Below are 115,343 nucleotides of genomic sequence, written 5' to 3'. Positions count from 1 at the left end.
TATTCAATGGCGTATATCCCTCTAATCTAAAATCATCTATTGTGAAATCATAGAAATTAGAAATTGCAGGATTAACCCATAACTTTGGCCCCTCAATATTATCTTGATTACTGATAATTTCTTCAACAATTGGAAAATGCCTATCATAAATGTGTAAATTTTGTACAAAATGTACCATTTTGCCTGCTTTATACCCTGTAACCTGTGCTATCATCCTTAATAATACATAATATTGAAACGTATTTATTCCTCCAGGACCGGCTGCAGCGAGGAAATCTCCACTTCTTTGTACTAAAGTCATATCTAAATACTCACCTCTAACTGTCCACATTGTCATAAATGCACATGGTATTAAAGTCATATTGGATAAATCGTCTACATCATATAAAGTTATAATTAACCTTCTATTTAATGGGTTATTTTTAAGTTGATCAATTAATCTATCTATTTGATTTACTTTTATATCACCTTCTGGTGATATAAATTCCTTTGCAACTTGATATCCGTAAGCTGTACCAAGGTTACCTTCACTATTTTTCCATGAATCCCAATAATTAATATTATAATTTTCTTTCAATTTATTAACATCATTTGATTTATCTTTGTATATCCAAAAAATTTCTTTAATAGCTGTTTTCCAGGCAATTTTCCTTAAATTTATTATCGGTACTTCATCTTCTTTATATTCAAAAAATTGTTGAGTTAAATATTTTGTATATGCTGCTTCTTTATTTTCATCCTCTATCCAAACAGGTCGAACCATTGATTTTACATCCTTTTCGCTGTATCCGTAGTTTATTATCTCTTTTGCTTTTTCAATATAAATATCGTCTATTCTACTCATAATTACTCCTACTATATAAATTGTACAAATATACTAGCACCAAATATGGTTAAAATCCCACAAATAACTATTGCAAGTGAACTCATTGCTCCCTCTATATCTCCTATTTCAACAGCTTTGGCTGTTCCCATAGCGTGAGCTGAAGCTCCAATTGCAAGACCTTTAGAAATTGGGTGCTTAATATTAAATATCTTAAAAATTATTTCTGCTGTAATATATCCAATAACTCCAGTAATAATTATAAATGCTGCTGCAACTGAACCTATCCCACCTAATTCATCAGCAATATCCATTCCTATTGCTGTAGTTACAGATTTTGGTAATAATGTAACATAAATTTCTTTTTCAAGCTTAAATACTATCGCTAACAAGAGTACTGAAACTAGGGAACTAAGTACACCAACAAATAAGGCAATTGTGATAGCTTTACTATTTTCTTTAAGCAGATTTATTTTTTGATATAACGGTATAGCTAATGAAACAGTTGCTGGTGCAAGTAAGTAACTTAAATATTTTGCACTATTATTATATGTATCATAATCAATATTTGTAATTGATAAGAATAAAATAACAAGTGCAATAGATATTAGTAATGGATTAAAAATTGGACTCTTAAATTTTCTTTTCAGCATAACTCCAATTGCATATGATATTAAACTTATTATCACACCTATTGTAGTAGAATTAACAAAAAACTCATTCATTTTATTTCATCCTCACTTTTAAATATTATGTAATCTGTTATTTTTCCAGTAAATACCATAACAATTACTGTTGTAAGCGGTAAGATTATTATTAAGGGAATTATAATAACTTGAAGTTTCTCCCACATATTTATAAGATTTGCAGCGACCGGTATAAACATTAATGGCATAATTTCAATTAAAAATAATCCTGTATCTTTAACATCATCAATTTTTACTATTTTTGTCACTAAGGCAATAAGCATTAAGACAAGTCCATATATACTTCCTGGTATGGGCAAATTTATAAAATATTTTATAATATCTCCCAGTGTAGTTATTAAAAGTATTATTCCAAATTGTTTAATGTATTTCATTATTTGATCCTTTTAAAATTAAAAATGAGCATAAGCTCATGTGTAAGTATCCTTCTAAAATGTTGGTGTCGAAGAAGGGATTTGAACCCTCACACCATTCGGCACAGCCCCCTCAAGACTGCGTGTTTGCCATTCCACCACTTCGACTTATTACAAATATTATTATATAATAAAATTAGAATTTATCAAAATATTATTTTTTTTGCTATATTTACTATTGTATTAAAAACTTTTATCGTTTAATATTATAACATCTTTAATTATTTTATATCCTTGTTTATAAAAATTTAATTATGGATAAATATATTGTAGAGTAAAGTCGTGATAGGAGAAAAAATGATTGAATTTAAAAATGTAACTAAACGCTATGGAGATAATTCCGTAGTTAAAAATATAAATTTTCACATAAATAAGGGAGAGTTTTTTGTACTTGTAGGACCAAGTGGATTTGGAAAGACTTCTACATTAAAAATGATTAATAAATTAAATAACCTTGATGAGGGCAGTATTTCCTTTAATGGTAAAAATATTGATGAATATGATTTAAGGAATTTACGATTAGATATAGGATATGTTTTGCAACAGATTGCACTTTTTCCAAATCTTACTGTTTATGAAAATATAGCCTTAATACCAGAAATGAAGAAATGGAATAAAAATGAAATTTCTGATAAGACCAGAAAGTTATTAAATATGGTTGGATTAGATGATAAGGAATATTTTAATAGATATCCAAAAGATTTATCTGGTGGGGAACAACAAAGAATTGGCATTTTAAGAGCAATAATTGCTAATCCAAGAATTTTACTTATGGATGAACCATTTTCCGCATTAGACCCAATTTCCCGTACTCAACTTCAGCATATTATAAAAAAACTACACAAAGAATTAGGTATGACTATTGTTTTTGTTACACACGATATGAATGAAGCATTAAAACTGGGAGATAGAATTTGTGTTATGAATAATGGTGAAATTTTACAGATTGATACTCCAGAAAATATAAAAAATAGTCCCGCAAATGAATTTGTTGAAAAATTCTTTAAAATGGAAGAGTGTAATTAATATGAATAAATTAATAGAAACATTAATAGAAAGAAAATACGAACTTTTAGTAGCTTTAGGACAGCATCTGCAAATTTCTCTGATTGCTCTTATGATTACGATATTGATAGCTGTGCCAATTGCAATATTAGCCTCTAATAATAAAAAAATCTCAGAAATTTTACTACAAGTTACAGGAGTAATGCAGACTATTCCTTCTTTAGCATTGCTTGGCTTATTTATTCCAATATTTGGTATAGGTAAATTACCTTCGATTATAGTTTTAATAATATATGCTATGTTTCCAATTTTACAAAATACAATCACCGCTCTAAATGAACTTGATCCTTCATTAAAAGAGGTTGCAACTGCATTTGGCATGACAAGGATTGAAAGATTAAAAAAATTTGAACTTGTTCTAGCCATGCCTGTAATTATTTCAGGTATTAGAACTGCTGCTGTTATGATTATCGGTACGGCTACACTTGCAGCACTTATCGGAGCTGGTGGTTTAGGTTCATTTATTTTATTAGGTATAGATAGAAACAATACATCTCTAATTTTAATCGGTGCATTTTCATCTGCTCTACTCGCAATTATTTTTAGCAGTGCAATTAACTTTTTAGAGAAAAAATCATTAAAGACTATATTTATAAGTTTTATTGTTACTACAATATTGGTTACAACTTCATTTTTACCATTTTCTAAAATAAATAATAAAAATATTATAGTCGCAGGTAAATTAGGCACAGAACAAGAAATTATAATTAATATGTATAAAGAACTTATAGAAAGCAATTCTGATATAAAGGTCGAACTAAAGCCTGGATTTGGAAAAACTTCATTTTTATTTGAAGCCTTAAAGTCTAAAGATATAGATATATATCCTGAATATACAGGTACAATTTTAACTTCATTGTTAAATAAAAAAGTTGAATTTAAAAATGAAAAAGTTGAAGCCTATAATATGGCAAAAAAAGAGATTTATAATCAAGATAAATTACTATTATTAGAACCTATGAATTTTCAAAACACTTATGCTCTTACCTTAAAAAAAGATTTTGCAAAAAAAAATAACTTAAAAAATATATCTGATCTTTCTAATATTAAAAATAATATAAAAGCAGGTTTTACTCTTGAATTTAATGACAGAAAAGATGGAAATATAGGACTTAAAGACCTGTACAAATTGAATCTAAACGTAAGTACATTAGAGCCAGCTCTTAGGTATCAAGCTATTGAGTCTGGAAATGTGAATTTAATAGATGGCTATTCAACAGATAGTGAAATAAAGAGGTATAATTTAGTTGTTTTAAAAGATGATAAAAATTTATTTCCTCCTTATCAAGTTGCTCCTATTATTCGAGAGGATTTATTAGATAAATATCCCAATATTGAGAATATATTAAATAAATTATCAGATAAAATAAATGAAGAGGAAATGATAAACATGAATTATGATGTAGATGTAAATGGAAAGAATCCAGCTGATGTTGCTAAAGATTATTTAAGGAAAAATAATTTAATACATTAATATATTATTTTATTAAATTCTATATTTATTATGTTATTATGGTGTTTTATAACATTTTGCATATTTAAACCTCCCGATTTAAAGAAAAAACTAATCTGGAGGTTTTTTTCTATCAAAAAATACGATATCATTTACAACATGATTAAATTTTATTTTTCTTTTCCTTTTTCTTCACGCCACTTAATATATTCTTCCAAATCAGAATTTACAAGTTTCCAACAACTTGCTATAACCAATCCATCATCAATATATCCTATTCCAGGTATTATATCAGGTATTACATCAAGAGGTGTAAAAAAGTAAATTAAAGCACTCAATACAGCTATTATTACACCGATTGGGATACTTTTATATCTTCCTTTTATATAATTTCTTATTAAGGAAACCATTATAGGAATCCTTGCTAATTTATCACCTGCAAATGGTATAAATCTTAATTTTTTTTCTAATTTTTGTAAAAAATTTTCAAGTTTATCAGTATCATTTAACATTGATTTTGCTTTTGAATAGCCACTTTTTAAAGCTTTCATTGCTTGTTTTTCTGTAAATTTCTTTTCATCCATGCCTTTTCCTCCAAAATAATAAATTACCTTGTATATGTTTTATCGACAAATATATACTATATAACTATATATATTATATCCTTTTTTAATCATATTATCAAAATACGAATTATCTTATCTTTTTCCTATCTTAAAATTATGTCTAATTGTATATATTAATTGGTTTAAAGTAAAAAAGAGAATTGGAAATTTCACTTTCTAATTCTCCTTTTTATTGATTTAGTTGTCACTTAAAATATTCAAGTTTATCTAAGGTATTTCTATTATTTATGGACTATATATGATTGAGAAACTATATATTTTTATTATATTCTTTTCTTCTCTTAATCCTCATAACTATTAATAGACCACCTGAAAGTACCATAATATTTGCATATACAAATGTATTATACTAAATATCTAAAGTTCTTTGTGTCATCGATTTTAATATGTTTATGCTTCATTATATAATTAATTATTAATTCACTCATTTCAAAATTGATTTCTTTTACTACTTCTTTTCCTTCGTAACATGGATATTCATTAACATTCGAAGCTCTATAGTTATTAACAACAATAGTATATTCTTTATCTAAGTCAATTTCTTTCCCATTTTTTTTCATTGATACCACTCTCTCTAAAAATGGTCTTTTCAAATCAATTACATAATCCAACCCATAATAAAAATCATAAATATAATGTCTAATTTTTGGTTTAATATATCTTGAATTTATAGCAACATCACCGCTATCATCAATTATAAAATACGTTGCTGAAATTTCTATAGCTTTTTTTAAATCGTGTCCAGTTATTTTTAAAACTTTTAATGAATTCGGATATGGATAATTAACTAATATATCTCTAATACTTACTTTTTTATCAAATCCAATCGCTGAATCAAATAATGTTGTAGATGAGAAGTCTGCTCCACTTGCTTCTATTTGTATTTTTTGCAGTAAATTAATGTACGGACTTCCTTCAAATCTAACCTTAAAATGATCAGTTATCTTTATGGGCTCGTTTAGTTGCCCAACAACTTGAGATAAATATTTATCTAAGTTTTCATTTGTTTTATTAAAAAATATCTCATACTCACTATCGATTTTAATATTTTTTTCTGGAACATCTATCAATTCATATTCAATTTCATCTGTTTTTGTATCTATAACTATCTTAGTAAAAGTTTTTCCATTATTTATGGGTTGTGAACAAATTTTACCTTTTATTTTAGTAATAAATGACCTATGTTGATGTCCACTTAAAACTATATCGATGCTATCATATTTTTCTATCATCTCACTGGCTTGATTTTCCCCATTTAGTTTTTCAGTTGGAATAAAGTCTTCATCTAACGATTTTTCAAATCCACCATGATAAAGTACAATTATTTTGTCTGATTTTTCTTTTAGTTCACTCTCATATTTTCCATATTGATCTACTGGATATAAAAATTGTATCCCTTCAATATTTTTATCTTGTTCCCAATTTGGTATATATGCAGTTGTCAGACCAATAACTCCTATTTTATATCCATCATAATCAAATATTTTATATGGTTTATCTCCTAAATCAAGTCCTAAAATATTTGCATTTAAGATTTTATCTTCCACAATTTTATATGATGTTCTTAAATAATCTAGTCCATAGTTGAACTCATGATTACCCATTACATATCCATCATATTCCATTGCTCTGGTAAGCTTTAGTATTGGGTTTTCATTAAACTTTGCCTTTGATAAGTAATTAGTCATTGCAGACCCTTGAATTAAATCTCCCCCATCTAGTAATAAAGATTTATCATATTTTCTTTTATCCTCTTTTATAAATGATGCTATTTTCAACAGTCCTAATTCCTGATATTCTACATAGTTTGTCGGAAATATATATCCGTGAATATCAGTTGTATGATATATTGCTATTTTCATTTTAACTCCCATAATTTTAAATTATATACAATATGATATCATATATTTGTTGTAAATTTTAAATAAATAAAAAAACTGTATATCGATTTTCTCAATATACAGTTAGTTTTTATAATCTTATATCAAATTATTAATTCCAAATTCCTTCTAATGTTGATTTGAATGAATTTAAAGCAGCATCTACATTTGTTGAATCGGGTGAGGCTAAAATTGTTTCTAAAACTGTTCCAGCTTCTCTATACGCTTGATTTGCACCTGGTAAAACAGGATTTGTATATAAATTTTTAGTTACATCACTTAATATTGGTGCAATTAATGATTTTGAATTTTTATATTCGTCTGAGTTAATCGCTGAATTTCTTGCTGGAATATATCCAGTTTTTTGTGCCCATAAAATTTGATTTTCCTTTTTAGTTAAGAATTTCATATATGCGTATGCTGCTTTTTTTTGAGCATCGCTAGAACTTTCAAATACATATAAGTCTGTACCTTGTTGTATTGTTGGTGAAAATGGTGATTTAGCTGCTTTAGCTGTGAACTTACCCTTTGTTCCTTTTACCACATATGATTCACCAGCATTTGAACCAATATACATTGCTACTTGTTGATTACCAAATGGTCCTGATAAATATTTATCTGTACCTGCAATTCTAAAGTATCCTTCCTTAACTCCATCTAAATAAAATTGTACTGCTTTTTTTGATGTTTCTGATGTAGGATCAAATTTATTATCAAATTCAACACCTTGAGCTTTTAAAAATGTTGTATAATAGTTACTTAATGAATCTATACCTATTGCTGGTATACCTTTTTTCTCTTTAATTACTTTAGATACTTTTACTAATTCATCAAGATTTTTTGGTACTTCTAATCCTAATTCCTTAAATATATCTTCATTATAGAATAATACTTCTGTAGATTTATTAAATGGCATTGAATATACTTTACCATTTATTTCTGTACCTTTTCTAAATCCTTCAACTATGTCTTCATAATCTTCCACTGTTTTTGTAAAAGATGTTAATTCATTTACTAAACCATCCTTAATTGGATTTAACATCCAGTCTGGATATGCTTGTGTTATTGTTGGTAAGTCTTTAGGACTTGTAGTAGTTGCTGTTATTTTTTGTTGTAATTCTCTATATCCCGTTTGATTTTGCAATTCCACCTTAACATCTGGATTTTCTTCCATAAATTTTTTTGTCAATTCTGTCAGTGTTTCTTCGTGAGCACCATTCATTGCGTGCCAAAATACTATATTAGCCTTTTCTAATTTAGAATTTTCCGTACTCTGTTCAGTCTTTGTTTCTTTATTTGATTCAGTAGGCTTTTCTTTTTTAGAACTCTTACCGCATGCTACTAAAGAAAAAACTAAAACAAGCGCTAATAAAAGTGATGTTAACTTCTTCATATAATCCTCCAACTATATTATTTCATTTTTTTCTGGCAACAACCTGCCTCTTACATTATACAACAATTCCGGTCTAAATGAATGAATAGGCACTAGAACTTTTGCATTTATTTGGTTTATTATATATTGCAAATCTTTAGGATTCGCATGGCCACTACACTTTAAGATTTTTACAATAATGTTATATTTTAAAATTTCTTCAAAATACGGTTTAAATGTTGGATCAAATTCTCCTAACGGACTTGCATCTAAATGCATATATAATCCAATGTAATCTTTGAATTCTTCAAATATATCAAAAATGTTTTCATCAACTTGTAGGATATATTTATTAACATTCTTCTTAATCTCATCAAATCCTATTTCTAAATTATCATCTAAATTAAAATCTATATTAGATGTTTTATAATACGGTAAATCAATATTCAACATATTTTTTAATATATAGGCATAAAAATCAGAAAAAACAAATTTCCTATCGATATTCTCGATCATTTTTTCTATTCTTTCAATATTCGCATAATAGTATTTAAAAAATATCAATTTATCAGGATTTCCCTTAACAATATCAATAACCTCCTGTAATAAATTTTCTTCACTATCCAATATCTTCCCTATACTCCTCGGTCTATCATCAAAAGATACTGATACTCCTTCACAAATAAGATAATCTGAATTTTTTGATTCTTCAAGAAAATTCATAGTTTCATCTTTTAAGTATCCGTGCAATCTTATATCACCTGTATATGATATCTTAAGATCTGGTGTTTTAATAATAAAGCCGCAAGCTCCATAAGCATCATGATCTACTCTAATAAATTTCACTTCAATTTTTCCAACTTTTATAATATTATCGTAATCTACACCAATGATATCTCTAGTAATTTTATCAATATTATTATTTTTATAAATAAAGTCTCCTTTTACATTAAGACTTTCCAATAATTTTTTTGTATCCTCAGATGTATAAATTGGAATACTTGAATCAATAAAATTTATCATTTTTGTATGATCAAGATGAACATGTGACACAAATACTGCTGTACTTAAATTTGTTTTTTCAAATTTAATAATATTCTTATCATAAAAGTTATTAATTTTTGGTGCTAATTCTTTATCTAATATTTCCTTTAGAGATATATTTTCATCTTCTATAGTACCATCAAATACAGAACCACAGTCAAAAATTATTCTTTGATTTTCATACCTCACCTCTATATAAGTACCACCTATAGTTCTCATACCTGCATAGAATGTAATTTTAGTTTTTTTATCCTTTAAGACCACTTCTTGACACGCCTTCCATTATTCTATCTCTAAAGATGAAGTAGAGTATTAAAATTGGAACAATAGCAATAGTTGACGCTGCCATTTGTAAATGAACCGCTGTACCCGCTTCTGATGTGAAAGCAGAAAGACCATTGCTTATTAATCTCATATTTTTGCTATTAGTTACTAAAATTGGCCATAAAAATGAGTTCCAACCTGTTATAAAACTTAAAATCCCCATAGTAAATAGTGCTGGTTTAGACATTGGAATTAAAACTTTCCAAATATATTCTAAGTCTGAACACCCATCAACTTTTGCCGCATTATAATATGATTTTGAGAGGCTAGATAAAAATCCTCTTAAGTAGAAGATATAAAATATACTTGCTAGATGTGGTATTATAAGCGCATAGTATGTATTTAACATTCCCAATCTTGCAATTGTTTGATAATTAGTAAAAACAGTAATTTCGTACGGCACCATTAATAGTGAAGCAAGAAATAGTGATAATATATTTTTTCCTTTAAATTCTAATTGAACAAATGCAAATGCTGCAAAAATACTTGTTAATAATGTTCCAATTGTTGTTGTAATTGATGTAAATAAAGTGTTTAAAAAATATCTTACAAAGGGAGCTTTAGTTAAAGCCTCCGTGTAGTTGCTTAATAATACTTTATCTGGAAATAATGTCGGAGGTATACTTGTTGCCTCTTGATAAGACATTAAAGATCCTAGAATCATGTATATAAAAGGAAATATAGTAATTATAGCTAATATTATAATTATAATCCTTGATAATGTACCGAATATTTTATCCATAATAACCTACTTTACAATTTTTTTCATCACAATATTTTGTATATATGTGAATACTAGTATTAAAGCGAACAATATTACAGCTGCAGCCATACCTTGTCCATATCTATTTTCTGTATAAAATTTAGTAAATATATAGAATACACCCGTAGTCGCACTATTTGCAATTCCTGGAGAACCATTAAATATAGCAAATACCTGACCGTAGATTTTAAATGCACCTATAAAATTAACTAATAATAGAAATGTTGTTAATGGTAATAATTGTGGCAATGTAATTTTTCTAAATTGTTCAAACTTTGTTGCTCCAAACATATCTGCTACTTTATAGTATGATGGATTTATATTTCTAATTCCTGTTAACAAAATTAATATATTAAAGGCTAATCCCATCCAAACTCCAAATATAATAACAGTTGTCATAGCAACATTTGGATCATTTAAGAATCTTACAGGAGCTATCCCGAATAAACTTAAAACGTAATTTATTATACCAAAATCATCGTTAAACATATATCTAAATACTAATCCAACAGCTATAATACTTGTTAAATATGGAATAAAAAAGATTGATTCAAATACTTTCTTAAATTTAATTCTTTCATGAATAGTAATAGCTATAAATAGAGATATTATTAATCCCAATGGAACAACTGTAAATGCATATAGTGAAGTATTTGAAAGTGCTTTATGGAATTTTGGATCTTTTAAGACAATCTCAAAATTTTTAATTCCATTCCATTCTGAATTATTTAGCGTTCCTTTTTTGAAAGAAATAATAAAAGTATTAATCAAAGGTAACACATTAAATATTGCAATTATAAATAATGACGGTAGCAAAAAAATCCATGCATGAGGTGAATTTTCTGCTCTATACTTGAATTTTTTCATTAATACAACCTACCTCCATCCTTGTCAAATATAAAAATATTTTCAACATCAACTTTTAATCCAATTATTTGTCCAGGTTCAACCCTATCTTCAACACTTGTAATTGTCTTATAATAGTTACCATTAAGTTTAAAGTTGACAATACAATCTTTTCCTATTAACTCTATTGTTTCTACCTTAACTCTTAAATCTGAATTTTCGTCAATTTCGAAATATTCAGGTCTTATACCAATTGAGTATATTTCACCATCTTTTAACTCCCTTTTTAATTTTGATTTATCTAAATCATCAAATTCAATTTTTAATTCACTTGTATATAAATTATTTTTTTCTTTCTTCATTTCTAATATATTAATGATTGGATTTCCCATAAATTTGGCAACAAATAGATTCACTGGATCCAAATATAAATTATGTGGAATATCGTACTGCTGAACAACACCCTCATTCATTAGAACTATCTTGTCACTAATTGATAAAGCTTCTTCTTGATCATGAGTAACAAAAATTGTTGTTATACCAATTTCTTTTACCAATAATCTAATTTCCTCACGAATCTTAAGTCTAAGTCTTGCATCTAAATTACTTAAAGGCTCGTCAAGTAATAAAATCTTTGGGTTTTGAACTAAAGCTCTTGTAATAGCAACTCTTTGCTGCTGACCACCAGACATTTTTCCTGGTCTTTTATTAGCCAAATCTTCTATACTTGTAATTTTCATATATTTTTCAGCTATTTTTTTAGCTTCTTCTTTTGAAACTTTATTTTTACCTACAGTTAGTGGAAACATAATATTTTCTAAAACAGTCATATGCGGATATAGAGCATAATTTTGAAATACTAATCCAATTCCCCTATCTTTTGGATGTAAATCAACTACAGAAACTCCATCAAATAATATGTCTCCCTCAGTTGGATCTAATAACCCGGAAACTAAATTTAAAATAGTAGATTTACCACAACCACTTGGTCCAAGTAAACAAACCAAATCCCCATCTTCAACTTTTAAGTTAATGTTCTTTAAAGCTTCAAACTTATTATCAAACACTTTTTTCAAATTTTTGATTTCAATCATAAAAACCCTCTCATAAATTTTATTTACAATATGATTATACATACAATTTCCATAATTTTAAAATTTTATTATGAAATTAATTAGTATTTAATTAACAACTCGTATATAATTGTATATAGATAAGGAGGAATACATGAAAAAATTTTTACCAATAATACTAGGAGCGGATTTTAAAACCTATTCAATAGCTAAATGTTTACATGATGATTATGGTGTTAAACCTTTAATAATCAATAATTATAGCAATGAGTTATTTATTGATTCTTTTTTTGATGTAACTGTGGAAAGAGAAATATTTAATGCAAATTTATTTGTAAATAGACTTAATGAAATTTATGAAACATTTAAGAATAAGTATGAAAAATTTATATTGTTTGCTTCAAATGAAAATTATTTAAATCTAATATTCAACAATTTATCAAATTTAAAATTTTTTCCAGTTTTGCCATATAGTAAAATCCAAGAAGATTTTACCAATAAAGATAATATTTATAAAATTTTAGACGATTTAGGATTTGAATATCCTAAAACCATAAAACTTAATGAGCATCAAGAAATTGAAAGTTTACCGAATGGAGAGTTGTTTATTCGTCCAAGCAACATTAATGAATATGAAAATTGTGAATTTGAGGGTAAAGATAACTCTTACCATACAACGGATGCTGGTGAAGCTATATCCATTATAAAAAAAATATTCAACTCTGGTTACCATGATGTTTTGCTTATACAAGAATATATTGATGGTAAAGATGGAAATCAATTTTCTATAAATGGATATCAATCAAAAGATGGAAACTTTAATATATCTCAGGCAAGGAGCATATTAACAGATGATTTAGGAAATCATGTTGTATTAATTGATTCTGATATAGAAAAAATAAGTGAAGATTCTAAAAAAATTATTGAGAACTTAAATTATTACGGATTATTTAATATTGATTTTAAGTTTAATGACAATGATGGAAAAATATATATAACTGCAATAAATCTAAGACTTGGATACTCTTTTTACTATTCAGAATTAGAGGGAACAAAGTTAATTAAGACAGCTATAGAAGATTTAATTTTTGAAAATAATTTATTAAATGATGGTGGCAAAAAATTTGGATATAATATCTTTAATGATGAATTAATAAAGGATTTTATTACTTCTGGATTATTCCTTGAATATAATGCAGATAATAGACGCTCTAATAATAAAAATCCTCTTTTTGATAATATCAATAATAAACGATTAGATTTACTAAATAATATTCTAAGAAAACAATGTGAAAAAAGAATTCAAAATAGAAAGATAAATAAATCAAAATTTGAATAAAATATAGCCAATTAACGCTAGTTAATTGGCTATATTAAATTTTATACTATTAAATTTAAAGGATTTAATCAGTGATTAATTCACCCTTATAATCTGATATACCACCAATATTAATTGCAAAATATCCTTTTTCTTCTAATTTTTCCTGAGCAAAACCTGATCTTCGCCCACTTCTACAATATAGTAATATTGTACAATTTTCATATTCTTTATTATCGATTGTACTTTCAATATTGTCAAGACTTATTAATTCAGCATTTTCTAAATGTCCTAAATTAAATTCATCTTCTTCTCTAACATCAATAAGCTTTATAAAACCATTTGAAAATTCATGAATTATCATTGCTTCATTAATGTTAATCTTTAAGCTTTTAGCCTTATCATTGCTATTTTTTACATTATCTACAGTTATTTGCATAGGTAATGATGTTAATATATTACCGTCATGATCAAAAGTAAAATATCTACCAATTTCTTTAACGCTATCAGCTCCTAAAATGACTGCAGCCTTCCATTCATCTGATTTTTTTAATTTAACTAAAAATATATTACCAGATAGTCTTACTCCATAGTTTTTTTCTTTATCAAAATTATTCATATTATCCTTTTTCTTTGTGTAATATTATTTATAATAAGGACCCGACATATGCCGAGTCCTTAAAGTTTACTTCTTATTAAACTATCTTAAGTTAAAGAATGAATCTTGACCTAAAAATTCTGATGTGTCAAATAATTCATCTTCAATTCTTAATAGTTGATTGTATTTAGCAACTCTATCTGTTCTAGATGGAGCACCAGTCTTAATTTGACCTGTGTTTAATGCTACAGCTAAATCAGCGATAGTTGTATCTTCTGTTTCACCTGATCTATGTGATATAACAGCAGTATATCCAGCTCTATTAGCCATTTGAACTGCATCTAATGTTTCTGTTAATGTACCAATTTGGTTAACTTTAACTAGGATTGAGTTTGCAACACCTTGTTCGATTCCTTTTGATAGTCTTTCAGTATTTGTTACAAATAAGTCATCACCAACTAATTGAACTTTGTGTCCAAGTCTTTCAGTTAATAACTTCCAACCTTCCCAGTCATCTTCATCTAAACCATCTTCAATAGAAATAATTGGGTATTTATTAACTAATTCTTCATACCAAGCTACCATTTCTTCTCTAGTTCTTACAACACCTTCTCCTTTGAAGTTATATTTTCCATCTTCATAAGTTTCTGATGATGCAACGTCTAAAGCTATTTTTACTTCTTCTCCTGGTTTGTAACCTGCTAATTCAATAGCTTCAATAATTGTTGATAAAGCTTCTTCATTTGATGATAAATTAGGAGCAAATCCACCTTCATCACCAACGGCTGTGTTTAAGCCTTTATCATGTAAAACTTTCTTTAGGTTATGGAAAATTTCTGCACCAATTTTTAGTGCATGTGAAAATGATTCAGCACCAACTGGCATAACCATAAATTCCTGAATATCTACATTATTATCTGCGTGTTCACCACCATTTAATATGTTCATCATTGGAACAGGTAATTGTTTTGCATTAAAACCACCAATATAGTTATATAAAGGTATACCTAATTCATCAGCAGCAGCTCTTGCAACAGCCATAGATACACCTAAAATTGCATTAGCACCTAATCTACCTTTATTGTGAGTTCCGTCAATTTCAATCATTAATTTATCGATACCAACTTGATCAAATACATCTAAGCCAATAATTTCTTCTGCTAATTCTGTGTTTACATTTTCTACTGCATTTAATACACTTTTACCTAAGAAATGACTTTTGTCACCATCTCTTAATTCTACCGCTTCAAATTGACCTGTTGATGCTCCTGATGGAACTAATGCTCTACCAAAACCACCTAAATCTGTAAATACTTCTACCTCTACTGTTGGATTACCTCTTGAATCTAACACTTGTCTTGCATATACGTCTGTAATAAAACCCATAATCTTACCTCCTAATTTTACTTATTATTTTCTATTTATCAATGAGCTACCCGTCATTTCTGAAGGTTTCTCAATTCCCATTATATCTAGTAATGTTGGTGCTAAATCTGCCAATTTACCACCCTCTCTAAGTGTAACATTTTCTGCGTCTCTTGTCACATAAATTACCGGAACAAGATTTGTTGTATGAGCAGTAAATGGTTTACCTGTTTCAAAATCTATTTCTTGTTCAGCATTTCCATGATCAGCTGTAATTATAAATTCATAACCATGCTTTAAGCCAACTTCAATTAACTTTCCGACACATTTATCAACTGTTTCAACAGATTTTATAACTGCTGGTATCACACCAGTGTGTCCGACCATATCTGGATTTGCAAAGTTTAATATTACCGCTGATGGTTCTTCTGATTCTAACCTTTCAGCCACTTTTTCTGTTAATTCATATGCTGACATCTCTGGTTGTAAATCATATGTAGCAACTTTTGGCGATGCAACTAATATTCTTTCTTCACCCTCTAATGGTTCTTCAATACCACCATTAAAGAAAAATGTTACATGAGCATATTTTTCTGTTTCTGCAGCTCTTAATTGTTTTAATCCTGCATTTGATACTGCATCACCAAATGTATTTACAATATTTTTTGGTGGATACGCTATATCTACATTCTCAATTGATGAATCGTATGTAGTCATACATACAAAATTTGTATTTAAAATAACTTCTCTTGTAAATCCTTGGAAATCACTATCTACTATTGCTCTTGTTAATTGTCTAGCTCTATCTGGTCTAAAATTAAAGAATATAATACTATCTTCATTTTGTATCGTTGTGGTTGGTTCATTATTTTCATCTACAATAACTGTTGGAACCATAAATTCATCTGTTGTATTATTTTCAGCAGTAGATTTATTATACTCTTCTTTTATTGATTTAAGTGGATCACGAACTAACTTACCTTGTCCTAATGTCAAGGTATTATATGCTAACTCAGTTCTATCCCATCTTTTGTCTCTATCCATTGCATAATATCTACCTATAATAGTAGCTATTTTACCATATCCAATTTCATCAATCTTATTTTGTAAATCTTCAATATCTCCTAAACCTGATGTTGGAGAAACATCTCTTCCATCAAGAATGGCATGAATATAAACTTTTTTAAGATCATATTTTTTTGCTAATTCTAATAAAGCAAATAAATGTGATAAATGTGAATGAACACCACCATATGAAGCTAATCCAATCAAATGAAGTGATTTATCATTTTCTTTAACATTTTTTACAACTTTTACAAGTGCTTCTCTTTCAAAAAATGTTCCTTCTTTAATTTCTTTAGAAATTAAAGTTAAATCTTGATATATAATTCTTCCGGCACCTATATTTAGATGCCCAACTTCTGAATTACCCATTTGTCCTTCCGGCAATCCAACCTCAAGGCCACTTGCCTTTATTTTTGTATTTGGATATTTTTTCATATTTTCATCAAACACAGGAGTATTAGCTAAAGTAACCGCATTACCCTCATAATCTTTACCTAATCCCCATCCGTCCATGATAATTAACATTGCTTTTTTATTCATATTATCCTCTTACTTAAAGTTAACTAATTTTGAAAAGCTTTCTGATTCTAGACTTGCTCCACCGACTAATGCTCCATCGATATTTTCTTTTGACATAATTTCAACTACATTATCTGGTTTTACAAATCCACCGTACTGAATTCTAATTTTTTCTGCTGCATCTTCACCAAATTGTTCTAAAATTAAAGATTTGATATATGCACACATTTCTTCTGCATCATCTGCTGAAGCTGTTTCACCAGTACCTATAGCCCAGATTGGCTCATATGCTATTACAATACTTCCAAATTCTGATGCATTTATCCCCTTAAAATCTTCTGTTATTTGTGTTTTTACTTTTTCTTTAGCTTTTTCATTTTCTCTCTCGCCAAGTGTTTCACCAACACAAACAATTGGAGATAAACCATGTTTTAGTACAGCTTTCACTTTTGTATTTACTAAATTATCAGTTTCTTCAAAATATTCTCTTCTTTCTGAGTGTCCTAATATAACGTATTTTATATCTAAATCTTTTAAAAATAAAGGAGAGATTTCACCTGTAAATGCACCACTATCTTCAAAGTGAACATTTTGTGCTCCAACATTAATATCTGTCCCATCTAGCACTTCTTTAGCCAATGCTAATGAAGTGAATGGTGGACATACAACAGCTTCAACGTCTTTATCTAAATCAAATGATTTTATTGCCTTTAATAATTCTTTAGATTCACTATAGGAATTATTCATTTTCCAGTTACCAGCTATAATTGGCTTTCTCATCTTTCCTCCTAATTATTTATTTTCTACTGCGTCGATGCCAGGTAAAACTTTACCTTCAAGCAATTCTAAACTTGCACCACCACCAGTAGAAACATGAGTAACTTCGTCTTTATATCCAGATAATTCAATTGCTAGTGCTGAGTCACCACCACCGATAATTGTTGTTGCATTTGATTCTGCTAAAGCTTTTGCTATTGCATATGTACCTTCAGCAAATTGCTTAAATTCAAATACTCCCATTGGTCCATTCCAAACTACTGTCTTAGCACCTTCTAACGCTTCAATAAATAATTGGATTGTTTTTGGTCCTATATCCAATGATTCTAATTCAGGATCAATTTCTTCTGCTACAGTTGCTTCTGCATCTTCACCAAAGTGATCTGTAACTATGAAGTCAATTGGTAATAATAATTCTACATTATTTTCTTTAGCTTTTTTGATTAAATCTTTTGCTAAATCTAGTTTATCTTCTTCCAACAATGATTTACCAATTTCTTTGCCTTGTGTTTTTAAGAATGTATATGCCATTCCACCACCGATTAGAATTTTATCAACTTTTGTAAGTAAGTTTTCAATAACACCAATTTTATCTGATACTTTTGCACCACCTAATATAGCAACAAATGGTCTTTCAGGATCTGTAATAGCTTTGCCCATTATTTCAACTTCTTTTTCCACTAAGAAACCTAAAGCTGATGGTAATAATGCTGAAACACCAACGTTTGAAGCGTGTGCTCTATGTGATGTACCAAAAGCATCATTTACAAATAAATCCGCTAATGAAGCTAATTCTTTTGCAAACTCATCACCATTTTTTGTTTCTTCTTTTCTATATCTTGTGTTTTGTAATAATGCTACATCACCTTCTTTTAACTCTTCTACTTGAGACTTTACATTATCACATACTACTGTATCTGAGTCTAAAAATTTAACCTCTTTTCCTAATAATTCGGAAAGTCTTTTTGCAACAGGTTCTAAACTAAATTCTGGCTTTGGTTCACCCTTTGGTCTACCTAAATGACTCATTAAAATAACCTTCGCATTATTTTCAATTAAATGCTTGATTGTTGGTAATGCTGCAACAATTCTTGCATCATCTGTGATTTTCGTGTTATCTTCTTTTGAAAATGGTACATTAAAATCAACTCTAACCAATACCTTTTTACCTTTAACTTCTAAGTCTTTAACTGTCTTTTTCATCGTTCCTCCATAAAATTAATGCCCAGCTCAATGAACCGGGCAAAATAAATCAATTATTTTGTAGCTATTAATTGTGCTAAATCTACAACTCTATTTGAGTAACCCCATTCATTATCGTACCATGATACAACTTTTACTAAATCTCCAATCGCGTATGTTAAGAAAGGATTGAAAATTGATGATCTTGAGTCTCCTTGATAGTCAATTGACACTAATTCGTCTTCAGCGTATCCTAAAATTCCTTTTAAGTCGCCTTCAGCATGTTTCTTAAATGCTGCATTTACTTCTTCAACTGAAACTTCTTTACTTAATTGAACTGTTAAGTCAACTAGTGAAACTGTTGGAGTAGGAACACGAACTGCTAAACCTGTTAGTTTACCTTTAACTTCTGGAATAGCTTGAGAAACTGCTTCTGCAGCCCCTGTCGTTGTTGGTATTTGTGATAACGCTGCTGCTCTAGCTCTTCTAATGTCTGAATGTTTATTGTCGTGAATATTTTGGTCATTTGTATATGAGTGGATTGTTGTCATTAAACCTTTTTCTAACCCAAACTCTTCTAACAGAACTTTTACTAATGGAGCTAAACAGTTTGTTGTACATGACGCATTTGATACAATTATGTCATTTTCTGGATCATAATCTTTATCATTTACACCTAAAACAATAGTTTTATCAACACCTTTAGCTGGAGCTGTAATTAATACTTTTTTAGCACCTGCTGTTAAATGTCTTGATGCTGATTCTTTTGTTCTAAATGCACCTGTAGAATCAATTACTAATTCAACACCTAACTCTTCCCAAGGTAGATTTTCTGGTTCTCTTTCTGATGTAAATATAACTTCTTTATCGCCAAATTTCATGCCTTTTTCTGTAAGTTCAATTTCTTTGCTGAATTTTCCGTAAAGTGAATCGTATTTAAATAATTTTGCTGAAGTTTCTTTTTTACCTGTATCATTAATTGCTACTAAATCTAATCCTTCAGTATTATTTTCTAAAATGATTCTTGCTACGTCTCTACCAATTCTACCGAAACCATTAATTGCTATTTTCATTTTTCCTCCTACTTTTAGGGTATGCCCCTTTAATTGTTCCATTATTTAGTATAGCCTATACAAATCCATACATCAATATATATATCCTAAATTTTATTTAATAAACAATATTTAAGACAAATTTTTAACATATAGTTTGATTTTTTTATTTTGTATTAATTGTCATTATGAGCAATATATTTTTCTGCCTGAATTGCAGCTATTGCTCCATCGCTTGTAGCTGTTACTACTTGCCTTACACTTTTAACTCTAACGTCTCCTGCGGCAAAAATACCTTCGACATTAGTCTTAGTATCTTCTCCAGCTTTGATATATCCTCTTTCTAATTCAACTAAATCTTTTATTAAATTTGTATTTGGAATATATCCAATAAATATAAACAAGCCAATATCTGGATCACCTTCATTGTTTGTTACTTCATATGTTTCACCAGTTTTATTATTTTCTAAAACTAATGATTTAACAAATTGTCCACCAATTATTTTTTTAACTTCAGTATTATATCTAATTTCAATTTTTTCATTATTGAAAGCTTCTTCTTTTATACTATTTGCAGCTTTTAATTCTTCACCTCTATACAAGATGATTACTTTTTTTCCAAATTTTGTTAAAAAGATTGCTTCTTCAACGGCAGCATCTCCACCACCAACAACATAAATGTCTGAATTTTGATAAAATGCACCGTCACATGTAGCACAGTAAGCTACACCCTTACCTACATATTCATCTTCACCTTCTATACCCATTTTTCTAGGATTAGCTCCTGCAGCGTAAATTAAAGCTTTTGCTTCATAAGTATTTTTTTCAGATTTTAATATTTTTAATCCATTTTCAACTTCAATGGATATTATTTCATCAGAAATTTTTACTGCACCAAAACTTTCAGCTTGATTTAACATAGTTCTAGTCATATCCGGACCATTTGGATCATTGTCTAATCCAGGATAATTATCAACAGAAAGTGTAAGTGATATTTGCCCTCCTATTTGTCCTTTTTCAATTATTGCTGTTTTTAGCCCTGCTCTAGCTGCATATAAACCTGCTGTCAATCCTGCTGGTCCTGCACCTAAAATTATAACATCGTATCTCATCTTTCCTCCTACTTCATATTTTTAAAATCTAATTGTCTGTATCCTTCGTATAAAATTATATTTACTGAATTTCCTAAGTTTAATGATCTATCGGAGTCTGATCTCATAGGAATTTTAATTCCATTTTCAATTAACTGTTCATGAATGTAATCATATACCCCCTTTGATTCACTACCGAACATTATATAATCTCCATCCTTATAGCATACTTCTGTATGAAATTTTTTTGCATGTGTGGTTGCTAAAAATATTGTTGATTCTGCATTTTCCTTAGTTTTGTATTCTATAAAATCTTCAAAAGTATTGTGTGTTACTAAGTCAACCTTTTCCCAATAATCAAGACCTGATTTTTTCATCAATTTATTCGTCATAATAAAACCGAAAGGCCTAATTAAATGTAACCTTGTATTGGTAAGATAGCAAGTTCTTCCTATATTTCCAGTGTTTAGTGCTATTTCAGGTTCAAATAAAACTATATTTAACATATACCCTCTTTACTATTTTTTAATAATATAATCGACAGCTTTTTCGAATCCATTATTATCTACATTATCTGTAACATAATCTGCAACATTTTTTAATTCTTCACAAGCATTTCCCATTGCTATTCCAAAATCAGAGTTTTTTATCATTTCTATATCATTGTAATAATCTCCAATAGTATATAAAATTACGTCTTCATCTTCACCATAAATATTTTCAATTAAATATTTCAATGCATTGTATTTATTAACTCCTTTTGAAGATATGTCTATGTTTTTCTCTCCTGATCTTGTTATATACAATGAATTTAACTTTAATATCTCATCATAAAATTTTTCGTATAACTCTTGACTAGTGTTTAATAAAATCTTAAATATATTTATTTCATTATCTAAAATAAATTCTTGAAAATCATTTTTCACTTCAAATTTTACTGAATATTGATTGTCAGAAATTTTCAAATGATTAACCTGTTCTGGTTTCAATTCCCCCGCATAGTAAGTATCTTTACCATACATTCTTATATCTATATTATATTTGTTTGCTATCTTAAATATATTTTTTAAATTTTCTTTTGACAATGACATATTATAAATTATATTATCATCCTTGTCCGTTATTATTGCTCCATTATTTCCAATAATGTAATAATCTATTCCTAATTCTTTCATAAAATATCTAATTGAACTCTGCACACGACCAGATACTCCAATGATATTAAAGTCATTATCTTTAAGTTTTTTTATAGCATTTTTCACACTATCATCTAATTTACTACCAGGTTTTAGCAATGTACCATCTAAGTCTGTGGCAAATATTTTTTTCATATAATTTATTCCTATTCTTCTTTGTGTTAATGTGTTTTTTATCAAATAATCTTATAAAAATTTAGACGTATCTTTCTATGACATCGATACGTCTATTTTATCTATATTTACAATTTTATTATTATTTTATGCTTATCGCTTCATATCCAGCATCTGAGACAGCTTGAATTAAATCATCATCTGATATATTTTCACTTACCAAGACTATCGCTTGTCCTTTTTCTAAAGAAACTTCTACTTCCTTAGCTATTTTTGATAACTCTTTTGTTACAGACATTTTGCAATGTGAACAAGACATTCCTTCTATTTCAATTATTCTTTTTTCCATACTTATTTCTCCTTTTATTTTATCATCTTTATTAACTTCATTAATATTAATTTTATCATGATTTACGATATTTGATGATGACTTTTCATTATTAAATTTTTTATTTTCAATTTTAAATGCTCTAAGTCTTAAAGCATTACTTACTACAAATACTGATGATAAACTCATTGCTAGAGCTCCAATCATTGGGTTTAATCTAAAACCAAAAAAAGGATAAAACACTCCAAACGCAACTGGAATCGCTAAAATATTATAGAAAAATGCCCAAAATAGGTTTTGTTTAATATTTTTAATTGTCTGTTTACTTAATTTTATAGATGTTAATATATCTTGTAAATCAGATTTTATCAACACTAAATCTGCTGATCCTATAGCAATGTCTGTACCATCTGCTATTGCTATACCAACATCTGATCTCATAAGTGCCGGAGCATCATTTATACCGTCACCAACCATGGCAACTTTTTTACTATCATTCTGATATTTTTGTACTGCATCATCTTTTTCATTTGGTAACATTTCTGCTTTATATTCGTCAACTCCAACTTCTTCTGCTATTTTTTTAGCAACGATTTTATTATCACCTGTTAGCATAACTGTTTTTATACCTAATTTTTTAATTTCATTTATAGCATACTTAGATGTTTCTTTGATAGCATCAGCAATTGCAAATATAGCTAATATTTTTGTTTCACTAAATAAAAATACAACTGTCTTTCCATATTTTGATAATTTATTTCCTATTTTATAAATTTCATCTATATATCCAAATTTTTCATTTAGTAGTTTATCATTACCCAAATAATATTTTTCATCATAAATCAACCCTTCAACTCCTTTACCTGTAATAGAATTAAAATCCTTTATATTATACTCTTCTAAATTTTTTTCTTTAGCATATGTTCTTATAGCTTTCGCTAATGGATGTTGAGAATTTTTTTCCAATGAATTTGCTATCTTAACGACTTCGTTTAATTCAAAGTCATTTACGGTTACTATATCTGTTATGACTGGTTTACCTTTTGTAATCGTTCCTGTTTTATCAAATATAATTGTATTTATTTTATCTAATATTTCAAGTGATTCTGTATTTTTAACTAATATACCATTTTCTGCCAATCTCCCAGTTGCTACCATCATTGATACTGGTGTCGCTAGCCCTAATGCACAAGGACATGATATTACAAGAACACCAATTGCTGTAGATAGTGAAAATGTCAATGAATATCCTAAAATTATCCAAGTGAAAAAAGCAATTATCGATATCACAATAACTATTGGTACAAATATACCTGAAATCTTGTCTGCAAGTTTAGAAATGGGTGCTTTACTTGCTGAAGCCTCCTCCATTAAGCTTATAATCTTAAATATTGTCGTTTCATATCCAACTGTACTCGCCTTCATTATGAATGAACCTTCATTATTAATTGAACCTGATATAACTTTTTCATTTTCTTTAATTTCAACAGGCATAGACTCTCCCGTAATGGCAGATGTATCTATGCTTGATTTTCCTTCTACTACAATTCCATCGATGGCTATCCTTTCTCCAGGAATAACTTTTATTAAATCCCCTACTTTAATATTTTCAACAGGAATAGAAATCTCTTTCCCATTTTTTATAACAGTTACATTGTCAGGTTGCAACTCAATAAGTTTATTTATAGCTTCTGTAGTTTTTGCTTTTGAATTTACTTCTAAATATTTGCCAAAACTAATTAAAGCTAATATCATCGTTCCTGCTTCATAATATAGATCGTGCCTATATGTATGAACAATCTCTTTATTAATAGTTCCCAAACCATAAAAAATCATAAGAGATGCAAATATTCCATATATTACAGCAGCAGAAGCTCCTAAAGCAACCAATGTATCCATATTTGGATTTCCATTGAATAAAGATTTATATCCATTTATAAAATAATTTCTATTGACATATAGTACTGGTAGAGAAATTATTAGTTGTATAAAAGCAAATATACCTGCCCCTTCGTACCCTTTTAATATCGATGGGTATGGAAGGTTAAACATCTCTCCCATTGCTATATACATTAAAAAAATCATAAATGGAACAGATGTCCATAATACATTCTCTAATCTATTTTTTTCTTTATCGTATTGTTTTTTAGGATTGTTGACATTGGTTTTTTTATTACCATTTCTCGGTATTGCTTTATAACCAGAGTCTCTTACAGCTTTTATTATATCTTCATCTGATAAATTATCACCTTCTATTTCCATAGAGTTAGTTAACAAACTAACATTTACAGAATCAGGAGCTAATTTTTTAACAGCTTTTTCAATTGTCAGTTGACATGAAGCACATGTCATTCCTTCAATATCATATTTTCTTTTATTCATATTCTCCTCTTCCCCAGTTTTAAAGTTTTCTAAATTTATATTATATCTTATACAGATATAGATGTAAATTTGTTTAAGTTAATGAAGTTTTTCTGTATAATATTATTATAACAAAAGTAAGGAGCAATAAATGCATAAAAATTTTTTACGTGTTGCAAGTGCAAATATAAAGACAAGAGTATTAAATATCGAAGAAAATAAAAATGAATTATTAAAATATATAGAATTTATCAGAAATTCTAATATTGATATTACAATTTTCCCAGAACTAACTCTTAGCGGAATAACTGGTGGAGATTTAATTGCTCACACAGAAATTATTGATAAATGTGAGAATGCTTTATATGAGATTTTAAAAGAAACTAATTCAATTGATTCTGTACTATTTATAGGATTACCTATAAAAGTAAATTCAGGTATCATAAATACGATATTTGCTTTATATAGAGGTGAAATAAAAGCAATTATATCAAAAGAAGATTATTCCTCCGATGAATTGAGAATATTTTCAGAGATAGACTGTAATTCAACTTTTTATTGTAAATTAAGTCAAAAACATCATGACATATTTTCTACCAATAATTTAATTCAAATTAATGATACAAAAATTCAAGTATGTTTTGAAAATAACTTAAATTCCATTTCTCAAAATTCAAATATACTATTAGTTGCAGGAGGTAATATTACTAATTCATATAAGCTCACTAACAATAAATTAAAGTTACAGAATATATCTGAACAATCTAATATAGCTTTAGTATATTCTGGCGCTTCTAACTTTGAATCTTCATCTAAGGGTGTATATGCCCCACAAAAGTATATAATTGAAAATGGAATACTTTTAGATGAGAGTAAAGTTTTTTCAAACGGCTTAATATATAATGATATAAATATTGATTCTATTAAAAATAATAGAAAATCTAATTCAAAAATTATTTCTAATATATATATAGAAGAAAAAAAATACAATCTAAAGAGAGATATTGATAAATATCCTTATTATCCAAACAAAGAAAATTGGGATACTTTTATGAAAAATATTTTAGAAATACAATCAGAAGCTTTAGTTAGAAGACTACATCAGCTTCCTGACAAAAAAATCTTTTTAGGATTATCCGGTGGTTTAGATTCAACTCTAGGTTTAATTGTATCATCACTAGCATTTTATAAATTAGATATAGATAGTAAGAATATTTTTACAATAACTATGCCTGGTCTAGGTACATCTGATAGAACTAAAAATAACGCTATAAATTTAGCTAAGGTATATAATACTACTTTTAAGGAAATCTCTATAAAAGACTCTGTTTTACAACATTTCAAAGACATAGGTCATGATGAAAATGACTTTGATCTTACTTTTGAAAATGCACAAGCTCGAGAAAGAACACAAGTACTTATGGATTTGACTAATAAATTTGGAGGAATAGTCCTAGGAACTGGAAATATGTCTGAGATTGCTCTTGGATGGGCAACTTATAATGGTGATCATATGTCAATGTATGGAATAAACTCTGGATTACCAAAAACATTACTAAGAGAAGTTGTTAAATATGTTGCAAATAGTACATCCAATGAATTATTGAAAACTACTTTATTAGATATCATCGACACTCCCATCTCACCAGAACTATTACCTACAAGTAGTGATGGAAAAATTTCTCAAATAACTGAAAATAATATCGGTCCTTATGAACTACATGACTTTTTTACATATCATTTAGTTAAAAATAAGTCTAAATTAGATAATATAAAATTTATGGCAAAACTTGCATATAAAGATAAGTATACAGATAGTGATATTGAAAAATGGTTTAATAAATTTATTTATAGATTTTTTACACAAGCATTTAAGAGAAATGTATCTCCTGATGCACCACAAATCCTTGACTACTCTCTTGATCATAGAAATGGATTTGTTCTACCAAGCGATATAGATTTTAATGCACTTTTACAGGAGAAATAATGAAAATAAGATTAATAGAAGATTTAAATATAAGTGAAGATTTATTAAATGAATATAAATTAAAACTTGAAAAAAAAGGACATAATTTTAAGTATTTTTTAGTTGATAATATTGACTATAAAGAACAAGAAAAAATGATTGATAATGCTGATATAGTTATGATTGGTTCAAAAAAATTGTATACAGAAGCTATTACTAACAATCAGAATCTAAAATATATAAATGTTGCTTTTACAGGTTTTGATCATGTTGATATGAAATATTGTAATCAAAATAATATAAAGGTATCAAATGCATCCGGCTATTCAAATACTTCAGTTAAAGAGCTTGTAATAGGAATGACCTTAAATATATACAGGATGATATGTAAAGGTGACAAATATACGAGAGATTCAAAAACATTAAAAGACTATTACTCAGGTTTTGAATTAAAAGGAAAAACTGTTGGAATAATAGGAACAGGAGAAATTGGTTGTGAGGTCGCTAAACTTTTTACAGCTTTTGATTGTAAGGTAATTGCATTTTCAAATACTAAAAAAAGTGAATTAACAGAAATTGGAGTTGAATATGTAGAATTAGATAATCTCATGATAAAATCAGATATTATTTCTATTCACCTACCATTAAATGAAAAAACAAAAGGAATGATTTCTAGAGAAAAACTTAAACTTATGAAGAATACAGCAGTTTTAATAAATTGTGCTAGAGGACCAATAGTAGATAATGTAGCTCTTGCTGATGAACTCAATAACGAAAATATTGCATTTGCAGGTATCGATGTCTTTGATATGGAACCTCCAATATCTAGTGAATATCCACTATTACATTCAAAAAACACTCTTCTACAACCTCATATAGCATACCATACAAAAGAATCAATGATAAAAAGAGCTGAAATTGCGTTCAATAATTTATTTTCTTATCTAGACAAAAAACCAAAAAATATTGTCAATTAAATTAAAACCTCTAATTAAATTTATCCTAATTAGAGGTTTTAATAATTTATTTATTATCTAATAATTTTGAGATTCTATTAATCTGTTCTTCTAAAACATTTATTTTTACAGTGATATTATTTACATATTTATAATCATCAATATATCTTGCATTTATGAAAACTAGTGTTTTTGCACTTTTTACACCTGCGATTAATTGATACATTGCGACTTCAAGTTCAGTTCTTAGAATTGAATCTGTATATTTTTTTATAGTTCCTGCATACTCGAATAAATTAACTAAATTTAAAACTACTTTAAGTGGAGCTTCTAATGCCTTTTTATACGCTTTTTGTAACTCTAAATCTCTATTTTTTTTCTCCTCATCTGTTGATTTTGGAAGTTTTATAGCATCTAAAACAGATTGAAATGAATCACCATCACATAAAATCATTTCTTTAAAAAAATCTCTTTTACTCAATACATCATTATAAAAATTTTGTGGTAACTTGTGTTCAATTTCTTTATCTAATCTAATCTTAATAAGGTTATAAGCTTTTAAAATCAAACTACATGTTGTTGCACCACATAGCGCAGCAACCGAACCACCACCTGCTTTAGAACTTGGTTTTGTAACTAAATCTAAATACTCTTCTAACTCCATTATTTTAACTCCTAACACTTAATTTAAAACTTAAATATTTTATATTTTAGTATCTCTCTTTTAATGCTCTTTCAATTCGTCTTTTATCATCCTTTGCTTTCAAATCATGACGTTTATCATATAATTTTTTACCTTTTCCTATTGCAATATCAATCTTAATAAGTCCTCTCACCTCTTTTACCTCAATAGGTAAAAAAGAATATCCATCTTCATTAATTTTACTAGCTATTTTTTTTATTTCTCTCTTGTTTAATAATAATTTTCTAGTACGAGTTGGTTCTTGTTTATTGAAATTATTTGCATAATTATATTCTGTAACGTGCATACCTATTATAAAAGCCTCATTATTTCTAATATTACAAAATGCTTCTTTTATTGACACTTGACCATTTTTTATACTTTTTACTTCATTTCCTTCAAGTACAATTCCCGCTTCAAAGTATTCTTCTAAATGATAATCATGTTTTGCTTTCTTATTTTTTGCGATAGTCTTAGTTGTTTTCATTATTCTCTCTTATAATCTTAAAATCAATTTCTCTTAAATCCGTATCAATATCGTCTACTTTAATTGTTACCATCTGTCCTAGTTCGTATACTTGCCCAGTTCTTTCACCAATTATTTTATAATTTTCTTGATCAAACTGATAATAATCATCTGATAAAGATTTAAAATGAACTAATCCTTCTACTGTATTTGGTAATTCAACAAATATTCCAAAATTTGTAACCGAACTTATAATCCCCTTGTAAATTTTTCCGATTTTATTTTTCATATACTCACATTTTTTAAGTGAAGCTACATCTCTTTCAGCCTCTTCTGCTTTTCTTTCAGTTTCAGAAACATGTTCAGCAATTCTATCTAATTTTCTTAAATAGGATCTTTTTTCTTTTCTATAATTATTGTGAATACTCGCCTTTACAATTCTATGCACAACAAGATCACTATATCTTCTAATTGGAGAAGTAAAATGTGAATAATTTTCTGTAGCAAGACCAAAATGTATATCAGGTTCTCTTCTATACTCAGCTTTTTTCATTGTTCTAAGCATAATATTATTTATTAAAAAGCTTAACGGAGTTCCCTCCACCTCCTTTAATATATTTTGAAAATCTTTAGGGTATAACTTTGCACCTTTTATTTGTAAACCAAATTTAGATATTATTGATCTAAATTCTGATACTTTGTCCTCAGATGGTACATCATGAACACGATAAATAAATGGTACATCAATAGATGCAAAATGTCCACCAACTACTTCATTAGTTGTAACCATAAATGACTCAATTAATTTATTTGCAACTCTTCTTTCATTCTCTTTAATATCTAAAGGTACACCATATTTATCCAATATAATTTTTGATTCCTTAAAATCAAAATCAAGCACACCATTAAATGCTCTCTTTTCATCAAGTATATTGTGTACTTCAAGCATTAATTTTAGAGTATTCTCTAACTCTTCATTATTATATATATTTTTTTTATCTTCAAGAAAATCTGAAACCTCTTCATATATTAATCTATGATCACTATTTATTACCCCTTCAAAAAATTGATAATCAACAATATTTCCCTTATCATTTATTTCCATTTTTACTGTCACACACAATCTATTTACGTGTGGATTTAATGAGCATAAATTATTTGATAGCGCTTCTGGAAGCATTGGTATTACTCTATCTAATAAGTAAATAGAATTTCCTCTTTCAAATGCATCTTGGTTAATGGCGCTATTTTCAGAAACATAATGAGCAACATCAGCTATATGAACATAAAGAATATAATTGTCACCTTTTTTTTCTACAGAAATTGCATCATCAAAATCTTTTGCATCTGCTCCATCAATTGTCACTGTATATAAATTTCTAAAATCTTTCCTATTCTTAAAATCTGATTTTTTAGGTTCACTAGGTAGTGATTCTGCGTAATTTAATGTATCATATGAAAATTCATCAGGTAGTTCGTATTTCTTTGCTATTGCCAATATCTGTATACCAGTATCATCAACATTTCCTAAAATTTCAACAATTCTACCTGTTGGATTTTTATCTTTTTTATTAAAATAAAGCACTTCCACTATAACTTTATCTTTATCTTTTGCTCCATTAATATGTTCTTTAGGAATATAAATATCATAATTAGATTTATTTCCATCAAGTACTACAAATCCAAATTGTTTAACTCTTTGAAAGTCTCCAACAAGTACGTCTTGATTTCTTTGTAATATTTCTATCACTTCGCCCTCAGGCTTATTATTACTATCAGCTTCTTTTGTTATTTTTATTTTAACTCTATCGTTATTCAAAGCCCTATTTAATGAGGCTTTAGGAATAAATATATCCTCTATATTTTCATCATCTGAAATAAAGAATCCAAATCCCTTTTTATTAAGAGTTAATTTTCCTTCTAATACATTCATTTTATTCACCTTTTTATTTTTTATATATAATTATAACACTAAGTAGGTAAAAAAAAACAGGAATAAAAATACTCCTGATTTTAATTATGAAATTATTGTTAATATTATTGTTGAAATTGCAAAAACAATCCCAAAAATAATTGTTAAGTTATTTAATAATTTTTCTTTACCTCTAGATTGGGTATTGAACATATTAGCATGTCCACCTGTAATTGATCCCATACCTTCAGCCTTAGGCTCCATAAGTATAGTAGATAAAATTACACCAATACTAGAAATTAATAACAAAATAATAAAAATAGTATTCATATTAATTCCTTTCAATTTCTTAGTACAATATTAAGATTATACCAAAAATATACTCAAATATCAATCAACAGTAATTTTTTCTTTCAATTTCTCGAATGATTTTTGACCAATACCTGAAATGTTTTTTATATCTTCAATAGTATTAAATTTTTTTTAGTTCGATAATCAATTATCGCCTTAGCCCTTGTCTTACCTAATCCTGGTAGTGTCGTTAATTCTTCTAACGAAGCTTTGTTTATATTAAGCTTACCTCTTTGAGATGGTTCGGTTGATAAATCATCGTTTATAATATTAGATGGCTTTTCTTCATTCTTTTTAAAAATATGAATTCTCATTTCATCTTTTAATATTTTTGATAAATTTATACTTGTTAAATCTACTTCATCACAAAGTCCACCTGCGACTTTCACTAAATCAGTTACTCTGGAGTTTACTTTCATTTCATAGACGCCTTCGTTTTTTATGCACCCTGAAATATGAACAAAAATACTTCTTTCCTTTTTTTCACTTATTTTTTCATTTTTTGTATTTTCTTCACTACTCTCTTCTTTGGTTTCAACTTGCTTTATTAATTCAACACTATCATCACGTTTCATATTGAAATATCCTATAACTATAAATATTACAGCTATTCCAATTAGTAAAATTTTATCTAAGTAATTTTTGATTTTCATACTCACCTTCCTTTGGGTGAGCTGTCAAGATTAAATTAATCCCATAATTTTTCTAAATTGTAAAACTCTCTTTGTTCCTCGCTAAAGATATGCACTATTACATCTCCGATATCTAATAGTAACCACGCAGAGTCTCTAAATCCTTCATTACCAAGAATTTCAAATCCTGCTTCTACAACTTTCTTTTCTATTTCTTCATGTATAGCTTTTATTTGTAAATTTGAGCTACCTGTCGCAACTACAAAATAATCTGCAATAGTTGACTTCTCTCTAATATCAATAACATTAATATCTTTCGCCAACTTGTCTCCACAAGCTTTTACAACAATATCTAGCTTATTCATTAATTCTCCTTTGTAAATAATTTCTAGCTTTTATTGTTTCTAAATTTATTATAACATTTTTATCAATCAAATGCTTAATTGTTAAATTGAGACACAATAAGATACCTTTATCAAAATTTTCATAAATCTTTGTTTCTACAATTTTTGAGTCTTTAAAGTCTCTACCAGGTTCAATAAAATCTGATATAAATATAAGTTTTTCAAGCAAATTCATATTTACTGTCCCAGTAGTATGCCATCTAATCGCACTTAAAACTTCATCATCTTCTACACCATATAATTCTTTTGCAACAATTTCACCAAGTATAGCATGCGCTATAACAAAATCTTCAAAAATATTTTCTTTTAAATTATACTTTTCTCTATAAAAATTGAAATATTTTTCTTCATTATTTTTAGCACAATCGTGTAATAAAGCCGCTAATTTTATCTTTTTATCATCCAGACCTAGTGATAAGTCCTTATTTAGTCTAACGGCAGTATCGCAAACTCTAATTACATGTTCGTATCTTTTTACTTGTAAAACATTTTTTAACTCTTTTTTTATATTTTTAAGATTCATCACCATAATTTATATTCCTTTATAAAATTAATAGTATTATCTAATAATAGATATTTAGGATACCTATTTTCTTTAATTTCATTTCTTATAAATGTTGAAGATATCTGTATTTGTAGATTGTCAAAGTAATATATATTTGTCAAATTCTTGTATTGCTCTAATTTGTCAATATCAACTTTATATCCTGGTCTCTTAAATACAATAAGTTTTACTATACTTAATAAATTAGTATATCTATACCATGTGTCGAGCTGATTAAAACTATCCGTCCCCATTATAAAATAGTACTCAGCATTTTCATTCTCAATTAACTTTTGCATTATATCGTAACTATAAGAATTTCCCGATATATCTTTCTCAACAGACGAAACTTGAAAATACTTATTATTCTTTATAGCATTTTCTGTCATCTTATATCTTAGATCAAAATTAATTAGATCAACTTTTTTATGGTAAGGATTAAGTGTTGGTATAAATAATACTTTATCTAATCCTAATCTAACCCTAGCTTGTTCTGACATAATCAAATGACCTATGTGTATTGGATTAAATGCAGAGCCAAAAACACCTATTTTTTTCATATTATTTCCTATGGAAGCTCAATTAATTTTTCTTTAGTTTGTCTATAAATTACAAATTTTGATCCCATATGTGTAACTAATTCACAATTACACTTGCTTAAAATTTCATCAATAGTTTCTTTATCTTCAAATAAATTATTTTTTAATATTTTTAATTTAACCAATTCATTTGCATCTAAAGTATCATTTACCTGCTTAATTAAATTCTCACTAATACCATTTTTTCCAATTATTATTTTTACATCCATAGTATTTGCGAAAGATTTTAAATATTTTCTTTGTTTTGAGTTTAACATAATTCTCCTATCCAAAATATTCTATATCTACACCACCAACATTGATGGTATCTCCATCTTTTATTCCCAATTCTTCAAGTCTATACATTACACCCATTTTACCAAGTACACTTTCAAAATGGCTAAGTGACTCAAAATCACTGAAGTTTGTTTTTCTTATTAATTCATCAATCGGATTACCTTCAACAATATATATATCGTTATCCTTAAATACATTAATTGTTCTATCCACCTTGAAAAATGTAACTAAATCTAATCTTTCTAAATCATCAAGGCTATTATATTCTTTTTTGATATTTTTCAATCTATCAAATATATAATATTTTAACTCTTCTGTTCCCTTTACTGTAGCGGCGGAAGTTTCTATAATATTCAATTCTGGAAAATTTAACTTAAATAACTCTAAATTTTCTTTAGCACCATCTAGATCCATCTTATTTGCAACAACAAATAAATCTTTTTCTGCCAATTTATCACTATACGATGAAAGTTCGTTCATTATAACATTAAAGTCATGAATTGGATCTCTTCCTTCACTTCCTGACATATCAAGTACGTGAATCAACAATCTAGTTCTTTCAATATGTCTTAAAAATTGAAGTCCTAATCCAACCCCCTCACTTGCTCCTTCTATAACACCTGGAATATCAGCAATTACATATGAATTTTCAACATCAATTTTTACAACACCTAAGTTTGGAGTTAGTGTTGTAAAGTGATAATTAGCAATTTTAGGCTTTGCATCTGATAAAATTGACAATAGTGATGATTTTCCAACATTTGGCAAACCTATTAACCCAACATCAGCAATTAATTTTACTTCTAATATTACATCTATTTCTTTTGATTGTTCTCCTGGCTCAGCAAATTTTGGTGCTTGTCTTATAGAATTTACAAATTTAGAATTTCCTTTTCCACCTTTTCCACCTTGAAGAATCTTAAATTCTTCATAATCTTCTACTAAGTCACAAATAATTTTATTCGATTCTGCTTCTCTAACAATTGTTCCAACAGGCACTTTTATTATTAAATCTTCACCTTTTTTACCATATCTATTTTTATTTCTACCTGGTTCTCCATTTTCAGCAAAGAAATGTCTTTTATATTTAAAATCCATTAAAGTTTGTATATTTGGATCCGCAATAAATATTACACTTCCACCATTTCCACCGTCTCCACCAGCTGGACCTCCATCTGGTTCAAATTTTTCTCTTCTCCAAGCAATGGCACCATTTCCCCCTGCACCAGATCTTAGAGTTATTTTAGCTGTATCTAAAAACATATCTCACCTCTTTTAAAAAAAATATCCAGAAGATTCTTCTGGATATCTCATAATATTAAGCTAATTGTTCTTTTGGATAAACACTAACTTTCTTTCTCTTTTTATCTAGTCTTTCAAATTTAACAATTCCACTTTCTTTTGCAAATAAAGTATCGTCTTTACCGATACCTACATTTGTACCTGGGTGAATTTTTGTTCCTCTTTGTCTAACTAAGATATTACCTGCAAGAACGAATTGTCCATCACTTCTTTTAGCACCTAATCTTTTAAATCTTGAATCTCTACCGTTTCTTGTTGAAGAAACCCCTTTTTTACTAGCGAAAAACTGTAAATCTAATCTTAACATTTTAAACCTCCGTATAATTTAATTCTATATAATCTCCATAACTTTTAACTATAGATTGAATGCCCAATTCATATTTTCGCATTATTAATTGATATTTTTCATAAGTCTTAAACTCATTGTTTAGTAAATTTAACGATATCTCGTTATTTAATATGTTAATTTTAATTTTATCAGACATATCCAATATATCTGTAAATGTATCAATTGTATTAAATGTTAATATGGTAACTGCTGAACATACAATATCTTTTCCATACTCATTGTACTCTGCATGTCCACTCACTTCAAATCCAGTTATGAAGCCTTTTTCTTTCTTTATATTAACTCTTATCATTATCCTATTGAATTAATTCTAACTCTTGTATATGGTTGTCTATGACCTTGTTTTCTAGCATAACCTTTTTTAGGTTTATATTTAAAAACAGTAATTTTTCTGTTCTTACCGTGTTCTAAAATTTCTGCTGAAACTTTTGCACCATCAACGAAAGGTTTTCCAACTTTTACATCACCTTCATTTGAAACTAATAATACTTCTTCAAAATCAAATACTGTACCTGCTTCAACGTCTAATTTTTCTACTTTTAATATATCGCCTTCTTTTACTTGGTATTGTTTACCACCAGTTTTTATAACTGCGTACATGTATCTTCCTCCTTTATTTTTATTCTCGCTGAATAGGTGCATTGCTTTTAACCTATGTCATGCGGTTTAGATACCTAATAAGTATATCACTTGTATATATAATAGTCAAATTAAAATACAATCATTTCAAATAATCCCATTTTTGTAAAACCTAAAATTTTAAATTTTAATTTGTAATCTCTAAGTATAGAAATCATTTTTGTAATTAATATTTTTTCCTCGTTATGATTCATTCTTATAAAATCTATGATAAGCATTTTTTTTATATTTCTTAAATTTATTTGTATGGCTATTTCCTCAATTGATTCTAAATTCACCTTAAATGCTAATTTTTCTTTTTCAATATTTATAAAATTTCCACTTAAGTTTATATCAATCACAGTCAATGCTTCTAATCTATCTATAACAATATTTCCTTGACTAAAATTGACAATTCTATCTTTAGATTTTTTTAAATCTAAAGATATTTCCATTTTATATTTTGGATTAAATGTTTTATCATAAGTTGAATTATATAAATCTTTGATATTAGAAATTGTAGAATTACTATAATCTAAAATATAATTTCTTATAAATTTATCATCTACCAAAAGCTTAGGTGTAGGCAATCTGTGTTTTTCTTTCATAAGAGCATTAAATTCTTTTTTTATAGTTTGATATCTATATACTATTTCATTTTCATTTAATAATTTTCCTTTAGTTCTAAGAACATAATCTTTATCCTTAAAATACGGACTATAGACAATATATCCATCAGATAAAGTAATTTTTTCAGTAATCTCTATTAATTTTTCACCATTAGGTACTTTTATAACTTCAACGATAACATCTTCTCCAGATTTCCTTTCTGCAAAAGTATGCTTTTTTCTAAGCAGAGCATTTTTAGATAGTCCTATATTTACAATAAAAGCATCTAGTAATTTTATATACTTTTCTATTTTTCCTCTGTATATATTTCCCTCTATTTTATCTGATTTTTTACCATAATCTATGAGTCGTTTATTTTTTATTTCTCCATAAAAAATATCATTCTCTTCTTTATATACAAATCTATAATTATCCATTTTTGAATATTCCTTTTATTTTTTCAAAAAATGATTTATTACTTTTTTTAATTTTTTTATTATTTTGTATATTATCTTTTAATTCTTGTAAACGATTTGTTTGTAGATATCCAATAATATTATATTTTTCATAATTAATTTTTTCTTTTTTTAATAAAATGTATTGATTTTTTTCGGAAATATTACTAGCATCTTCTTTAACAATTATAGTCTTTGGCTTATTGATATACTCAATATTTTCATCAAATAAAATAAATGCAAAGTCGTAATCATCGATAAAATCGATTGAAAGTATATTATAATCAAATTTATCAGTCTTTTTCTTATATGAAGAAGGTATTAAATCTATATTTTCATCCACTTCTATAACTGCATCTTCCATAGATATAATTTGTGTCATAACATCAGAATTATCATAAATAATAAAATCTGACACACCTAATAATTCTTCTAATTTCCTATTATTTTGTATCAAACTTACAATAATTTTTCTTCCGTCAAATAAATCAATTAAATTTTTGATCTGTTGTAATTCTTTAACTTTTACATCTAAATATATTTTCATAGTTTCTCCAATACAAAAAATTAGTATACAATTTTGATATGTCTAGTCGTTAACATCACTTTTTTGATAGTATATCTTTCTGCTAATCCATCATAAACAACAGTATCAAAAATAAATCTTTCTGGCAAATTGGTCGCATCATCTCTATAAACTCCTAACTCCCTTGTGAAACTTAATCAAGTATATTCCATTTTAATTTTCAAGTCTCGTTTCCTTAAATTCAACATCAAGTGGCTCGTACGAATTTCTTCAATAGTTTTTATCTAACTAGTTATTAAACGCTCTAACTACTAATGATATACCAATAGGGATAAATAAACGTTCGTCTACTACACTAGTGAATTTATTTCTAATTTTTGCAATGTTCAAAAGGATGCTCTTAGTTTTTTTAGAAGTATTTGGGATATCTGCCTGAATTTCCCCTAGTAGTTTTCTTGCAAAGCTCTTTTCAGTATAGTCAATAAGGTATCTTAAGTAAAATTGTTTGTCTGAAATTCTTCTATCTTTTTTATACAACTTTCAATCACTTTTCTTTCTACTTAGTCCTTATTTTAATCATTATTATTGTATCATCTCTCTTGTTATGTTACAAAAAAAATACAAGCTTAAAATCTAAAAGGTACAATATCTAATTGGAATCTTTTATGACAATAATAGAATATGATAAATTTAAAAACAACCTTGATATCGCTTTTCTTGTAGTTTTAATTATAAAATGTGTCACCACAATTTCTTCTACCTCAATGCTATTGTCTTGAAGATTATCTTTAAAATATTCGGCATGATTTAATTTTGAAAAAGTATTAATTTATTTTTTTTATCCAATTTTCTAATATATTTTTCATTCTCAATGCTTTTACAAAAAGATTTATATACTTTTTCATTTATAAAAATTTTCTTTCTTTTGGTATATAAATGACATTCTTTTTTACTCATTGTATAATCCTTCTTTTTCATTTTCGTTTTAAAAATAAAAAAGGAGGACTCCTACACAACGTCGTAAAAGTCCTCCTAAAAGTACAATATTAAATTGTATCAATCTTGTTATTGCTAGATTAAGTTGTATTTATTTATGTCTTAAACGAATATTACTTTACCATTGTTACATTTTTCATGGTACCTCCCAAACATTCTATATATACACTCTTCATATAAACTAACTATAGTAAGCTTTGAGGGTGCAAATAACAAGACATTAGAACACATTGTTTTTCAGGTATAACAAACCTTACCTATCACTATATATTAGTGTAATTAGTAATGATTTATGATCATTAATTAATCTTATTCATTCCCCTCTTCTTTTCTTTTTTTGATACCAAGAAGTAGTAATATGCTTGCAGCTAACGATGCTAAAGCCCCATACACACCAGTTTGAGATTCAACACCAGTTTTTGGGTTCTGTGAAGATGTATAAGTTGAACCCGTATCGGAGTTATTTTTTGAAATTGAATTAGGGTCTTTTGAATCTGATCCTTTTTCAATTTCTTCTGTATCTAAAATTCCATCTCCATCATCGTCAGTATCTGTGATGTCCGGTGTTCCATCTTTATCTGTATCTCTTTGTACTGTGACAGTAAATGTTTTTCTTGTTGTTACTCCATCTTTTTTGGCCTTCACTGTTATCGTGATATCTTTTGTTTCTTCTGCTGAGTTCCAGTCTACACTCGGTGTTCCTTGAATTGTTCCATTTTCAAAGCTTATTCCATTTCCTAAGCCTTCTACTGTTACTGTTGAACCTTCTGCAACTTCTGGTGTTACTGGTGTTATTGCTTTTCCTTCTATAACTGTCTGATTTTCGATATCTCTTACAGTTGGTGGTACAACTATTTTAGCTTGAGGTCTTGAATTAGGGTCTTTTGGATCTGATCCTTTTTCAATTTCTTCTGTATCTAAAATTCCATCTCCATCATCGTCAGTATCTGTGATATCCGGTGTTCCATCTTTATCTGTATCTCTTTGTACTGTGACAGTAAATGTTTTTCTTGTTGTTACTCCATCTTTTTTGGCCTTCACTGTTATCGTGATATCTTTTGTTTCTTCTGCTGCTTTCCAGTCTACACTTGGTGTTCCTTGAATTGTTCCATTTTCAAAGCTTATTCCATTTCCTAAGCCTTCTACTGTTACTGTTGAACCTTCTGCAACTTCTGGTGTTACTGGTGTTATAGCTTTTCCTTCTATAACTGTCTGATTTTCGATATCTCTTACAGTTGGTGGTACAACTATTTTAGCTTGAGGTCTTGAATTAGGGTCTTTTGGATTAGAGCCTTTTTCAATCTCTTCTGTATCTAAAATTCCATCTCCATCATCGTCAGTATCTGTGATATCCGGTGTTCCATCTTTATCTGTATCTCTTTGTACTGTGACAGTAAATGTTTTTCTTGTTGTTACTCCATCTTTTTTGGCCTTCACTGTTATCGTGATATCTTTTGTTTCTTCTGCTGCTTTCCAGTCTACACTCGGTGTTCCTTGAATTGTTCCATTTTCAAAGCTTATTCCATTTCCTAAGCCTTCTACTGTTACTGTTGAACCTTCTGCAACTTCTGGTGTTACTGGTGTTATTGCTTTTCCTTCTATAACTGTCTGATTTTCGATATCTCTTACAGTTGGTGGTACAACTATTTTAGCTTGAGGTCTTGAATTAGGGTCTTTTGGATCTGATCCTTTTTCAATTTCTTCTGTATCTAAAATTCCATCTCCATCATCGTCAGTATCTGTGATATCCGGTGTTCCATCTTTATCTGTATCTCTTTGTACTGTGACAGTAAATGTTTTTCTTGTTGTTACTCCATCTTTTTTGGCCTTCACTGTTATCGTGATATCTTTTGTTTCTTCTGCTGCTTTCCAGTCTACACTTGGTGTTCCTTGAATTGTTCCATTTTCAAAGCTTATTCCATTTCCTAAGCCTTCTACTGTTACTGTTGAACCTTCTGCAACTTCTGGTGTTACTGGTGTTATAGCTTTTCCTTCTATAACTGTCTGATTTTCGATATCTCTTACAGTTGGTGGTACAACTATTTTAGCTTGAGGTCTTGAATTAGGGTCTTTTGGATTAGAGCCTTTTTCAATCTCTTCTGTATCTAAAATTCCATCTCCATCATCGTCAGTATCTGTGATATCCGGTGTTCCATCTTTATCTGTATCTCTTTGTACTGTGACAGTAAATGTTTTTCTTGTTGTTACTCCATCTTTTTTGCATTAACTGTTATCGTGATATCTTTTGTTTCTTCTGCTGCTTTCCAGTCTACACTTGGTGTTCCTTGAATTGTTCCATTTTCAAAGCTTATTCCATTTCCTAAGCCTTCTACTGTTACTGTTGAGCCTTCTGCAACTTCTGGTGTTACTGGTGTTATTGCTTTTCCTTCTATAACTGTCTGATTTTCGATATCTCTTACAGTTGGTGGTACAACTATTTTAGTCTGAGGTCTTGAATTAGGGTCTTTTGGATTAGAGCCTTTTTCAATCTCTTCTGTATCTAAAATTCCATCTCCATCATCGTCAGTATCTGTGATGTCCGGTGTTCCATCTTTATCTGTATCTCTTTGTACTGTGACAGTAAATGTTTTTCTTGTTGTTACTCCATCTTTTTTGGCCTTCACTGTTATCGTGATATCTTTTGTTTCTTCTGCTGCTTTCCAGTCTACACTTGGTGTTCCTTGAATTGTTCCATTTTCAAAGCTTATTCCATTTCCTAAGCCTTCTACTGTTACTGTTGAACCTTCTGCAACTTCTGGTGTTACTGGTGTTATAGCTTTTCCTTCTATAACTGTCTGATTTTCGATATCTCTTACAGTTGGTGGTACAACTATTTTAGCTTGAGGTCTTGAATTAGGGTCTTTTGGATTAGAGCCTTTTTCAATCTCTTCTGTATCTAAAATTCCATCTCCATCATCGTCAGTATCTGTGATGTCCGGTGTTCCATCTTTATCTGTATCTCTTTGTACTGTGACAGTAAATGTTTTTCTTGTTGTTACTCCATCTTTTTTGGCCTTCACTGTTATCGTGATATCTTTTGTTTCTTCTGCTGCTTTCCAGTCTACACTCGGTGTTCCTTGAATTGTTCCATTTTCAAAGCTTATTCCATTTCCTAAGCCTTCTACTGTTACTGTTGAGCCTTCTGCAACTTCTGGTGTTACTGGTGTTATAGCTTTTCCTTCTATAACTGTCTGATTTTCGATATCTCCTACAGTTGGTGGTACAACTATTTTAGCTTGAGGTCTTGAATTAGGGTCTTTTCAATCTAATCCTTTTTCAATTTCTTCTGTATCTAAAATTCCATCTCCATCATCGTCAGTATCTGTGATATCCGGTGTTCCATCTTTATCTGTATCTCTTTGTACTGTGACAGTAAATGTTTTTCTTGTTGTTACTCCATCTTTTTTGGCCTTCACTGTTATCGTGATATCTTTTGTTTCTTCTGCTCCATTCCAGTCTACACTTGGTGTTCCTTGAATTGTTCCATTTTCAAAGCTTATTCCATTTCCTAAGCCTTCTACTGTTACTGTTGAACCTTCTGCAACTTCTGGTGTTACTGGTGTTATTGCTTTTCCTTCTATAACTGTCTGATTTTCGATATCTCTTACAGTTGGTGGTACAACTATTTTAGCTTGAGGTCTTGAATTAGGGTCTTTTGGATTAGAGCCTTTTTCAATTTCTTCTGTATCTAAAATTCCATCTCCATCATCGTCAGTATCTGTGATATCCGGTGTTCCATCTTTATCTGTATCTCTTTGTACTGTGACAGTAACTTCTACATTCTTTGTGGAATTACCATCTTTTGATGTTACAATTGCATGAAGTGTGATATCCTGTTTTTCGTAAGTATTTGAATTTTTATCTCCCCATGAAAGACCGTCAGGTGTTCCTGATAAGTTACCATTTTTATCAATCGTCAACCCAGAGTTATTTCCTTCATCATGTACTCCTGAAATAGTAAAACCGTCTTCGTTTGCTTCAATTACCTTCGTGTTCGGTGCTACTTCCTGTCCCTCAATTTGTTTTGGTGGATTAGTAACATCCACTTCAAAGTCTTGTACCACTTTTACAGGAACAGTAACCTCAAAAGGCTCATCTCTATCCGGTACAGTTACTAAAACAACTCCTGTTTTTTCCCCAGGTTCACTTGTATTTGGTGTTGTTTTCCAAGAATATTTTGTACCATCAGGCATTTTGGCTGCATTTGAAATCCCTAATTTTGCAATAGAGCTATCATTTGTTAAATCTGTATCTTTAGTAACTTTTATTGCTTGTGTAACTGCTTTAGGAGCTTCTTTTACTGTTGCTTTTGCTTCCTCTGCATTTGTAAATCTTGAATATGAAGAAATAATACGAACCGTAAGTTCATCACCGACTTTGCCTAACTTACTTGGATTGTTTACATTAAATTCTAATTCTTTTATTATTGTCTTAGGCACGCCGTTTTCTTCTGCGTTTAGATTATTTATAGTTGCTATTATTTCTCCCTGTTTGTTAATAAGCTGAGCGCTATTTCCTTTTCCTGCATTTTCATTTAGTAAAACGGAGGCTTTTACTTTTTTGTCTCCACTATAAGGTGCCTTGATTTGTGGTTTCCCAATATAAGGACTTTGGTTGTTATTAACTTCTTCATCGTCACTCTTTTTATCGCCATCGATATCTTGAAGTCTATAGAAACCAGCACCATGAGTGTTTGGAATTAGTGAATTTTTAGTATTATCAGTAAGCCATGCATGGAAAACAAAATTATCTCCAAAAGTTTCTCCTTCTCTTACTCCAGCTTCATTTCTAAGTTCTTCCAAAATTTGTTCCATCGGCTTATTAAGTTTGTATACATATCGTATAATAACAGGTCTTGGTGAACCATTCGAAAACGCTACATAGTTATTTAAATTGTTATTCGTAAAAATTCCCGAACCATATTTAGCACTATTACTTTTTCTATCTATAGATAAATCTATTGCTTTTTTATTGTTTTTTCCATCAAATGAAAAATCAGGGGTCACATCAGTGGCATTATCCATTTTATAGAGTTCTACCCCATTAATATATTTCACAAGTCTTGGATCAACAGAATATTTTAAATTCCACGGTTTATTTTTTGCACTTATATTGTAGTTCAAGTTGGTATTTTTTGATATTTTATGATCCATAACAATTGCACCGTTTGTGTTTCCAATTTTTGGATTCTTTTCGTATCTGATTTCAATTGATGAGTGTTTAAACCAATCATTTCCATTGGAAAATATATTTTCAATGTTATTTTTATCAATTCCTTGTACATTAAAAAATCCTGTTGAATCAATTCCGGGTACAATTTTATCATTATCTTGTTTACTTGTAAGATAGATTCTATAAAAAAGTTTATCACTTCTTAATTTACTATCTCCTATTTCTTCAAGAATTTTTTTTACCGGTTTTTCAAAATAGATTTTACCATTGTATGCCGTTTGTGTATCTGTCGTCTCTCCTCCTGCAAAGATCCCACCATTAGCTCTAATGTAATTAGCGACCCATATATTTTTACTTCTACCAATTGAATCGTTTTTTCTTTGAAAAACAATTCTTTGTGATCTTCCAATTCGATCGATTAATCTCTTAGGTTCCACCTCAATTTTAGTTATGTATTTTGCAAGTCTCTCATCAATTTGTAGATTTACTTTCCAGTTATCTGTTGAAGCCGAAATATTATGTTTACCATATATCTTAAAGTTAGCCTCTGTAGTAGTATTAGTCTTAGATAGATTATCTGGATCAAATTTTAAATCCTGAAAATTATATCTATCGTTTGGTGCATACCCAATCATTTCATGCTCAGTATTTCCAGATGCCGCTCTATTCGATATACTTCTAACAGCATACGCAGCATCAACAGCAACTGGCGAAACAAATATCATATATCCGAGCATGCATGATACTAGTCCTACGGTTAATTTTCTCATTCCATATCGTGGAGTTTTGTCATTTGCTTTTGATTTTTTCTTTTCGATTAATCTTCTTAAATTTCCCATTTCATTCTCCTATATTACTCTTAAAAATTTATGCTATTTAGGTTCATTTTTACTTTTGAAAAATTTACTCAAGAACTATCTAAATATCTACCCCCCCCTCATTTTTTTTTAAGTATTGAGGTCGCACTTCTTTTAATTTCTTCATTTCAAGACTATTTTGTTTTATATTTTCATTTACTTGTACTTTTTTACCAATCATTATTTACTCCACTATTATTTTTTACTGATGTACTTGAAAATTTATTTACACTACCGTTAAGTTGTTTATAATGCTTATCATTTTTATAAATAATTATATCGTATTTTAACTTATTTTCAAAAAATTTTTTAATGTTTATTATATTTCTAATTATAATCTTTTCTTCTTTATCAATATCAGTCCACTTTTTAGACCAGACATTCTTGTTTATCCTATTTCCTTGAATATATTCAACAGTACCCTACAATATCTATGTCTTCTGTACACGTTTTTGCGTACATTAGGATAACCGTTACTGTCTTTTAATTTCTTTCAGATATTTTTTATAATTACCTCATTTTTAAGTGTTGAAACATCATTTTTTTACTTCAATACTATAAAATAAAAAAAATACCAGAGAAGTATTATAATGACCTGAACCCCAAAATTCGTCATATTATAATCTCTCTGGTATTTTATACAATTTTATAAAGTCACCTTATTTAATATTAGTCACTTTTCACCTTATTTTTTTTGTATTTTAGCAAATACACCCACATGATCTGAATTATTATAATTTTTTATTTCTACACTTTTAACACTATATTTATCTTTTGGTATCAAAATATGATCTATTCTTGTTCTAAATATTGATGGAATATTTGTATTCCATGTTCCAGAATTAAATTTTGAAGCATATTCCAAAATATCTACATGTGATTTTATATCATTAAGGCTACCATGTTTCATTGTAGCATTAAAATCACCTATTATAATAGAATTTTCATTTTCATTAGCAATTTTAGTAATGGAATTTATATCCATTCTCCACTGAAACATTAATAATGCAAGTGGTGGTGAAGTATGCAATCCTATAATTGGAGGATTATCATTTGATGTTGGTGATAGATATAGTGTTCCTAAACTTGTTGATTTTCTTTTGTAAGCAGGAATTGTATAATTTCCAAACTCTTTCTTTATTACAATTGTAACAGGAGCTATACTACTGTAATGTGGTTTTGAAGTATATACTTCATACTTTTCAAAATCAATATTAGTTTTTCCGAATAAATCAGCTAATCTTTTGTCGGATGTATCGTTTTTTTCATATCCTCCAAATTCTGGAAATACGGCTATATCAGCATCAAAGTTTCCAAAAATATCCTGAATATTTTTCTCATTTAAGTTGTCAGCTGTATTCCACTCAACTAATTTTATTGTTTTACAATCTAGACATTCATTTGCAATTTTTTTATTATCCATTGAAAAAAACACAAAAAATATAGAAATTATTATAGTAAAAATAGATATAGAATTTACTGCATTAATTTTAAATTTAAATTGATTTTTAACTATAGAAATCGATACAATTAATACCGAAATAACAATAGCTATAAATCCTATCAGTGTTGAAAAAGCATATAATTGAGCAAATCCAAATTTTGTTGATAATACTTTATTTAATGTACTATCTGAGAAAAAAGTATAGCTAGCTCCTAATATAATGTATATTAAAAAAAGTATACTAAAAATAATTTTTTTTATCATAATAAAATTCTCCCTACTCTAATATAAACAAGAGATATAAAATCATAAAAACTTATTATCTTTGTTAATATAGATTACATTCCATAACCATTTGTTTCAACTAATTTGCCATTTACAATTCTCCTACAATATCCATGTCTTATTTTTGATTTTATTTTAATTCAACAATATCTGCTGATATACTAACTAACTGATAATTAAATAATTAATTTAATTTTTACAAGTATTTGGGTTCATTACTCAAGGCTATTTACACTGAGTACTTCTCTATCTACATAAGTTACCTTTTCTAATTCCATTTTAAGCTTTTCTTTTGTAACTATATTAAGATCAGCTAAACTTTTCTATAAAGCTTAATCATTTTACTAAATTATTAAATTTTGTGTAATTTTATTTTCTCCATGTCTTTACAAATCTGTGTAATAACTACAACACAATAACTGAAGATACGTACCATACTAACATTTTTTTACTTTTATTTATTTCTATCCTCCCTTAATGTATAGTTTGGCATATGATATATAATTTAGCAATAAATAGGTAAGATATTAGAATTAAAATAAACTATTATTTATTACTTAATTATATTTTATTCTTCAACTTCACTTTTAGTTTCTTTTTTATTTTCTAATTTAATTTCTTCATCAGTTTTAAAATCTTTATCAAATGTTAATCTTCTTTTTTCTGCTGTATAGAATGCATATCTAGGATTTACAATTTTGTTATCTTTTCTTCTACCTACAAAGTTAGGATTCTTTTTTTACATGTTTATAATATGAATATATTATATCATTATTAATAACTCTTGTATTTTCAGATGTTCCACCGTCAATTATAAATGTGTATACTGCAATTTCCGGATCATCCAAAGGTGCAAAAGCCATTTCAGATGTTAGTACTCTTAAATTACCTTTTTCATCTCTTAAACTTAGTTCGGCTGTACCTGTTTTTGAACCAATTTCTATTGGGAAGAACCTTCTAGCATATTGTGTTTTTGATACTTCCTTCATCCCCTTAATTACTTCTTCAAAATACTCCTTTTTAATACCTGATTCCGTAAATTTGGAAGAATTTTCAAAAATAGTTTTCGTATCATCAAAATTAGCAATTTTTTTTACTAAAGTAGGTTTAGGTATTTTTCCTTTTTTAGCTATAGTAGCCACTAATCTTGCTAATTGAATAGGTGTATACGCATTTTGTCCTTGACCAATAACCATATTTAATGAGTCAGCTTTTGTCCATACTACCATATTTAGGTAGGAGTATTTTATAGAATCCGCTAATCCACTTCTATTTCCATCTAAAGGTTTTTCAGCGTTATATCCTAAATCAGAAACTGATTTTATAACTTCATTTCTACTCATATCAGAACCTTTTTCAAGCCATGATAAAATAATTTTTTTATCAGATTCAATTTCGTCTTCTGATTTATTATTAATTATATATTTTTTAAGATTATTATCTAAAAAATATTTTAACTGTAATCTAACTAAATGTTTTTTTCCCTCTAAACTAGGATGTGAACCACTTGACTCATTAGGTATATTAATTTCAACATTTGTTTTATTGTGCATACCTAATTTTTTTGTAATATTATTTATATCGTCCAATGTTACTTTTGTTATATTATCAGATGGATCATGTGGATTTGAACCATATCCTAACGCATAGTAATAGTAGTTCGAAGAAACTTTTAGTGCTTCATATAAATTTATTCTTCCCCAAACTCTCCCGCTAGTTGAATATATTAATTCATGAAATTTGTGGCTACCAACTTGTATATATCCCGCTGTGTTTATAGTTGCATTTGGGTCAAGACCATTTTCTAAAGCTGCTAATGATGTCACTGTCTTAAAAGTAGATCCTGGTGGATTTGCAGATTGAACAATTGAATTCAACAAAGGCCTTGGACTGTATATATCTGAATCATCATTTTTTTCATCATGCTTGTTTAACAACTTCCAATTATATGAAGATATACCATTCACAAACATATTAGGATTGAAGTCAGGATGTGAATACATACCAATAATTTCTCCTGTTTTTACATTCATTATTATACTACCACCAACTTTTGCATTTGGTGCTCCATTAACTCTTGTCTTTCCATAATATGCATCATATTTCTCACCATTATTTATAGCTTTTATAAAGTCTGTAAATATATTTTGCATATCTCGTTGAACATTTATATCAATTGTTGTGTACAAGTTATTTCCTGGAACAGGCTCAGTTTCTTCGATTACATTTGTAGTTCTACCATACACGTCTGTGTATACTAATTTTTTCCCCTTAGAGCCTCTCAATGTATCTTCAAAGGATTCTTCTAAACCAGTTTTTCCAACAAAATCATTAACATCATATTTTTTATTTTCTGTAAAACTATCAAAAATTTTATCCTTGGATATTGGACCAATATAACCTAAAGTATGAGAAGCTAAATTATTATTGGGATAGTATCTTGATGGTTGTGTTGAAACTTCCAATCCTGTAGTCTTAGGTATTTTCTCTTCAAGTTTAAGCAATGTACTATTATCTAAATTTTTTGCAATTGTAATTGGCATATATGATAAGTATCTTTGCTTATTTAACATATTGTATATAGACGTCTGATTAAAGGTTAGGTATTGGTTTTCAGACTTTATTTTGTATTTATTTTTTTCCTCTAATAATAACTTTTCTGGTGTTATTTCCTTCTCTTTATTTTGAAGCAAATCTTCCTTATCACTCTTAAATGTATATTTCCATTTGCTAATATATATTCTAGGATAAATATTATTTTCAAATAATGAATTTTGTGCAAATGATTTTATTTCATCACTGGAAATAAACTCATCAATTTTATTTTTAGATATCTCAATTAATTTATTTAGTGCAGATTCTCCACTATTATCTACATTTTTATATTGAATTTCTACCTCATTATTTTCCTTTAATTCATATTTAAGATTTGTATCTATACCTTCTTTCTCTAAATAACTAATTAATTTTGATGCCGGTATAACTAAACTGTTATCCTTTTTATATGCTTTTGAAAGTAGTGTTTTTAGTGAGTTTCCTTTAACTAAGTTTATAAAATCTGACTTGGCATCAGAACTTATTCTTATTTTTTTAGAATATGTATGTAACATTTGTTTATGTTCTAAAAATAATGAGTCAAATGAAAACCCAATTTTCTGTAATTCTAAATTTTCTTGTAAATTTTTTTTCAGTAACAAATCATATGTTATTTTTCTAGATAATGGATGTGAAATAATATTATTTAATAAACTTTTATTAGAATTAATATATTTTATTAAATAAGTTTTTGCATCAGTTTCACTTGTTATTTCATTATTATTTATTAAATTTTCATATCTATAATCTTTTATAAATTCAAAACTTAATCCATCATCAGTATTTAGTGATATTGGTATATTTCTATCTTCTTTTGAAAGATAATTTACAAGTCTTTTAGCTGGTAAAAATGTATATTCACCAGAGACAGTTATCTTAGAATTTAAAATTTCTTCAATAAGATTATTTTTTTCTATAATATCTATCACTTTATCAATTGGAGTAATGCTGGTATTTAAATAGTCCTCTTCATTTTTATATTTAAAATTTAGATATTCTAAATGATAATCATTGTGATAATTTTCTCCACCTTCATCTAAAATCCTAATTAAATCTTGAATTGACTTATTTCTTATTTCAGATTTAACAGAATTAAACCTATCCGCATATACTATAAGACTATAATTCGGCTCATTTGTAGCTAAAACCTCACCATTTCTATCATAAATCTTTCCTCTACTAGCCTGTAAATTAATTTGCTTTATTCTGTTATTATTAGAAAAATCTCTGTATTTTTTACCATTAATGACTGTTAAGTCAAATAATTTAAAAACTAATATCAAAAAAGAAGCGATTAGAATAAAGTAAATAATGTTTAATCTATTTCTTTTCATTTCGCCCCTCCTATATATACTTTCTTATTCTTGTCTTTCTCATATAATAGCCAATAACATATATTATAATAAATATAATCAAACTGATTAATATATTTGAAACAGTAGCTAATAACGAGAAATTTACAGACATACTAAAATCATTAATATTATTCATAAAACTAACTATCAATTTTATAATTTGTTCAGTTATAACACCTAAAAAAACTGCTATTGAACCATATAATACACTATAATTATCTTTATAATTGTTTTTATAAGTATAATATGAAATTAAGTAGAACGTAAGTATATTTAATCCTAGTGTTCCATTAAATGCAATATCTTGAAAAAGACCTTGAATTATCGCATAATAAACTATATTTTCATCTTCACTATTATAAATACTTAAAACAATAATCAAAGGTATTGTTAAACTAAGTGTATTTCCAAATAATTGAAATCTTGAAAGTACAGATAAATCTAAAAAAAGATTAAGAACAAATAGTAAAGTATATTTAATAATTTTCATTTATCTTTTCCTCCTCAATTATAAAAACTTCATAAAGTTTAGAAAAATTAACTGGGGATTTTATTTCAATAATCTGTTTTAATTCATCTACACTTTCATAACTTTTACTAATATCACCTAAATAAATACCCTTTTTAAACCTTCCACCAGTACCTGACGTATATAAAGCATCTCCTACATTTACTGGTGTTTTTTTTAATAGAAATCCAGTAAGAATACCCTTATTTCTTTGGTCTATAATTCCATTCACGCCAGATTTAGAATGCGTATAAGAAATATTATATGTATCATCTAAAATAGTAGATACGACTGCATTAGTTAATTCAACTTCTACTACTTCACCTATTAATGCTCCTTTTATATTTTTAGGATCATTTTGATAAGGATTAACAACAATATCGCCAACTTTTATACCATCTCTCTTACCTTTATTAATCTTAAAACGCTTAAAAGTTGTATCATTGTCATACATTATAACATTTGCTTTTTTTGCATTAGTTTTGCCTAAAAAACTATACGCTTCTTTTAAGTATTCTTTATCATCAATAATATGTCTTAAATCATTAATTTTGCTTTTTAAATCTTGATTTTCAATAGATAATTTATTCACCATTTCTCTATTTGCTTTTGAACCTATAGTTGTTTCTACAATGTATTCTACTGAATATGAAATAAAAGAAGTAACTTCAGCAAATGGTGTAGTTATAATATTTGCAGCTTTAGAAATAAATCCTGATGATTTCGGATTTATCATAGATGTAATCATAAATAATAGTATTATTAAGATTCTAATGTAATGTTTTTTGTTTGATTGCTTTTGATTATAATATAACATTTCACATCCCAAATTTTTTATATGTTTTCAAATTTTTTACTATATTACCAGCTCCATTAACCGAGTCTGATAATGGATTTTCTGATAAATGTACTTTTATACCTATTTCATTTTGTAAAAGCTCTTGTAATCCATCTAACATACTTGAGCCTCCAGTTAAAAATATACCGTTATTTAATATATCTGAAGATAACTCTGGTGGATTTTTTTCCAATACAAATTTTATGGCATCAATAATAGAATATATTCTCTTTATAATTGCTTCTTTTATATCTGATTGAAAAATATCTATTTTTACTGGCATACCTGAAAGTAAATCTCTACCGCTTATTTCATAATGTTTATTTATATTTAATTCTCTCACACTAGCAATTTTTTCCTTAGCTTCCCTTGCTGTATTTTCTCCAATAAATACAGAATACTTTCTATATACATAATCAGCAATATCCTCATCTAGCTTATTTCCACCAAATCTTAAATTTTTAGAAATGACAATACCTCCAAGACTAATAACAGCAATTTCAGTGCTTCCAGCACCAAAATTAATAATTAATCTACCTTCACTAGCTAACACATCAAAACCAGCCCCAATAGCACTAGAGATTGATGATTCTACAATATATACCTCTCTAGCACCTGAATGGATACATGCATCCTCTATCGCTCTTAATTCAATATCACTAACACCAACTGGTGCTGTAATAACAATTTTAGGCTGAATTAAATTAAATTTGGGTAATGATTTTTCAAGACAAAACTTCACAAGTAATTTAGTAATATCAAAATCTGAAACTGTACCATTTTCTAAAGGCTTAACTATTGTAATGTTTTCTGGTGTTTTACCGTACATTTCCAAAGCTTTATTTCCAACAGCTATTATTTCTCCACTTCTAATATCCAGTGCAACTGAAGAAGATAAGCTTAAAACTATTCCCTTATCAGTTTTATAAACTAAAGTGTTGTTTGTTCCTAAATCAATAGCTAAATTATTACTTAAAACACCAATCATGCTCATATTAAACCTCTTACTAACTCTTTCTCTCTTAAACTTATATATTTCATATTTCCAATAATTATATGGTCTAAAACATTTATACCTATATAATTACCAACCTTAACTAATCTCTCTGTAACTAAAATATCTTCTTTACTTGGAGTTGGATTTCCACTTGGATGATTATGTGTTAAAATTATACTATTTGCATTTTGCATAATTGCATGTCTGAAAACTTCTCTTGGATGAACTAAAGATTGATTAATTGTACCAATAGACACAGTCTTTACTGAAATTATATTATTTTTTGTATTAAGTAAAATAACGCAGAACTCTTCTTTATATGAATCTCTAAAGTATTCATATAAGAAATTTGCAATAGAAAGTGGACTTGAAACTGTTATATTATTTTGTTTTTCAATTTTAGATAACCTCTTACCTAATTCTAAACCAGCCAAAATCCTGCATGATTTTGATAATCCTAGTCCATTTACTTGCATTAATTGTTCAACCGTGGTATATAATAAATTTTTTCCAGTAATTTTTTTTCTTAATAAATCTTCAGCTAAACTAATAGCATTTTTCCCCTTAATTCCAGACCCAATCAATATTGCCAACAGCTCATTGTCACTCAATGATTCTGTTCCATATCTCATCATTTTTTCCATAGGACGTTCATTTTTTGCAATTTCTTTAATAGTGTAATTCATAAAAGTAGCTCCTTATTTAAAATTAATTTTTTTTAATTGCGAAGCCACATTATAAGAACCTAAACCTACAAAATATCCTGTTACTATTGCTATGATAGTTAATGCCGGAAGATAGTAAGTATATAACATAAGTGACTTCAATATAAAAGTTGCAGCAGTAAGCTGTGCAAAATTATGTGAAACCGCTCCTATTATACTCACCCCTATAATACTAAATACTTTATATTTTTCACTAAAATATTTAAAGGAAACCCACATCATTATAGTACTAAAGATAGCACCTGTAAAGCTGTAAATAAAACTAGGTCCAAAACCTATTATAAGCATTAATAACACAGATTTTAAAGAGGCAACAACTAATCCTCTCCTAAAATCATATATTATTAAAGTTACTAATATTACCATATTTGACAAACCCAATTTTGCTCCTGGCATTGCAAATGGTAATGGTATCATTCTCTCTATTAATGACACAGCTAAAGCCATCGATATCAATAAAGCTGTGTAAATAATTTGTTTTATATCTCTATTCATAACTAAAAAGTCGCATTATCTATTTCTGGTAGATTTGGTGACTGATCCATAGATTTTATTTCAACAACCAATCTATTAGGTAAACATACAAGAAGCTGTCCCACATTTTTAATAGTGCCTTGTTCTATACATAATTTATCCAAACAAGAAGCTTCTATAATTTTTACTTCTCCATCTCCAAATTGTAATACATTTTTACCAAATTCAGTTTCAATTTCATAGGTCTTTCCAATAATATCCTTTGATAATTTAACTGATTTAATCTCTTTTCCATTTATTTGTATACTTACAAACTTCTCACTTCCCTTATTTAGGCTATATGAAAAAGAAAAAAACGAAAATACAATACTAAATACAACTAATAAAATTACGAGAATTTTATCTCCCTTTGTTAATTTCATTATATCTCCTAGCAAATAAAAATTTATTATATATATCGATACTATATCTTCATATCTCCCATTTTTATCAATTTCTTATTTCTTAAAAATTCTGACACACCAAATGATATTATTGCAGGAAAAACAAACTGCATTAATAAAATTATCATTAAAGACTCATTTCCCATAACTTGTACTGTAGAAATAGTACCAACGAGTCCACTTGTCCCCATTCCATATCCAATAGCGCTACTTTTCATACTAAATACAGTTGTAGCTAAAGGTCCTAAAATAGCTGATGATAAAACAGCAGGGACAGCAATTATTGGATTTTTAATAATATTAGATATCTGAAGCATAGATGTTCCTAAACCTTGCGATATCAATCCGCCAAAACCATTATCCCTATATGATGAAACAGCAAATCCCACCATATGACAACAACACCCAACTACAGCTGCACCAGCTGCCAAACCATTCAGTCCTAAAGAAATACCTATCGCTGCTGAACTAATTGGTAATGTAAGTGCTATTCCCATTACTACAGAAATAATTAATCCCATGATTATAGGTTGTTGTTGAGTAGCAAAATTTATAATTCCACCAATACTATTCATAATATAAGCTATATGAGGACTTAAATAAAATCCTACATATCCACCTAATAATATGACTATAGTCGGAATAAATACAATATCTATTTTTGTTTTACCAATAAATTTTTTTGCAACCTCGGTGCTTATCCAAGCTGATATAAGTGCTCCTACTGGTTCTCCAATGCTAAGTAAAACTTTGCCATCAACATTACTTACAAATCCAGCACCAAGTGCTCCTGCAGCTATTGCACTAACAATAATCAATTGATTAGCTCCTAAACTATATGCTACACCAGCTCCAATCGCCGGTCCCATAAGTCTTTGAACTATATTCGCAAAATTAATAATGAGTTCAACATTAAAAAAAACACCTATTTGTTTTAATATTAATCCAATTATTAATGATGAAAACAATCCAATAGCCATACCATTTAGAACTTTAACAATATAATTTTTCATCATTTCTCCTTTTTATATTAACATCTATATTAATTATTATAATGTCTTAGTATATTATATATAAAAAAAAAGAATATGTCAGTAATTTTTTATATAAAAAAAGAGTCATTTTCATGACTCTTTTCAATATATTTGGCGACTACCTACTCTCCCAGGACGTCTCCATCCAAGTACCATCAGCGTTAAAGGACTTAACTTCTGTGTTCGAGATGGGAACAGGTGTATCCCCTTTGCTATTGTCACCATATATTTTTTTGAACTCTTTTTTAATAGTAAGAAATATTTCTGGTCAAACTTTCGAGTTATTAGTATCGATTAGCTACATACATTACTGTACTTCCACCTTCGACCTATCAACCTCATTTTCTACAAGGACTCTTTTAGAAATCTAATCTTGAGGGGGGCTTCGTACTTAGATGCCTTCAGCACTTATCCCTTCCAGACTTAGCTACTCAGCCGTGCCATTGGCATGACAACTGATACACCAGCGGTTCTGTCCATCCCGGTCCTCTCGTACTAAGGACAAGCTCCTCTCAAATTTCTTACGCCCACGCTGGATAGGGACCGAACTGTCTCGCGACGTTCTGAACCCAGCTCGCGTGCCTCTTTAATGGGCGAACAGCCCAACCCTTGGGACCTACTCCAGCCCCAGGATGAGACGAGCCGACATCGAGGTGCCAAACCTCCCCGTCGATGTGAACTCTTGGGGGAGATAAGCCTGTTATCCCCGGGGTAGCTTTTATCCGTTGAGCGATGGCCCTTCCACTCGGTACCACCGGATCACTAAGTCCTACTTTCGTATCTGCTCCACTTGTAGGTGTCGCAGTCAAGCTCGCTTTTGCCTTTGCACTCTTTAAATGGTTTCCGTCCATTCTGAGCGAACCTTTGAACGCCTCCGTTACTGTTTAGGAGGCGACCGCCCCAGTCAAACTGCCCAACTGACAGTGTCCCAGTGCTAGATTCATAGCACCTGGTTAGAACCTTAAAGCTTAAAGTGTGGTATTCCAACGGCGACTCCTCATCAGCTGGCGCCAATGATTCTCAGTCTCCCACATATCCTCTACATTAAGCCTCAAAATCCAATATCAATCTACAGTAAAGCTCCACGGGGTCTTTCCGTCCTAGCGTGGGTAAGTCTGCATCTTCACAACTAATACAATTTCACCGAGATCCATTGTCTGAGACAGTGCCCAAATCGTTACACCTTTCGTGCGGGTCGGAACTTACCCGACAAGGAATTTCGCTACCTTAGGACCGTTATAGTTACGGCCGCCGTTTACTGGGGCTTAAGTTCTAGCCTTCGCTTGCGCTAAGCCTTCCCCTTAACCTTCCGGCACCGGGCAGGTGTCAGCACCTATACTTCGTCTTGCGACTTAGCAGATACTTGTGTTTTTGGTAAACAGTCGCTTGGCGAATTCACCGCGGCCTTCTTTCGAGGGCACCCCTTCTCCCGAAGTTACGGGGTCATTTTGCCGAGTTCCTTAACAATGGTTCTTCCGCGCGTCTTAGAATTCTCTTCCTACCTACCTGTGTCGGTTTGCGGTACGGGTACTTTTAATCTCGATAGTGTCTTTTCTCGGCAGCTTGGTGTCAGTTACTTCTCTACTTATTTTTCGATCCCCATCACGTTTCATCGTTACCCGGGGGATTTGCCTCCCAGGCCTAACTTTACGCTTAGACGCACATTTCCATTCGTGCGCTTAACCTAACCTTCTGCGTCAACACATCTCTCAAGCGATTACTAGTAGTACAGGAATTTCAACCTGTTGTCCATCGCCTACGCCTTTCGGCCATTAGCTTAGGTCCCGACTTACCCTGGAGGACGAGCCTTGCCCAGGAAACCTTAGGTTTTTGACGGGTGAGATTCTCACTCACCTTCTCGCTACTCATGCCAGCATTCTCTCTCGTGTACTCTCCACCTATCTTACGATTCAGCTTCAACGTGTACACGATGCTCCTCTACCAATCTAGAGACGAGAAGTAAATTTTCTAAGTTTACTCTGTTTTTTAATCCATCTTTTCTTGAAATTGTTTCTTTTATACTTCATTTTGTTTTCTTTCAAATTGATTTTTCTTCAATCTGGAGATAACTTGATGTCTGACGTATGAAATTTTTATAATTTCGTCTTTTTCATTTGATTATTTTGAATTAATATTTCTGATTAAACTTAAATCACTTACTTCTTGTCTCTAAATTCCGTAGCTTCGGTATCATGTTTAGCCCCGTTTATCTTCGGCGCAATCCCACTTGACTAGTGAGCTATTACGCACTCTTTAAATGAGTGGCTGCTTCTAAGCCAACATCCTAGTTGTCTAAGTAGCAATCACATCCTTTACCACTTAACATGATTTGGGGACCTTAGCTGACGGTCTGGGCTGTTTCCCTTTCGAGCGTGAAGCTTATCCCTCACGTTCTGACTGCTGATTATAACTATTGGGAATTCGGAGTTTGATAGATCTTGGTAACGTCATACGCCCCGCGACCATTCAGTGCTCTACCTCCCATAGTCTAAAATCAACGCTAGCCCTAAAGCTATTTCGAGGAGAACCAGCTATCTCTGGGTTCGATTGGCTTTTCACCCCTAACCACAAGTCATCCGATACGTTTTAAACCGTACCCGGTTGGGCCTCCATTGAATTTTACTTCAACTTCACCCTGCTCATGGCTAAATCACCCAGTTTCGGGTCTATGGCAACAGACTATTCGCGCTTTTCACACTTGGTTTCCCTACGGCTCCTTAACTTAATTAATTAACCTCGCCAATTACCATAACTCGCTTGCCCGTTCTACAAAAAGTACGTAGTCACAGGTCCTGCCTGCTTCCACTGATTGTAAGCACAAGGTTTCAGATTCTATTTCACTCCCCTCCCGGGGTTCTTTTCACCTTTCCCTCACGGTACTCTTCACTATCGGTCACATGGTAGTATTTAGCCTTAGAGGGTGGTCCCTCTATATTCCCGCCGAATTACACGTGTTCGACGGTACTCTTTCTAGCTAGCTTAATTTATCTTTCGTATACAGGACCTTTACCTTCTTTGGTTAAGCTTTCCAGCTTATTCTACTAGATATCATAAACACGTTGCTAAGTTGGGCTCTTTCCATTTCGCTCGCCGCTACTTTGAAAATCGAGTTTTCTTTCTCTTCCTCCGGTACTTAGATGTTTCAGTTCTCCGGGTTTTCCTCCAGTAAGCTATGTATTCACTTAAAGGTACATGATTCTTCATCATGTGGGTTTCCCCATTCGGATACCTACGGATTGACTCTTTTTGCATATTCCCGTAGCTTTCGTTTGCTAACGTCCTTCTTCGGCTCCATGTGCCAAGGCATTCACCTTGCGCTCTTTTCTGTTTGACCAGAAATATTTCTTACTATTTAATTTTTAAGGTTCAATTGGTGGACTTGAAGAGATTCGAACTCTTAACAATATCTTAAAATATGTTCTCCCATCTGAGCTTATATCCATAAAGAAAATCTGATATAAATATCAGATTAATATTAAATTAACTAAACAATAACGCCAACACTTGACTGAGTCGTAATTTCTTTTTTTTGTTAATGAATACTTATTTCTCCATTAACTTTTCCTTAGAAAGGAGGTGATCCAGCCGCACCTTCCGATACGGCTACCTTGTTACGACTTCACCCCAGTTATTGACCCTACCTTCGGCGTCTGCCTCCTAAAAGGTTAGCTCGACGACTTCGGGTATTGCCAACTCCCATGGTGTGACGGGCGGTGTGTACAAGACCCGGGAACGCATTCACCGTGGCGTTGCTGATCCACGATTACTAGCAACTCCGACTTCATGCAGGCGAGTTGCAGCCTGCAATCCGAACTGAGATTCGTTTTATGTGATTCGCTTGCTCTCACGAGTTAGCTGCACTTTGTTCAGACCATTGTAGCACGTGTGTAGCCCAAGACATATAGGGCATGATGATTTGACGTCATCCCCACCTTCCTCCGGTTTATCACCGGCAGTCTCTCTAGAGTCCTCGACATTACTCGCTGGTAACTAAAGACAAGGGTTGCGCTCGTTACGGGACTTAACCCAACATCTCACGACACGAGCTGACGACAACCATGCACCACCTGTATACATGTCCCCGAAGGGAAAAGCCTATCTCTAAACTCGTCATGTATATGTCAAGCCTTGGTAAGGTTCTTCGCGTTGCTTCGAATTAAACCACATGCTCCGCTGCTTGTGCGGGTCCCCGTCAATTCCTTTGAGTTTCATACTTGCGTACGTACTCCCCAGGCGGAGTGCTTAATGCGTTAGCTGCGTCACCGAGGTTTGACCCCCGACAACTAGCACTCATCGTTTACTGCGTGGACTACCAGGGTATCTAATCCTGTTTGCTCCCCACGCCTTCGTACCTCAGCGTCAGTTAGATTCCAGAAAGTCGCCTTCGCCACAGGTGTTCCTCCATATATCTACGCATTTCACCGCTACACATGGAATTCCACTTTCCCCTCATCTACTCAAGTTTACCAGTATCTAAACCTTACAATGGTTGAGCCACTGCCTTTTAATTCAGACTTAGTAAACCGCCTACGTACCCTTTACGCCCAATAATTCCGGACAACGCTTGCCCCATACGTATTACCGCGGCTGCTGGCACGTATTTAGCCAGGGCTTGCTTCTTGGTTACAGTCATTATCTTCACCAAGGACAGAACTTTACAACCCGAAGGCCTTCATCATTCACGCGGCGTCGCTGCATCAGGGTTTCCCCCATTGTGCAAAATTCCCCACTGCTGCCTCCCGTAGGAGTCTGGACCGTGTCTCAGTTCCAGTGTGGCCGTTCAACCTCTCAATCCGGCTACTGATCGTCGCCATGGTACGCCATTACCCTACCATCTAGCTAATCAGACGCGAGACCATCTATCACCGAAAAAACTTTAACATCTAAATCATGCGATTAAAATGTATCATAAGGTATTAATCCCGGTTTCCCGAGGCTATCCCTTTGTAATAGGCAGGTTTCTCACGTGTTACTCACCCGTTCGCTACTTTCCATTTAATCTTTCATCCGAAGAATCAATCATAAATTTCTCGTTCAACTTGCATGTGTTAAGCACGCCGCCAGCGTTCGTCCTGAGCCAGGATCAAACTCTCAAAATAAAGTTTGATTTAGCTTATATAATTATTTTTGAAATTATCAACTCAAAAGTTATTGACGTTATTTATTTGTTTAGGTTCTTTATATACACTTCTTCTTAGCCAGAAGAGTGTTATTTAATGTTATCATCTTTTAAGTGCTTTGTCAAATATTTATTTTTAAAGCCTTTTTTGAGACAACTATTAAAGTATAATAAGAATAAAATCTTTTGTCAAGTTTTTTTTCTTATTTTTTATTGTCGTAAATTATTTTTTACGACAACTTTTATATAATACCAACTATACAACTTATTGTCAAGTTTTTTTTGATATTATTTTTAACCGTTTTTTCAACGGTTTCTGTATCTTATCAATTTTATTTTATTTTGTCAAGATTTTTATCTCAAAAAAAATCTATCACAGTCATGATTCTGTGATAGACTACTCTTAATAGTATAAGGTTCTTATATTTTCAACTTTATCTATACTATTTATTATTATATATCCTATATTTTTTATAACTTCATCAGGGAGACCATTTGTATATATAGAGTAATATATTCCTGTTTTATAGGAATATTTTCCGACTTCTAGATAATTTTCTTTGGATGTAAGTATAATATTTTCAAAATTTGAGGGTTTGTGATTATTGAGGAAATATTCAGAATTATTATCTAATAGACCAGAATATATAATATCATTTTTATATTTACTCTGATTATAAGATATAAAATCTTCAAGATACATCGATAATTTTTTGTTTTCTATTTCGAATACATTATTATTCTCCAATTTTATTTTTTCTTTTATATGTCTGTTTATTACTCTTTTTGAAAAATCATCAGACTGATGTATATAGTTTTTTAACAAATTTGATAATGTATCTTCTGTTGAGTTTTTATTGTATATTTTACTACTTATCTTAAAGTCCTCTTTATTAAATTTAATCATTTCATTTAAGTTTATATTATTCTTTTCTAATTCTGAAACTATTTTGGCCGTAACAAAAAATTTATTATTAAATTTAATTTCTTTATTTTCATTAAGTTTTAATGTATATTTATCTGTCTTTACATATAAACTTATTTTATATATGTCAATTTTTTCTTTATTTAAATATCTATATAATTGGGATAGTATATATGATTCTTCGTTATCATCTATTAAACTACTCAATTCACGATCATATTCTAATTTTTCATTTATATTGTTTTCTGTTTTCTCTATTCTATTTAGAAATAAACTATTATTGAACGCTCTAAATCTACTATTGTAATCTGTCTGCTCATAATATTTTATATTATTTCTATAATCTATTTTTTTTGAAAAAAGATGTTTTTTTGAAAAAGATACTATTACTACTATTAAAATTATAATGAATAATAATCTAATTACCTTAAATATATTGATTCTTTTTTTTCTATTTTTCTTAGTTCTTCTTTTACCTCTTGTATTAGTTCTTTTTCGATTTCTATTTATTTTTCTAGTTTCAGGTTTTCTACTCATGATTACTCCACTATTTTTTTGTACTCAGAGTATCCTTCTTCATCCATTTTATTATAAGCTATAAATTTCAAGCTAGCTCCATTAATACAATATCTTAATCCACCTTTTTCTTCTGGTCCATCGTTAAACACATGACCAAGATGAGAATCTCCTGTTTTACTTTTAACTTCTACTCTTCTTCTACTTAGACTATTATCCTCAAAATAGTTTACTGAGCTGTTTTCAATTGGTTTACTAAATGATGGCCATCCGCACCCCGAATCAAATTTATCTGTAGACGCAAATAAAGGCTGTCCTGTTACAATATCAACGTATATACCTTTTTCGTAATTAGAATTGTACTCATGCGAAAATGGTTTTTCCGTTGCACCTTCTTGAGTAACAGAATATTCTAATTGACTTAACTTTGTTTTCAACTCATCATTTTCTGGTTTATTATATTTTTCAAATTTTGTTTTTTCATCTGCGAGTGATAAATCAACATGACAATATCCGTTTGGATTTTTTAACAAATATTTTTGATGATAATCTTCTGCTATATAATAATTTTCAATTCTTTTATTCTCAACAACAATTTTTTTATCATAATTCACTTGAATGTAACTTAAAAAATCATCTACAATATACTTTTGTTTATCACTTGTAGAGTAAATTCCTGTTCTATATTGTGTACCAATATCTCCACCTTGTTTGTTAATCGATGTCGGATTTATTGTTCTAAAATAGTGTTCTAAGATTTGATATAGATTTATTTTAGCAATGTCAAATATAATTTTTGTTGTTTCAACAAATCCAGTAGCTCCTGTCGACACTTGTTTGTATGTTGGGTTTTCTATTTTGCCATTAGCATATCCTACCTCTGTAGATATAACACCTTCCACCTGATCAAAATATGCTTGTGTCCCCCAAAAACAACCGCCTGCTAAATATATTTCTTCTTGATTTTCTTTTTTTGTAATATTTGATTTTATCATTTTTCCACCTTTAATATTAAAATTATTTTTCGCTTTAATTAAATTTTCTGCTTTATATAAATTGTTGTAGTATCTGTTATTTATAAATTATTATATCGATTTACATTTTCTTCTGATAAGAAGTCAAATGCATTATTAATTTTCTTAAACATTTCTTCTGCATTTCTCTCGGCACTTAAATCTGGGTGATATTTTTTAGCTAATTTCCTATATTCAGATTTTATTTCATTAAAAGAAGATGAGTATGGAACGCCTAACACATCACATGCATTTTCATATTGAGATTTAAAGGTAGAAAATGTATTATACCTAGAATTTTGAGAATTCCCTGAGTAATATCCCCCTTGATTATAACTTCTAAAATTTTCCTCAAAAAACTTTCTCCATTTTTCATTTTCTGCCTCTTGACGTTTTCTTCTTTCTTTTTCCTCACGTCTTCTTTGTTCTTCAAATTTTCTATTTAATTCATCATAATATTCTTTTTTATACTCACTAAATATTTTATTTTTATGGTTTCCATTTATATAAAAATTAGCACAATCATAAAAATAATTTGTTGAAACATAATGCCACTCACGTAATTTATTATATGACAAACGCCCAAGAGAAGAAATCCCCCAAATGATTAAAACAAATATAAAAAATGTTACTCCTAATGGTGTAAATAACGCTAAGAATAGTAAAGGAAACATAAACATTCCAATCAATGCAACCCCAGCAAGAATTATAAATAATTTTTTAATTGCATCTGATATTTTAATTATCCCTTCTACTATAAGCAATAGACCTCTTAATAAATAATCTAAAAAAACACCAAATATATAGATTATATTCCCAAATATTTTTTTCATTTTTAACCCATTATATGATTATCTACTCTATTATATAGAGTATAATATTCACCTTTCTTTTCTAATAATTTTTTATGTGTTCCTTTTTCCCTTATTCCTTTTTCTGTTAATACTATGATTTCATCAGCGTTTACTATAGTTGATAGCCTGTGAGCAATTGTAATTGTTGTTCTTCCTTTAGATAGTAATTGTAACGATTTTTGAACTATTTGTTCACTTTTATTATCTAAGGATGATGTCGCTTCATCTAAAATTAGTATTGGTGGATTTTTTAAGAAAACTCTAGCAATGCTTATTCTTTGTTTTTGTCCACCAGACAACATTACACCCCGTTCTCCTACATATGTGTGGATGCCATTTGGTAGATTATCAATAAATTCCATAGCTCCTGCCATTTTACATGCATTTATTATTTCTTCATCTGATGCATCTAATTTTCCATAAGAGATATTTTGAGCAATTGTACCACTAAATAGATATACATCTTGTTGAACGATACCGATGCTATTTCTCAATGATTTTAATTTTATATTTCTAATATCAATACCGTCAATAGTTATTTCACCATAATCAACATCATAAAATCGTGGTATTAAATTAGTTAAAGTAGTTTTTCCACCACCTGACGGACCTACTAAAGCTATTTTAGAACCAGCTTCTATATATAAATTCACATTATTTAAGACTAATTTTTTATCTTCAATATCACTAGAATTATTGTAAGAAAATTGAACATTGTTAAATCTTATATTTCCCTTTACATTTTCTAATTCTATTCCGTTTTCTGAATCTATAATTTCAGGTACTGTATCCTTAATCTTAAAAAATCTTTGTATTCCTGTTATACCTTTTTCAAATACATCTATGAAATTTATTATTCTTGCTATAGATGATAATAGTGTCGTTGTAAACATACTATAAAGTATATAATCTCCAGAAGTTATTTTACCACTCATTAGAAAAATACCACCCAACACAATGACAGATATATGCATTAAAGCATCAAATACTTTTGTTATTGCATTAAATTTTGCCATTTGACTGTAAAATTTAGCTTTAATCCTAAAGAAAACAGAGTTTCCTTTTTCAAACTTCTCTATTTCAATTTTTTCATTAGAAAAAGATATTATAACCTTTATACCCAATAAAGAATCTTCTATACTTGAATTAATTTCACCAATTTGATGTCGCTGTGACATTTGTTCAATTCTAATTTGTTTTCTCGTTTTATTTGTTAGAATTAACATTAATGGAATCATGGAAAACATAAGCAGCGTCATAGGAACATTTATTGAAATTAAAATCACAAAAGTTACCACAATTTTTACTATTGCAACAAGAAATTCTTCAGGACAATGATGGGCAAATTCTGTCACATCAAATAAGTCTGTTGTGACTCTTGCTAAAAGTTGTCCAATCTTGTTTTTACTAAAGAATTCGTCACTTAAATATTGTATATGAGAAAACACTTCTTTTCTCATATCTTTTTCAATCTTAGCTCCCATAATATGACCATATTTTTGCATATAAAATGTAGATAATACTTCTACTGCTTTTAATATAATATATATCGCTGTAATTATTAAAATATATTCAAGTGTCAATTTTGATATGTCGTCTGTAGCAATATTTATTATACTTCTTAAAATTAATGGTAACGATATTTCTGCAACTACTGTGAGTATAGCAGCTAACATATCACTTAAAAACAAATTTTTATATTTTGCGTAATATGGGATAAATCTATTTATTAATTTTATTGAATTGTATTCATTTTCCATATAATCTCCTGTCTTAAATTATATTATATAATTTTGTTTTAATTATATAGTAATATACCTCTTAAACATTTCATTAAATTATAACAAAAAATTAATTTTTTATAAAGTTTTATTGGTATGTATTTTTCAATGTTTCTTTAAAACTAGAGTAAAATAGTCTGGTTTTATTCCTTGATTTATTGACATCGCTTTTTATTTTCCCTATACTTAAATATGTTAAATAAAACTTTAACTGAATATTCAAAATCTCTAGAGAAATGATAAAACTACAAAATAATTAAGAGGTGAAAATGAAACTATTAAATAAAAATAAATTATTTATGGCATTATTAATATTAACGATGATATTTGTATCATGCACAAAAAATAATGATAACAAAACAAGTGAATCCAAAAAGGAGACTGTGAAAGAATCAATAAAGGAAGAAACTAAAGATTCAAAAGAAACCATGTCTGAAAAAAAATCTACAACTATTGAAATAGAAGATAATAGAGGAAAACACAAGGTTCCTTTAAATTCAAAGTCTATAGTTGTTCTTGATAGCAGATCTTATCAAACTATAGAAGATTGGGGTATTAAGTTAAAATCAGCTCCGAAATTAATTTTACCTGTAGAAAGTAAAATAAAATCTGACGAAACTGTAAAAGACTTAGGAAATCATAGAGAGCCAAAGTTTGAATTACTTGCAGCTGAAAATCCAGAGATAGTAATAGTAGGTCAAAGATTTGTTCAACACTATGATACTATAAAAAAATTACTACCTAATTCTATAGTTTTAGATATAAATATTGAACTAAAGTCAGATGAACCAGGTAAATTATTAATAGATGGATTAAAGAGAAATACAGAAATTTTAGGAAAGATTTTTAATAAAGAAAAAGAAGCAAAAGATTTAATTTCTAAATTTGACACTGCTGTTAAAACTGCTAAAGATATCAAAACAGATAAAAAATTTGCCGGTTTAATAGTTTCAGGAAATAAAATAGGATATTCTGCACCTGTTTCAGGTAGAGTATGGGGACCAGTATTTGATATCTTAGGTTTAAAACCAGCATTAAAAATCAATAACGCAAGTTCAGATCATAAAGGTGATGATATTAGCGTTGAATCAATTGCACAAAATAATCCTGATGCTTTATTAGTATTAGATAGAGATGCTGCCTATGGCAAAAAAGAAAGTAAATTAGCTAAAGATGTTATCGAAGGTTCTAAAGTTTTAAAAGAAACAAATGCTTTAAAAAATAACAAGGTTTATTATGCACCAAAAGAAACTTATGCTAATGAATCAATACAAACATGGACTAAAATATTTACTGAATTATCTACATTTTTAAATAAATAATAAATGAGGAATTGATTGTTTAATAAATCAAATAGAGACCTAAAGACTGAAAACAAACAGCCTTTAGGTCTTAAAATTAATAAAATTAAATATATAAAAATTTTTAGTGTTTTACTTGTTATTCTGTCAATAACTTCCCTGCTTACTGGATCTTATGATATAAGCACTAACAAAAGAGGTTTAGAGATTTTTTTAATTTCTAGAGTTTCTAGAACATTAGCAATAATTTTGACTGCTGTTGCCATGTCCGTATCCGGTCTGGTAATGCAAATTATAACAAGAAATAAAATGGTAGAGCCAACAACCACTGGAACACTCGAATGGGCTGGTTTAGGTTTGATATTTATAAGCGTGTTATTACCATCACCTACTGTTTTCCAAAGAACTATCAGTGCTATTTTTTTCTCATTTATTGGAACAATAATTTTTTTCTTCCTTATAAGGAGGGTTAAACTTAAATCTTCGGTAATAGTTCCAATTATAGGTATAATGTACGGAGCCATTGTATCTTCTATTTCTACTTTTATTGGTTTAACACTAAACATGACGCAAATTTTAGGAGTATGGTTTTCTGGATCTTTTTCAACTATTGAAAGTGGTCGATATGAACTTTTATGGATTATAATATTGGTAACAATTGCAATATATAAATTTGCTGATAAGTTAACCGTAGCCGGTTTAGGAGAAGATATATCTATTAGCCTTGGCATAAACTACGATAAAATCATTGTTATTGCTACACTTTTAATATCTATGACAATAGGGATTGTAGCATCTGTTATTGGTTATATTCCTTTTTTAGGATTAATCGTTCCTAATATTATTTCAAAATATTTTGGTGATGATTTAAGGACTAATTTACCTATTGTAGCATTAATGGGAGCTATTGTCTTGCTTGCTTGTGATGTTTTAGCGAGAATTATTATAATGCCATTTGAAGTGCCTGTATCCTTAATAATGGGAACTTTAGGTGCTGCTATATTTATATTTTTACTATTAAATAGAAAGGTGATCAAATGATATTTCATTTATCTTTTAGAGATAAAAAAACATTATACTCATATTATTTGAAAATTTTTGTTTTTTTTATATTATCTTTATTGTTTACATATGGGTTACTTGTGTATAATAATCCTGTACCGATAGACTCTCCTTCATTTCTTCCCGTTGTTCAAAGAAGAATTGATACAATTATTGCCATTTCGATTGCTTCTGTATGCCATAGTGTAGCAACAATAAGCTTTCAAACCGTAGTAAATAATAAAATAGTTACACCCTCTTTATTAGGTTTTGGAGCTTTATATTCTACTATACAAACAGCTACACTTTATTTTTTTGGATTAACTGCATTAATTAATTTTACAGGAAATTACGCATTTATTTTTCAAGTAATTATAATGGTTGTTTTTTGTTTATTACTTTATTATTGGCTTTTAGCTAATAATAATAGCAATATACAACTACTTTTATTGGTCGGTATTGTTTTAGGATCCGGATTAAATCCATATCATCTTTCATGTCAAGATTAATCTCTCCAAACGAGTATGATATTTTACAAGCCAGATTATTTGCTTCAGTAAATAATTCAAGTAATGAAAGCTTTCCAATAGCTATACCTATAGTTATAATCTGCACGCTTTTATTATTGCTGAATTCTAACAAATTAAATGTAATAGGACTCGGAAAAGATATTTCTATTAATTTAGGTGTGAATTATAAAACTATGACCATATACATGTTAATATTAATTTCTATATTAATAGCTGTAAGTACTGCATTAATTGGACCAATTAATTTTTTAGGTTTTTTAGTAGTAATGCTAACTTATCAAGCCTGTCCCACTTTTGATCATAAATATATGCTTCCAATGTCTATATTTATTTCGTACTTAATTTTAACAGCATCATATTTTATAATGAACCATATATTTTATGCTCAAGGTGTTGTTGCAATAATAATTGAATTATTTGGTGGCATAACCTTCCTATTTATCTTATTAAGAAAGGGAAATCTATGATAAAAATAAATAATGTAAAAAAAATATATTCCAAAGAAGTTTCAATTGGTCCATTAAATCTTGAAATCCCTAAATCTGGTATCACATCACTGATAGGTCCAAATGGGGCTGGAAAATCAACATTACTTTTAATGATTGGTCGTCTATTAGAAATGGATGAGGGACTTATAAAGATTGCTAATTTAAATGTTCAAAAATCTAAATCATCTGATATCGCAAAAATCATAACTATATTAAGACAAGAAAATCACTTTGTGACTAGACTTACGGTTAGACAATTAGTTAGTTTTGGTCGTTTTCCGTATTCTCAAGGTCGATTAACATTTGAAGATCAAGTAATAATTGATAAATATATTAACTTTTTATCATTAAAAGATTTGGAAAATAGATATTTGGATGAATTATCAGGCGGACAAAGACAAAGAGCTTATGTAGCAATGGTTTTATGTCAAGAAACAGAATATGTTCTGCTAGATGAACCATTAAATAATCTTGACATATCAGAGATCCGTTCAAATGATGAAACATTTAAGAGACGCATGCGAAAAATTCAATAGAACAATCATTTTAGTTATGCATGATATTAATTTTGCAGCACGATACTCGGATAATATTATTGCAATGAAAAATGGAGAAATTATAGTTTATGATACAGTAGATAAAATAATGAATAAAGAAATTTTATCTAATATATATGACGCAGAGATTGATATAATAAATACTGATAAGGGATTAGTAGCTGTTTATTAACTTTTAATTATTTCAGCAATACTACTAATATAAAATATTTGATAAGTACTTTTTAAAACAATTAAAATTGTATTTTATTATAAAATACAATTTTGATTGTTTTATTTATGATTTAGTAAAACTCACTATTTATGTTAATTATATTCATTTCTATAATATAAAAAATCGTCTATTTTAAGATTATATTTGAAGTTTTTTTCTTACAGGTTAAATATAATATATTATATTATTTTTTTTAAACTACTGCCTGATATGGCATTAAATTTTCAAGACTTGTTGAGCTCATTTCTCCAACTGTAATTAATTCATTAAAACCTCCTCTTTGAGACAACTCTTTTAGGTATTTATGAATATTAGGACCATCAGTATAAAATTTTCTATCATCACCAGAGAAATCGTCTTTATACTCTTCAAGTTTAGAGATTAAATTAATTACATCTAGTCTAAATCCTGCTACACCTTTTGTCTTCCAAAATTTAACAATATCAAAAATTTCCTCTCTAACCTCTGGATTATTCCAGTTTAAATCTGCTTGCTCAACATGGAATAAATGTAAATACCATTTATCTAAACATTCAATATATTTCCAAGCACTACCTCCAAATTTTAAAATCCAGTTTGTTGGTTCTTTTCCTTTTTTAGAATCTTTGAATATATAGTAATCTTGATATTTTTTATCACCTTTAATAGCCTTTTGAAACCATTTATGATGTGTAGAAGTGTGATTGAATACCATATATTTATTTTATAATAGTAGCCTTTCCATGCATAACCCAATAAAGTATTTTTTCCCTTACCTTTTTTCCTGTAGCTTCTTCTAAACCAATTTTATATAATTCTAATTGTTTTTCATATAAATTATTGTCTATTTTTCTATTTGTCTTAAAATCAACCAATACTATTTCATCATTTTCTATAAAAAATAAATCAATTTGTCCATCTACGAGTACTTTATTTTCTCTTTCTTTAATATACATAGTAAATGATTTTTCTCTAAATACATTATTTGATTTTAATATTCTTTCATATAAATCTGAATCTAGATATTTTTTTATTATTTCTATATCTATAGATTTATATTCTAAAGGAGAAATAAAATCTTTATTTTGTAAATCCTTCAGAAATTTTTTTATTTCTTCATATGATGTAATTTTATTTTCTATTTTTTCAAATATAAAATGGTATAGGCTACCCTTTATAATCGGATCTAAATATTCTGAGTTTTCTGTAGCAAACATAGGACTTCGTAATTTTATTTGATATTTATATTCCGGGTATATTTGTTCAAATTCCTTAAAATCAGAACTCATATTTCTTTCTTTTGCAGAAATTTGACTTACCGTTTTCTTAAAAGGTATATCTTTTTTGTTATCAATATATTCATGATTTATAATTCTTTCAATAGTCTCATCTTTTTTAAATTTAGATTCAAAAAATTCGTATTCTATAGTATTATCAACATTTTTAATTTCCTTATATAAATCTTTGATATGGTATTCATTATGTCTATAATTAATATAGTCGCTTATATTTTGAGATCTTATAGCATAATATATCCAGTCGTGATATGATTTCATTCTTGATAAACTACATATCGGAATTTTAATATCTTCTTCCTTACCTGATGATATTAAAAACAAATTAGATTCTGCTCTTGATAGTGCAACGTATAAAATTCTCATTTCTTCTGAAAGTAGTTCTTTTTCTTTTAAATCGTTTATAAGTATTTGATTGATAGATTTTTTATATTCATCCTTTTGTTTGTCATATAATCTTATTGCTATACCTAATTTATCGTTTATAGAAATCTTTGATTGTAAATCATTTTTATTAAAACCTTTGTTTAAATTTATTAAAATAACATTTTTAAATTCTAATCCTTTTGATTTATGGATAGTCATCAAACGTACGACATTGTCTTCCTCTGATAAATCTGCACCAGCTTCCCTTTCTGATAATTTTTTTTCAATCATTCTATCTATATAATTTATGAATGAGGAATAAGTTTGAAAGTTATTATTTTCAAACTCTCTTGTTTCATCAATAAATATCTTTATATTTTCTAGAGTTTTATCGCCATTTTCTTTAGAAAGAACATAAGACATATGACCTGAATCTACTAAAACGTTCCATATAAAATTAGATATAGATTCATGTGGTACTTCTTGTCTGTAATTTTCTATTTTATCTATATAGTTTACTATTTTAGAAATAATCTCGTCACTTAAATCATCTCTGCCTTTATAGTCGTAAAATCTTTTATAAAATGATTCATTTGAAACTTCCCCTCTAATTTTAGCAATTTCTTCATCTGTAAAACCACCTAATGTAGATGTAATTGTCGAAAGTAAAACTATATCATCTTTATCATTATCTATCGCCTTTAAGATTTGAATAAATACTTTTAATTCTATATCTTCATATGAAAATACGCTTGAATCTGAATAATTTGGTATACCTATCATATCTAAATATTCTTGAGTTTTTCTAATAGGTTCAGATGTTCTAGACAATACAACTATATCTTTGTAATCATTACCTTTATTAATTATTTCATTTATCTTTTTTGCAACTAAAATTATCTCAGGATTTATTTCTAAAATTTCATTCGAAAATTTTTCTGAATCATTACCTGAAATTGCCTTAGCTTCGTGTTCTGAAAGGTTTTTACATATATAATTTGTCTCTACAATAGAATTTCCGTTATATTCATCTTTTCCACTATTAAATCTATGACCCGATGAGTTATATTGTACATCTCCTAGTTCTTCCGACATTATTGAATTAAATACAATATTATTAAAATCTAAAAGATTTTTTTCAGATCTAAAATTTTTTACTAAATCAATTGCTAAATTATCTCCTACTCCATTAGCATATAAATTATATCTATTCTTAAAAATATTGGGATCTGCCAATCTAAACTTATATATACTTTGCTTTATATCTCCTACAAAAAATAAATTAGTATCAGATTTTATTTTTTCTACTATATAATTTTGTACCTGATTTGAATCCTGGTATTCATCAAAAAATATATACTTATATTTATTTTTTATCTCTTCTACAACCTCTTCATCTTCTAAAAGTTTTATAGTATAATGTTCCAAATCATTGAAATCTAATGAATTTTGTTTTAACTTGCTTTCTCTAAATTTTTCATCAAAATTTTCTAAAATTATATAAATTACATTTAAGATAGATTTCATTTTTATTTCATATTCAACTTCTTCATTAAAATTTATATCATTTATTTCTTTAACTAATGTCTTAAAAGGATTTCTATAAACATCTATCAATGAAGATATATATTTTGAAAATTTAGTCAATTCATCGCTTTTGTTCACCTTTATATTTCCAGCTTTTTTCTTAGTAGAAAATTTAAAACTATCGGAAATAGATTTTAAGTGTTTAAAATTAGATATATTACTAATACTGTCATTTAAGTATTCTAAATCAGCTTCTAATGTTAGAAAATATGGATCACCAGATTTATCGTTATATAAAGATTTAATATATTCCATAGTTGATAAAGCATCTGTTCTTAGATCTTCAAACTTGTTTTTGTATATTTTTGTTATTTTTTCATCTAATTTATCTATATTTTCTTGCTTCTTAAATTGTTCTTTATCATTATATAAATTTATTTTTTCTCTTAACCAACCAAATGGATTAACTTGAGATTGTATAAATCTATATATTTCAAATAGCATTTCTTTTATTTCTTCATCAGAATATTTTCTAGAATAATCTCTAATTAAATCTAGAAATCCTTCATCCTCTTTTTGATATAAATCATCAAAAATTTTATTGATTATCTTCCATTTTATTAAATCAAGGCTAGAACCTTTTAACAACTTAAAATCAGGACTGACTCCCAACTTATAGAAATATCCTCTTAACAATGTTACACAAAATGCATGCATTGTTGAAATTTGAGCATTAATTATCTTATTATATTGTTTTTGATAAAATTTCTTTTCGTATCCAGCTGCATTAATTATCTTTTTTTGTAATTTCTTTTTAATTCTATTTTTCATTTCACTAGCAGCTTTGTTAGTAAAAGTTACAATTAACATATCTTGTATATCGATATTCTCTTTTTCCATTATATTAATAATTCGCTCAACTAAAACCTGAGTTTTACCTGCACCAGCCTGAGCAGAAACAATTATATTCTTATTTTTTTCATACATTGCTCTTTTTTGATCATCAGTATATTTAACTTTGCTCATCATCATTCTCCTGTAATATTCTAAAAAGTTCATCAACGCTGATTTCACTTAAATAATTATATTTTAGACCTTCCTGTTTATCTATAGTTTTATAATTACTATATTCATATGATGTAACACCGTTAAGCATATATGGAGAAAGCGAAATATTTCCATCCAAAATATTTTTAATAGTATCTTTTAATTTATTTTCATTTAGCTTAAATAATTTAAAAAACATTTCTTCTGGTATAGAATTATCCTTTTCTAACAACGCATATTTATTTCCCCTAAAAGAATATATGTTCTGATTTTGAGGCTTTACTCGAATCACCAAAATTGAGATCTTCAAATAAATCTTTGTTATCATTGATTAATCCATTTAATTTCAATTCCTTGGGTATTTCTATTATTTTTTCTATATTTATAGAATCTTCATTTTCTTGTAAAATTATTTTTTTGCTTAAATTTTGATAAAATGCTCCTAATGGTTTCCCATCTTTTACACTTTCTATGGCCGCCCTTAGGTAAAGCATAAGTTGAAGATCAATACCGTAATATACTTTATCTATATCAAAAGTTTTATTTCCTGTTTTATAATCAACAACTCTAAAATATGTTTTTCCTAAGTAATTAAAAATATCTACTCTATCAATCTTTCCTTCTATATTATATTCTTTTCCGTCTATATTTAATTTTATTGCTGGAAATATCTTAGAATCTCCATATTGTTCCTCAAAATAAATTTGATTTATGTTGTTTCCAAGTTGTTTTAATATAATTGCAGAATATGTTTTTGCATATTCCTTCATGTGGCTGATAAAGAAATTATTTTTTTTATCAGCAATTTTATATTTTTCAAAAGTTTTATCTATAGTTTCCGAAAAAATATTATCAAAATCATAATTTTTATTGATATAAACATCATTTATAAATTTACTTAAAAACTCATGAATTACATTTCCCGTATCTAATCTAGAAATATCATAAGTATTATCTTCTCTTGGTTTTATTCCATATTTAATAAAATGTTCATAAGGGTTAGAATTAAAGCTTTCAAGCTGACTAACGCTAAACTTTGAACCTTTGTATATTTTTGAAACGATATCCTTACTTAATTTGGGTCTACTCATATTTTTATTTTGTAGATTTAACGCTAAATTAATATTTGTAAAGTTTTTATTATTTTTTACAGCTTCAAGTATATTACTTAAATAAGTATATTCTACTTCTGAAAAATTATTTTGATGGCCTTTTTTTATTTTATTTACTATATTAGGCAAATATTTTGCCAATTTTGTCCTGCTATATATATAATCCTTATAATTATCTGTTGATAATAAAATATTTTCTTTAGGTATCATCACATTTATCCAATTTAAGATTGACGAAGGTAGCATAGATTCATTTGAGGAATCAACTAAACTGTATGAAAATGTAATTTTTTCTTCACTAGAATTTAGCAATGTATAGAATGAAAGTAAGTCATTTGAATTTATATATTCCTGCAAAGTATTTAATTCAAATCCATTTTCTATTAATTCATTTTTTTCATCTTCGAGAAAAATATCATTGGTTTTATTTGAAATTGGATAAAATAAGTTTGTCATTCCAATAACATAAAGTTTTTTAACTTTATTAAATCTTGATCGCTTTATATCACCTATAATTACATTATCTTGGCTTGGAGGAATAATTCCTATCTTAAAGTTATCTATTACAGACAATAAAATATCACAATAATCTGAAAAGCTAATATTATTTTCTATATTTATCGAATATAAATCATCTAATGAATCTATAAAAGAATCCCAAATTAGTATTAATTCATCTAAATATTTTTCATTAGTTTTAGAATAATATTTAGATATAGATTCTAATATATTTTCATTCGCAAAAAACTTATATACTAAGCTTGTAAATTCTTTGAAATCACGTTTTCTCTTATTAAAAATAAGATTATTTTTAATATCCTCGTCAAATAGATTTATAAAATAGTTTCTTATTTCATTAACAATTTTAAAATCTTCGAAATCTTCTTCTTTGTATCTAGAATTTAGAATATCTTCTGAAAAATATTTATCATCAAATATCATTTTTGATTCTATTTTCCTTTTTCTATATATTTTTGAAATGTATTTATTTTTCTGCTTTCAAAGTCAAAAAAAGATGCCTTTAAGAATTGTGTTATACTAACTGTGCTCATATTGGTAATTAATAAATCTATAGATGCTTTAATAAATTTTACCATTGGATTATCTAATAAATCTCTCTTCTCATCAATAAAAAAAGGAATTTTATTCAATTTAAAATTTCTTTTTATTTTTGATGAATATTCAGATATATTTGTACATAAAATAGCAATATCTGAATATTCATAATTCTCATCTATAATATCTTTTTTAATATTAATAGCAAGATTCTCTATTTCTTCACTTGTATTATTTGATCTCGATATTTTTATATTTTTTAATTTTTTATCTGAAAATATCTTTTTGATTTTATCTATATCATAATTAAACATATTATCAGTTAAAACTTCAATTTCATTTAGTGAATCTTTGTTATTATCAGTGATAATGTTTATATTCCCATTTACTTTTTTGTATAATTTTTCATAAAATTTTTTTGAGATATCAAATATATCAGAGTCTCCAATACTATTTATGTCGTATCCATTCGATATTAGCCTACTGTCAAGCGTAAGATTTAATACTGTTTTATGTGAAATTTTTTGTATTTCCAATAGTATTTCCAATTCATATGGAGACATATCATTAAATCTATCATAATAAAATGAAATGTTTCTATATTCGTTCATTTCAGATATATTGTCTATGGCTAATCTTTTTTTATTTTTTATTGTATAGTCTGATAATTTCCTTAATTTATTTAATTCTTTTATCACTAAATTAATATCATTAAGCTTTTTATATAGTTCAGGATTATTAAAATTGTTATCATCTAATAACGTTGATATATCTAAATCATTATCCTCAATATACTCTATAAAAGAAATTAATAACTCTATAAACTTTTTATCATAAATATTTTTTTGAAAAACTCTTAGTTCTTTTTTTAAGCTTATAAGTATCATTTGAATCATTACATATTTAGATTTATCCGTTAAAAAATTAAGAGCTCTTCCCCCTTTTTGATACAATACCTCATCTAAAATAGTCTTAAAACTTTTAACCCTAACATTTAATGTGGATTTAAAATTAAATTTCTCAAATATTTCTATTTCAGTTCCAAGTGTAAATTGTTCAGGAACGATAACATAAACTATGTTATCATTGGCTATGTCATCTTGAATTAACTCATAAAACTTATTTTTGTTTTTATTAATATGTCTTGAAACTATAATATCCATAATATTCCTAACTTAAAATTAATTTTGCAGCACCATATATGCCTGCATCGTTTCCTAATTTTGCCAATTTAAATTGACAATCAGACGTCACTGAAAATGCCATTTCTTTATATGATTTTTTTATCTTATCTAGTAATAAATCTCCAGCGGCAGAAACTCCTCCACCTATTACAAACATTGAGGGATCCATAATTGCTGAAATGATTCCAAATCCTCTTCCTAAATGACTTGCGTAAATGTCTACAATTTCATTGGCAACTTTATCTCCATCTTTAGCTGCATCAAATATTTCCTTTCCACCAATAAAATCTAAATTTTTCAATACCGTTTCTTTATCATGTTCAAAAATATAATCTTGAGCAATATACTCTAAACCGGTAGCTGACGCTACCTGTTCAAAACACCTATTTCCACCACAACCACATGTTCTCTTTAATGGTTTTTCTAAAAATGGTATGTGTCCGATTTCTCCACCTGAGCCAGTTGTTCCAGAAACTATATTACCATCTACAACAACACCACCACCTACACCCGTACCAAGTGTTACCATTACAATATTTTTCAATCCTTCTGCTGCACCTTTCCATAATTCACCAAGTGCTGCTACATTCGCATCATTTTCAACTAATACTTCAAAACCTAATCTATTTTCTAAATATTCTTTAACATGAACATTTTCATACCATCCAAGATTTACAGCAGTCTTTGCAATTGATTTATGTAAAACGGGACCAGGTATTCCTAATCCTATTCCAATAAAATTTTTTTTATCTAAATTATACTTTTTAATTATTTTTTCTAAATAATCCCCCAATTCAGGTAAAATATATTTACCATTATCATCAATTCTAGTTACAATGCTAGATTTATCTACCAACTCCCCATCTACAGTAAATAGTCCAAATTTCATACTTCTACCGCCAATATCAATACCAACTACATATTTTTGCATTTTTCCCTCCTCATACATTATCTACAAATTTTGTAACGTTATATATTTATTATATCAAAAATAAATAGAATAATTAATTAGACAATAAAATAAAATTATGATAATCTTTTTTAGTCTACATAGACAAGTGTTTACTTGGCACCCACTAAAAAAATCAAGGAGGAAAAATGAACAAATTGACACTTAAACAAATATCTCAACAATCTATTATCGCAGCTCTCTATGTTGCATTAGTTTTAAGCATGGGAGGATTGGCTTATGGACCAATTCAATTTAGATATGCTGAAATTATAAATTTACTCGCTTTTTTTAATCCAGTACATAGTATAGGGATTACATTAGGTGTATTTATATCTAATTTTTGGTCTGAATTAGGTGTTGTAGATCTTTTCTTTGGAACATTTCATACTGCAATTTCTGTATTTTTAATTTCAAAATCTAAAAATATTATTATTGCATCTCTATGGCCAACTATATTTGCATTTATAATCGGATTTGAATTATCTTTTATTGCTCAATTTGGTGATATTTATATAATGACACTACAAGTTATGCTTTCAGAATTTATAATCATGACACTTATTGCTGTTCCTATTTTTAGATTTTTATCTGAAAGTAAGCAATTTGTTAATACAATTGCAAAAAAAGAGAGATTAAAAGAGATAAATACTCTAAATTCATCAAATATATATCCATATATTTTTGTAATAGTTTCAATTATAATATTTATTTTTTTAGTAGTATTTAACATAATTAAAATAGCATAAACAAAAGTGAATTGATTAGCTGATCAGCTAATTAATTCACTTTTATTATTTTCTATTATGTTTTTGCGCATTTTTTACATAGTCATTTGCATTTCTTATAATCGATTCTATTTCTTCCATCGTTAATTCTCTTACAACTTTAGCCGGACTTCCTAATACAAGTGAACCTGCTGGAATTATTTTTCCTTTTGTAATAAGAGAACCCGCTCCTATTATAGTATTTTCTCCTATTACAACATCATCTAAAATAATGGAACCCATTCCAACTATTACATTATCATTTATCTTTGCTCCATGAATAATTGCACTATGACCGATTGTTACATTTGATCCTATTTCCACATTTGAATCATGTGATAGATGTATAACCGAATTATCCTGTACGTTAGAATTCTTTCCGATTTTAATAAAATTATAATCGGCTCTTATTGTTGCATTATACCAAATATTAACATTTTCTTCAGTTAAAACACTACCTATTATTCTTGCACCTTCTGCAATATATGTTGAATCTGATAATTTTATTTTTTCATCGCCTAAATTTTTTAGCGTAAATTTATCTTTGTTAGACAGATTATTTTTTTTTGTATAATTTAAATCATCTCTAAAACATCCAGCATAAATATAATTAACATTGAACTTATCTTTTTCATTTAAATTATCAAATAGTTTTAATACACTTTTACCGTAATCTCCTAAATTTTCAAGAATTTTATCAGTATTCATTATTAAAATGTCTAATTCATTATTTTCAAATAATAAATCAGATAAAGAATTAATATTTCTAGCATAATAACTGGGAAGATTGAATTTATCTTTCATTATATCGTGAAATGCTTCTTTATTCTTAAAATCTTTTGCATCTAATACTATATTTTTCATATATACCCTACCTTTATTTACTGAATATACTTGACCTAATAATATTTTATCATAAAACCAAAAAATAAAATAATTGATAATATGGTAAAATATTCTAGGAGGTATTATATGGAAAAACAAAATAAAAAATCTTTATTGCGAGAATATAATAAACTTAAAGAAAATATAGATTCATATAAAAAACAAAAAAAATTCCTAGATTATAAATTAAAGCAAGATAAAATAAAATTTAAACAGATAATTGGTAAAATAACAGTTCTTAATATTAGTAAAGATGAGAATCCCAATTTATATAAAATTAAAGAACAAAATTTAAAAAAGAAAAATAATATTATAACAGAAGTTTTTAATGCTATAACACATGGATTGGGTGTAATTTTAGGAATTATCATATTAATTTTATTAATGTTAAAATCTAAAAATAGTGTAGAGATTGCTGCGTATTTAATTTATTCAATTTCCTTTATTCTATTATTTTTATCATCTACCCTATATCATAGTTTAAGCTTTACAAGAGCAAAAAAAATATTTAGAATCATTGATCACTCGTCAATATTTCTTTTAATAGCAGGTACCTATACACCATATTTACTTATTAGCTTAAAAAACAAAAGTAGCTTTTACTATTTTGTTGGAATTTGGATAATTGCTCTTATAGGAATATTATTAAATATTTTTATGTTTAATAAAACTCTAAAAATAGGCGTGTTACTATATATTGCTATGGGTTGGATAAGTATAATTATGATAAAAGATTTAATGAGTATAATTTCTCCAATGGGTATATTTTTCTTAGCGCTTGGTGGGCTAACTTATACTGGAGGAGTATACTTCTATAAGAAAAAGTCAATGAAATTTTCACATGTGATATGGCATTTATTTGTATTGGGTGGTGCGTTATTAATGTTTATTTCTATTTACTTGTATGTATAAAAGAAGGTGGTGTTGCAGATTAGCTAAATCTAGTCTGTTCACCATCTTTTTTCTTAAATATTTGAATTAAGACATTACAGTCTAGTCTGAAATTTTTGATATTTCAAAATTTTATTCATACGCACCTAAAAATGGTTGAACTTAATAAATCTATGCTTTTTTACAAGTATTTTTCTAAGCAGTTTTACATTTTATGATTTTCAAATTGTTTTTAATTATCTTTGATGTTAATTTTTTTTAGTTTAAGGCTCTAAAATTAAAAGAAATACCAAGTGTTGGAAAAGAAACTCAAATTAAATTGTAGATATACTTTAAAAAAATCAAGAAACCCAGAAGATGTTGAAATATCAATGTTATTCTAGGTTTCTTTATGCTTTAACTGTTAAACTCAGGAATTGTTAAATTTTTCTATTTCATAGAAATTTTATCTAACATATCATAAAACTCTTTGTTTCCTTCTTTAATTTCATAAAATGTAGAATTATTACCTGGCAATGATTCATGCAATTCTAAAATATTGTTATCTGAAATACTAACAAGATACTGTTTATCCTTAGATTTTGCAGACATTGTGTACATTTTATTCCAATTTTCAAAGTGTTTATTTCCATGAATTTTAAATTTCATATTTTTAACAATTTTGATTAATTCCTTATTTTGTTCTGTTGTTATATCAAAAGTATTTGGTTTAATATTTTCTTTACTTAAGTCATTTGAAGTTATCACATTAATAGTTTGAAACTCAAAATCATTTGAAAATATTTCTTTTCCAGGTTTTATTCTATTTTTATTAAACCACATTATTACTAAAATGATAAATGCGATTAAAATTATTAGATAAATAAAATTTCTATATTTTTTCATAATACTTTTTCCTTTTATTTAATAGAGAACACTTTTCCACCAAATTTAACATTTCCTAGTCTTTCAATCCATGGATTATAAATAGCATTCCATGCTTTTCTATCTGGCTTACTGAAATGTTCTGTTTCAACGGTTGTATAATTTGTATAATAATCTGTTATGGTTCTTTTCCCAGGTAACGTAACTGATTTTTGGAATCTATACTTAGCTTTTTGAGTTAAAGCTGCATAATCATAATTTCCTGTTGAACCTTCTCTTACATAAGTATGCTTTTCAATTTTTTCATCTATATGAAGTTTAGCTTCAAATTCTATTTTTGTTGATGTATAAACTGGTTTTGGAAGCATGCTGTAAATTAATTCTGAAATTGTATAAGCTACCCCAGCTTTTGAATTCACAGAACCAATCAAGAGTCCTGCTGAAGTAGATATTATATTTTCTATTTTTACGCCCTTTAAATTCCCCTATGTATTCTCTCTAATTAAAACACAAATAGAAAATACTATACTAAAAATTTTAGTTAATAGTTTTTTGTTCATTTTTATCTTCTAATTTAAAATAATTTAATAAATTGAAAACGTAATATTATGTATATTCTTATATAAAAAAATATAAGCCTCTATTTATTAAAAGTATCACCATTCCTGTACCTATGGTTATTAATATAATTTTTCATAAATCCCTTCCAAATTTTAAAATCATTTTCTTTAAATTATTTTATAATATACTTTTTTGTAAAACAATAGCTTTCTCTTTTAGGCCTACATAAATTTTTCTCATAGACGTTTTTCTTCTACAAAACTTTTCATATACCCCTTCGATAATTTCACATCCGAGTAATTTACTTGTGTGTTCATTAAAGACGATAGATTGTAGAATGAACTGACCTTCTTAAGTTAGTTTTTAGGTCTAACTTTTGGGGGTCAGTTCAAGTTTCTCGTCTTTTTTGTGATTGGAAACTTATGCAACAGCCCCTTGATTTATTTAAAATTTTTAACAATTTATATTTAGTACATTGATTTTCATTTTATTATTAATATTAGCAAAAAATTTATGTTTTCTATAATTAATAATTAAATTTTAACACTTACCCCTACTGTCTCACATTAATAGTCTTAGTCTCCAAGTACTCTTCCAAACCTTCAATCCCACCTTCTCTACCATAGCCACTCATCTTGTAGCCACCAAAAGGTGTGCCGGTTTCACCAGGTCCATCATTTACAGTAATTGTACCTGTACGGATTAACTTAGCAACTTCGAGAGCTTCTTCTTGATTTCCAAATACAGCACCGGATAATCCATAGTCTGTATCATTGGCAACTTTTATAGCTTCTTCTTTGTCTTTTACATAGATGATACAAAGTACCGGTCCAAATATTTCATCTCTAGCGATAATTGAATCATTATTTACATTATTAAAGACTATTGGATTTACATAGTAACCTTTTTCAGGGAAGTCATAGTCTCCTTCTATTAAAACATCAGCTATCTTTCTACCTTCTTCAATATATTTTGTTACCTTGTCATATTGTTTCTTGGATGATAGAGGCCCAGATATACTATTTAGGTGATTTGGATCCCCGACTGTAAAATTAGGAAATTGTCTCTTAACTTCTTCTTCAAATTCTTCTCTTAGAGATTCTAAGACTATAGCACGTGACCAAGCAGCACAGGTTTGACCTGCATTTCTAATCACTATACCAAGCATCTTCTCCACTCCAAGTTCTAGATTTTCCTTGTCTAAAAATATTGCTGGTGATTTACCACCTAATTCTAGAGTAGTTCTTTTTACAGTTTCTTGAGCAAGTTTTGCAACTTCACTTCCACCTTTTGTAGATCCCGTAAAGGAAAGTACATCGATATTTTTATTTAAAGCAATGGCATTACCAACTTCGCCACCAGCTCCTGTAACTAGATTTAATACTCCCTTTGGAAGACCAGACTTTTCAAGACCATCTACTACATAGTAAGCTACTAGAGGTGTCTGTTGACTTGGTTTTAGTACTATTGTATTACCAGCTAAAATGGCAAATACAACTTTTTGAATTATTTGTCCAAGAGGATAGTTCCAAGGAGTTAAACAACCAATAACCCCAGCAGGATCTTTAACAATAAGAGCACCACCATCTCTTCTTGAAAAATCATAATCTTTTACTATTTCAACATATTTTTCGATACGATCTATTTGTGATTCTACATGTGTCTTTTTAGAAAATTCAATTGGAGCTCCTAATTCTTTAGTAATCAATTCAGCAATTTCATCAAGATTTTCTCTTAGATAATCTGCGAATTTTTCCATTATTTGAATTCTATCTTCAAGACTAGTTAAACTGAAACTTTTAAAAGCTTTTTTTGCAGCTAGAGCTGCTTTTTCGACATCTTCTTCATTTCCTCTAGGAACTCTTCCAATAATTTCATTTGTCGCTGGATTTTCTACTTCTATAAACTGACCAGAAGTCGAGTCTGTATACTCACCATTTATATAGAGTTTTTCGAAATTCATAATACCTCCGTTTGTATTTAACAATGTACACTTACATTATTAATACCCTTGTAAAAATATTTTAAACTAAAAAAGTTTAAGTGAGACAATAATGACAATTGGAATTACTAAGTTTTACAAGCTGAAATAAGGGTATATTTTAGATGTATAAATAAATGGAGGAACTAAATGACATTTAAATTAAAAAAAAATATAAAGATTGGAAAAGTATCCTTAAATGTAAAGGATTTGAATCTTTTAGTAGATTTTTACACAAATAAAATTGGACTCGATTTGATAAAAAACGAAAATGGTATTGCTGAATTGGGAGTTGATGAAAATGTACTTTTAGAACTGGTGCAAGTTGACAAAGAAATAGATAAGAAAACAACAGGACTTTATCACATAGCATATTTGGTGCCTACGAGAGCTGATTTAGGGAATGCACTATTTAGCTTGTTAGTGAAAAAAGCACCTTTATATGGTGCTTCTGATCATGGCTATTCAGAAGCTCTATATTTGAATAATCCAGAAGGAAATGGAATTGAAATATATGCAGATAGACCTAAAGATAAATGGGATATTAGAGAAGATGGAACTATAGCAGGTTATACTCTAGCTATGGATGCAGAAGGAGTTTTAGGAGAAAAAACTACTGATATTCCAGTAAATCTTCCGGAAGGAACAGTAATTGGTCATATCCACTTATCTGTAAAAGGTTTAGATGAAACAAAAGACTTTTATACAAATATATTAGGTTTTGATAATAAATTTGAATTTCCAAGACAAGCAATTTTTATTGCAAGTGGAATATATCATCACCATATAGCTATAAATATTTGGGATTCAGCAAATATGAGTCTTAGAGAAGATGGAGATTTGGGATTAAACTATTTTGAAATAATAGTCGAAGATAAAGAAGAACTAGATAGGATAAAAACTCATTTAGAAAATAATAATATTTCTATAGAAAAAGTGAATGATGGACTTATGGTGAAAGATAATCAGAATATAAAGATTTTATTAGATACTAGTACTTATGATATTTATAAAATCTAATATTACTCTAAACTCTCTTTTTACGGTATTATTTTAATGAATTGACCGGCAAGAGTATAGAAGTGTTAGTTTATAGTGATGTAGCCTTTAAGGATCCTGTAGGTGGTACCTGGGAGCTTGCCAATCCGGTTGTGTTTCCCACTTATACTAAAGGTCTAGGAGGCATTCCATATAAAATTAAGATAAAGCATATAGCTGATACAGAATTAAAAGATTCTGATAATAGTGAAACTATAAGAAGAATCAAAGATAAGATAAATGAAAAGAAAAATAAACTAAAAGATGATAAAGGAAGTTTAAATCCTCCCCCAAGACAAATTATATATTTAGTTGGTACACTATGTGTTTTGGTGTCTTGAAGTGGTGATAAAGGTACCCCTTTAGTACTTATAAAAGGCTACTTTGATAATTTTGCATCCGAGTAATTTACTTGTGTGCTCATTAAAACGATAGATTGTAGAATGAACTGACCTGCTTAAATTAATTTTTAGGTGCGTATGAATAAAATTTTGAAATATCAAAAATTTCAGACCAGACTGTTATGTCTTAATTCAAATATTTAAGAAAAAAGATGGTGAACAGACTAGGTTTAGCTAATCTGCAACACCACCTTCTTTTATTTTATACTTACTTCAACTTTACTATCATGTTTCATTTCTTTCCATTCAATATTTTTTATAAATCCTGCACAAATATTTATTGGAATCCATGATGTTAAGAATATACCGAAAAATAGAATTCCTTTCCACATTGGCAATATTGGTTTTTCATTTATTGCCAAAATAAATAAAGCAAATATCGATGGGACTACTATCATGCTAAGTAGATTAATTCCAAACATTGTAAATCCTACTATATATGTAGTTTTAATGCATACTAAAATTGTAGCTAATACCATTTCTATTAAACTAAGATTACTTATTAGATTCATACTTAAAAATGCTACATTATCAAATCTCTTAATTTTACCTTCTTTGAATATTTGAGAAATTAATTTTTTTATATTTAAATCAAAGCCTTGTCTAAGTCCTACTGTCCACCTCATCCTTTGATGCCATGAATCTTCAAATGTATTTGGCTGTTCATCATAAAATATAGCATTTTCACAAAATCCAATCTTTGCTCCATGCATAGTAGTTAAAACGGTAAATTCTAAATCTTCAGTAATAGTCTTTGTATTCCAACCACCTAATTCTTCTATAATGGATTTTGTAGCCATAAATCCACAACCCACTAAAATATTATTTATATTCATTTTATTTCTAGGATAATTGTAAAATGAATTTATTAAATAATGGTATATTGTATATGCTCCTGATATTGCAGATTCATGAGGATTTTTAGAATCTCTAAATCCTTGTGCTACACTATAGCCATTCTCAATAGCATTATTCATTTCAATTAAAAAATTTGGTGTTACAATATTATCGGCATCAAAAATTACATATGCTTCATAATCTTCATGTTTGATTAAGTAATTAAACATTTCATGTAAAACATCACCTTTAGTTCTCACTGTACCTTCAACATCAAATAGTCTAACTCCTAATCTTTCTGCAACACCACGAGTATCATCTGTGCAGTTATTTGCAGCCACTATTATCTCATATCTATTTTTTGGATAGTTCATATTATGTAGGGATTCGATTAATTTCCCAATAACTTTTTCTTCATTTCTCGCAGCAATCAACACTGCAAATTTATTAAATTTTTCACTTTTCCTAACTTCTTTATCTTTCTTAAAAAAATGTAATCCAATAAAAAACTGATATATTGTAAATGGCAATAATATCATCCCCAAAATAAATACAATAACAGTTAATATACTTTCTAACATAGTACCTCATTTCCAAATAACTATTTTATTTAAGCTTATTATACCATAATTGTTTATATTTGTTATTACATTATAGTTATATAATTTAAATTTTACGAATTTTATTATGTTTTTCTATTTTGACAAATTGTATACTTTTCTATATAATTATAAAATAATATAAGGGGGATACTCTGGTTTCGACGGGAATTTAGAACAAAAATAAGCATGTGGAAGGGCATACTTCCTAAAAATAGCAAATTAAATTTAAACGCAGAAGATAATAACTTCGCTTTAGCAGCTTAATTACTGCTTATGCTAATTGGTAGGACCCGTAACTATCAATTAGTATCATATATATCGGGAAATCTATTTAGCAAAGCTTTGAGCTACATAGGAATTTATGAAGCTACTATTTTAATGGTTTTGTTGATTATCAGTTAAAATGGGAAATATTCAAATCAACTAAACATGTAGAAAGTTTTTCGGAAAGATTTTCGGACGTGGGTTCGATTCCCACTATCTCCACCAATGTATATATCCGTATATATAAGATAAAAGTTATATATACGAATATATTTTATTATTTTTTATATCAAATCATATGTAATAATATTTTTCAGTTAAAATGTATTTAATTATATATATATAATGATAGTATTATATTTTGATCATCTGCACCATACTTTATACTCACAAGGATCGCTTGTTCTTTTACGCTTTATTTTTTAAATCGAATAATTCTCTCATGAGTACTATTTCATTTTTGCCGTTACGTCTTGATACTGAATAGCCAAACTTAGTATGCGTCCATAAGCCGTCTTCATTTATAGCTAACAAATCATCTAGCATATTTTTCACTGCATAACTTTGAATTTTCCTTTTTCATATAACGCTATTGCTTATTTTCCTTTTGTGACAGAATATGGTATTTTTACCGATTGAATAGGATTTTGATTACCTAATCTTTTATTTTTCATATCCTATCCTTTCAATCTAATAAAAATAGACAGTTTATAGACTTATCCAGGTCTTGTCATAAGGTAGCTAAATTCCTTGTTGACTTTATTTATTTTTGATTATGTTTTTTTATAATTTTATCCAGGATTTTTACTGTTATTTCCAATAATTTGTATGTTCCTAGTGCTAATATTACACTTTCTATTAATCCCAAAAATATATCCATAGTTACATCCTTGTACTAAAAAAGCACATCCAACCATTATTAGCTAGTGTGCTTTATAACCCATAATTCAATACATATTCCAACCTAGCAATTCCTGCGTCGGGATATTCTTTAAACTGCTCATTCAAATCAAATTGCCTTTGTATTTCGTACAACCATCTTTTTTTAGGTATGTTAAACTTTGAATTCGGTATTTTGTTCTCAAATCCATTTCTTATCTTTTGAAGTTCCTCGTCAGTATATTTTTTGCTTTTTAATTCCCCACTGATATATCTTTTATAATCAGATTTGATTTTAAGAGTTCTATACTTTTCTTTATTATTCAATTATTTCCACCTCCAATACTCCATTTTTATTGTTTAAAATTTTATACTTCTGTCCCCTGTGAATTAAAAATTCTTTCTCACTCTTATAATTCGAATGATTTCCTATATAAAAACCTTTTGTATTTTTGGGAGCATGTATAATAATTCGGTGTCCGTCTCCAAAGTAATTAAAAGTTTTATCGCTTATTAATGTACTTTTATATGTATCTATAACATTTGCATTTAACCAAGAATTAAACTCTTCTGAAGATACTCCTCTATATAACACCAAGTCTTAATCTAACTTATTTCTTGATAAAACCCTATCTATTTCTTTTACTCGCTGTAGTGTTTTAGTCCACTCAACATCATCATCAGGAAACAAAGCATTTCTCAAATATATATTTGTTATACCATAATAGTCACCCGAATATTTATAAATAGTATTTTGCTCACTTGCCAATAACTTTTTCCAATTTTTGTCAGACTCTTTTAATAACTATTTTTCGATTTTATCATCTGCAATTTGATAATCTTTTCTTTGATTACTTAACTCTATTCTTTCCTTGATTTTATCACTTTCATCAATATCTTTCTACTCTTTACTCCAAACATCTTGAGCTCTACCATTACCAGGTTTATATTCAACAGTACATCTGCAATACCTATGCCTTTTATAGACATTATCAGGAACATCAGGATAGTCGTACTCTCCCACAACTTGTCTACACCAATCACAACACTTGCCAAATTCTTTTCTTTTTATTTTAGGTTTTAATCCACTTTTGTATTGTAGTTCTGTATTGTGCTTTATGGCGTCATCAACAACTGATTGAGTAAAGTTAATTATAGGTTCTCCTAATAACCATTTTGTATCATTTAATTCTTTTTCTGCTATTTTCTAGCAAGCATCCTTAATTATCTAAAACCTCTATTTAATTTCTACGATGCATGTTAATATGCTTATAATTTATAACAATCTTCTTCATGTCTATATTTTTGTGGTGATTATATTTTGCATAAATTAATATTATTATAAGTTTTGTTTTGTATTGATATTGCTTTTAGTTTTACAATCTATAATTTATATTAAATATATTTTTCATTTACAAGTACGTTGTTGTCAAATTCAAGACAGATTTCAAAAAAAGTGCCATCAAATATTTTTAACAGGTAATTCATAGAATATGAGTGCCCTTGCATAGTCTTAAATTTTTCATAATTTTCAATTGACAATTTTCCTTCTCTATTTTCCGATATTAATTCTCCCTTAAAACCTTTTGCTGTATAAAGTAAACCAACTTCTCTTATTTTTTTATCTCTATGTATCCACTGAATTATTCCATTAAATTCAAGATTTAATACATCTAAATTAGTTTCTTCTTTTACTTCTCTTATCGCTGATTCTTCAAATGATTCAAATTCATCGACTTTACCTCCCGGAAATGTTAAACCCTCCCATCCATATTTTTTCTTTTTATCCAGTACAACTACATTATCTCCATCCAATATTCTAACCATATTCATTAATACTGTTTTCACGATACCTCCATGATATACTGATTTATTTTACATAAGTGGTGCAAGTAATTTTGTAACTTTACCTGCTAATCTGTAAACTATATTTATTTTTTTATATTCTTTTCTATCCATTTTTCTTGAAACTTCCAGTGTTCTAATAAAATCATTTTTTACATATTTTGATAGATTATCACAATAAACTATTATTGCATTTTCGTAATTAAGATGTAAACTTCTATAATCAAGATTTATTGAGCCAACTACGGAAATTTTATCATCTGATATTATTGATTTTGAATGCAAAAATCCAGGCGTATATTCATAAACTTCAATGTCATTATCAATTAATAATGGATAATAGGATCTTGCAACCATAAATGGAATTTTTTTATCTGCAACTCCAGGTATTAGTATTTTTATATCAACTCCTTTTTTAGAAGCTAATTTAAGTGCATTTATAATATTTACCGTTGGTACTAAATATGGAGTCATTATATATACATATTTTTTAGCCTGTAATAATATATCTACTATAACATTTTCCCCTACATTTTCTTCATCATTTGGTGAATCATCAAATGGTTGTACATAACTCTCAGATTCTAGTAAAATATTATTTTCTAAATAATTTTCTATATTTATTTCCTCTTTAGCATTAAGATTCCAAAGATAAAAATACATTATTGTTAAACTACGAACTGCATCTCCTTCAATTTTTAATCCATTATCCTTCCAATGTCCAAATCTTTCAGTTAAATTAATATATTCATCAGAAATATTTATTCCCCCTGTATATCCAATTTTATTATCTATTGATACAATTTTTCTATGATCTCTATTATTATGATATGTAGATAATATAGGTTTTACTGCGGCAAATACCATTATATCTATGCCTAAAGACTGCAAATATTCCTTATATCCACTAGGTAAATAATACTCATTTGTTCCATCATACATTAATTTTACTTCTACACCGTTATTAATTTTTTCGCTTAAAATAGCTAATATTTAATCCATCATTTTACCAGGTCTAATAATAAAAAACTCAATCAAAATAAATTTTTCTGCTTTTTTTAAATCTTTTAATAATGATTCAAAATAAGATTCTCCAGATGAAAAATATTCAGTATTTGTGCTACCATATAATGGATAATTTTGTTTTTTATAAAGATATTTCTTTAAGCCTAAGTTTATATTTTCATTGTCTATTTTATTATCTAGAACATCATGTTTATTTAGCAAATGTGCATTTTTTATCTTTATATTTTTTAATCTCCTTAACAGTCTTTTAGGCCCAGGAAGTCTATCTAATAGTATATATAAAAGAATTCCTGCAAAAGGAATCAGACTAATTACTATAATCCATGCAACACGGTAATCTATTGGTCTATCTATATTGATAAAGTATATTATCATTATAAATTTGAATATAGAAAGTAATTTATCAATTTCTATTTCATATTGACTAAATACTCTATAAAGATATACTAAAAAGGCCATTTGAAAAAAAATTAAAAAAGTTACAACTAATATTGGTTTTACTAAATGTTTTTTTTCCTTAAATTGTTTTAATCCGTTTAATTCATTTTTTTTACTCATTAAAAACTCCATTTCTATTGATACATTTATTATAGCAAAATTATTTAATTAAATTAAATATAATATGATTCTATACTTAATTATGTTATAATTTTAATAAGGAGATTAAAATGAAACAAAAAAAAATAATAGTAATTTTATTTTTAACATTATTTATTTTGACTGGATGCTTAAATCCTTTGAATATTAATGATAAACAAGCATTAGATGAAGCATTAAAAAATGATTATAATGTAGAAGATGATATAGAAAAATATAAACAAGATAAATTTAATACTATTTTCAAATTAGAGTCTGATAATAGTAACTCTTATATGATAATTAATCATGAAAACATTGATGTCAAAAAAATCACTCAAATACATATAATTAAAATTTTTGATAATGAGGCATCCAATATTGAAAAAGGTACTAAAGTCAAAAAAAGTATTCAAGTTGGTGAGGAGGGTAAGAATAGGTATAAAAAATTAAAATCTATTAATTTTGATTATAAAATAGCTAAAAATAAATATTATATATTTATTGATTTCGATAGAAATATTTTTATGGACGAAAATATTAAAAAGGAAGACTACAATAATATATTTTCTGATGAAATTATAAATTCAAATTTTGACCAAATAGAAAAATTATTGCTTTCTCAAGGTTTTAAAAGAATATAAAATATAACACCTCAATTTAGTTTTTTGATATTGAGGTGTATTTGTTTGTAATAAAATATTATAGTCCTATTAATAAAACTTGATCTTCTTCGTTTATTTCTAATTCATCTGCATTTCCAAAAATTTCTTCTATACCTTCCTTATCTAATAAAAAGTAGTCCTTAGCCTCTATTTCGATTTTTTCAGAATCAATAGTATTTTCTTTAACCTCTGTAAATTGAGCCTTATTTGATTCATCACTTTCAATAATAAAAACTTTTGTATATTTTTCTTTGTTTAATAACAATAATTCTCCAATCTGCATACTTCCTCCGATTTAATTTTCTACTTTCTATTTTACACTGTTTTTATATAAAATAAAAATCTTTAAAAAAGCTTGACAAATTTATTTAAAATATATAAAATCTTTTTAAGATTATACATTAAGAACAGAAAGAAAGAGTAAATAGTTTGATGTATCAGAGAACTGTCGGTTGGTGCAAGGCAGCTACGTAAAATTATTGAAAATCATCTTTTATTGTTAAATCCTGAAATAAGTAGGGTTTTACGCAGTAGTTCGCGTTAAAAGAACTAGATATTGATTGATATCTATGAGTGCTTTGTATTTTTACAAAGAATAAAAGGTGGTACCACGATTATTTCGTCCTTTATCCGTATGGATAAAGGATTTTTTTGGTATGACGGGCATGTCATCAATCTGTGGTGAAAGTCCACTAAGGGCGTAGTTGCCAACGAACCTCACAGTAATTCCCAAGGTTTGCACCGTGAGATGCAGGCGAGAAGAAGGGATAGCAAAATTGTAGCCTGACGAACAGAAACCTAATACTAAGGCTTGCACGGTGGACAAGCGGACCAAAAGTTGTGAAGTCCAAAAGGCAACCGTAAACCATGCAAGTAGATTAGGCAGGTAGACAAGGAAAGATTGATGGCTTATCCCGTGAGGTCTCACTAGCGAATAAGTAGTAACAACGAATAGTGAGAAGTCAGCAAAAGCCATAGTAGTATTGAAGCCTTTGTAATAGAGGTGGAGCGAAGGGCTGAATAATTCAAAGTCAAATGGACTTGCAAAAGTCTGTATCCATATCCGACGAGAAAATCGTACCAAAGACGTAACGGCGGAAAATTTTCACAGGAGTTAGGAGTAAGAGGATACAGAGCATAACAAAGAAAGGAGACAATCCAAATGTCAGAACTGCTAGAACAAATACTCAGTAGAGAAAACATGTTTGCAGCATTAAACAAAGTGAAAGCAAACAAAGGAGCAGGAGGAATAGATGGAATATCCACCGAAGAAATAGACCAACATCTCAAAAACAACTGGGTAGAAATTAGAGACAAAATTCGAAGAAGAAAGTATAAACCAAAACCGGTCAGAAGGGTAGAAATACCAAAACCAAATGGAGGTGTACGCAATCTAGGAATACCAACAGTAGTAGACAGAGTAATAGAACAAGCAATTGCACAAGTTCTAACACCAATAGCAGAACCACACTTTAGTGATAAAAGTTACGGTTTTAGACCAAATCGCAAAGCACAACAAGCGATAGTGAAACTTCTTGAATACTTTAACGACGGATACAGCTATATTGTAGACATAGACCTAGAGAAATTCTTTGATAACGTCCCACAAGACAAACTTATGACCTTGGTTCATAACCTCATAAATGACCCAAACACAGAATCCTTAATTAGGAAATATCTTAATGCGGGAGTAATGATAAAAGGAAATTATGAAGAAACACCCAAGGGAACACCACAAGGAGGAAATCTATCGCCCCTTCTAAGTAACATAATGCTAAACGAATTAGACAAAGAACTAGAAGCAAGAGGACTACACTTTGTAAGATATGCAGACGACTGCATAATAGCCGTAGGAAGTAGCGCAGCAGCTAACAGAGTAATGGCAACAGTAACAAAGTGGATAGAAAAGAAACTAGGACTAAAAGTAAATGCAACAAAATCCAAAGTTACAAAACCAATAAAACTAAAATATTTAGGATATGGTTTTTGGAAAGACAAAGCAGGATGGAAAGCAAGACCACACAAAGAATCAATCCGAAGGTTTCAAAGAAAGTTGAAACAGTTGACAAAGAGGAGTTGGTCAGTACCAATGACCTATAGAATCAACAGACTGAACCAAGTAATTAGAGGGTGGATAAACTATTTTAGACTAGGAGATATGAAGACGGTCCTTAGAAAGATAGATGAACGACTTAGAACAAGAATGAGAATAGTCATATGGAAGCAGTGGAAGACGAGTGGGAAACGCCTATGGGGACTTCGAAAGTTAGGAGTTCCGATGTGGATGGCAAAACAGTCAGTAGGATTTGGAGACCACTATCAAGCGGTTGCCAAAACCACAGGACTACATCACATAAACAAAGAAATCCTCGCAAAGCGAGGACTTCAAAGTTGTTTGGATTATTATTTGAATTAAACCGCTGTATGCCGAACGGCACGTACAGTGGTGTGAGAGGGGCTACATGTTAGCTCCTACTCGATTATAAACTAAAAAAAGGAGAGAATTATGAAAATAAAATTAAACAAATTTGAGTTTATAAGCATATCAATAATGTTATTTGGGTTATTTTTTGGTGCTGGAAACTTGATTTTTCCGCCTATCTTAGGTTACAATTCTGGAACAGAAACTTTAACTAGCTTTTTGTTTTTTTCACTTACTGCTATTCTATTTCCTATACTAGGTGTAATTGCAGTTGCTAAAACAGATGGTTTACAAAATCTTACACGAAGGGTCCATCCTACATTTGCTCTTATCTATACGTTATCTATATATCTTTCTATTGGACCTGGACTTGGCATCCCTAGAGCTGGTACTGTTCCATTTGAAATGGCTATAAGTCAGTATCTCTCACCGGATTCTAATATAATGCTGATTAGATTAATTTATACTTTTATATTTTTTCTAGTTGCCTATTTAATTGCTCTAAATCCAAGTAAATTGGTGCAAAGAATGGGAAAATTATTAACTCCTGTTTTAATTGGATTTATTGTATTACTATTTGTCGGTGTTTTATTTAATAATCCATCATCTATATCTGCACCAAAGGGTGAATATGCAAAAAACGCTGCAGTACAAGGATTTGTAGATGGTTATAATACTCTAGATGCCATTGCTTCTCTAAACTTTGGTTTAGTAATTGCAATAACTATAAGAAGGTATAATATTAATAATAAAAAAGATATTTTGAGTTATACTACAAAAGCTGGATTTTTAGCTGGTTTTATTTTGCTATTAGTTTATGCTATGCTAACATTTATTGGTATGCAAGTTTCAGGACTTGGAACAAAATTTACAAACGGTGCTCAAATTTTAACATTTTTAAGTCATCATGTTTACGGAAGATTTGGTTCTACACTTGTTATCCTGATATTCACACTTGCGTGTTTAACTACATCTATAGGTCTAATAGTAAGTATATCTGAATATTTTTCAACATTAACTATGAAAATTAATGAAACTCAATGGACTGCTATAATAACATTCTTTTCGTTTGTTGTTGCTAACTTTGGATTAGATTCAATTTTATCTGTTTCAGTTCCTATTTTAATAACAATATATCCATTTTCATTGGCAATTATATTAATGGGAGTACTAGAGTATAAGGTGAAATTTAGTAGAGCTTCTTATGTGGCTGCTGCTATTACATCATTTATAATAGCGACAGTTTCTGTTTTACAGTCTCAAAAAATAGAATTGCCTGTTGTAACTGCTTTATTTAATCTTTTACCAATGTCAGATAATGGACTAAATTGGATATTACCTACTTTAATTATAGTGATATTAACTCAACTAGTTACAAGTAAATCAAAGAAATAATCCAAAAAGCTAGAAGATTTTTATCTTCTAGCTTTTATGTTATCTTTTCTTTAATTTTCATTATTTGATTAAACATTTCATCTGATAAGTCTTGATACTCTAAGATAAAATCTAAATCTTCATTAGCTTTATCCAATTTATTTAATTCAATTAAAATTATTGCTCTATTGTACCTTAATTTTATTTCTGATGGATATTTTTCGATTGCATTATTAGCTATATGAAGAGCTTCTATATCTTTTCTTAAAATATATTTTATATATACTAAATCCGTATATAAAGTAGCAAAATCTGCCCCCTTATCTATTGCTTCTTCAAAGAATTTTTCAGATAATTCAGCATTTTGTTGATTCATATATGCTATTGCAATATAATATGAGATATCATATCTTGAAGAATTACGCCTTGCTTTCATAAGTAATTCAAGTGCCTTTCCGTAATCCATTTTATTAATATAATAAATTGAATCAGCGACTGCTACGTCTGGTTCTATCTTTTTCATTATAATTCTAATTTGTTCATTTATTTCTTCATTTTCAGAATTTTTTAAGGAGTTTTTGTAAAAATTATTTGCCTTTATATAATCTCCCATTGCTACACAAATATTTCCTAATTCAAAATTAGCTAATACATTATTTTTATTATAATTTAAAATTCTCTCAAGTATCCTAACGGATTGCTCGACATAAATTTGTCTTTCTTCTTTATCTTTAATATCAAGATTCCATAAAAACTTAGAATAATTATATGCAGCCAACTCATTTTTTTCATCTAACAAAAATGCGGCTCTAGAATAAATTAATGCTTTCTCATATCTTTGATCATTTTCCATGTTTTCTACTGCCTTTGATAGAGCATATTTGGATGGATTTTCTAATAATCTCTTTAATATGTTTTTATATTCATTTGCATATAAAAATTCTGAATCAATTGCAATTAAATAAAGAATTCCATTCACAATATATTCTATGCTAACTTCCTTTTGGAAATTATCATTTTGAAATCCATCTAACATTTCATCCAAAATTATTGGTAAGGGTATATCTTTTAATCCATTTTTTTCATATAATTTAATATTATCTTTTAATTCTATAAATGCTATTTGATCAGCTTTTGCTCTAAAATATTTTTCAATTATATCCATAGTTACCTAAAACTTCCTTGAAATTCTCTTTTTCTCATTGATGACCCATTTAATGTATAAAATAAATTTCCCTTAAATATAAAAGCAAACGCCAAAAGTAGTGAAACTACAATTAAATTAATTGTATATAATGGGGTATTCAAAAGTAATTCAAATGAAAAATATCTCATCAATACATCAAATCTGTATTGTAATTCTAAAAATAATAAAAGTATAATTATCCATTGAGCTATATTATTTTTAAGAAAATTAAAAATATCATAAAAGACATTTCCGCCATACGAATTTCCAATATATATACTTTCATAAAATACACTCATGATGATAAGCAAGGCGAAGTAAACTATAATATTTATAACACCTTGGTTTCCTACAAAAATAAATAACCATTCTGCTAGGACTATATAAAAATATGCACTGGAAACTTGTGAAAACCAGGTTTTATAACCATATATCATATTTTCAGTTCTAAATCTATCATATATAACAATATCTGATAAAATATTTATTATTGCTGACATAAACACCACTCTAACCGCATACCTAACAAATCCTAATATAAATCCTGTTGAACCTCTACCTACACTTAATATATTTAATATTAGGGATTCTCCTACATTCATAAGTATTAAAAGTATTGCTAAAATCGGAATAAATACTATTTTTGCCATTGATTTTTTTAATGCGTGCTTATTTACATTAATTACGTCATTTATTAAATTCATTATTATCTCCTACATTTTATCTGGCGCTTTAATGCCCAATAAGTTTAATAATATAGCAATGCTTGTTTTAGTTGCATATACTAATAGCAATCTCGCCTCTTTCTCTTCATCACTAGAATTCATTATATTTACATTATTATAAAATGAATTGAAATTTTGAGCCAGTTCTGTTACAAATCTAGTTATTATAGATGGTTCTCTTTTTTCTTCAGCAGTTTTTACTATGCTAGGTAATCTATATAATGTCTTTACCAATTCAATTTCTTGTTTTTCTTTCAGTAAAGAATATTGTACTTTATCAGTGATTTCATTATCAAATTTTTCTAAAATTTGATTTGCCCTTGCATGAGCATATTGTACGTATGGACCTGTCTCGCCCTCAAAGTTTAATAGTTGATCCCAATCAAATACATAATCTTTAATTCTAGTATTAAATAATTCTTGGAATTTTACTGCTCCTATTCCTATTTGATTAGCAATTTCCTCTTTATTTTCTAAGTCTGGATTTCTTTTTTCTATTATATCTTTTGTCTTATCTATAGCTTTATTTAATACATCTTCTAGAAATACAACATTTCCACGTCTTGTTGAGAGAGTTTCTCCCTTTAAGCTAACCATTCCAAATTGAATATGTTCACAATCACTAGCCCATTCAAATCCCAATTTATCAAGAATATTGAAAAGCATTTCAAAATGAAGATTTTGTTGTGTAGCTACTACATAAATATTTTTATAGAAATTATAATGTTCTTTTCTATACGTTGCAGTAGCAAGATCTCTTGTAATATATGCTGATGAGCCATCGCTCTTAAAAATTAAGGCAGGTGGGTTATTTTCTCCCATTTCAATTACTTGAGCACCTTCAGATTCTTTTATCAATTCACTATTTTTAATAATTTCTCTAATATAAGGAATAAATTGTGCGTGATAGTGTTCTCCATTATATGATTCAAAATTAATGTCTAAAATATCATAAACTCTATTAAATTCTTTTAGACTTATTTCCTTAAACCACTTCCAAGTTTCGATAGCAAATTCATCACCACTTTCTAATTTTTTAAACCATTTTCTAGCATCATCTCTTAAGGCTGGATCTAATTCAGATTCTTTAGTGTGCCTTACATAAAGCCTTAATAATTCTCTTATTGGATCTTTATCAATAGCCTTTTTATCTCCCCATTTTATATATGCAGAAATAAGCACACCAAACTGTGTTCCATAGTCACCAAGGTAATTTATGCTTTCCACGGTATAGCCTAAAAATCTAAAAATTCTTTTAAGTGAATCGCCTATTACGGTAGATTTTATATGACCAATATGGAAAGGTTTAGCAATATTAGGTGCACTATAATCAAGCAATATTGTTTTCCCCTTACCTTCTGTTGAAGATCCATATTTTGTATTTTCTTTAAAAATTTGTTTCAATACACTTTCATTAAATTTAACTTGGTCTACATGAAAATTAATATAGGGGCCATCTGCTTTTATTTTATCAAAATAGGGAGAATTTATTTTCTCTGCTAAATCTGTTGCTATTTGAACAGGTGCTTTTCTCAATGATTTAGCTAATCTAAAACATGGAAACGCAAAATCACCAAGTTCCGACTTGGATGGTCTTTCAATACACTTTAGAATCTCATCATTTGTCATATCAATATCTTGCTTTGCAAGAATTTTTACAATCTCATCTTTATAATTCATATCTATTTCAGTATTACTACAGTAATCCCTGCTCCTCCTTCTTTATCATTACCAATTCTAAATTCTTCTACATAATTACTCTTTTTAAGGTACTCTGTAACACCTTTTCTCAAAGCTCCCGTTCCTTTACCATGTATTACATAAACCTTTTTAAGACCTTTTAGTATTGAAGAATCAAAAAATTGTTCAATTTTAGGAATAGCTTCATCAACATTGTGACCTCTTAAATCTAATTCCTGTTGTATTTCTTCATTTGAAATATTTTTCATTAATTTTCTATAGGAAGATTGTGATTTGTCTTGTTCAATATCTTCATTAGTTTTTGCAATATCTCTTATATTTATATTAAATTTAAGAATGCCCATTTGCACAATTAAATCTCCCTTATTATCTGGAAGTGTCTGCACTACTGCTAAATCATCCATTGAAAGAACTTTAACCGTCTCTCCAACTTTCACTTTAATTATTTTATTATTTTGGGGTTTTTGAAGTGTTTTTTGATTATAAGAGCTGCTTACTTTTTTGTATTTATCAGAGATTGTTGTATATGCTCTATCTATTTCCCTACTATCCTTCGATTTATTTTGTTTTTTAGCAATCTGTATCATCTCTTTTGATTCTTTAATTGCTTTTTCTAAAATTTTTCTAGCATCCTCTTTAGATTTTTCAATTTCTTTTTCTGCCCTTTTACGTTTATTATCTATATCTCCATTAAAATCATCTACAAGTTTTCGATATTTAATTTTTTGTATATTTACCTCATCTAATTGTTTGTCTAATTCCAATTTTTGTTTTTCTATATCAGATATTATGTCTTCAAAATCTCTATTATCGTTACTTATATATGTGTTTGCTCTTGATAATATTGTTTCATCAAGTCCCAAACGTCTTGAAATTTCAAAGGCATTTGATTTACCAGGCCTACCAATTATTAATTTATAAGTTGGTGATAATGTTTCGACATCAAATTCAACATTGGCATTTTGTACACCTTCTGTTGACATTGCATAAAGTTTTAGCTCACTGTAATGAGTTGTAGAAACTATTAGTGATTTTTTCTTCATTAGTGTGTCAATTATAGACATTGCTAATGCCGCTCCTTCCACGGGATTGGTTCCATTTCCTAACTCATCAAAAAGCACTAACGATTTATCATTAGCTTTATCTAAAATTCTAACTATATTTGTCATGGAAGCTGAAAAAGTTGATAATGATTGATCAATGCTCTGATTATCTCCTATATCCGTAAATATATCATTGAATATTGCAATTTTTGAAAATTCATTACAAGGTACATATAATCCCGATTGTGCCATCAAAGTAATTAAGCCCAATGTCTTTAGGGTCACTGTTTTACCACCAGTGTTTGGCCCTGTGATTATTAAAGATTTATATTTTTCTCCCAATCTTATATCTATTGGAATAACTTTTCCTTTTAATAATGGATGTTTTGCATTTTTTATATCTATTATCTTATCAACATTCAATATTGGTCTTGTATATCCTTTTTCCATCGCATATTTAGCTTTAGCAAATGTAAAATCTAGGTCAATTAAAATATATTGATTTTTTCCTATATCTTCATGATAAGATAAAACTAGTTCTGATAGATTTTTTAATATTTTTCTTATCTCTTCAGTTTCTTGAATTTCTAAATCTCTAATTTTATTGTTGATTTCAACAATCGCCATTGGCTCAATGTATACAGTCTGTCCAGATTGTGATATATCATGTGTTATGCCTGGCACCTTTGATTTAGCACCTATTTTAACTGGCACAACATATCTGCCATCTCTCATTGTTACAAATTCATCTTGAAGACTTACATTATCACTTTTTAATATTGAATTTAACTTGGATTTAGCCTCGTCATTTTTATCTTTAATACTACTTCTAATATGATAAAGTTCTTTTGACGCATCATCAGCTATAGTTTCTTCATCAACTACAATTCTTTCAATTTCTTTTTGAACTCTTAAATTTGTATAAAGTTTAGAGATATCTTCAACTACTAAATTAGTTTCTCCTTCTAAATTTTCGTATTCATCTACATAATCTTTTAAGCTTTGAGACACTCTTAGCGAGTTTGCAATATTTAATAATTCTATATTATCTAAAATTGCATTTTTCTTTAATCTATCGATAATTATTTTTAGGTCGTATATTCCAAACAAAGGTGGAAATAAGTATTTTCTAATTAATTCTATTGCATTAGATGTCTTTGTCTGAAAATATTCTATCTTTTCAATATTTGTATATGGATAAATTTTAGAAACTCTCTTTTTAGCTAATGATGAACTGCAATATACTTTTAACTCTTCAATTATTTTATCCCATTCTAATGTAGAAAATGTATTATTTTCCATAAATACCATTACTTTCTATTTCTTAATTCTGTTATTTGTTTTTTTAATTCTTTAATTTCTTTTTCCTGACTAAATAAAGAATCAAATAAATCTTTATTTTCCTTTTCTAGTCTTGTAACTTTAGATTTATCTTCTTCTATCAATGATGATAATTTTTTATTTTCTAATGATAACTCTTCGATTCTTTTTTTATACTTTTCATTACTTTCTTTAATGTCATTAATAGTACTTACTGTAGTATTATATACACTGTAAAGATGAGAATATTGTTCTTTTAGTGGTTCATAATTTTCTAAAGCTTTTGATGCATTTTCTTTTATATTATTATATTCATTTCTAATAGAAAATAATTCGTCAGCAATATTTATAGCTGCCAAAGTTGCATACATAACTCTATTGTTATATTTGATCAATCCTCTAGCCTCTTTTATTCTCTCATTAACATTTTCTACAATTTTTTCTGATTCTTCTTTACTTTTATCAGTATGCAAAACATAATTATTAAAGTCTATAACGAAGTCATATTTGTATTTAGCCATTATTAACTCCTTAATTCAGTATTAAATGTAGATTTTAATCCATTTTCAATATTCTTAAATGCTTGTTTAATATCCTTATCTTTTAATGTAGAGTCTTGAGATTGGAAAAGAATTTTATATGCTAGCGATACTTTACCTTTCTCTATTTGCTCACCCTTATATCTATCGAATAGTTGAACACCCACTAGGTATTCCCCTCCATTTTCATTGATTACATCAATGATTTGCTGTGATTCTATATCTTCATTTATAATGAATGCAATATCTCTCTCTATAGTAGGGTATTTTGAAATCATTTTATATTGAATATTTGAATTTATAAATTTTATCATTTTATCTAAATTTAATTCACTTATATATACTCTTTTTTCTATCTCGAAATTATTAACTACAAATGGTGAAATTTCCCCTATTACACCAATACTTTCTCCATTTATAATAATATTCGCTGTTCTTCCAGCATGGAAAATAGGATTATTTTCTTCTCTCTCAAATCTGACCTTTTCAATACCAAATTTATTAAATAAATTTATTAACACATTTTTTAAATAGTAATAGTCATAATTCCCCACCATTCCTATTGTCAATAATTTATTTTCTAACATTTGTCGATTATCATTGTGGTGAAATGTATTTCCAACTTCATAAAATCTTAAATCATTTTGTTTATTATTTAAATTTCTTTTTATTACGCCTAACATATTTCCTATTAAAGTTGTACGCATAACTGAATAGTCTTCACCTAAAGGATTTAAAATTTTGATTACATCACGTAATTTATTACCATCTTCAATATTTAAATTGTCAAATTGTTTTTTTGAAATAAATGAATAAGTTAAAATTTCTGTAAAACCTTGAGCATACACAGTATTTCTAATCTCATCCTGAAACTTCCTTATATTAGATTTAATACCTTGCGTTAATTCTCCCTTTAATGGCTTAGGCTTAATATTATGAAATCCATACAATCTACCAATTTCTTCAATTAAATCTACTTCAAGTTGTAAGTCTTCTCTGAAATATGGAATTGATACTTTAAGTTCCTCACCTTCAATTTCAGAATCAAGTTCTAGTGAATCTAAATATTTTTTAGTGTTCTCAATACTTAAATCTAATCCTAGTATTTGATTAACTCTATCATTTCTTAATCTTATAAATTTTTTTTCAAACTTAAATTCTGTCGCTGAATGTATACCTTCCACTACAGTACCGGAATTAGTTTCTGAAACTAAATATAAAAATCTTTTTATTCCATATTCTGCATTTTTAGCTGGAACTCCTTTTTCAAATCTAGAAGAAGCCTCTGTTCTAAGCGTTAATCTTTTTGATGTCTTTTTAATGTATTCACTATCAAAACAAGCTGCCTCAATTAAAATATTTTTTGTATTATCACTTACTTCTGTATTTGCCCCTCCCATAATTCCTGCAAATCCTATTGGATTGGAGTTACCGTCACAAATAACTATATCGCCATTTTTTATAATTCTTTTTTCATTATCAAGCGTGGTTAATTCCTCGCCATCTTTATCTTCTCTAACTATAAGTGAATTACTTTCTATTTTATCTAGATCATACACGTGTAATGGTTGTCCATATTCTAGCATTACATAATTTGTAAAATCAACAATATTATTTATTGGTCTTATCCCTGCGTCTCTTAGATAATTTTGAATATACATAGGAGAGTTTTTTATTTCTACATCTTTTACAACTGCCGTTAAAAATCTTTTTACATTTTTTGATTCATTCTTAACACCTTTAAAAAGGTCATTATATTTACCCACTTGATTTGAAATTTCTAATGAAGGCTCTAAAATTTTCTCTTGAAAAACTGCTGCAACTTCTCTTGCCATTCCAATTATCGATAAACAATCTGGTCTATTTGGTGTTATTTCAAATTCAATCGTCTCTCCATCTAAGTCTAAATATTGTATTGCATCATTTCCAATTTTTGCCTCTTTATTAAGTATTATTAAACCATCTTGTGAATTTTTTAAGACATGGTCTTCATTTACACCTAATTCTTTATAACCACAGAGCATGCCTCTTGACAAAACTCCCCCTAAGGTTGCTTCTTTTATTTCTACACCAAAAGGTAGTTTTGCTCCTATTTTAGCAAAAACTACTTTATCTCCTTTTTTCATATTCGTTGCACTACTTACAACTGTTAACTTTTCTTCACCATAATCGATATCTACTAAATTTAATTTATCTGAACTTTCACTTTTTTTAATATCGAGTATTTCAGCAACTACAAGTTTACTCATATCTTGATATGAATTTATTGACTCAACATGTGAACCTGAATCTGTAACTCTATTAGCAATTTCTCTAGTACTAATATTATCTAAATTCAGATAGTTCTTAAGCCATTTTACAGGTACTAACATCTTTCCTCCTAAAACTGATCTAAAAATCTCTTGTCATTTTCATATATTAATCTTATATCATCTAGTCCATACTTAATCATAGCGATACGATCTACTCCCATACCAAATGCAAAACCAGTGTATTTTTCACTATCTATACCACACATTTCTAAAACATTGGGATGTACCATACCGCATCCTAGTAACTCCATTGACCAACCTGTATTATGGCATATATCACACCCTTTACCTTTGCAATTAAAGCATGAAACATCCACCTCCATTGAAGGTTCAGTAAAAGGAAAATAATGAGGTCTAAATCTTGTTTGATATTCTTCGCCAAATAGCTCTTTTATAAATACATTTATAGTATCTATTAAATTTGCCATAGAAACATTTTCACCAACTACTAGACCTTCAATTTGATGAAACATTGGAGAATGAGTTGCATCTAAATCATCAAATCTAAAAGTTCTACCTGCTGAAACCATTCTAATTGGTAACTCTTGAGTAAGCATCGTCCTAACTTGTACTGGAGAAGTATGTGTTCTTAATAAATTCTTATTGTCTATATAAAAAGTATCAGACATATCTCTTGATGGATGATTTAATGGCGAGTTTAATTTATCAAAATTATTTTCCACTGTTTCAATTTCCGGACCATCAATTACAGAAAAACCCATATATCTAAATAAATTTTCGAGTTCTTCCATAGTCTGATTCAATGGATGTCTATGTCCTATTGGTAGGCTGTCCGTATTCGCAGTAACATCAATTTTTTCTGATACAATCCTTTCTCTTAAATTTTTCCACTTGAAATCTTCTTTTTTATTATCAATGGAATTTGAAATTTTATCTCTTATTTCATTTGCTAATTTACCAATAATAGGTCTTTCTTCTTTTGAAATTTTACCCATTTCTCTTAATAAAAAGGTCAATTCTCCCTTTTTCCCAAGTACTTTAACCCTCAATTCTTCAAGATGTTTCTCATCTGTTGCATTTTTTATTATCTCTAATGATTTTAATTTAATTTCATCTAATCTTTCTTTCATTATTATCCTCCATAATCTTTTTTATTATATCATAAATCGCTAAAAATGCGTACATTATGATTATAAAATAATTTTAGACTAATCTAGGATTATCAAACTTATGTGACAAGAAAGCAATCTAATATATCGTTAAATCATATTTAAACTGTTTTAAATAACAAAAAAAGTCGCTCAGAATAGATTTACTCTACTCTCAAGCAACTTCTTTATCTTAAACTATTTTCTTTTTCTAAGTCCTAGGTATGCTGCAGCTGATGCTACCATAACTAGTGCCGCTCCTGCAATTCCTGCATCTCCAGTACCTGGATTTTCTGGTTTTGAAGGTTTTAATTCTTTTGATGTTTCTTTTGGTGTATTACCTTCTCCTTTTGATTCTGTAGGAGCTTCGGGAAGTGTTTCCTGAGTTTCTGCTTCTCCTTTTGATTCTGTAGGAGCTTCAGGAAGTGTTTCCTGAGTTTCTGGTTGTCCCTTACTTGATTCAAATGTTCCAACTGCAACTACTTCATCTTGTGCTTGTTCTAACACTTCTCTTTCAAGAACTTCTCTTCCAGTAAATTTCCCTGTACTTGGATTTACCACATATTTATATGTGTATTTTACAAGTCCATTTTTACCAGTTTGGATTACTTTTCTTTCTCCCTTAGTTAATAGGTTATCGGTAGTTTCTTGATGTCCGTGATTTAGTGTGACTTCTTCTACCTTTTTAGCACCTACACCAATTACTTTATCTCTAGCTTCTTCTGTTTCACGTAATTGTTCTCTCTTATTACTTAGTGAACCATCTTGTGGGTTTACATCATATTGGTATTTAATTGTTTCAGTCCCTGTTTTCCCTTCTACTAATACCTTCTTTTCACCAAATGCTAAATCTTCTTTTGGTTGATAAGTTGTATTAAAGTCGATTGGGTTTTTTGTGGTTTCAATGTTACCAATACCAACTACTTTTTCTTCTAAAGTTTGATTTTCAATTGTAATCTTCTTAACTTCAGATAGTCCGTTTATATCTTTTTTATTTGGTGATTCTCCAGGTTTAAATACACTACCTTTATCATCCATTAGATATATTTCATAGTATTTGTTAATACGGTTTTTACCTTCAGTCTTTGTTTTTTCTTGTTTGAAGTCTAGTGTATCATCTGCTTCATAGCGTGTTGTAAAGTTGTCAGTTTCATTAATCATTTGACGATTATTTACATACTCTATTCTATGATTTGTAGTTTCACTTATTACTTCTTCTCTAGGATTTGTAGTTTCACCAGTTTTTGGATTTACTTCATAAGTTACTTTAAGTTTCTTTGTTCCTTCACTTCCTTCATTTTTTACATAGCTTTGTCCAAATGCCAAGTCTTCTGGAAGTTCGTCTTTAGTAATACCATCTGCTAGTGTACCGTCTTGTTTGTATAGCTTTTTGTAGATAGTTTGCATTGGTATTGCTTCAGTTTTATTTTCTACGTTACCTACACCAAATACTTTATCTCTAGCTTTTTCTTCTGTTTCACGTGATTGTTCTCTCTTATTGCTTAGTGAACCATCTTGTGGGTTTACATCATATTGGTATTTAATTGTTTCAGTCCCTGTTTTCCCTTCTACTAATACCTTCTTTTCACCAAATGTTAAATCTTCTTTTGGTTGATAAGTTGTATTAAAGTCGATTGGGGTTTTTGTGGTTTCTACGTTACCTACACCAACTACTTTTTCTTCTAAAGTTTGATTTTCAATTGTAATCTTCTTAACTTCAGATAGTCCGTCTATATCTTTTTTATTTGGTGATTCTTCAGGTTTAAATACACTACCTTTATCATCCATTAGATATATTTCATAGTATTTGTTAATACGATTTTTACCTTCAGTCTTTGTTTTTTCTTGTTTGAAGTCTAGTGTATCATCTGCTTCATAGCGTGTTGTAAAGTTGTCAGTTTCATTAATCATTTGACGATTGTTTACATACTCTATTCTATGATTTGTAGTTTCACTTATTACTTCTTCTCTAGGATTTGTAGTTTTACCAGTTTTTGGATTTACGTCATAAGTTACTTTTATTTTCTTTGTTCCTTCACTTCCTGCATTTTTCACATAGCTTTGTCCAAATGCTAAGTTTTCTGGAAGTTCGTCTTTAGTAATACCTTCTGCTAGTGTACCATCTTGTTTGTATAGCTTTTTGTAGATAGTTTGCATTGGTATTGCTTCAGTTTTATTTTCTACATTACCTACACCAACTACTTTTTCTTCTAAAGTTTGATTTTCAATTGTAATCTTCTTAACTTCAGATAGTCCGTCTATATCTTTTTTATTTGGTGATTCTTCAGGCTTAAATACACTACCTTTATCATCCATTAGATATATTTCATAGTATTTGTTAATACGGTTTTTACCTTCAGTCTTTGTTTTTTCTTGTTTGAAGTCTAGTGTATCATCTGCTTCATAGCGTGTTGTAAAGTTCTCAGTTTCATTAATCATTTGACGATTATTTACATACTCTATTCTATGATTTGTAGTTTCACTTATTACTTCTTCTCTAGGATTTGTAGTTTCACCAGTTTTTGGATATACGTCATAAGTTACTTTTATTTTCTTTGTTCCTTCACTTCCTGCATTTTTCACATAGCTTTGTCCAAATGCTAAGTCTTCTGGAAGTTCGTCTTTAGTAATACCATCTGCTAGTGTACCATCTTGTTTATATAGCTTTTTGTAGATAGTTTGCATTGGTATCGCTTCAGTTTTATTTTCTACATTACCTACATAAGTTATTAAATTACCAGCTTGATTTCTTTCAGTGGTTTCATTTTTTTGATTAAATGCTATATCTTCTTTTGGTAAGAATACTCTATCTGCTTCTAGTACTTCAAATGGTACGGTTAGTTCTGTGAATTTATCAGTCATATGCTCATCAACAATCTTAAATGTCACGCTATATCCACTTCCAACTTTTGTTGCTTTATTGTCAGTAAATGGATTGTTATCGTCCTTAAATGTATGTGTCACACGTGATAAATCGATATCTCCAGTATTTTTATCATTTGCATATAGCATTTGTTTTAATTCATCAAGAGTTGTCCCATATTTTAATTGTAGGGCGTTTATTTCTTTGTCAACTACTTGACCAGCCTGGTTATAGAATTTAACGTTTGTTTTTTGAGTATTTGCATCATCAGGTTTTACACTTACTTTGTTTGTAGCATTATTTACATAGTCTTCTTTTACGGCAAGTGTTGGTAGTACCCCTGTACCGTTTACTATTTCTTTAGCAACTGGATCTCTTCTTACTGGTTCATCTACTCTCACTGGATTATCTTCATCAACTATTACACCATTTCTTTGTTTGTAGTGTTTTGTTGTTGCAATATTTCCATCACGACCTTCAGTTACTCTTTGTTCACCTTCTGGTACTGCTGGATTTTCAGTTACATTTTCTCCGTGAGGTATAGCAACATTAGTTGTAACTGCTTTTAATGGTGCAATCTTAAATGTTGATATATTTGGAGATGATACCACTTTTGTTTTTGTATCATACAAGCTTACATATGACTTAAAGTCTACATCATATCCAATGTCTTCATTAGGTGTTAATACTTTAAGTTTAATCTCATCAACTGTATATGCTGGAAGTGGACTTTTACGCTCTAGTTTAACTGCTGTAATATCTTGTAAATTAACAGCATCGTTTTGTTTGGTAACTTGTGTCCATGTAGTGTTATCATGCGTACTACTTTCACTTAGTGTATCTGTTGTATAGTAGACATTGTAGTTATCATTTTGTGGTAATTCTTTCAAATACACATCATGATTATTTGTCTGAGAGCCAGTGAATGTATATCCATTTTTTCTTGGTAAGAAGAATATAAATCCTTTATTTTCTTGAACTACACTATCTAGATTAATAAATGATGCTTTTAGATAGACATCTTCATTGTGAAGTACCGAACCTACAGTATCAGTATTTTTGTAGTTTTCATCTTGTGATGTTGAGAATGAATGCTCTAGACTTAGTCCCTGTGGCATTACAATTTGACCCGTAAATGTCAGAGATGATTCGCTACCTTTTTTTAGTGTATCCGGAACTTGAAGTTTCTCCGGTGTATCTTCTACAAATACGCTATATTTCATACTAATATTTGCTGTTGAAAATTTTTTACCCTTGAAAATACCTTCTGTAGCTGTGGCAGGTGCTCTTAAAATCTTACCTACTAAATTACCATCAACATGATCAGTAGAAAACGCTTTATATGCATCTACATTAGTTAATGTAGCGGTGTATACAGTTTTATCACCTTCAGTAGTTTTCTCGTATGAAAATCCTTCGACATTCTTGAATTCAGAATAGTCAATTTCAAGACCTGGTGTTACTTCTGCTTTCATGGTTACTTTACCAATATTATATGCACCTTTATAACGTTCTTTATCTAGATGACGAAACCTAGATAAAGAGTACCCGTTAGGGGGTATATATCCAAAATCAGTATTTAAATGATATTTACCAATTTGTATAGTTTGATTCAACCTATTAAATGATAATTCCCTACCATAATTGTAACTGGGCGATGATACTTTTAAATCCTGTAAAATTCCCGGGACTATTTGTGCAAATGCTGGACCTGTAACAATAGAAGCCTCTTGTTTGTCGTTATTATATACAGATGATACATCATGAATTGACTTTTGAAAAGTTCTTGCTTGTGTAGGCTTTTCAAAGAATTGTTCAGCTTTATCTATGTCGACTACATCATAATCTACTCTAATATATTTAAAAATCTCATCTTGATTTCCAGATTTAGGTAAATTTATAGGTTCTACAAATTTTACGTCAATAGTATATTTCGATACATCGTCACTCAATGTATTTTCATAAAAGCCTTCTTTTTCAGTAGATTTATTTAATACTGTATCATTTATTTTTACAATAATATCTTTATCTTTAATTTGTTCTTTAGCATCGCCAACAAAAGATATACTTTTTATCTTGTATAGTGGTTTATTTTCACTATCTGTAGGCATGGTAATTTCTTTTTTAATATTGGTAAATGTAAGTTTATTATTTTTACCTTTTTGAACAAATATTTGACTATTGAATACATTTGATATTATCTCTGGATTTTTTTTATATTCTTTTTTTAGGATTTCTATAGATGGAAATCCTAAACAATCATTATAGTTGTGTCCAATTTTATTGGGTTCTTTTAGACCTGTATTTCTGAAATACCAATAAAATTTATCTTCATAGTTTATAGTTTCTCCAAAAATCGATGCTGACATTCTAAGTGTTTTTTGTTTCTCAATCGGAGGTGCACCATAACTATCGATATGAAACTTACTAAAAATAAATTGCTCTGGATTTTCAACTAATGGATCCGTTCCCGAATGTTTAATCTCAGAGATAGTTAAATCTAACTCATATTCTGAAGAATCGTTTTTATGAACTATTTTATTAGAAAATGCTACATTGTATGTTGTTGCATTTATTTTTTTTGTATTATATTTCGATGTTAAATCTTCTATTGTAACTTCCTTCAATTCAGAAGGAAATCTTATTTCTGAGCTTATATTAGATACATATGCTGGTCCTTTATGAGCATCTTTACCTCTAAATCTTGAATTGAAAGTTAAATGCAAATTCTTACGTTCTATAGTAGGGGCTTCTGGATTTAAATCTTGATATCCAAGTATTCTTTTATTTGAAACCTTGTCCCCTGAATCATAAACATCTAGTCTAGTATTAATTAAATCTGCTTCTGTTAATTTAAGCAGTCCTTTTTGTTCCACTTGCATTTTAGTGTCTATAAGTTTATTATCTACTTTGCTTAGTGTTACTCTTAGGTTCTCAACTAATTTAGCATATGAATCTGTTTTAAACTCCAAAGGAATTGAACGGCTATAAGTGGAAGTTATATTTTTAAGATTTATTTCAATATACTGATTATTCTCTCTAGTATAACTTTTAGTATCTTCAACATTATTCAATTTAAGATAAATCTTATTTGAGTCACTTTCATTTTCTTCTTTATTAGATACTTCTGTAGGAAGTGATAATTTTAATGAAACGTCTTCAATATCTTTAGCACCTGAGTAAGTAATATTTAATCTTTTATGACGCCAATCACTAACATATTCCCCGTTATATCTTTCTTTTTTATTTGCTTCAACATCATCTATTAATTCAAATCTAAATCCGTCTTTTTCAAAAACTACTTTTCCATCTCCATCAGGTTTTTGTACTGCTACGTCAGTATCAGCTTGATTGGTGTTTTCTCCACCTTGGGTAGCTTGTCTATCTACCCCCCCCCTTGATTCTTGGGCATTTACCGTGAATGCACTTGAATTAATTAACATTGCACCAACTAAGGCACTAATTGTAAATTTCTTGATGGTATTTAAAATAAATTTTTTGTTTATTTTTTTCTTATCATCCATTTTCCCTCCTATTAAAATAAGTTACTAATTTTTGTCAAAATTAATATATAATATTAATTTTCTAATCATAGTTTATCACAAAATATATATTTGTAAATATATATTTCCTTTGTTATGTTATATTTCTCTAGAGTTGTCAAACATATGTGACAAGAAAACCATTTAATAATATTTTTCAAAGAGCATATAAATTCTACACAAATAATGTATAGTTCTGTCAAGGGGAAAAGCGAAGCGAACATTGACAGGGATATGCATTATTTGTAGCCTTATGAAGCCCTCTTGAAATAGCTTTCAACCATCTCATTTGGAGTCTTAAAAGCTAATACCTTTCTTGCTATATTATTTGTTCTTACGCTATATCTTTGAAACGATGTATACATTTCTTCTTCACTCTTAAATCTTCTTTTGCTGTAAAATAGAGCATTGTCTATCTTATGGCTTCTTTCTACTACTCCATTTTGCCACGGTGAATATGGTCTTGTTCGTATATATTCTATACCTAAATACTCTAGAACCTTTTCGAATGCTGATTGCTTTTGTTCTCTATCATTACAGAATTCTTTACCATTATCTGTCTGTACTGTGTTTATCTTAAACCCAAAGTCTTGTTCTATTGTCTTTAGCATTTTTGAGGTTTCATAAGTACTATTTTCATTTACTAATTTAAGGATTCTTTTTCTACTCTATAGGTCTATTGCTGTTATTTGATAGTATCTTTCGTGATTGCTTTTAAAACCTATGCATTCAATCGGAACATATTTTACATCTATTTCTACAAACTCTCCTGGATATTTTCCTTTCAACGGTTTATATTTGCTTTTTGGATAACTTATTTTCTTAGGTTTTTCATAGTTTTTAAGTTTTTTTATTTGTTTGCACATTGATCCATAGCTTCTTCTATATCCTGCGTCAAGGCATTTTCTATATACTTGAGCTAATCCTTCATGTTTGTGATATTGATATTTTTTCTTAAGTAATTCTATTTCATCTTGTGTATGTTTATTGGGATGGCTATGTGGACGTCTTGATTTATTTGCTAAGGATTCTACGTTTCCATCATATTTTTTTAGCCATCTTTGCACTTGTTGTCTGCTAGTTTTGTATCTTCTTGCAGCCTCTGCATTGTTTTTGTGTTTTATCGCATATTCTACAACTTTTTGACGAAATCTCATTTCTTCTGTTATACTAATTTTCATAGGAAGCCTCTCTTTCTGATAATTTGTTTGTAGTTAGACTTATATTACCAGATGGCTTCCTATTTTTTTATTTTTTTGTCACATATCCATTATCACCTAACAATGATTATAAAATAATTTTAGACTATAACTGTAGTCAAATATGATTTAATCGATGATTAATATTTTAAAATTAAAAATCAATAGAATTAAAAATATATAAAAATTTAATGTTAAAATAATTGAAATATTACAAAACTGTTACACACTTGTTTCTAAGCTCATGTTAAAATAAAAATATAGTAAGTAATCCTTACTATTTATGTTAAAGAGATAAGAACACAGTCAATAGATCAGTTGTAATAAAAACTTTTAAATCCCCAATTTCACTTTAGTTTTTATTATTTCATATCTCTTAATCGCAACAAAAAACTAGCTCATACCCAAACTAGTTTTTTGTTGCTTCTTTGTATTAAATTAACTTTTATTTATTAAATATAGTACTAAATTTTTCCATATCCCATATTATAGTAGATATTTCATCATAAAATCCCTTTTCATGAGATATTAAAAATATCCCACCATTATATTCTTTTAAAGCTCTTTTTAATTCATCCTTAGCTTGATTATCTAAATGGTTTGTAGGTTCATCTAACATAATTACATTTGTTGGCTTATTCATAACTTTACAAAGTCGTACTTTTGCTTTCTCTCCACCAGACAATACTTTAACCTGTGATTCATATTGTTCTGTTGTCAGTCCACATTTTGCCAATGCAGCTCTAACTTCATTTTGTAATAAAAAAGGAAATTCATCCCAAATTTCTTCAATAGCTGTTTGAGATTCATACGTTTCTTCTTGCATAAAATATCCAATATGCAAATTTTGACCAAAATGTATTTCTCCTGAAATTGGTTTTATTTCTCCAAGTATAGTCTTCACAAGAGTTGTCTTACCGAGTCCATTCATTCCTGTTATTGCAATTTTGTCCCCTCTTTCCATTCTTAAATTTAGCGGCTTTGTTAAAGGATTATCTTTATCGTAACCTATTATCAAATCTTTAGTTTCGAAAATTAGTTTTGAAGTAGATCCTATTTCCTTAAAATTAAATTCTGGATTTGGTTTTTCTCTTTGTAGTTCTATTCTATCCATTTTATCCAATAATTTTTGTCTTGACATAGCCATATTTCGTGTTGCAACATTTGCTTTATTTCTAGCAACAAAATCTTCAAGTCTTCTAATTTCTTGTTGTTGCTTTTTGTAGGCATTTTCAATTTGTTTTAATTTTAATTCATGTAATCTTTCAAATTCTGAATAATCTCCTACATATCTATTTAATTCTTTATTTTCAACATGATATATTAAGTTAATTACAGAATTTAAAA

102 protein-coding genes, 1 tRNA gene, 3 rRNA genes, 1 other RNA gene, 1 pseudogene and 1 other annotated feature (2 of these 109 running past the window's edge) are annotated in these 115,343 nt (G+C 28.5%); of the genes and pseudogenes, 19 read left to right on the top strand and 89 right to left on the bottom strand.

The window, feature by feature from the left end; genetic code table 11:
• From thyA to AC4KN9_RS03325, 4 genes are all read right to left on the bottom strand, one after another.
• A protein-coding gene (gene thyA / locus AC4KN9_RS03340; RefSeq protein ID WP_491017243.1) for a thymidylate synthase crosses the window boundary here: on the bottom strand, nt 1-844 show its 5' portion. The gene continues 29 nt to the left of window position 1, outside the view; only the first 844 of its 873 coding nucleotides appear in the window; the start codon lies at nt 842-844; its stop codon lies beyond the left edge, outside the window.
• An 11-nt stretch (nt 845-855) separates the two neighbouring features.
• Nucleotides 856-1,548 carry an LrgB family protein gene (locus AC4KN9_RS03335; protein ID WP_491017242.1) on the bottom strand — a complete coding sequence of 231 codons (693 nt, stop codon included), beginning with the start codon at nt 1,546-1,548 and terminating at the stop codon, nt 856-858.
• The gene (locus tag AC4KN9_RS03330; protein ID WP_491017241.1) at nt 1,545-1,904 is read right to left on the bottom strand and encodes a CidA/LrgA family protein; all 360 of its coding nucleotides are present in this window, start codon (nt 1,902-1,904) and stop codon (nt 1,545-1,547) included. Before AC4KN9_RS03330 ends, AC4KN9_RS03335 begins: the two co-directional genes overlap by 4 nt.
• Nucleotides 1,905-1,967: 63 nt before the next feature.
• Nucleotides 1,968-2,051: transfer RNA gene (locus tag AC4KN9_RS03325), tRNA-Leu, on the bottom strand.
• Nucleotides 2,052-2,240: 189 nt separating this feature from the next.
• Between AC4KN9_RS03325 and AC4KN9_RS03320 the strand changes: the two genes are divergently transcribed.
• Together AC4KN9_RS03320 and AC4KN9_RS03315 are read left to right on the top strand one after the other, a co-directional pair.
• On the top strand, nt 2,241-2,969 hold the full coding sequence (locus tag AC4KN9_RS03320) for an ABC transporter ATP-binding protein (RefSeq protein WP_491017240.1): 729 nt from the start codon (nt 2,241-2,243) through the stop codon (nt 2,967-2,969).
• 1 nt (nt 2,970) lies between these two features.
• Nucleotides 2,971-4,482 (top strand): ABC transporter permease/substrate-binding protein, encoded by a 1,512-nt coding sequence (locus tag AC4KN9_RS03315; RefSeq protein ID WP_491017239.1) that lies wholly within the window; start codon nt 2,971-2,973, stop codon nt 4,480-4,482.
• Between the two features lie 149 nt (nt 4,483-4,631).
• On the opposite strand, the gene AC4KN9_RS03310 is transcribed toward AC4KN9_RS03315, so the two are convergent.
• The 7 genes from AC4KN9_RS03310 to AC4KN9_RS03280 form a co-directional block, all read right to left on the bottom strand.
• Nucleotides 4,632-5,045 (bottom strand): YkvA family protein, encoded by a 414-nt coding sequence (locus AC4KN9_RS03310; protein WP_491017238.1) that lies wholly within the window; start codon nt 5,043-5,045, stop codon nt 4,632-4,634.
• A gap of 386 nt (nt 5,046-5,431) precedes the next feature.
• The gene (locus AC4KN9_RS03305; RefSeq protein WP_491017237.1) at nt 5,432-6,949 is read right to left on the bottom strand and encodes a bifunctional metallophosphatase/5'-nucleotidase; all 1,518 of its coding nucleotides are present in this window, start codon (nt 6,947-6,949) and stop codon (nt 5,432-5,434) included.
• Nucleotides 6,950-7,079: 130 nt separating this feature from the next.
• Nucleotides 7,080-8,360: an extracellular solute-binding protein gene (locus AC4KN9_RS03300; protein WP_491017236.1), complete on the bottom strand. Its 1,281-nt coding sequence runs from the start codon at nt 8,358-8,360 to the stop codon at nt 7,080-7,082.
• A gap of 12 nt (nt 8,361-8,372) precedes the next feature.
• Nucleotides 8,373-9,647: an MBL fold metallo-hydrolase gene (locus AC4KN9_RS03295; RefSeq protein WP_491017235.1), complete on the bottom strand. Its 1,275-nt coding sequence runs from the start codon at nt 9,645-9,647 to the stop codon at nt 8,373-8,375.
• A complete protein-coding gene (locus tag AC4KN9_RS03290; RefSeq protein WP_491017234.1) occupies nt 9,631-10,449 on the bottom strand; it encodes a carbohydrate ABC transporter permease in 819 nt (272 codons plus the stop codon). Before AC4KN9_RS03290 ends, AC4KN9_RS03295 begins: the two co-directional genes overlap by 17 nt.
• A 6-nt stretch (nt 10,450-10,455) precedes the next feature.
• A complete protein-coding gene (locus AC4KN9_RS03285; protein WP_491017233.1) occupies nt 10,456-11,337 on the bottom strand; it encodes a carbohydrate ABC transporter permease in 882 nt (293 codons plus the stop codon).
• On the bottom strand, nt 11,337-12,410 hold the full coding sequence (locus AC4KN9_RS03280) for an ABC transporter ATP-binding protein (RefSeq protein ID WP_491017232.1): 1,074 nt from the start codon (nt 12,408-12,410) through the stop codon (nt 11,337-11,339). The genes AC4KN9_RS03285 and AC4KN9_RS03280 overlap by 1 nt, the downstream gene beginning before the upstream one ends.
• A gap of 133 nt (nt 12,411-12,543) precedes the next feature.
• On the opposite strand from AC4KN9_RS03280, the gene AC4KN9_RS03275 reads away from it, so the two are divergent.
• Nucleotides 12,544-13,728 carry a hypothetical protein gene (locus tag AC4KN9_RS03275; RefSeq protein ID WP_491017231.1) on the top strand — a complete coding sequence of 395 codons (1,185 nt, stop codon included), beginning with the start codon at nt 12,544-12,546 and terminating at the stop codon, nt 13,726-13,728.
• Between the two features lie 64 nt (nt 13,729-13,792).
• Here the strand turns inward: AC4KN9_RS03275 and AC4KN9_RS03270 are convergent, their stop codons facing one another.
• The 10 genes from AC4KN9_RS03270 to AC4KN9_RS03225 all read right to left on the bottom strand — a co-directional run bounded on the left by AC4KN9_RS03270 (nt 13,793) and on the right by AC4KN9_RS03225 (nt 25,376).
• Nucleotides 13,793-14,326 carry a rhodanese-like domain-containing protein gene (locus AC4KN9_RS03270; RefSeq protein ID WP_491017230.1) on the bottom strand — a complete coding sequence of 178 codons (534 nt, stop codon included), beginning with the start codon at nt 14,324-14,326 and terminating at the stop codon, nt 13,793-13,795.
• An 81-nt stretch (nt 14,327-14,407) separates the two neighbouring features.
• Nucleotides 14,408-15,691, bottom strand: a complete 1,284-nt coding sequence (eno, locus tag AC4KN9_RS03265; RefSeq protein ID WP_491017229.1) for a phosphopyruvate hydratase — start codon at nt 15,689-15,691, stop codon at nt 14,408-14,410.
• Between the two features lie 24 nt (nt 15,692-15,715).
• Complete coding sequence (gpmI, locus tag AC4KN9_RS03260; protein ID WP_491017228.1) at nt 15,716-17,275, bottom strand: 2,3-bisphosphoglycerate-independent phosphoglycerate mutase; 1,560 nt, start codon at nt 17,273-17,275, stop codon at nt 15,716-15,718.
• A gap of 9 nt (nt 17,276-17,284) precedes the next feature.
• Complete coding sequence (tpiA, locus tag AC4KN9_RS03255; RefSeq protein WP_491017227.1) at nt 17,285-18,034, bottom strand: triose-phosphate isomerase; 750 nt, start codon at nt 18,032-18,034, stop codon at nt 17,285-17,287.
• A gap of 12 nt (nt 18,035-18,046) precedes the next feature.
• Nucleotides 18,047-19,234, bottom strand: coding sequence for a phosphoglycerate kinase (locus tag AC4KN9_RS03250; RefSeq protein WP_491017226.1), 1,188 nt, complete (start codon nt 19,232-19,234; stop codon nt 18,047-18,049).
• Between the two features lie 53 nt (nt 19,235-19,287).
• Entirely contained in the window at nt 19,288-20,286 is a 999-nt protein-coding gene (gene gap / locus AC4KN9_RS03245; RefSeq protein WP_491017225.1) for a type I glyceraldehyde-3-phosphate dehydrogenase, read from the bottom strand.
• 155 nt (nt 20,287-20,441) lie between these two features.
• A complete protein-coding gene (gene trxB, locus AC4KN9_RS03240; RefSeq protein ID WP_491017224.1) occupies nt 20,442-21,377 on the bottom strand; it encodes a thioredoxin-disulfide reductase in 936 nt (311 codons plus the stop codon).
• A gap of 8 nt (nt 21,378-21,385) precedes the next feature.
• On the bottom strand, nt 21,386-21,862 hold the full coding sequence (locus tag AC4KN9_RS03235) for a tRNA (cytidine(34)-2'-O)-methyltransferase (RefSeq protein ID WP_491017223.1): 477 nt from the start codon (nt 21,860-21,862) through the stop codon (nt 21,386-21,388).
• A 12-nt stretch (nt 21,863-21,874) separates the two neighbouring features.
• The gene (locus AC4KN9_RS03230; protein WP_491017222.1) at nt 21,875-22,687 is read right to left on the bottom strand and encodes an HAD family hydrolase; all 813 of its coding nucleotides are present in this window, start codon (nt 22,685-22,687) and stop codon (nt 21,875-21,877) included.
• A gap of 121 nt (nt 22,688-22,808) precedes the next feature.
• Complete coding sequence (locus AC4KN9_RS03225; protein WP_491017221.1) at nt 22,809-25,376, bottom strand: heavy metal translocating P-type ATPase; 2,568 nt, start codon at nt 25,374-25,376, stop codon at nt 22,809-22,811.
• A gap of 130 nt (nt 25,377-25,506) precedes the next feature.
• On the opposite strand from AC4KN9_RS03225, the gene AC4KN9_RS03220 reads away from it, so the two are divergent.
• Together AC4KN9_RS03220 and AC4KN9_RS03215 are read left to right on the top strand one after the other, a co-directional pair.
• Nucleotides 25,507-27,342: an NAD(+) synthase gene (locus AC4KN9_RS03220; protein WP_491017220.1), complete on the top strand. Its 1,836-nt coding sequence runs from the start codon at nt 25,507-25,509 to the stop codon at nt 27,340-27,342.
• The gene (locus tag AC4KN9_RS03215; RefSeq protein WP_491017219.1) at nt 27,342-28,298 is read left to right on the top strand and encodes an NAD(P)-dependent oxidoreductase; all 957 of its coding nucleotides are present in this window, start codon (nt 27,342-27,344) and stop codon (nt 28,296-28,298) included. Before AC4KN9_RS03220 ends, AC4KN9_RS03215 begins: the two co-directional genes overlap by 1 nt.
• Before the next feature lie 46 nt (nt 28,299-28,344).
• Here AC4KN9_RS03215 and AC4KN9_RS03210 read toward each other — a convergent pair whose 3' ends face one another.
• The 37 genes and pseudogenes from AC4KN9_RS03210 to AC4KN9_RS03030 all read right to left on the bottom strand — a co-directional run bounded on the left by AC4KN9_RS03210 (nt 28,345) and on the right by AC4KN9_RS03030 (nt 65,912).
• Complete coding sequence (locus tag AC4KN9_RS03210) at nt 28,345-28,941, bottom strand: cyclodeaminase/cyclohydrolase family protein (protein WP_491017218.1); 597 nt, start codon at nt 28,939-28,941, stop codon at nt 28,345-28,347.
• A gap of 46 nt (nt 28,942-28,987) precedes the next feature.
• Nucleotides 28,988-29,446 carry an SsrA-binding protein SmpB gene (smpB, locus tag AC4KN9_RS03205; protein WP_491017217.1) on the bottom strand — a complete coding sequence of 153 codons (459 nt, stop codon included), beginning with the start codon at nt 29,444-29,446 and terminating at the stop codon, nt 28,988-28,990.
• On the bottom strand, nt 29,433-31,358 hold the full coding sequence (rnr, locus tag AC4KN9_RS03200; protein WP_491017216.1) for a ribonuclease R: 1,926 nt from the start codon (nt 31,356-31,358) through the stop codon (nt 29,433-29,435). Before rnr ends, smpB begins: the two co-directional genes overlap by 14 nt.
• A gap of 84 nt (nt 31,359-31,442) precedes the next feature.
• A complete protein-coding gene (secG, locus tag AC4KN9_RS03195) occupies nt 31,443-31,667 on the bottom strand; it encodes a preprotein translocase subunit SecG (RefSeq protein ID WP_491017215.1) in 225 nt (74 codons plus the stop codon).
• Nucleotides 31,668-31,792: 125 nt separating this feature from the next.
• Nucleotides 31,793-32,341: a helix-hairpin-helix domain-containing protein gene (locus tag AC4KN9_RS03190; protein ID WP_491017214.1), complete on the bottom strand. Its 549-nt coding sequence runs from the start codon at nt 32,339-32,341 to the stop codon at nt 31,793-31,795.
• 35 nt (nt 32,342-32,376) lie between these two features.
• A complete protein-coding gene (gene rsfS, locus AC4KN9_RS03185) occupies nt 32,377-32,685 on the bottom strand; it encodes a ribosome silencing factor (protein ID WP_491017213.1) in 309 nt (102 codons plus the stop codon).
• Nucleotides 32,678-33,247 carry a bis(5'-nucleosyl)-tetraphosphatase (symmetrical) YqeK gene (yqeK, locus tag AC4KN9_RS03180; RefSeq protein WP_491017212.1) on the bottom strand — a complete coding sequence of 190 codons (570 nt, stop codon included), beginning with the start codon at nt 33,245-33,247 and terminating at the stop codon, nt 32,678-32,680. Before yqeK ends, rsfS begins: the two co-directional genes overlap by 8 nt.
• Nucleotides 33,247-33,828 (bottom strand): nicotinate-nucleotide adenylyltransferase, encoded by a 582-nt coding sequence (gene nadD, locus AC4KN9_RS03175; RefSeq protein WP_491017211.1) that lies wholly within the window; start codon nt 33,826-33,828, stop codon nt 33,247-33,249. Before nadD ends, yqeK begins: the two co-directional genes overlap by 1 nt.
• Before the next feature lie 8 nt (nt 33,829-33,836).
• Nucleotides 33,837-34,124: a YhbY family RNA-binding protein gene (locus AC4KN9_RS03170; RefSeq protein WP_491017210.1), complete on the bottom strand. Its 288-nt coding sequence runs from the start codon at nt 34,122-34,124 to the stop codon at nt 33,837-33,839.
• A gap of 7 nt (nt 34,125-34,131) precedes the next feature.
• Nucleotides 34,132-35,406 carry a GTPase ObgE gene (gene obgE, locus AC4KN9_RS03165; protein ID WP_491017209.1) on the bottom strand — a complete coding sequence of 425 codons (1,275 nt, stop codon included), beginning with the start codon at nt 35,404-35,406 and terminating at the stop codon, nt 34,132-34,134.
• 55 nt (nt 35,407-35,461) lie between these two features.
• Nucleotides 35,462-35,752 (bottom strand): 50S ribosomal protein L27, encoded by a 291-nt coding sequence (gene rpmA, locus AC4KN9_RS03160; RefSeq protein WP_491017208.1) that lies wholly within the window; start codon nt 35,750-35,752, stop codon nt 35,462-35,464.
• 1 nt (nt 35,753) lies between these two features.
• A complete protein-coding gene (locus AC4KN9_RS03155; protein ID WP_491017207.1) occupies nt 35,754-36,086 on the bottom strand; it encodes a ribosomal-processing cysteine protease Prp in 333 nt (110 codons plus the stop codon).
• Entirely contained in the window at nt 36,086-36,394 is a 309-nt protein-coding gene (rplU, locus tag AC4KN9_RS03150; RefSeq protein WP_491017206.1) for a 50S ribosomal protein L21, read from the bottom strand. The genes AC4KN9_RS03155 and rplU overlap by 1 nt, the downstream gene beginning before the upstream one ends.
• 110 nt (nt 36,395-36,504) lie before the next feature.
• The gene (locus AC4KN9_RS03145; RefSeq protein WP_491017205.1) at nt 36,505-37,458 is read right to left on the bottom strand and encodes a ribonuclease E/G; all 954 of its coding nucleotides are present in this window, start codon (nt 37,456-37,458) and stop codon (nt 36,505-36,507) included.
• Nucleotides 37,451-38,023 carry a hypothetical protein gene (locus AC4KN9_RS03140; protein ID WP_491017204.1) on the bottom strand — a complete coding sequence of 191 codons (573 nt, stop codon included), beginning with the start codon at nt 38,021-38,023 and terminating at the stop codon, nt 37,451-37,453. Before AC4KN9_RS03140 ends, AC4KN9_RS03145 begins: the two co-directional genes overlap by 8 nt.
• A gap of 267 nt (nt 38,024-38,290) precedes the next feature.
• Complete coding sequence (locus AC4KN9_RS03135) at nt 38,291-38,539, bottom strand: hypothetical protein (RefSeq protein ID WP_491017203.1); 249 nt, start codon at nt 38,537-38,539, stop codon at nt 38,291-38,293.
• 270 nt (nt 38,540-38,809) lie between these two features.
• A complete protein-coding gene (locus tag AC4KN9_RS03130) occupies nt 38,810-38,959 on the bottom strand; it encodes a hypothetical protein (RefSeq protein ID WP_491017202.1) in 150 nt (49 codons plus the stop codon).
• A gap of 348 nt (nt 38,960-39,307) precedes the next feature.
• Nucleotides 39,308-40,831, bottom strand: coding sequence for an LPXTG cell wall anchor domain-containing protein (locus tag AC4KN9_RS03125; RefSeq protein ID WP_491017201.1), 1,524 nt, complete (start codon nt 40,829-40,831; stop codon nt 39,308-39,310).
• A gap of 237 nt (nt 40,832-41,068) precedes the next feature.
• A pseudogene (locus AC4KN9_RS03120) lies at nt 41,069-41,140 on the bottom strand (hypothetical protein); the annotation flags it as partial.
• A 62-nt stretch (nt 41,141-41,202) separates the two neighbouring features.
• Nucleotides 41,203-42,018 carry a hypothetical protein gene (locus tag AC4KN9_RS03115; RefSeq protein ID WP_491017200.1) on the bottom strand — a complete coding sequence of 272 codons (816 nt, stop codon included), beginning with the start codon at nt 42,016-42,018 and terminating at the stop codon, nt 41,203-41,205.
• A 240-nt stretch (nt 42,019-42,258) separates the two neighbouring features.
• The gene (locus AC4KN9_RS03110) at nt 42,259-45,009 is read right to left on the bottom strand and encodes a Rib/alpha-like domain-containing protein (protein ID WP_491017199.1); all 2,751 of its coding nucleotides are present in this window, start codon (nt 45,007-45,009) and stop codon (nt 42,259-42,261) included.
• A 703-nt stretch (nt 45,010-45,712) separates the two neighbouring features.
• The gene (locus tag AC4KN9_RS03105) at nt 45,713-46,735 is read right to left on the bottom strand and encodes an endonuclease/exonuclease/phosphatase family protein (protein ID WP_491017198.1); all 1,023 of its coding nucleotides are present in this window, start codon (nt 46,733-46,735) and stop codon (nt 45,713-45,715) included.
• A 746-nt stretch (nt 46,736-47,481) separates the two neighbouring features.
• Complete coding sequence (locus AC4KN9_RS03100; protein WP_491017197.1) at nt 47,482-50,685, bottom strand: penicillin-binding transpeptidase domain-containing protein; 3,204 nt, start codon at nt 50,683-50,685, stop codon at nt 47,482-47,484.
• 10 nt (nt 50,686-50,695) lie between these two features.
• Nucleotides 50,696-51,196, bottom strand: a complete 501-nt coding sequence (mreD, locus tag AC4KN9_RS03095; RefSeq protein WP_491017196.1) for a rod shape-determining protein MreD — start codon at nt 51,194-51,196, stop codon at nt 50,696-50,698.
• Nucleotides 51,183-52,031 carry a rod shape-determining protein MreC gene (mreC, locus tag AC4KN9_RS03090; RefSeq protein WP_491017195.1) on the bottom strand — a complete coding sequence of 283 codons (849 nt, stop codon included), beginning with the start codon at nt 52,029-52,031 and terminating at the stop codon, nt 51,183-51,185. The genes mreD and mreC overlap by 14 nt, the downstream gene beginning before the upstream one ends.
• Before the next feature lies 1 nt (nt 52,032).
• Nucleotides 52,033-53,046, bottom strand: coding sequence for a rod shape-determining protein (locus AC4KN9_RS03085; protein ID WP_491017194.1), 1,014 nt, complete (start codon nt 53,044-53,046; stop codon nt 52,033-52,035).
• On the bottom strand, nt 53,043-53,735 hold the full coding sequence (radC, locus tag AC4KN9_RS03080; RefSeq protein ID WP_491017193.1) for a RadC family protein: 693 nt from the start codon (nt 53,733-53,735) through the stop codon (nt 53,043-53,045). The genes AC4KN9_RS03085 and radC overlap by 4 nt, the downstream gene beginning before the upstream one ends.
• Before the next feature lie 12 nt (nt 53,736-53,747).
• Entirely contained in the window at nt 53,748-54,269 is a 522-nt protein-coding gene (locus AC4KN9_RS03075; RefSeq protein WP_491017192.1) for a Gx transporter family protein, read from the bottom strand.
• Between the two features lie 2 nt (nt 54,270-54,271).
• The gene (locus AC4KN9_RS03070; RefSeq protein WP_491017191.1) at nt 54,272-54,670 is read right to left on the bottom strand and encodes a NusG domain II-containing protein; all 399 of its coding nucleotides are present in this window, start codon (nt 54,668-54,670) and stop codon (nt 54,272-54,274) included.
• 41 nt (nt 54,671-54,711) lie between these two features.
• A complete protein-coding gene (locus AC4KN9_RS03065; protein ID WP_491017190.1) occupies nt 54,712-55,704 on the bottom strand; it encodes a PTS sugar transporter subunit IIC in 993 nt (330 codons plus the stop codon).
• 130 nt (nt 55,705-55,834) lie between these two features.
• Nucleotides 55,835-55,951, bottom strand: a 5S ribosomal RNA gene (gene rrf / locus AC4KN9_RS03060).
• A gap of 38 nt (nt 55,952-55,989) precedes the next feature.
• Nucleotides 55,990-59,059 (bottom strand): 23S ribosomal RNA (locus AC4KN9_RS03055).
• Nucleotides 59,060-59,294: 235 nt separating this feature from the next.
• Nucleotides 59,295-60,824 (bottom strand): 16S ribosomal RNA (locus AC4KN9_RS03050).
• The 16S, 23S and 5S rRNA genes sit together here, the layout of an rRNA operon.
• A gap of 423 nt (nt 60,825-61,247) precedes the next feature.
• Nucleotides 61,248-62,306, bottom strand: coding sequence for a hypothetical protein (locus AC4KN9_RS03045; protein ID WP_491017189.1), 1,059 nt, complete (start codon nt 62,304-62,306; stop codon nt 61,248-61,250).
• Between the two features lie 2 nt (nt 62,307-62,308).
• Nucleotides 62,309-63,280 carry a peptide-methionine (R)-S-oxide reductase MsrB gene (gene msrB, locus AC4KN9_RS03040; protein ID WP_491017188.1) on the bottom strand — a complete coding sequence of 324 codons (972 nt, stop codon included), beginning with the start codon at nt 63,278-63,280 and terminating at the stop codon, nt 62,309-62,311.
• A gap of 80 nt (nt 63,281-63,360) precedes the next feature.
• Nucleotides 63,361-64,131 carry a DnaJ domain-containing protein gene (locus AC4KN9_RS03035; RefSeq protein ID WP_491017187.1) on the bottom strand — a complete coding sequence of 257 codons (771 nt, stop codon included), beginning with the start codon at nt 64,129-64,131 and terminating at the stop codon, nt 63,361-63,363.
• Between the two features lie 2 nt (nt 64,132-64,133).
• Complete coding sequence (locus AC4KN9_RS03030; RefSeq protein ID WP_491017186.1) at nt 64,134-65,912, bottom strand: ABC transporter ATP-binding protein; 1,779 nt, start codon at nt 65,910-65,912, stop codon at nt 64,134-64,136.
• A 290-nt stretch (nt 65,913-66,202) separates the two neighbouring features.
• Between AC4KN9_RS03030 and AC4KN9_RS03025 the strand changes: the two genes are divergently transcribed.
• The 6 genes from AC4KN9_RS03025 to AC4KN9_RS03000 are packed head-to-tail and all read left to right on the top strand — an operon-like array spanning nt 66,203 to nt 70,022.
• A complete protein-coding gene (locus AC4KN9_RS03025) occupies nt 66,203-67,255 on the top strand; it encodes a siderophore ABC transporter substrate-binding protein (RefSeq protein WP_491017185.1) in 1,053 nt (350 codons plus the stop codon).
• 15 nt (nt 67,256-67,270) lie between these two features.
• Nucleotides 67,271-68,275 (top strand): ABC transporter permease, encoded by a 1,005-nt coding sequence (locus AC4KN9_RS03020; protein WP_491017184.1) that lies wholly within the window; start codon nt 67,271-67,273, stop codon nt 68,273-68,275.
• Nucleotides 68,272-68,784, top strand: coding sequence for an iron chelate uptake ABC transporter family permease subunit (locus AC4KN9_RS03015; protein ID WP_491017183.1), 513 nt, complete (start codon nt 68,272-68,274; stop codon nt 68,782-68,784). The genes AC4KN9_RS03020 and AC4KN9_RS03015 overlap by 4 nt, the downstream gene beginning before the upstream one ends.
• A complete protein-coding gene (locus tag AC4KN9_RS03010) occupies nt 68,772-69,272 on the top strand; it encodes an iron chelate uptake ABC transporter family permease subunit (RefSeq protein ID WP_491017182.1) in 501 nt (166 codons plus the stop codon). Before AC4KN9_RS03015 ends, AC4KN9_RS03010 begins: the two co-directional genes overlap by 13 nt.
• Complete coding sequence (locus AC4KN9_RS03005; RefSeq protein ID WP_491017181.1) at nt 69,269-69,829, top strand: ATP-binding cassette domain-containing protein; 561 nt, start codon at nt 69,269-69,271, stop codon at nt 69,827-69,829. Before AC4KN9_RS03010 ends, AC4KN9_RS03005 begins: the two co-directional genes overlap by 4 nt.
• Nucleotides 69,792-70,022 (top strand): hypothetical protein, encoded by a 231-nt coding sequence (locus tag AC4KN9_RS03000; RefSeq protein WP_491017180.1) that lies wholly within the window; start codon nt 69,792-69,794, stop codon nt 70,020-70,022. The genes AC4KN9_RS03005 and AC4KN9_RS03000 overlap by 38 nt, the downstream gene beginning before the upstream one ends.
• A 235-nt stretch (nt 70,023-70,257) precedes the next feature.
• Here AC4KN9_RS03000 and AC4KN9_RS02995 read toward each other — a convergent pair whose 3' ends face one another.
• The 6 genes from AC4KN9_RS02995 to AC4KN9_RS02970 are packed head-to-tail and all read right to left on the bottom strand — an operon-like array spanning nt 70,258 to nt 78,561.
• Nucleotides 70,258-70,758 carry an alpha-amylase family glycosyl hydrolase gene (locus AC4KN9_RS02995; protein ID WP_491017179.1) on the bottom strand — a complete coding sequence of 167 codons (501 nt, stop codon included), beginning with the start codon at nt 70,756-70,758 and terminating at the stop codon, nt 70,258-70,260.
• A gap of 4 nt (nt 70,759-70,762) precedes the next feature.
• Nucleotides 70,763-74,257, bottom strand: a complete 3,495-nt coding sequence (locus AC4KN9_RS02990) for a UvrD-helicase domain-containing protein (protein ID WP_491017178.1) — start codon at nt 74,255-74,257, stop codon at nt 70,763-70,765.
• Nucleotides 74,244-74,510, bottom strand: coding sequence for a hypothetical protein (locus AC4KN9_RS02985; protein WP_491017177.1), 267 nt, complete (start codon nt 74,508-74,510; stop codon nt 74,244-74,246). The genes AC4KN9_RS02990 and AC4KN9_RS02985 overlap by 14 nt, the downstream gene beginning before the upstream one ends.
• A 16-nt stretch (nt 74,511-74,526) precedes the next feature.
• The gene (locus AC4KN9_RS02980; RefSeq protein ID WP_491017176.1) at nt 74,527-76,332 is read right to left on the bottom strand and encodes a PD-(D/E)XK nuclease family protein; all 1,806 of its coding nucleotides are present in this window, start codon (nt 76,330-76,332) and stop codon (nt 74,527-74,529) included.
• 8 nt (nt 76,333-76,340) lie between these two features.
• Nucleotides 76,341-77,609: a PD-(D/E)XK nuclease family protein gene (locus tag AC4KN9_RS02975; RefSeq protein WP_491017175.1), complete on the bottom strand. Its 1,269-nt coding sequence runs from the start codon at nt 77,607-77,609 to the stop codon at nt 76,341-76,343.
• 7 nt (nt 77,610-77,616) lie between these two features.
• The gene (locus AC4KN9_RS02970; RefSeq protein ID WP_491017174.1) at nt 77,617-78,561 is read right to left on the bottom strand and encodes an ROK family glucokinase; all 945 of its coding nucleotides are present in this window, start codon (nt 78,559-78,561) and stop codon (nt 77,617-77,619) included.
• A 167-nt stretch (nt 78,562-78,728) separates the two neighbouring features.
• Here AC4KN9_RS02970 and AC4KN9_RS02965 point away from each other — a divergent pair, with 167 nt between their 5' ends.
• Nucleotides 78,729-79,328 carry a QueT transporter family protein gene (locus AC4KN9_RS02965; protein WP_491017173.1) on the top strand — a complete coding sequence of 200 codons (600 nt, stop codon included), beginning with the start codon at nt 78,729-78,731 and terminating at the stop codon, nt 79,326-79,328.
• 45 nt (nt 79,329-79,373) lie between these two features.
• Here the strand turns inward: AC4KN9_RS02965 and AC4KN9_RS02960 are convergent, their stop codons facing one another.
• Nucleotides 79,374-80,210, bottom strand: a complete 837-nt coding sequence (locus AC4KN9_RS02960; RefSeq protein WP_491017172.1) for a barstar family protein — start codon at nt 80,208-80,210, stop codon at nt 79,374-79,376.
• Nucleotides 80,211-80,318: 108 nt separating this feature from the next.
• Here AC4KN9_RS02960 and trhA point away from each other — a divergent pair, with 108 nt between their 5' ends.
• Complete coding sequence (trhA, locus tag AC4KN9_RS02955; RefSeq protein WP_491017171.1) at nt 80,319-81,143, top strand: PAQR family membrane homeostasis protein TrhA; 825 nt, start codon at nt 80,319-80,321, stop codon at nt 81,141-81,143.
• Nucleotides 81,144-81,551: 408 nt separating this feature from the next.
• Here trhA and AC4KN9_RS02950 read toward each other — a convergent pair whose 3' ends face one another.
• The 3 genes from AC4KN9_RS02950 to AC4KN9_RS02940 form a co-directional block, all read right to left on the bottom strand.
• Nucleotides 81,552-82,007, bottom strand: a complete 456-nt coding sequence (locus AC4KN9_RS02950; RefSeq protein WP_491017170.1) for a hypothetical protein — start codon at nt 82,005-82,007, stop codon at nt 81,552-81,554.
• Between the two features lie 14 nt (nt 82,008-82,021).
• Nucleotides 82,022-82,417, bottom strand: a complete 396-nt coding sequence (locus AC4KN9_RS02945; protein WP_491017169.1) for a hypothetical protein — start codon at nt 82,415-82,417, stop codon at nt 82,022-82,024.
• Between the two features lie 683 nt (nt 82,418-83,100).
• On the bottom strand, nt 83,101-84,510 hold the full coding sequence (locus AC4KN9_RS02940) for an aldehyde dehydrogenase family protein (protein WP_491017168.1): 1,410 nt from the start codon (nt 84,508-84,510) through the stop codon (nt 83,101-83,103).
• A gap of 168 nt (nt 84,511-84,678) precedes the next feature.
• Between AC4KN9_RS02940 and AC4KN9_RS02935 the strand changes: the two genes are divergently transcribed.
• Nucleotides 84,679-85,548: a VOC family protein gene (locus AC4KN9_RS02935; protein ID WP_491017167.1), complete on the top strand. Its 870-nt coding sequence runs from the start codon at nt 84,679-84,681 to the stop codon at nt 85,546-85,548.
• Nucleotides 85,549-85,610: 62 nt separating this feature from the next.
• Nucleotides 85,611-85,907 (top strand): hypothetical protein, encoded by a 297-nt coding sequence (locus AC4KN9_RS02930; protein ID WP_491017166.1) that lies wholly within the window; start codon nt 85,611-85,613, stop codon nt 85,905-85,907.
• 257 nt (nt 85,908-86,164) lie between these two features.
• Here the strand turns inward: AC4KN9_RS02930 and AC4KN9_RS02925 are convergent, their stop codons facing one another.
• Nucleotides 86,165-87,385 (bottom strand): glycosyltransferase family 2 protein, encoded by a 1,221-nt coding sequence (locus AC4KN9_RS02925; RefSeq protein ID WP_491017165.1) that lies wholly within the window; start codon nt 87,383-87,385, stop codon nt 86,165-86,167.
• Nucleotides 87,386-87,549: 164 nt separating this feature from the next.
• On the opposite strand from AC4KN9_RS02925, the gene ssrA reads away from it, so the two are divergent.
• Nucleotides 87,550-87,895: a transfer-messenger RNA gene (gene ssrA / locus AC4KN9_RS02920) on the top strand.
• A 183-nt stretch (nt 87,896-88,078) separates the two neighbouring features.
• Here the strand turns inward: ssrA and AC4KN9_RS02915 are convergent.
• The 8 genes from AC4KN9_RS02915 to AC4KN9_RS02880 form a co-directional block, all read right to left on the bottom strand.
• Nucleotides 88,079-88,225 carry a hypothetical protein gene (locus AC4KN9_RS02915; protein ID WP_491017164.1) on the bottom strand — a complete coding sequence of 49 codons (147 nt, stop codon included), beginning with the start codon at nt 88,223-88,225 and terminating at the stop codon, nt 88,079-88,081.
• Nucleotides 88,226-88,603: 378 nt separating this feature from the next.
• A complete protein-coding gene (locus AC4KN9_RS02910) occupies nt 88,604-88,876 on the bottom strand; it encodes a hypothetical protein (protein WP_491017163.1) in 273 nt (90 codons plus the stop codon).
• Complete coding sequence (locus AC4KN9_RS02905) at nt 88,869-89,144, bottom strand: ADP-ribosyltransferase (RefSeq protein WP_491017926.1); 276 nt, start codon at nt 89,142-89,144, stop codon at nt 88,869-88,871. The genes AC4KN9_RS02910 and AC4KN9_RS02905 overlap by 8 nt, the downstream gene beginning before the upstream one ends.
• A 6-nt stretch (nt 89,145-89,150) precedes the next feature.
• Nucleotides 89,151-89,318 (bottom strand): hypothetical protein, encoded by a 168-nt coding sequence (locus tag AC4KN9_RS02900; protein WP_491017162.1) that lies wholly within the window; start codon nt 89,316-89,318, stop codon nt 89,151-89,153.
• Between the two features lie 132 nt (nt 89,319-89,450).
• Nucleotides 89,451-89,573, bottom strand: a complete 123-nt coding sequence (locus tag AC4KN9_RS02895) for a hypothetical protein (protein ID WP_491017161.1) — start codon at nt 89,571-89,573, stop codon at nt 89,451-89,453.
• 371 nt (nt 89,574-89,944) lie between these two features.
• On the bottom strand, nt 89,945-90,397 hold the full coding sequence (locus tag AC4KN9_RS02890; protein WP_491017160.1) for an NUDIX domain-containing protein: 453 nt from the start codon (nt 90,395-90,397) through the stop codon (nt 89,945-89,947).
• Between the two features lie 27 nt (nt 90,398-90,424).
• Nucleotides 90,425-91,336: a phospholipase D-like domain-containing protein gene (locus tag AC4KN9_RS02885; RefSeq protein ID WP_491017159.1), complete on the bottom strand. Its 912-nt coding sequence runs from the start codon at nt 91,334-91,336 to the stop codon at nt 90,425-90,427.
• Nucleotides 91,337-91,387: 51 nt separating this feature from the next.
• Nucleotides 91,388-91,978 carry a PLDc N-terminal domain-containing protein gene (locus AC4KN9_RS02880; protein ID WP_491017158.1) on the bottom strand — a complete coding sequence of 197 codons (591 nt, stop codon included), beginning with the start codon at nt 91,976-91,978 and terminating at the stop codon, nt 91,388-91,390.
• A 110-nt stretch (nt 91,979-92,088) separates the two neighbouring features.
• Here AC4KN9_RS02880 and AC4KN9_RS02875 point away from each other — a divergent pair, with 110 nt between their 5' ends.
• Nucleotides 92,089-92,640: a hypothetical protein gene (locus AC4KN9_RS02875; protein ID WP_491017157.1), complete on the top strand. Its 552-nt coding sequence runs from the start codon at nt 92,089-92,091 to the stop codon at nt 92,638-92,640.
• 58 nt (nt 92,641-92,698) lie between these two features.
• On the opposite strand, the gene AC4KN9_RS02870 is transcribed toward AC4KN9_RS02875, so the two are convergent.
• Complete coding sequence (locus tag AC4KN9_RS02870) at nt 92,699-92,944, bottom strand: hypothetical protein (RefSeq protein ID WP_491017156.1); 246 nt, start codon at nt 92,942-92,944, stop codon at nt 92,699-92,701.
• 121 nt (nt 92,945-93,065) lie between these two features.
• Nucleotides 93,066-93,291 (top strand) — a binding site (T-box leader).
• Nucleotides 93,292-93,823: 532 nt separating this feature from the next.
• On the opposite strand from AC4KN9_RS02870, the gene ltrA reads away from it, so the two are divergent.
• Nucleotides 93,824-95,077: a group II intron reverse transcriptase/maturase gene (gene ltrA / locus AC4KN9_RS02865; RefSeq protein ID WP_491017113.1), complete on the top strand. Its 1,254-nt coding sequence runs from the start codon at nt 93,824-93,826 to the stop codon at nt 95,075-95,077.
• A gap of 90 nt (nt 95,078-95,167) precedes the next feature.
• Nucleotides 95,168-96,478, top strand: a complete 1,311-nt coding sequence (gene brnQ / locus AC4KN9_RS02860) for a branched-chain amino acid transport system II carrier protein (RefSeq protein WP_491017155.1) — start codon at nt 95,168-95,170, stop codon at nt 96,476-96,478.
• A gap of 34 nt (nt 96,479-96,512) precedes the next feature.
• Here brnQ and AC4KN9_RS02855 read toward each other — a convergent pair whose 3' ends face one another.
• From AC4KN9_RS02855 to AC4KN9_RS02805, 11 genes are all read right to left on the bottom strand, one after another.
• Nucleotides 96,513-97,622, bottom strand: coding sequence for a tetratricopeptide repeat protein (locus AC4KN9_RS02855; protein WP_491017154.1), 1,110 nt, complete (start codon nt 97,620-97,622; stop codon nt 96,513-96,515).
• A gap of 2 nt (nt 97,623-97,624) precedes the next feature.
• Nucleotides 97,625-98,347: a hypothetical protein gene (locus tag AC4KN9_RS02850; RefSeq protein ID WP_491017153.1), complete on the bottom strand. Its 723-nt coding sequence runs from the start codon at nt 98,345-98,347 to the stop codon at nt 97,625-97,627.
• A 9-nt stretch (nt 98,348-98,356) separates the two neighbouring features.
• Complete coding sequence (gene argS, locus AC4KN9_RS02845; RefSeq protein ID WP_491017152.1) at nt 98,357-100,048, bottom strand: arginine--tRNA ligase; 1,692 nt, start codon at nt 100,046-100,048, stop codon at nt 98,357-98,359.
• 2 nt (nt 100,049-100,050) lie between these two features.
• Complete coding sequence (locus AC4KN9_RS02840; protein ID WP_491017151.1) at nt 100,051-102,423, bottom strand: endonuclease MutS2; 2,373 nt, start codon at nt 102,421-102,423, stop codon at nt 100,051-100,053.
• Nucleotides 102,423-102,953, bottom strand: coding sequence for a cell division protein ZapA (locus AC4KN9_RS02835; protein WP_491017150.1), 531 nt, complete (start codon nt 102,951-102,953; stop codon nt 102,423-102,425). Before AC4KN9_RS02835 ends, AC4KN9_RS02840 begins: the two co-directional genes overlap by 1 nt.
• 2 nt (nt 102,954-102,955) lie before the next feature.
• Nucleotides 102,956-105,343, bottom strand: coding sequence for a phenylalanine--tRNA ligase subunit beta (pheT, locus tag AC4KN9_RS02830; protein WP_491017149.1), 2,388 nt, complete (start codon nt 105,341-105,343; stop codon nt 102,956-102,958).
• 8 nt (nt 105,344-105,351) lie between these two features.
• Nucleotides 105,352-106,374: a phenylalanine--tRNA ligase subunit alpha gene (gene pheS, locus AC4KN9_RS02825; protein WP_491017148.1), complete on the bottom strand. Its 1,023-nt coding sequence runs from the start codon at nt 106,372-106,374 to the stop codon at nt 105,352-105,354.
• Between the two features lie 216 nt (nt 106,375-106,590).
• Nucleotides 106,591-112,779: a G5 domain-containing protein gene (locus AC4KN9_RS02820; protein ID WP_491017147.1), complete on the bottom strand. Its 6,189-nt coding sequence runs from the start codon at nt 112,777-112,779 to the stop codon at nt 106,591-106,593.
• 269 nt (nt 112,780-113,048) lie between these two features.
• A complete protein-coding gene (locus tag AC4KN9_RS02815) occupies nt 113,049-113,408 on the bottom strand; it encodes a hypothetical protein (protein WP_491017146.1) in 360 nt (119 codons plus the stop codon).
• A 57-nt stretch (nt 113,409-113,465) separates the two neighbouring features.
• Nucleotides 113,466-113,978: a helix-turn-helix domain-containing protein gene (locus tag AC4KN9_RS02810; protein WP_491017145.1), complete on the bottom strand. Its 513-nt coding sequence runs from the start codon at nt 113,976-113,978 to the stop codon at nt 113,466-113,468.
• A gap of 463 nt (nt 113,979-114,441) precedes the next feature.
• Nucleotides 114,442-115,343, bottom strand: the 3' portion of a protein-coding gene (locus tag AC4KN9_RS02805; RefSeq protein WP_491017144.1) for an ABC-F family ATP-binding cassette domain-containing protein. Its footprint extends 307 nt past the window's final position; only the last 902 of its 1,209 coding nucleotides appear in the window; the start codon falls outside the window, past its right edge; it ends in the stop codon at nt 114,442-114,444.

Source organism: Helcococcus sp. SA-HE-C1 (assembly GCF_985670335.1).
This window is presented reverse-complemented; position numbering and strand designations above follow the sequence as displayed.

What these genes read in the sequence shown, in the direction of transcription:
- AC4KN9_RS03335 (WP_491017242.1), bottom strand. Translation starts at nt 1,548, where the DNA reads ATGAATGAGTTTTTTGTTAATTCTACTACAATAGGTGTGATAATAAGT.
- AC4KN9_RS03330 (WP_491017241.1), bottom strand. Translation starts at nt 1,904, where the DNA reads ATGAAATACATTAAACAATTTGGAATAATACTTTTAATAACTACACTG.
- AC4KN9_RS03320 (WP_491017240.1), top strand. Translation starts at nt 2,241, where the DNA reads ATGATTGAATTTAAAAATGTAACTAAACGCTATGGAGATAATTCCGTA.
- AC4KN9_RS03315 (WP_491017239.1), top strand. Translation starts at nt 2,971, where the DNA reads ATGAATAAATTAATAGAAACATTAATAGAAAGAAAATACGAACTTTTA.
- AC4KN9_RS03310 (WP_491017238.1), bottom strand. Translation starts at nt 5,045, where the DNA reads ATGGATGAAAAGAAATTTACAGAAAAACAAGCAATGAAAGCTTTAAAA.
- AC4KN9_RS03305 (WP_491017237.1), bottom strand. Translation starts at nt 6,949, where the DNA reads ATGAAAATAGCAATATATCATACAACTGATATTCACGGATATATATTT.
- AC4KN9_RS03300 (WP_491017236.1), bottom strand. Translation starts at nt 8,360, where the DNA reads ATGAAGAAGTTAACATCACTTTTATTAGCGCTTGTTTTAGTTTTTTCT.
- AC4KN9_RS03290 (WP_491017234.1), bottom strand. Translation starts at nt 10,449, where the DNA reads ATGGATAAAATATTCGGTACATTATCAAGGATTATAATTATAATATTA.
- AC4KN9_RS03285 (WP_491017233.1), bottom strand. Translation starts at nt 11,337, where the DNA reads ATGAAAAAATTCAAGTATAGAGCAGAAAATTCACCTCATGCATGGATT.
- AC4KN9_RS03280 (WP_491017232.1), bottom strand. Translation starts at nt 12,410, where the DNA reads ATGATTGAAATCAAAAATTTGAAAAAAGTGTTTGATAATAAGTTTGAA.
- AC4KN9_RS03275 (WP_491017231.1), top strand. Translation starts at nt 12,544, where the DNA reads ATGAAAAAATTTTTACCAATAATACTAGGAGCGGATTTTAAAACCTAT.
- AC4KN9_RS03270 (WP_491017230.1), bottom strand. Translation starts at nt 14,326, where the DNA reads ATGAATAATTTTGATAAAGAAAAAAACTATGGAGTAAGACTATCTGGT.
- eno (WP_491017229.1), bottom strand. Translation starts at nt 15,691, where the DNA reads ATGGGTTTTATTACAGACGTATATGCAAGACAAGTGTTAGATTCAAGA.
- gpmI (WP_491017228.1), bottom strand. Translation starts at nt 17,275, where the DNA reads ATGAATAAAAAAGCAATGTTAATTATCATGGACGGATGGGGATTAGGT.
- tpiA (WP_491017227.1), bottom strand. Translation starts at nt 18,034, where the DNA reads ATGAGAAAGCCAATTATAGCTGGTAACTGGAAAATGAATAATTCCTAT.
- AC4KN9_RS03250 (WP_491017226.1), bottom strand. Translation starts at nt 19,234, where the DNA reads ATGAAAAAGACAGTTAAAGACTTAGAAGTTAAAGGTAAAAAGGTATTG.
- gap (WP_491017225.1), bottom strand. Translation starts at nt 20,286, where the DNA reads ATGAAAATAGCAATTAATGGTTTCGGTAGAATTGGTAGAGACGTAGCA.
- trxB (WP_491017224.1), bottom strand. Translation starts at nt 21,377, where the DNA reads ATGAGATACGATGTTATAATTTTAGGTGCAGGACCAGCAGGATTGACA.
- AC4KN9_RS03235 (WP_491017223.1), bottom strand. Translation starts at nt 21,862, where the DNA reads ATGTTAAATATAGTTTTATTTGAACCTGAAATAGCACTAAACACTGGA.
- AC4KN9_RS03230 (WP_491017222.1), bottom strand. Translation starts at nt 22,687, where the DNA reads ATGAAAAAAATATTTGCCACAGACTTAGATGGTACATTGCTAAAACCT.
- AC4KN9_RS03225 (WP_491017221.1), bottom strand. Translation starts at nt 25,376, where the DNA reads ATGAATAAAAGAAAATATGATATTGAAGGAATGACATGTGCTTCATGT.
- AC4KN9_RS03220 (WP_491017220.1), top strand. Translation starts at nt 25,507, where the DNA reads ATGCATAAAAATTTTTTACGTGTTGCAAGTGCAAATATAAAGACAAGA.
- AC4KN9_RS03215 (WP_491017219.1), top strand. Translation starts at nt 27,342, where the DNA reads ATGAAAATAAGATTAATAGAAGATTTAAATATAAGTGAAGATTTATTA.
- AC4KN9_RS03210 (WP_491017218.1), bottom strand. Translation starts at nt 28,941, where the DNA reads ATGGAGTTAGAAGAGTATTTAGATTTAGTTACAAAACCAAGTTCTAAA.
- smpB (WP_491017217.1), bottom strand. Translation starts at nt 29,446, where the DNA reads ATGAAAACAACTAAGACTATCGCAAAAAATAAGAAAGCAAAACATGAT.
- rnr (WP_491017216.1), bottom strand. Translation starts at nt 31,358, where the DNA reads ATGAATGTATTAGAAGGAAAATTAACTCTTAATAAAAAGGGATTTGGA.
- secG (WP_491017215.1), bottom strand. Translation starts at nt 31,667, where the DNA reads ATGAATACTATTTTTATTATTTTGTTATTAATTTCTAGTATTGGTGTA.
- AC4KN9_RS03190 (WP_491017214.1), bottom strand. Translation starts at nt 32,341, where the DNA reads ATGAAAATCAAAAATTACTTAGATAAAATTTTACTAATTGGAATAGCT.
- rsfS (WP_491017213.1), bottom strand. Translation starts at nt 32,685, where the DNA reads ATGAATAAGCTAGATATTGTTGTAAAAGCTTGTGGAGACAAGTTGGCG.
- yqeK (WP_491017212.1), bottom strand. Translation starts at nt 33,247, where the DNA reads ATGAATCTTAAAAATATAAAAAAAGAGTTAAAAAATGTTTTACAAGTA.
- nadD (WP_491017211.1), bottom strand. Translation starts at nt 33,828, where the DNA reads ATGAAAAAAATAGGTGTTTTTGGCTCTGCATTTAATCCAATACACATA.
- AC4KN9_RS03170 (WP_491017210.1), bottom strand. Translation starts at nt 34,124, where the DNA reads ATGTTAAACTCAAAACAAAGAAAATATTTAAAATCTTTCGCAAATACT.
- obgE (WP_491017209.1), bottom strand. Translation starts at nt 35,406, where the DNA reads ATGTTTTTAGATACAGCTAAAATAACTCTAAGATCTGGTGCAGGGGGA.
- rpmA (WP_491017208.1), bottom strand. Translation starts at nt 35,752, where the DNA reads ATGTTAAGATTAGATTTACAGTTTTTCGCTAGTAAAAAAGGGGTTTCT.
- AC4KN9_RS03155 (WP_491017207.1), bottom strand. Translation starts at nt 36,086, where the DNA reads ATGATAAGAGTTAATATAAAGAAAGAAAAAGGCTTCATAACTGGATTT.
- rplU (WP_491017206.1), bottom strand. Translation starts at nt 36,394, where the DNA reads ATGTACGCAGTTATAAAAACTGGTGGTAAACAATACCAAGTAAAAGAA.
- AC4KN9_RS03145 (WP_491017205.1), bottom strand. Translation starts at nt 37,458, where the DNA reads ATGGATAATTATAGATTTGTATATAAAGAAGAGAATGATATTTTTTAT.
- AC4KN9_RS03140 (WP_491017204.1), bottom strand. Translation starts at nt 38,023, where the DNA reads ATGAAAATATATTTAGATGTAAAAGTTAAAGAATTACAACAGATCAAA.
- AC4KN9_RS03130 (WP_491017202.1), bottom strand. Translation starts at nt 38,959, where the DNA reads ATGAGTAAAAAAGAATGTCATTTATATACCAAAAGAAAGAAAATTTTT.
- AC4KN9_RS03110 (WP_491017199.1), bottom strand. Translation starts at nt 45,009, where the DNA reads ATGGGAAATTTAAGAAGATTAATCGAAAAGAAAAAATCAAAAGCAAAT.
- AC4KN9_RS03105 (WP_491017198.1), bottom strand. Translation starts at nt 46,735, where the DNA reads ATGATAAAAAAAATTATTTTTAGTATACTTTTTTTAATATACATTATA.
- AC4KN9_RS03100 (WP_491017197.1), bottom strand. Translation starts at nt 50,685, where the DNA reads ATGAAAAGAAATAGATTAAACATTATTTACTTTATTCTAATCGCTTCT.
- mreD (WP_491017196.1), bottom strand. Translation starts at nt 51,196, where the DNA reads ATGAAAATTATTAAATATACTTTACTATTTGTTCTTAATCTTTTTTTA.
- mreC (WP_491017195.1), bottom strand. Translation starts at nt 52,031, where the DNA reads ATGTTATATTATAATCAAAAGCAATCAAACAAAAAACATTACATTAGA.
- AC4KN9_RS03085 (WP_491017194.1), bottom strand. Translation starts at nt 53,046, where the DNA reads ATGAGCATGATTGGTGTTTTAAGTAATAATTTAGCTATTGATTTAGGA.
- radC (WP_491017193.1), bottom strand. Translation starts at nt 53,735, where the DNA reads ATGAATTACACTATTAAAGAAATTGCAAAAAATGAACGTCCTATGGAA.
- AC4KN9_RS03075 (WP_491017192.1), bottom strand. Translation starts at nt 54,269, where the DNA reads ATGAATAGAGATATAAAACAAATTATTTACACAGCTTTATTGATATCG.
- AC4KN9_RS03070 (WP_491017191.1), bottom strand. Translation starts at nt 54,670, where the DNA reads ATGAAATTAACAAAGGGAGATAAAATTCTCGTAATTTTATTAGTTGTA.
- AC4KN9_RS03065 (WP_491017190.1), bottom strand. Translation starts at nt 55,704, where the DNA reads ATGAAAAATTATATTGTTAAAGTTCTAAATGGTATGGCTATTGGATTG.
- AC4KN9_RS03045 (WP_491017189.1), bottom strand. Translation starts at nt 62,306, where the DNA reads ATGAGTAGAAAACCTGAAACTAGAAAAATAAATAGAAATCGAAAAAGA.
- msrB (WP_491017188.1), bottom strand. Translation starts at nt 63,280, where the DNA reads ATGATAAAATCAAATATTACAAAAAAAGAAAATCAAGAAGAAATATAT.
- AC4KN9_RS03035 (WP_491017187.1), bottom strand. Translation starts at nt 64,131, where the DNA reads ATGAAAAAAATATTTGGGAATATAATCTATATATTTGGTGTTTTTTTA.
- AC4KN9_RS03030 (WP_491017186.1), bottom strand. Translation starts at nt 65,912, where the DNA reads ATGGAAAATGAATACAATTCAATAAAATTAATAAATAGATTTATCCCA.
- AC4KN9_RS03025 (WP_491017185.1), top strand. Translation starts at nt 66,203, where the DNA reads ATGAAACTATTAAATAAAAATAAATTATTTATGGCATTATTAATATTA.
- AC4KN9_RS03015 (WP_491017183.1), top strand. Translation starts at nt 68,272, where the DNA reads ATGATATTTCATTTATCTTTTAGAGATAAAAAAACATTATACTCATAT.
- AC4KN9_RS03010 (WP_491017182.1), top strand. Translation starts at nt 68,772, where the DNA reads ATGTCAAGATTAATCTCTCCAAACGAGTATGATATTTTACAAGCCAGA.
- AC4KN9_RS03005 (WP_491017181.1), top strand. Translation starts at nt 69,269, where the DNA reads ATGATAAAAATAAATAATGTAAAAAAAATATATTCCAAAGAAGTTTCA.
- AC4KN9_RS03000 (WP_491017180.1), top strand. Translation starts at nt 69,792, where the DNA reads ATGAAACATTTAAGAGACGCATGCGAAAAATTCAATAGAACAATCATT.
- AC4KN9_RS02995 (WP_491017179.1), bottom strand. Translation starts at nt 70,758, where the DNA reads ATGGTATTCAATCACACTTCTACACATCATAAATGGTTTCAAAAGGCT.
- AC4KN9_RS02990 (WP_491017178.1), bottom strand. Translation starts at nt 74,257, where the DNA reads ATGAGCAAAGTTAAATATACTGATGATCAAAAAAGAGCAATGTATGAA.
- AC4KN9_RS02980 (WP_491017176.1), bottom strand. Translation starts at nt 76,332, where the DNA reads ATGATATTTGATGATAAATATTTTTCAGAAGATATTCTAAATTCTAGA.
- AC4KN9_RS02975 (WP_491017175.1), bottom strand. Translation starts at nt 77,609, where the DNA reads ATGGATATTATAGTTTCAAGACATATTAATAAAAACAAAAATAAGTTT.
- AC4KN9_RS02970 (WP_491017174.1), bottom strand. Translation starts at nt 78,561, where the DNA reads ATGCAAAAATATGTAGTTGGTATTGATATTGGCGGTAGAAGTATGAAA.
- AC4KN9_RS02965 (WP_491017173.1), top strand. Translation starts at nt 78,729, where the DNA reads ATGAACAAATTGACACTTAAACAAATATCTCAACAATCTATTATCGCA.
- AC4KN9_RS02960 (WP_491017172.1), bottom strand. Translation starts at nt 80,210, where the DNA reads ATGAAAAATATAGTATTAGATGCAAAAGATTTTAAGAATAAAGAAGCA.
- trhA (WP_491017171.1), top strand. Translation starts at nt 80,319, where the DNA reads ATGGAAAAACAAAATAAAAAATCTTTATTGCGAGAATATAATAAACTT.
- AC4KN9_RS02950 (WP_491017170.1), bottom strand. Translation starts at nt 82,007, where the DNA reads ATGAAAAAATATAGAAATTTTATTTATCTAATAATTTTAATCGCATTT.
- AC4KN9_RS02940 (WP_491017168.1), bottom strand. Translation starts at nt 84,510, where the DNA reads ATGAATTTCGAAAAACTCTATATAAATGGTGAGTATACAGACTCGACT.
- AC4KN9_RS02935 (WP_491017167.1), top strand. Translation starts at nt 84,679, where the DNA reads ATGACATTTAAATTAAAAAAAAATATAAAGATTGGAAAAGTATCCTTA.
- AC4KN9_RS02925 (WP_491017165.1), bottom strand. Translation starts at nt 87,385, where the DNA reads ATGTTAGAAAGTATATTAACTGTTATTGTATTTATTTTGGGGATGATA.
- AC4KN9_RS02885 (WP_491017159.1), bottom strand. Translation starts at nt 91,336, where the DNA reads ATGTATGATGGAACAAATGAGTATTATTTACCTAGTGGATATAAGGAA.
- AC4KN9_RS02880 (WP_491017158.1), bottom strand. Translation starts at nt 91,978, where the DNA reads ATGAGTAAAAAAAATGAATTAAACGGATTAAAACAATTTAAGGAAAAA.
- AC4KN9_RS02875 (WP_491017157.1), top strand. Translation starts at nt 92,089, where the DNA reads ATGAAACAAAAAAAAATAATAGTAATTTTATTTTTAACATTATTTATT.
- AC4KN9_RS02870 (WP_491017156.1), bottom strand. Translation starts at nt 92,944, where the DNA reads ATGCAGATTGGAGAATTATTGTTATTAAACAAAGAAAAATATACAAAA.
- ltrA (WP_491017113.1), top strand. Translation starts at nt 93,824, where the DNA reads ATGTCAGAACTGCTAGAACAAATACTCAGTAGAGAAAACATGTTTGCA.
- brnQ (WP_491017155.1), top strand. Translation starts at nt 95,168, where the DNA reads ATGAAAATAAAATTAAACAAATTTGAGTTTATAAGCATATCAATAATG.
- AC4KN9_RS02855 (WP_491017154.1), bottom strand. Translation starts at nt 97,622, where the DNA reads ATGGATATAATTGAAAAATATTTTAGAGCAAAAGCTGATCAAATAGCA.
- AC4KN9_RS02850 (WP_491017153.1), bottom strand. Translation starts at nt 98,347, where the DNA reads ATGAATTTAATAAATGACGTAATTAATGTAAATAAGCACGCATTAAAA.
- argS (WP_491017152.1), bottom strand. Translation starts at nt 100,048, where the DNA reads ATGAATTATAAAGATGAGATTGTAAAAATTCTTGCAAAGCAAGATATT.
- AC4KN9_RS02840 (WP_491017151.1), bottom strand. Translation starts at nt 102,423, where the DNA reads ATGGTATTTATGGAAAATAATACATTTTCTACATTAGAATGGGATAAA.
- AC4KN9_RS02835 (WP_491017150.1), bottom strand. Translation starts at nt 102,953, where the DNA reads ATGGCTAAATACAAATATGACTTCGTTATAGACTTTAATAATTATGTT.
- pheT (WP_491017149.1), bottom strand. Translation starts at nt 105,343, where the DNA reads ATGTTAGTACCTGTAAAATGGCTTAAGAACTATCTGAATTTAGATAAT.
- pheS (WP_491017148.1), bottom strand. Translation starts at nt 106,374, where the DNA reads ATGAAAGAAAGATTAGATGAAATTAAATTAAAATCATTAGAGATAATA.
- AC4KN9_RS02820 (WP_491017147.1), bottom strand. Translation starts at nt 112,779, where the DNA reads ATGGATGATAAGAAAAAAATAAACAAAAAATTTATTTTAAATACCATC.
- AC4KN9_RS02815 (WP_491017146.1), bottom strand. Translation starts at nt 113,408, where the DNA reads ATGCTAAAGACAATAGAACAAGACTTTGGGTTTAAGATAAACACAGTA.
- AC4KN9_RS02810 (WP_491017145.1), bottom strand. Translation starts at nt 113,978, where the DNA reads ATGAAAATTAGTATAACAGAAGAAATGAGATTTCGTCAAAAAGTTGTA.